Origin of the sequence: Saccharopolyspora thermophila, from assembly GCF_014646075.1 — a bacterium.
GTDB lineage: Bacteria > Actinomycetota > Actinomycetes > Mycobacteriales > Pseudonocardiaceae > Saccharopolyspora > Saccharopolyspora thermophila.
Genome location: NZ_BMMT01000001.1, coordinates 1 through 115,343 on the forward strand (window position 1 = coordinate 1; position 115,343 = coordinate 115,343).

Below are 115,343 nucleotides of genomic sequence, written 5' to 3' on the forward strand. Positions count from 1 at the left end.
AGCACCTGCGACCACCGCGTGTCCCAGTGCAACTGCTCGGCCTGCTTCGCCCAGAACGCCTCCCGGTCCGCCGCCGCCTCCTCATACAACTCCGCCGACGCATTCGCCTGCGCCGCGAACTCCTCCGAAGGCGGGAAAGTCCTGCTTTCGGTCAGCAGGTTGTCGAGCGTGGTGCTCTGCCCGTCGGGCTGGCTCATTGCCGAGAACCTCCCTGGTGATGGGGGCCAGTGCTAGTCGAACCGTAATGCGATCCGGCTCACTACAACAGGGGCTTCACGCAATTGGTACAGACCAATCAGTCATACGGTCCGAAATCGCCGGGCTACTCAGGGTTGCGGCAAGGCCACTGTGTCACATGTCGCAACCCGGGCGCGCATCGGGGGGATGGCCGGCCGGTAGCGTCGGCGGGCGTGAACGACAAGCCATCGCTGGCCCCGCTCGCGGAGCTGGAGGGCGTCGCCGACGCCGTGGCGGCCGCTCGCGCCGCCATCGACGAGGTGCACCGGCACCCGGCCAACCGTCGCGGCTGGCCAACCACGGCGGCCGAGGCGTCGGTGCGCGCCGCGCGAGCGTCCGCGGCCGTCGCCGGGGGTGCGGCTGAAATCCCCGAGTCCGGCGAGGTCACCGATCCGCTGCTCGCGGGCGCGCTGCGGATCGCCGAGGCGATGGGCACCCTGCTGCCCACGTGGCAGCGTGCGCCTCGGCAGGCGCTGGCGCGGATGCACGTGCTCGCCGCCGCGGACCTGGTCGACGACCCGGAGCAACTGGGGCGGCCGCGGCCGGATCCGGTGGTCGCCGAGCGGCTGGATCTGCTCGCGGAGATCATTGCCGACCCAAAGGCCCAGGGGCCGGGGCCGGTGTTCGCGGCCGTGGTGCACGGGGAACTGCTCGCGCTGGGGTCGTTCGGGGTGACTGATGGTGTGATCGCGCGGGCGGCGGCTCGACTGAGCGTGATCGGCAGCGGGCTCGACCCGAAGGGTTTGGTGGTGCCCGAGGTGGCCTACTTCCGGCGGCGGGAGGAGTACGTGGAGCGGGCGCTGGGCTTCGCCACCGGCGAGGTGGACGCGGTCGCGGAGTGGATCGTGTACTGCTGCCGGGCGCTGGAGGCGGGCGCTCGGGAGGCGAAGTCGATCGCCGACGCGGTCCACGAGGGCTGACCGACCTCGCCCGCATGCGGCCGTGGTCCGTGTGGGAGTGGCGGGAAGAAGAGGATGCGGTGAAGAAGATCCTGATCGACTGCGATCCCGGCATCGACGACGCGCTGGCACTGGCCCTGGCGCACGGCAGCCCGGAGCTGGAGGTCGTCGGCGTGACCACCGTGAGCGGCAACGTCGCGTTGGCGCACACCACCGACAACGCCCTGCGGCTGTGCGACTACTACGGCATGGACGTGCCGGTGGCGCGCGGTGCCGGGCGGCCGTTGGTGCGTGCGCCGCGGGCCGCCGGTCACGTGCACGGCGCCACCGGCCTGGGCGATGTGGTGCTGCCCGCGGCGAAGTCGGAGCTGAGCACGCAGCACGCGGTGGACTTCATCATCGACACCCTGGCCGCGGCGCCCGGCGAGATCAGCCTGACGGCCATCGGACCGCTGACCAACATCGCGCTCGCGCTGCGCAAGGAACCCCGGATCGCCGAGTGGGCCCGGCAGTTCGTGATCATGGGCGGCTCCTACACCCGCGGCAACACCACCCCGGCGGCGGAGTTCAACATCCACTCCGACCCGGAGGCCGCGGCGGTCGCCTTCGGCGCGCCCTGGCGCACGGTCATGATCGGCCTCGACCTCACCCACCAGGCCCGAGCCACCGCGGCGGTGCGCGAACGCTTCGGTGACCTCGGCCGGTTGGGTTCCGAGCTGGTCACACCGTGCCTGGACTTCTACGGCCAGCACATCAGCTACCGCGACGAGGGCCCGGCCATCCACGATGCCTGCGCGATCGCGTACGTGATCGACCCGGGCCTGTTCGAGACGGTCCCGGCCCGCGTGGACGTCGAGACCCAGGGCCGGTTCACGGCGGGAATGACGGTCACCGACTTCCGGGCGCCGGCTGAGGAGCACAACGCCGAGGTCGCCACAACGTTGGACGTGCAGCGGTTCTGGTCGCTGGTGGCGGACGCGTTCCGCGCCGTCGCGCGGGGGCTGTCGGGCTGACCCGATGACGGGCCTCGGCCGGGGCCTTCAGTGGGCGAGGGCGCGGAGCGCGTCGCGGACGTGGCCGTCGGTGACGGCGAGAGCTGCCGCCGCACGCTCCACGTCCACCCCGGTGAGCAGGTGCACCAGCGCCGTCTTGAGGTCGCCGTCGGCGGCGTTGAGCGCCGCCGAGCACACGTCCTCCGGGGCGTTGGTGGCCTCCTGCAGGATGCTGATGGTGCGGCCGCGCAGCTTCGCGTTCGTGGCGAGCATGCTGACCATCAGATTCGAGTAGGTCCGCCCCATCCGGATCATCACCGCGGTGGAGAACGAGGTGAGCACCAGCTTCTGCGCGGTGCCCGCCTTCATCCGGGTCGAGCCGCTGATCGGTTCCGGACCGGTGTCCACCGCGATCACCACGTCCGCGGGCACGGCCCCGACGTCCGGGTTCGAGGTCACCAGCGCTGTCCGGGCGCCGATGCGCTGCGCCTCCTCCAGCGCCGCCAGCACGTACGGGGTGCGGCCCGACGCGGCCAGCCCCAGCACGAAGTCCGCCCCGGTGGCCTGCTCCCGGATGGCTGCCGCACCGGACTCCGCGTCATCCTCGGCGTTCTCCACGGCCCGCAGGAACGCACCAGGACCGCCGGCCTGGTGCGCCACAACCCAGTCCGGCGGCACATTGAACGTCGGGATCAGCTCGGCGGCGTCCAGCACCGCCAGCCGCCCGGACGTACCCGCGCCGACGTAGTGCACCCGTCCGCCCGAGCGCAGCGCCGAGACCGCCGTGTCCACCGCGCGCGCCAGCTCGGGCAGCACCCGGCCGACCGCCACCGGCACCGTCTGGTCCTCGGCGTTGAGGACCCGCAGGATGTCCAGGGTCGGCAGCAGGTCGATGTTTCTGGTCCTCGGGTTGTTGCGCTCGGTGGGAGCGTCGACGCGCACCGCGCGGTCCCGGCCCATCACGCCTCCAGCCCGGCGGTGCGGGAAGGACTGGGGTTGGCGCTCATGCGGCCCTCCTGTGCTCTGCGGGACACCCGTGCGGGCATTCACGACTCCTTCTGCCGCCGTCGGTCCGGTCTGCTGCCGAGGCGGTGGCCGCCCACTGCTTCGTAGGTGGCCTCCAGCGCTGCCTTGGCCTGGTCGAGGTGGCGCTGCGCGACGCCGATGAACAGGCAGTCGATCACGGTCAGCTGGCCGATGCGGCTGGCCATCGCGCCGGAGCGGTAGGTGGTCTCGCGGACCGCGGTGGTGAGCACGTGGTCGGCGATCTCGGTGATGGGCGAGCGGGCGAAGTTCGTCAGCGCTGCGGTGGTGGCGCCACGTCGCCGCGCCTCGCGCAGCGCCTCGACCGTCTCGACGGTGGCGCCGGTGTGCGAGATGCCGATGGCCACGTCGCCCTTGCGCAGCACGGCCGCGGAGGTGAGGGCGTTGTGCGTGTCGGACCAGGTGAAGCAGGTCAGGCCGATGCGGTGCAGCTTCTGCTGCAGGTCGAGGGCGACGAAGGCGCTCGCGCCGACGCCGTAGACGTCGATACGGCGGGCCGACGCGACCGCGTCGACGAGGCGTTCCAGCACCGCGGGGTCGAGCTGCCCGGCGGTCTCCTCGACGGCCTTGGCGTCGGCGTAGCCGACCTTCTCGATGATCTGGCTGATGTCGTCGTCCGGGGCGATGTCGCTGCCGAGCTCGCGGTCGCGGGTGGAGGTGCGGGCGGTGTCGGCTGCCAGCGCGATGCGCAGGTCCGGGTAGCCGCCGACGCCGATCGCCTTGCAGAAGCGGGTGACGGTGGTCTCGCTGGTCCCGGCCGCCTCGGCGACCTCGGTGATGCTGCGGCGGGCGATGGAGGCGGGGTCGGCGAGCACGATGTTGGCCACGCGCTGCTCGGCCCGGGCCAGGCCGGGCAGCAGGGAGCGAATCTTGACGAGCGGGCTCGCTTCGCTCGCTTCGCGGGGCGTGTCGTCAGCGACCATGTGGGAAACTTACTAACCGCTGCTCGTGCAGGTCAATGTGCATCTTCCGGGTTTCCTTCGGGAAGACGGGGCAATTGCATACCCAGGTTGCATCCTCTCTCAACTACTCCGAAAGAGGGACTACTGAACGGGGCCGGTTGGCGGCGTTACCCGACGCGGCGCACACCGAGTGTCACGTCCCGGAGACCCCGCTGGTTCATCGGCGGCACATCCGTCACCCTGCCGTCCGTACGCTTCGGGAGGAGGCGAGCACAACGGTTCGGACGTGCCGGCCTCGTCCCGGGCGAGACCATCTGTGCGTCACCACCGACCGCACCGGCGAGCACGCACTGCCCGTCGGCTGAGCTGTTTGAGCGGTGGGCCCCTCGGGCGCAGGGGCCCACCGACGTTCACTGCGTGGTGGTGTGCTCCGGCTCGACGTAGACGACAACCCGTTCCTCGCCGGGCTGTGTCCACGGGTACACGTCCTCATCGAGGTACTTCTTCGCCATCTTGTTGATGAACGCGTTGTCGGGGTCGTCCTCGATCCGGGTGACCCGCCCGCGCACCTCGACGTACCGGTAGGGCTGGTCGGGGTCGTGCACCGAGATTGCGATTCGCGGCTCCCGCCGCAGGTTGCGGTACTTCTGCCGCGCCTTGGTCTGGCTGAACTTCAGGTACCGGCCGTCCCAGTCGATCCACACCGGACTGGACTGTGGTTCCCCGTGCGGTCCGATGGTGGCCACGTGGCCGAACGACCGCTTGGTCAGGATGTCTTCGCGTTCCTGCGGAATTACCGACATCGCGGACTCCTCTCCACGACTGCTCCTGGCGGATCGACCTTGCCGGGAACCACGCATCCCCGCGAGTCGAGCGCCCGCCGCGTGGCCCACCGCATCCGGGCGGATCCCGCGGCGCGGCGGCGCTCAGCGGCTGGTCGACACCCAGCCGTCGGGGTGCAGGCGCTCGGTTTCGAGCTCCCCGTCCAGGAGAGTCGCGTTGCGGTCCGCGACGAGGATGCCGTCCACGTTCACGCCGCGGCCCACGTACCGGGCGTCCGGCGCGTAGCGCCACCGCAGTCGCACCTGCTGCCCGGCGTCCGCCTCGACGGTGCCGCGCACCTTCCACCAGTTGCGGTGCCCGGCTCCGGCCAGCGCGCTCTGCGGGTCGTCGGGCGCGCCAGGACCGGAAACCCGCAACGGCACCGGATTCCAGCTCACGCCGTCCACACTGGACTCCACGATGAGCGGATCGACGCCGTCGCTGTCGCGCTGGGTGTCCACGAACGCGTTGAACGACACCTGCGCCGCCCCGCTGACCGGGCCCAGCGCGTCGGTGGTCAACGTCGCGGGCCGCGCCGGATCCGCGTACCACGACCACGAGCCGCGCGCCGGATCCACCGCCAACGCCTGGGCCAGGCCCTGCGCCAGCGCCTGCCGCGCGGCGTTGTTCGAGCCCCAGTCCCGCGAGGGGTGCACGCGGTTCGTCAGCAGCACCACGACCGACCGCGACGCCGGGTCGATCACCAGCGACGTACCGGTGAACCCGGTGTGGCCCGCGGTGCGCGGTGCGCTGAGCCCGGCCATGTACCAGCGCTGGTCCAGCTCGAAGCCGAGGCCGTGCGCGTTGCCGGGGAACGCGCTGTTGAAGTTGGTCAGCATCTGCTCGACGGCGTCCTCGGACAGCACGCGGTGGCCCCCGTAAACGCCGCCGTTGAGCAGGGCCTGCCCGAGCTTCGCGAGGTCGTCGGCGGTGGAGAACACCCCGGCCTGCCCGGCGACCCCGCCGAGCGACCACGCGTTCTCGTCGTGCACCTGACCCCGCACCATGCCGCGCGGTGGGTCGAGCTCGTACTCGGTCGCCGCGATCCGGTGCAGTTCGGACGCGGGCGGGTTGTAGCCGGTGTCCGTCATGCCCAGCGGGCCGGTGATCCGCTCGGCGACCACCTGGTCCAGCGGTGCCCCCGCGACCCGCTCGACCAGCAGACCGAGCGTGATCATGTTCGGGTCGGAGTAGGTGTAGTGGGTGCCCGGCGGGTGCTCGGGCGTCAGCTGCATGATCCACGGGATGCGCTGCTCCGGCGGCAGCTTCCACAGCTGCGCCTCGGCCTGCAGACCCGAGGTGTGGGTCAGCAGCTGGCGGATCGTGATCGACTCCTTGCCGTTGACGCCGAACTCCGGCAGGTACTCGGCGACCGGGTCGTCCAGCCCGACCTCGCCCGCGTCGACCAGTTGCAGCACCGCGATCGAGGTGAACAGCTTGCTGATCGAGGCGACGTCGAAGATCGTGTCGGTTCGCATCGGTTCCTGCTGGTCGGCGGGCAGCTCGGTACCGCTGGCGTCCGCGTAGCGCACCTCGCGGCCCACCGCCTCGCGGCGCACCACGACCCCGTCGTGCACCAGCAGGCTCACCGCGCCCGCGTACATCGGGTGCTCCCGGTCCGGGGTCTTCTCTGTCCACAGGGCGATCTGCCGGAGCGCCGCGTCGATGGGGCGCGGGTCGAGCCCCACGTCCTCCGGGGAGCCGTCGCGCAACCGCGTGCCCGCGGACGCGAAGTCCTCCTGCGGCCGGTCGAAGTGGCCGTGCACCACTCCGGGTGCGGCGGTCGCCGAACCGGCCAGCGCCGTGACCGACAGCACCGCCACCGCGGCCAGAATCGTCCTGCCCATCGCACTCCCCCTCAGCGGTACAGCAGATACGGCTCGCGTTGCCGTTCGAAGTCGGCGACGTCGTCCTGCCAGCTCTCGACGATCTCCGCGGCGTCGGCGCCCGCGTCGACCATCGTGCGCAGCCGGTCGGAGCCCGACAACCTGTCGATCATGTGGTCCGGTCGCCACCCGAAGACCTCCGGGAACAACCGGCGTGCGGTCACGATCATCGCCACCGCCGCATGGATCGCGTCGAACCGGCCGCTCGGGTGCAGCTGCACGCCCCCGCATGGCATGTTGGCGTGCTTGGAGAACGTCGGCACGAAGGAGACCTCGCGGAACCGCAGACCCTCGAGCCCGGCGGCGTTGAGCTCCTCCGCCCAGCGCCAGTCGATGCCGGGGGCGCCGATGATCTCGAACGGCCGCGTCGTGCCGCGGCCCTCGGACAGCAGCGTGCCCTCGAACAGGCCGGTACCCGGGTACACCGCGGCGGTGTCGGGCGTCGGCATGTTCGGGCTCGGCATCACCCACGGGGCGTCGGTGCCCGCGCTGCGCTCCCGCCACCCCTCCACCCGCACGACGTCCAACTGCGGCAGCGGGCTCGGCAGGTACTCGCGGTCGAACATCCGCGCCAGCTCGCCGACGGTCATGCCGTGCTGCTGCACGATCGGCAGCAGGCCGACGCCGGAGCGGAAGCGCGGGTCCAGCCGGGGGCCGGCCACCTGGCCGCCGATGGGGTTCGGCCGGTCCAGCACCAGGAACGCCGCGCCGACCCGCTGGGCCGCCTCCATCGCGGTGTACATGGTCCAGATGTAGGTGTAGAAGCGGGCGCCCACATCGGCGATGTCGAACACCACCTGCTCGACGCCGGCCTTGCGGAACATCTCCGCCAGCTTCGCCGCGTCGGCCCCGTAGGCGTCGTACACCGGCAGCCCGGTGCGCGGATCGCGGTAGTCGCCTTCCGAACCGCCGGCCTGCGCGGTGCCACGGAACCCGTGCTCCGGGCCGAAAACGGCCACCACGTTCACCGAGCCGCTGTCGTGCATGGCGTCCACGACGTGCTCCAGCGACGCCAGCACGCCCGTCGGGTTGGTCACCACCCCGATCCGGCGGTCGGTGATGTCCTGCCAGTTCCGCGCCGCCAGCACGTCCGCGCCGGTGCGCACCTGCGCGGCGGTGTCGGGGGTGCGGGGCGCGGCGCACGCGGCGCTGCTGCTCAGCCCCGCGGCCGACACGGCGAGGGCGGCCGAGGTGAGGAAGCGCCGTCGCGAGTGCCCGGTCACGGTCGTCCCCACCCCAGTCCGTGGCCGAACGGGTACTTGTCGACGCCGGGCTGGTTGGGGTCGGGTACCGACACCGGCAGCTTGCCGACCGGCGCGATCTCGCCGAACAGCACCTTCGTCAGCGATTCCATGGCGACCGCCTTGTCCGAGTAGGTGGCCACCCAGGCGGGCAGATCCACGTGGGCGGCGTCGTACGGTTCGCGGACGGCGACCGCCACGACCGGCTCGCCGGTCTGCTGCAGCGCGCGCAGCAGGTCGAGCTGGGTGGCGTTGTCCGGGTTCCAGGCGGCGTTGGTCAGCACCACCGTGACATCGTTGCGCCTGGCCTGCTCGACCGCCTGGTCGATCTGCTCCGGTGTCGGTTGCAGTCCGGTGGCCAGCGCGGACGTCTGCGGGCCGCGCGCCCGGATCTGCTCCGCCAGCGACGCGGTGGCCTTGTTCCCGGCCCCGGTGACGAACATCGTCGCCGGCGGCTTCAGCGGCAGTACGCCGTCGTTGCGCAGCACCGTGGTGGTGCGGTCGGTGATCCGCTGTGCCTCGGCGAGGTGCTCCGGGACGCCGACGATCTTGTCCACTTCGGAAACGTCGACGAACGGGTCGGCCAGCACGCCGCGGCTCGCCTTCAGGTTCAGGATCCGCGTCACGCTCTGGTCGATGCGCTGCTCGGTGAGCCGTCCGGTGTGCACCGCGTCGACCACCGAGTCGATGGCCAGCTGCAGGTTGAACGGCATCAGCAGCATGTCCGCTCCGGCCTGGAGAGCGAGCACCGGAATCTCGGCGTCGGGGTGCTTCTGCCGCACGCCGTCCATCTTCAGCGAGTCGGTGACGATCACGCCCTGGTATCCCAGCTCCTCACGGAGCATCCCGGTCAGCACCCTGGGCGACAGCGTGGCCGGTTCGCCCGAGTCGTCGAGCTTGGGCATCACGATGTGCGCGCTCATCACCATGTCCGTCCCGGCGGCGATGGCCTCGCGGAACGGCGGCGCGTCCACCTGCTCCCACTGCTGGCGGTCGTGCTCGATCACCGGCAGGTCGGTGTGGCTGTCCTGGTGGGTGTCGCCGTGGCCGGGGAAGTGCTTCACCGATGCCGACACCCCCTCCGCCGGCTTGGCCGAGTCCTCGTAGCCGTGGATCTGCGCGGCGGTCAGCTGCGCGGCGAGCGCCGGGTCGGAGGAGAAGGAGCGCACTCCGATCACCGGGTTCGCGGGATTGACGTTCACGTCGCCGCTGGGCGCGAAGTTCTGGTTGAGCCCCATCGCCCGCAGCTCCTGGCCGGTGATGGCGGCGGCCCGGTCGGCGTCCTCGGCGCTGCGACCGGCGCCGAGTGCCATGTTCCCCGGGAACTGCGTGGCGGGCTCGGGGATGCGGGTGACCTGCCCCTGCTCCTGGTCGGTGGAGATCAGCAGCGGTACCTTCGCGCCGGAGTTGATCGCGGCGTCCTGCAGGCCGTTGGACAGCTCGGCGATCTGCTTCGGGGTGTGCAGGCTGTCGGTCCAGGTGAAGTGGATGATGCCGCCGAGGTGGTACTTCTGCACCACCTGCGCCGGGGTGTCGACGCCGAACTCCTCCCGGTTCTTCGGGTGTGCCGAGTTGGCGGTGGGGCCGTAGGCGTAGGTGACGAACAGCTGCCCGACCTTCTCCTCCAACGTCATGTCCTGGAGCAGCTCGGCGGGGGAGAGCGATCGCGGGCCGGTGGCACCGCCCGTCGCGGTCAGCGCTGCGGCGCCGATGGCGACGGCACCCAGCGCGAGGGCGGCGCGGCGCGCGCGGGTCTTCAGGGCCACGGGGCCTCCTTGCGGGGCGGGGACACCGCCCGGTAAAAAGTGTTCACCACGAAATCGATCAATTTCGGAAGCTACTCACGTCACCGGGGCAGGTCAACGCCGCCCACCGGCGCGGATGTGCGTGCATCGTCCCCGCTCGCCAGCACCGGCCCTGGACGTACGGCGGCGCCCGCCGACCTTGTCGACGGGCGCCGCCCTCGCGCGATGATCCGGGTTACCAAGCGTGCACTTGTGTCGTAACTTCCGGGCTAGGCGTCCGGCGTCCCGGTACGCAACCCCGTTTGACGACCAGCCTTGTGTGCGGCAACGCGTGGGTTCTCCGAACCTCGCGCACGGAGCCTGATCAGGGTGGATGCTACTTCTCCTCCGTAACATCCCTGGCCAACCAGGGTCCGCACCTCCTTTGTAGTCCGTGACGAGCATCACTGCAAGGGTTCCGGGTCGGCGGTTCGCGGCCCGCGCTCGCCAGCGGTTCCGCGATGTGTTTGGGGAAATGTGCCCGATCCGGTCAGTGGCGGCGGCGCCACGCGCGCAGGCCCCACCACGCGGCGCCGGCGGCCGCTACGGCGCCCATGCCGACCCCGGCGGCGGTGACCGCGGCCCGCGACGGCGTGGGGATGCGGGCGCGCAGGGACACCGGATGCTCGAAGGCCAGCGACGGCCAACCGCGCTGCGCTGCTTCCTTGCGTAGCCCCCGGTCCGGGTTGACGACCGTGGGGTGGCCGACGCTCTCCAGCAGCGGCAGGTCGGTGATGGAGTCGGAGTAGGCGTGGCACTCGCTGAGGTCGTAGCCGTACTGCTCGGCCAGCTCGCGGGCGGCGATGGCCTTGTTCTCCGCGGAGCAGTAGAACTCGACCTCGCCGGTGTAGCGGCCGTCCACCACGACCATCCGGGTACCGAACCAGTGGTCCGCGCCGAGCAGCTTGGCGATGGGGGCCACCACCTCCTCGCCGGAGGCGGACAGCACCACGACGTCATGGCCCTGCTCCTTGTGCTCGGCGATGAGCTGGGTGGCCTCCTTGTAGACCAGCGGGTCGACGATGTCGTGCAGGGTCTCCTCGACGATCGCGTTCACCTGCTCGACGTCCCAACCGGTGCACAGCGAGGTGATGTGGGCGCGCATCCGGTCCATCTGGTCGGCGTCGGCGCCGGCGAGCATGAACACGAACTGCGCGTAGGCGCTCTTCAACACGGCCCGCCGGTTGATCAGTCCTTCCTGGAAGAACGGTCGGCTGAAGGCCAGGGTGCTCGACTTGGCGATGACCGTCTTGTCCAGGTCGAAGAAGGCGGCCACCCGGCGTCCGGTGGCAACCGATGGGTTCGCGGGCTCTGTCACGCCCGTCAGCATACGAGCCGGGGTGGTGGTGCTGCGGGGTGCGCATTCGCGGGCTGATGCCGCACCGGGTTTTCACGGTGCGTGCGGATGGCTGCCTCCATTTCGACCAGCGGAACGATTTACTTGACTCGAATGACTTCTTCCGGATGGGTGCGCGAGTGCTGAGTGCGAGAATGTTCGCTCGAATGGACGTGGGGCGGTGCGGGGCTTCTGGGGGATACAGTGAGGACAGTCCGGTGCTGCCGGACGGGTTCAGCTCGACCCCCCGGAGCTGAACTGCCGACGACCCCCGCCCCTCCCCCCTGGCGGGGGTCGTCCCATACCGGCGGTCGTGCCTGCGACGCGGGCGCCGGGTCCGGTCCGGCGTCCAGCGGAGCATTCGGCAACCGCGAGATGTGAATTCCTTTCTGTTTTGATTCGTAGCTCGTTCGAGTGGCGCGAGTTATCCACAGGCCGGGGGTTTGTCCACAGATTTCGATAAACGGGTTGGCGGCCGTCGGTCGCTCCGGCACCGTGTTTGTCGAGCACTCGCCCGTTTCGGTTGCTGAGCCTCGTTTTTCCCGCATTCCTGACCTCTGGAGGCGTCGTGACGTCGCTGCTTGTTGCCCGGGATTCCGAACTCGACGAAGAGGTGACACGGCTGGCCGCCGTGTCGGGTGCCGAACTCGACCGTGCGCCGCACCCGGCCGCGCCCGCCTGGCGCACCGCGCCGCTGGTGCTGCTCGACGAGGCGGCCGCCGCGGCGGGCGTGGCGAGCGGCCTACCGCGGCGGCGCGGTGTCGTGGTGGTGTGCCGAGGACCGACGCCGGAGCTGTGGCGCGCGGCGTTCGAGATCGGCGCCGACCACGTGATCGTGCTGCCCGAGGAGGACGCGAGGCTCGTCGAGCTGCTGGCCGATGCCGCCGCCGACGTTCCGGCGCAGGACGGGCGCGTGCTCGCGGTGCTGGGCGGCAGTGGGGGCGCGGGAGCTTCGGTGCTCGCCACGGCGACGGCGGTGGTTGCTGCCCGCCGCGGGGAGCGATCGTTGCTGGTGGACTGCGACCCGTTCGGCGGCGGCCTCGACCTGGCCGCGGGAGTCGAAGAGGCCGAGGGACTGCGCTGGTCCGGTCTGGCGGTCAACGCCGGGCGCCTGGCCGCGACCGCGCTGCACGACGCGTTGCCGCGTCGCCGCATCGGATCCGGATCGCTGACCGTGCTCGCCTGTGACCGCGAGGTACCACCGACCGGCCTCACCCCGGAAGCGGTGCGAGCGGTGCTCGACGCCGGGCGCAGAGCAGGCGACACCGTGGTCTGCGACGTGCCCAGAACACTGACGGAACCAGCTCTGGCGGGACTGCGCGAAGCGGATCTCGCGGTGGTGGTCGTCCCGGCCGAAGTCCGGGCCTGCGCGGCTGCGGCGCGGACGGTGGCGAGCATCCGCGAGCACGTGGCGGGACAGCTCCGCCTGGTGGTGCGCGGGCCAGCGCCCGGCGGGCTCCGCACCGAGGATGTCGCCCGAGCCGTGGAGGCCGACGTGGTGACGGTCCTGCGTTCCCAGCCCCGGTTGCCCGCGGTGCTGGACCGCGGTGGCCTGGCCGGTGCGGGACTGGCCCGGCGCGGCCCGGTCGGGCGCGCCGTCGGGGACGTGCTCGCTGCGCTGTGGGCGAGCGGCCCGGGAGCGCGTTAGCGAGCGTACGACGGGCGGGGCGCCCGTTCCTGTTCGACCACTGTGGACACTATTCCGCAGCGGTCTGGATCAATCTCGTGTGGAGGGTGTGTTTGTCATGTCTGCGAACAAGACCTTGGACGGTACTCGGGAACATCCGTCCACTGTGGTCGACCAGGGGGGAGGAGAACTGGTCGAGCGGGTGCGAAGCCGGTTGGTCGGCAGCGGTGGGGCGGTCACCTCCGCCGCGGTCGTCTCGGCGGTGCGGGAGGAGTCCGGCGGCCTGGTGGCCGACGGCGACGTGCTGGCCGCGTTGCGGTTGGTGCAGCAGGAGTTCCGCGGCGCCGGTGTGCTCGAACCGCTGCTGCACGACCCCGAGGTCTGTGACGTGCTGGTGACCGCGCCGAACAAGGTCTGGGTGGACCGGGGAAACGGGCTCGCCCGCGCGGCGGTGCGGTTCCCGGACGAGGACGCCGTGCGACGGCTCGCGCAGCGCCTGGCGATGGCCAGCGGTCGGCGGCTGGACGACGCGCAGCCGTGGGTCGACGCCTGGCTGCCGCAGGAAGGGGCCACGGGAGCGGTCCGGCTGCACGCGGTTCTGCCTCCGGTCGCCGGAGGAGGAACCTGCATCTCGCTACGCGTCCTGCGCCCGGCCGCGCACGACCTCGAGGCGCTGCGACGATCCGGCGCGTTCGACGAGCCGACCGCGGCGGTGCTGCGCGAGATCGTGGCCACCCGGCTGGCGTTCCTGGTGGTGGGCGGCACCGCCAGCGGCAAAACGACCCTGCTGGCGGCGATGCTCGGCGAGGTCGCGGAGACCGAGCGCATCGTCTGCGTCGAGGAGGCCGCCGAACTCCACCCGGCCCACCCGCACGTCGTCCGGCTGCTCACCCGCCCCCCGAACGTCGAGGGCGTCGGCGAGATCCAGGTTCGCGACCTGGTGCGGCAAGCCCTCCGGATGCGCCCCGACCGGCTCGTCGTCGGCGAGGTGCGCGGAAGCGAGGTCTGCGAACTCCTGGCCGCGCTGAACACGGGGCACGACGGCGGCTGCGGCACCCTGCACGCCAACTCGCCGCAGGAGGTCCCGGCCCGCATGGAGGCGCTGGCCGCGCTCGGCGGCCTGCCGCGCGCCGCGCTGCACAGCCAACTGGCGGCGGCAGTGCAGGTCGTGCTGCACGTGCGCCGAAGTCCGCAGCGGAGCAGGCACCTGGCCGCGATCGGTGTGCTGCGCCGCGACGGCGACCACGTCCGCGTGCAGCCCGCGTGGCAGGTCGGCGAGGGCTGGGGACCGGCGCGGGAGGACCTGGCCGCCCTGCTGAGCGAGCGAGGAGGCGCCCTGCCGTGTTGATCCATGCGCTGCTCGCCGCGGCGGCGGGAGTGCTGTGCTGGCCGCGGATCCAGGCCCGGCACCGCCTGCTCCCGCCGGAACCGGCGCGCCTGTGGGCTCGTCCCCTCGGCAGGGGACCGCGGCTGCTGCTCGTTCCGGCCGGGGCGTTGATCGGACTGCTCGTGGCCGGTCCGGCAGGGTCGTGCGCGGTGGTGGCCCTGACGGTGCTGACCGTGAAGTACTGGCGGACCCAGCGGGAATGGCGCCGTCAGCTGGCACGGGCCGACGAGCTGACCGCCGGGCTCCGGTTGCTGGTCGCGCAGTTGCGCGCCGGTGCGCACCCGGCCGCCGCTGCGGAGGGCGCCGCGGCCGAGGCCGGTCCCGCGGTCGGCGGGGTGTTCCGGGACATGGCGGCGACGGCGCGCCTGGGGGGCGACGTGGCTGCGGCGCTGAGCGGCCAGGGCATCGGCGAGCTGCGCGAACCGCTGGGGCGGGTGGCCCGGGCGTGGGCGTTGGCCGAGCGGCACGGCGTCGCGCTGGCCGACCTGCTCGACGCGGTGCGGCGCGACGTCGAGCGGCGCACCGCGTTCCGCCGGAACGTCGAAGCCAAGATGGCCGGCCCCCGGTCCACCGCGGCGGTGCTCACCGGGCTGCCGGTCCTGGGCGTGCTGTTCGGCCAAGCGGTCGGTGCGGATCCGATGGCGGTGTTCGCCGGGGGTCCGCTCGGCCAACTGCTCCTGCTGGCCGGGGTGGCCCTGCTGTGCGCGGGGACGTGCTGGACGGTGCGGCTCACCAGGGCGGTGGCGCAGCCGTGAGCGAAGCAGCCCTGGCGCTGGCAGCGGCGGCCGTGCTGCTCTTCCCGGTCGAGGGCGCCCGGACGAGGTTGCACGGGCTCCGCCCGCGGGAACCGGGACCACTGCGGCGGCGCCCGCCCATCACGATGCTGCTTTTCCCGGTGGCCGTGGGAACGGTTGCCTGGCAGGTGTTCGGGCTCCTCGGCGGTGTCGCTTTCGGCGTGGGCGGTTGGTTCGCGGCGCGGTGGTGGACGGCGCGGGCGGCCCGGGGCGACGAGCGGGCCGATCCACTGGCGTTGGCCGCGGGGTGGGACCTGCTGGCCGCCGGGATGCGGGCCGGGCTCCCGGTACCGGTCGTGGTGCGAGCGGTCGCCGAGGAGCTCACCGGTGGTGCGCGTCGAGCGCTGCGCGAGGTCGCCGACCACCTCGCGCTGGGCTCGGACGCGGCGACCGGGTGGGAACCGGCGCTGCGGAACCCGGACACCGCCGAACTGGCGCGGGCAGCGCGCCGGACGGCCCGCACGGGCAGCGCATTGGCCGGTGTCGCGGCCGACATCGCCGACCGAGCCCGTGCTGCGGTCGCCGACCAGGCCGAGGCGCGGGCCCAACGGGCGTCGGTCTGGATCTCGGCGCCGCTCGGGCTGTGCTTTCTGCCCGCGTTCCTCTGCCTTGGGGTGCTTCCCGTGGTGGTGGGCATGGTGCACCGCCTGGGAGCGCTCCCATAGAAATCCACTGTGGACTCAAAGAAGGGAAGGTGGTCGACATGTCGGCACGCACGCGCCACGCACCGGTGTGGCTCGCGCCGCGGCGACTTCGCGCGCTGTTGCGGGGAGACGGCGGGATGAGCACCGCGGAGTACGCGATGGGCACAGTCGCGGCCGTGGCGTTCGCCTCGATCCTCTACAAGGTGGTCACCGGTGACTCGGTCGCCGAGGCGCTCGCATCGCTGATCCAACGCGGGCTCGAGGGCGGCGGAATCTGATGGTCGCGCAGGTGGCCGCACCGCGGCCCGAGGAGCGCGACGCCGGGACGGTGACAGTCGAGGCGGCACTCGGCATCTGCTCGGTGGTCGCGGTGTTCCTGCTGGTCCTGGCGGGGATGGGCGCGGTCGTCGGCCACCTGCGCTGCACCGACGCGGCAGTGGAAGCAGCCCGGTTGGCAGCGCGCGGTGATCGCACCCGCGCGGACGAGGCCGCCGCGCGCATCGCCCCGGCTGGCGCCACGCTGGCGGTGCGGATCGAAGGCGACGTGGTCCACACCGAGGTGAGCGCGCCGTTGTCGGGTGGACTGCTGCCCGGGCGATGGCTGCACGCGCGGGCGGTCGCCGTGCTGGAACCGGGAGTGGCGCCGTGAACGCGGGAACGCCGCGAGACCGGGGCGCGGCCACAGCGCTCTCGGCGGTGGTGTCGCTGGCCGTGATCGCACTGCTGTGGGTCGGGCTCCAACTCGGTGCGGTCATCACCGCGCGGCACCGCGCCGAAGGAGCCGCCGACCTCGCGGCGTTGGCCGCGGCCGCGCACGCCCCGTACGGCGAGCAGATCGCGTGCGACCGTGCGAACCTTGTCGCACAAGGCATGGAGACCCACATCACACAATGCCGGTTGGACGGTTGGGAGGCACGCGTGACGGTTCGGGCTGATCTTCCGGAGATCGCGCTCAGCGGGCGGAACGCGAGCGCACGGGCTCGTGCTGGACCGACCGGCGACTGACCACCCCCGCCACGACGAACGGTCGACGAGCGGTCGGAGCTGGGGCCGCCGGCCCGCTGACGACTGCGGGAAGCACCGTCCACGCGCCGTTCATCAGAACGATCTTTCAGCGCGCGTGGTGTCGGCCACGGCGTTCGTCGCGGCGGAGCGACCGGTCGTCGACTGGGGGTGTACGAGCAGGGCCTGTATGACGTTGATTAGTGATGTGAGCGCAAGACCCGGGTTCCGCGACGACGAAGTCGAGAACCAGGTGGCCACCGAAGGCATTCGCCCCGGTTTCCCCGAGCCGCCGGTCCAGCGCCCACTGTGGAACAAGGAGGCGGAGCACATGCAATGGTCGGCGGACAGGTGGCAGAGCGCCTTCCGCGGCATCCCGACCCACCCGGCCGGTCTGACGAGCAGTCGGATCGAACTTCGCGTGCAGGCAATCGGATTCGCCTCGCGCGGCTGGCCGGTGCTGCCCGGAACCTACCCCGAGGATGACCACTGGATCGGCCGCCGCGGCCGAGAGTACGACGGCCTGGCGCCGATCTACCACGACTGGGCGGACCGGCTCGGCACCAGTCCGGACCAGGTGACGTCCTGGTGGGCCGAGCAGCCGTTCAGCCTGCTGATTGCCACCGGCACCACGGTCGACGCCATCGAGGTCGACGCCGACCTCGGACGTCGGGCCGCGTCCGTGCTGCGGGCCCTCGGCTTCCCGGTGCCGATCGTCGCCACCCCGGCCGGACGCTGGTACTTCCTGATGTCCGGTGGCGGCAAGCTGTACCCCGAGCTGGCCGCGGAACCCGGAATCCTGCTGCACAGCAGCGGTAGCTGGGTGCCGATGCCCCCGAGCGCGTTCCCGGGCGGTGCGGTGCACTGGCGGGTCAAGCCGGAGGTGTGCGCCTGGCAGCTGCCGACACCGGACTTCGTGCAGGACGCCCTCTGCACGGCGAGGGAAGGCGTCGAGGACAGCCAGCAGTACGTGGCAGACGTTCTCGTCGCGGGCAGGTGATCTCCTGCCGGCCGTGCGAAAGCTGATCGGATCGGCAACCGCGCCTCGGGTTCCCCGACGCGACCGGACTTACCACTCGTGAGCACACCCGCCCTGCGTGCTCAGTTCCCTCGTGGACGGTCGTGCAGCCCAGCCGGTCCGTCAGCTCCTTCCCCGAGCACGGTCGAGACCGCGTCGAGAACAGCCACCGCCCCCGCCTTGTCCAGCGGTTCGTTGCCGTTCCCGCACTTCGGCGACTGAACGCAGGACGGGCACCCAGCCGGGCAGTCGCAGGAAGCGATGGCTTCCCGCGTCGCGGCCAACCACGGGACCAATGCGGCGAACCCGCGATCGGCGAATCCGGCCCCTCCCGGATGACCGTCGTGCACGAACACCGTTGCCTCCCCGGTGTCGGCGTGCAGTGCGGTGGAAACCCCGCCGATGTCCCAACGATCGCAGGTCGCGAAGAGCGGTAGCAGGCCGATCGCCGCGTGCTCGGCGGCATGCAGCGCACCGGGGATGCGCGCCGGATCCAGCCCGGCGCCCCCCGGTGCGCTGCCCACCAGCAACTCGTCGCTGATCGTGTACCAGACCGCCCGGGTCACCAGGTTCTGCGGCGGCAGGTCCAGCGGTATCTGGTCCAGCACCTCGCCCGAAGGTCGTTTCCGGAGGTAACCGACGACCTGGGAGGTGACCTCCACGTCGCCGAGGCAGACCACCACGCCGCGGCCGGTGTCCCGGCGCTCGAGGGTCCGCAGCACCGAGATGTCGACGACGTCGCGTGGCGAGGTGGTCCAGTCGGGACTCTCCTCGTGCACCAGCGCGATCCCGGTGTCCAGGTCGAGTTCGTCGACCACGAACGACTCACCGCGGTGCAGGTAGACCGCCCCGGGGTGGACCGTGGCGCACGCGGAGTCGGGGTCCACCGTGCCGAGCATCCGGCCCGACTCGCCCTCGACCACGGCCACGGGGTGGCCCCCGGCGCCCCGCAGCTCGATGTTCCGATGTGGACGTTCACGGGAGGTCCAGAACCAGCCGTGCGGGCGGCGTCGCAGCACCCCGGCGGCGGTCAGCGCCGCCACGGCCCGCTCGGCGGGTTCCCCGCCGAACACCTCGAAGGAGGACTCGGTGAGCGGCAGTTCCGCCGCCGCGCAGGCGAGGTGCGGTTCCAGCACATAGGGATTGGTCGGATCGAGGACCGTCGCCTCGACCGGCCGGTCCAGCATGGCGGGCGGGTGGTGCACCAGATAGGTGTCCAGCGGGTCGTCTCGGGCGACGAAGACGACGAGCGCGCCTTCCCCGTCGCGCCCGGCCCGCCCCGCCTGCTGCCAGAACGACGCGAGGGTGCCCGGGTAACCGGCGACGACCACGGCGTCGAGTCCGGAGATGTCGACGCCGAGCTCCAGCGCGTTCGTGGTGGCGACCGCGCGGAGCTCCCCCGAGAGCAGCGCGCGCTCAAGCGCCCGGCGGTCCTCCGGCAGGTATCCGCCGCGGTAGGCGGCCACCCTGGCGGCCAGTGACTCGTCCACTTCGGACAGGGCGCGCTGCGCGGCGAGCGCGGCGAGCTCGACGCCGCGTCGGGACCGGATGAAGGCCAGCGTGCGCGCGTCCTCGATGACCAGCTCGGTCATGATGCGCGCCGCCTCGACCCCGGCCGCCCGGCGCACTGGGGCGCCGTTCTCCCCGATGATCTCGTCGAGCAGCGGCGGCTCCCAGAAGGCGACGGTCCGCGCGCCGCGCGGTGACCCGTCCTCGGTGACGGCGCGGCAGGTGACGCCGGTCAGCCGCTGTGCCAGGGCCGCGGGGTCGGACACGGTCGCCGAGGCCAGCACGAACACCGGGTCGGCGCCGTAGTGCTGGGCGATGCGCCGCAGCCGGCGCAGCAGCAGCGCCACGTGCGACCCGAACACGCCGCGGTAGGTGTGGCACTCGTCCACGACGACGTGGGTGAGGCGCCGGAAGAACCGGGCCCAGCGGTCGTGCGCGGGCAGGACGCCGTAGTGCAGCATGTCCGGGTTGGTGAAGATCCACCGCCCGTGGTTGCGCACCCAGTCCCGCTCCGCCTGGGGCGTGTCGCCGTCGTAGCTGGCCGCGCGGATGTCGGCCAGGCCGAGTTCGTCGACGGTTCGCAGCTGGTCCGCGCCGAGCGCCTTGGTCGGCGCCAGGTACAGGGCGGTCGCGCGCGGCTCGTCGAGCAGCCGGGACAGTACCGGCAGCTGGTAGACCAGCGACTTGCCCGACGCGGTCCCGGTGGCGACCACGACGTGCTCCCCGGCCCAGACGGCCTCGGCGCCCTCAACCTGGTGCACCCACGGCTCCCGCGTCCCGCGTGCCCGCAGCGCCTCCACCAGCCGGGGTGGGACCCACTTCGGCCAGTCGGCGGTCCGCGCCGGGCGGGCGGGCAGGTGCGCGACGTGGCGGACCGGCGACTCACCGGGCGGGATGCCGGCGGTCGCGCGGTCGAGCAACCGCCGCCCCTTGTCCTGGTCCGCTCCGCTCACGCAGCGAGCCTCGCACAGCAGGGTGACCGGCCCGCAGGGGTCCTCTGGTTCGGGCAGCGCGCTCCTTGTCGCCCGATCGGATGGTTTTCCGGCGCGCGCACCATGGGCGGGATGACCTCGGCGGAGCCGCCGGGGATCGTCGGGAGCACGCCCTATACCTGATGTCACCCGTTCGGGCCAAATCGAAGACTGTCCATCTGGGTGATCAAGTAGGCTTCTGAATCGATTATTCGGTCACAGAAGCCCATGTCATGACGAGGCGAGTATCACACCGTGAGGTAAGCCACTTGGGGCCTGAATAGACTTCCCAGCCACGACGTCGCCACGGACGGCCAGCAGATGATCACTGGCCGTACCGGGCGGGGCCGTCTACCGCGCATCGGAGCCCGGTCGAGCATGGCGTCGGTCTCCGGTGCTGAACCGAGCACAACCCAGGAGGACGGATGTCCCTGCTCACCCCGGCCCAGCTCAGCTGGGCCCAGGGCGCTGCACCACCGAGCTCGCAGACCCGGATGGACCTCGCCCAACAGACCGCTGGCATCCAGCTCAGCGGTGCCGATTACGCCGTGGTCGGGGTCGTCATGGTGATCGCCCTGGCCGCACTCGCCTTCGGCTACGTCCTGATCAAGGAGGTGTTGGCCGCCGGACAGGGCACGGCCAAGATGCAGGACATCGCCAAGGGCGTCCAGGAAGGCGCGTCGGCCTACCTGAACCGGCAGTTCCGCACCCTGGCGATCTTCGCGGTGGTCGTGTTCCTGGTGCTGTTCGCGCTGCCCGCGGAGAACACCGCCGAGCTGATCGGCCGGTCGGTCTTCTTCCTGTTCGGCGCGGCGTTCTCGGCGGCCATCGGCTACCTCGGCATGTGGCTGTCCACCCGCGCCAACCTCCGCGTGGCGGCCGCCGCCCGTGAGGCCGGAACGGGTCGCGAGAAGGCGATGCGCGTGGCCTTCCGGACCGGTGGCGTGGTCGGCATGACCACCGTCGGCCTCGGCCTGTTCGGGGCCGGCCTCGTCGTGCTGGTCTACGCCGGTGGGGCGCCGCGTGTGCTGGAGGGCTTTGGCTTCGGTGCCGCGCTGCTGGCGATGTTCATGCGAGTCGGCGGTGGCATCTTCACCAAGGCCGCCGACGTGGGCGCCGACCTGGTCGGCAAGGTCGAGCAGAACATCCCGGAGGACGACCCGCGCAACGCCGCCACCATCGCCGACAACGTCGGCGACAACGTCGGCGACTGCGCCGGGATGGCCGCCGACCTGTTCGAGTCCTACGCGGTGACCCTGGTGGCGTCGCTGATTCTCGGCACCGCCGCGTTCGGCCTGCACGGCCTGCTGTTCCCGCTGATCGTGCCCGCGATCGGCGTGCTGACCGCGGTGATCGGCGTGTACATCACCAAGGCCCGCGCCGGCGAGAGCGCACTGACCGCGATCAACCGGTCGTTCTTCATCTCGGCCGGAATCTCGGCGGTGCTCTGCGCCGTCGCCGCGGTGCTCTACCTGCCGAGCAGCTTCAGCGAGCTGACCGGCGTTTCGGAGACCATCCGGAACACCAGCGGCAACCCGGCGCTGATCGCGCTGGCCGCGGTGCTCATCGGCATCCTGCTCGCGGTGGTCATCCTGCGGCTCACCGGCTACTTCACCGCCACCGAGCACCGGCCGGTGCGCGACGTCGGCAAGTCGTCGCTGACCGGTGCGGCCACCGTGATCCTGTCGGGCATGTCGGTGGGCTTCGAGTCCGCCGTCTACACCGCGCTGATCATCGGTGCCGCGGTGTTCGGCGCGTTCCTGCTGTCCGCTTCGCTGCCGGTGGCGCTGTTCGCCATCGCGCTGGCCGGCTGCGGTCTGCTCACCACGGTCGGCGTGATCGTCGCGATGGACACCTTCGGCCCGGTCAGCGACAACGCGCAGGGCATCGCCGAGATGTCCGGTGACGTCGAGGGCGAGGGCGCGCAGATCCTCACCGAGCTCGACGCGGTGGGCAACACCACCAAGGCGATCACCAAGGGCATCGCCATCGCCACCGCGGTGCTGGCCGCGACCGCGCTGTTCGGCTCCTACACCGACGCGATCGGGGCGGCGCTGGCGGACGTCGGTGGGGAGATCGCCGCGTCGCAGTTCTTCGTCTACGCGCCGAACGTGCTGGTGGGCGTGGCCATCGGGGCGGCCGTGGTGTTTCTGTTCTCCGGTCTGGCGATCAACGCCGTGTCCCGCGCCGCCGGTGCGGTGGTGTTCGAGGTGCGGCGGCAGTTCCGCGACAAGCCGGGGATCATGGACGGCTCGGAGCGCCCCGAGTACGGCAAGGTCGTCGACATCTGCACCCGCGACTCGCTGCGCGAGCTGGCCACGCCGGGTCTGCTCGCGGTGCTGGCGCCGATCGCGGTGGGCTTCGGGCTGGGCGTCGGCCCGCTGGCCGGCTACCTGGCCGGCGCGATCTGCACCGGCACGCTGATGGCGATCTTCCTGGCCAACTCCGGCGGCGCCTGGGACAACTCCAAGAAGCTGGTGGAGGACGGCTACCACGGCGGCAAGGGCTCCGAGGCGCACGCCGCCACGGTCATCGGCGACACCGTCGGCGACCCGTTCAAGGACACCGCCGGCCCGGCGATCAACCCGTTGTTGAAGGTGATGAACCTGGTGTCGGTGCTGATTGCCCCGGCCGTGGTGACGCTCGCGGTGGGCGACGCGGCGAACCCGGCGGTGCGCATCAGCATCGCGGTCGTCGCGACGGCCGTCATCATCGGTGCGGTGGTGATCGCCAAGCGCCGCTCCACGGCGATCGCGGAGGCGTCCCCGTCCGACAAGGCGGTCAACGGCGCGGCCTGACCCGTCGACCGGCAACGGGCGCTCTCCCGCTCCGGGGGAGCGCCCGTTGCCGTGCGCTGGGCTTTCGGCCGACGGCCCACCCCGGGTTCCCGGACCCGGCGGGCCGTGGGGGAGAGTCTGGGCGGACCGGAAGGCAACTTTCGATCAGTGCGAGGAGTGCGCATGAAGCTCCGCTCGACGTCCATCGCCGCGCTGGTGGCCGTCCCGCTGGCCCTGGCCGGATGCGCGGCGGGCCCAGCCCCGGCGCAGGCCCCGCGGCCCACCGGCCCGAGCCCGGAGGGGGTGGCCTGGACGGGCCGCATGTGCGGGCTGGTCACCGGCTTCACCCAGGCCCAGCAGACGCTCCCCGCGGTGGACCGGACGAACACCGCCACGGCCAGGAGGACGGTCATCGAACGACTCGACGCCGCGGCACGCAGCGCCGACGACACGGTGCGCGGGCTGCAGGGGCTCGGGCCCTCGCCGATCGGCGGCGCGGACCAGGTCAACACCGGGTTCCAACAGAGCTTCACGCAGCTCCGCGACCTGCTGACCGCCGCGCGCGGCCGCGCCGACCAGGTGGACCCGACCGACAAGCAGCGGTTCCAGTCCGGGATGGCGGCCGTGCAGGACGAGCTGAACAAGAGCGGCAAGCTGGACTTCAGGGACGAGCTGACGCAGCTGGAGCAGAACAAGGAGCTGAAGGCCGCCGCGGCCCGGGCCCCGGAGTGCCGCCCGTTCTTCAGCCAGCCCCCGCAGCCACCGCAACCGCCCCGTTGACAACGTGGGAAAGAACTGTGGCGGTATGGCACGGATGGGTGGTTTTGCTCGTCATCCTCGAACTGCTGTTCGCCTGGTTCCCGGCCGGTGCCGAACGCGGCGTCCAGGCAGAGCTCGGGCGCACGCGCTGCGCCTGACCCGGCGGCGCAGGCTCGCCCGGTTGGCCGACCTGGTCGGACCAATACCCGATGGTGCGATCGAGCGAACGTGGCCCCCCGTGTCCTGACCCGTTTGACGCACATCACGCCAGGTCACGCAACGGAACACGACGGTAACCCGATACGTTCGTACAAGAAGACGATGCCGTGCACCGGCGTGTTATGTGCAACCCTGTGCCTTCCCGGCGCGGTACGACGAGCCGCGCGCGGGGCACACTAGGGAACTTGTCAGGTCAGTACCGGCGGCAACGGACGCCTCCGGGAGAAGAGAGCGGGTAAGCGTGGCTGGGTCGACACGGACGAGGAAGAACGGCGGTTCCGGCCGGGCTTCGGGGTCCCCCAACGGGGCGGGCCCCGCGGGTCGGCGCTTGGTGATCGTCGAGTCGCCTGCAAAAGCCCGCAAGATCGCTTCCTACCTGGGGTCGGACTTCATCGTCGAGTCCTCCCGGGGGCACATCCGTGACCTGCCGAAGAACGCCAAGGACGTGCCGGAGAAGTACAAGGGCCAGGCGTGGGCCCGGCTCGGCGTCGACGTCGACAACAACTTCGAACCGCTGTACCTGGTGACCGCGGACAAGAAGGCGACGGTCACCGAGCTCAAGGACGCGCTGAAGCAGGCCGACGAGCTCTACCTGGCCACGGACGGTGACCGCGAGGGCGAGGCGATCGCCTGGCACCTGCTGGAGACGCTGAAACCGAAGGTGCCGGTGCGCCGGATGGTGTTCCACGAGATCACCGAGTCGGCGATCCAGGCCGCCGCGGCCAACCCGCGGGATCTCGACCAGGACCTGGTGGACGCGCAGGAAACCCGTCGCATCCTCGACCGGCTCTACGGCTACGAGGTCAGCCCGGTGCTGTGGAAGAAGGTCATGCCGAAGCTGTCGGCGGGCCGCGTGCAGTCGGTGGCGACCCGGGTCGTGGTGGAGCGGGAACGCGAGCGGATGCGGTTCGTCCCTGCCGAGTACTGGGACATCGCGGCCGCCATGGACGCCGGTCCGGACGCCTCGCCGCGCCGCTTCCCGGCCCGCCTGGTCGCGGTGGACGGCGCGAAGCTGGCCACCGGCCGCGACTTCGGCCCGGACGGCCGGCTGAAGAACACCGACGTGCGCGTGCTGACCGAGGCCGAGGCGAACAGCCTGGCCACGGCGCTCACCGACGTGCAGCTGCGCGTGTCCAGCGTGGAGGAGAAGCCGTACACGCGGAAGCCGTACGCGCCGTTCATGACCTCCACGCTGCAGCAGGAGGCCAGCCGCAAGCTGCGGTTCTCGGCGGACCGGACGATGCGCACGGCGCAGCGTCTGTACGAGAACGGCTACATCACCTACATGCGAACCGACTCGACGACGCTGTCCGAGACGGCGATCGCGGCGGCGCGCAACCAGGCCCGCGACCTGTACGGCGAGCGGTACCTGTCGCCGCAGCCGCGCCAGTACACCCGCAAGGTGAAGAACGCCCAGGAGGCGCACGAGGCGATCCGCCCGGCGGGCGAGAGCTTCCGCACCCCGGGCGAGGTGGCGGCCGAGCTGAGCAACGACCCTGACGGCTTCCGGCTCTACGAGCTGATCTGGCAGCGCACCATCGCCTCCCAGATGGCCGACGCGAAGGGCACCACGCTGTCGGTGCGCATCACCGGCACCGCGGCCAGCGGCGAGGAGTGCACCTTCGCCGCGTCCGGCCGCACCATCACCTTCGCCGGTTTCCTCAAGGCATACGTCGAGGCGGTCGACTCGGAGGCCGGTGGCGTCGCCGACGACGCCGAGTCGCGGCTGCCGCAGCTGGTGCAGGACCAGCAGGTCACCGCGCCGGAGCTGGCACCGGACGGCCACACCACCAACCCGCCGCCGCGGTACACCGAGGCGAGCCTGGTGAAGACCCTGGAGGAGCTGGGGATCGGCCGCCCGTCGACGTACGCGTCGATCATCAGCACCGTGCAGGAGCGCGGCTACGTGTGGAAGAAGGGCTCGGCCCTGGTTCCGTCGTGGATCGCGTTCGCCGTGGTCGGGCTGCTGGAGAAGCACTTCGGCCGGCTGGTGGACTACGACTTCACCGCCGCCCTGGAGGACGAGCTCGACCGCATCGCCGAGGGCCGCCAGGAGCGCACCAGCTGGCTGACCGGGTTCTACTTCGGCGGCGACGTCGGTCCGGAGGGCTCCATCGGCCGCGCCGGCGGGCTGAAGAAGCTGGTCGGCTCCGGGGTCGAGGAGATCGACCCGCGGGAGATCAACTCGATCCCGATGTTCGATGACGCCGAGGGCCGCACGGTGTACGTGCGGGTCGGCCGCTACGGGCCGTACCTGGAGCGGACGCTGGCCGACGGCTCGTCGCAACGCGCGAACCTGCCCGACGACCTGCCGCCGGACGAGCTGACGGTGGAGATCGCCGAGAAGCTGTTCGCCACCCCGATGGAGGGCCGCAGCCTGGGCATCGACCCGGAGACCGGGCACGAGGTGGTGGCCAAGGAGGGCCGCTTCGGCCCGTACGTCACCGAGATCCTGCCCGAGGGCAGCAAGGGCAAGCCGCGCACCGGCAGCCTGTTCAAGTCGATGTCGCTGGACACCGTGACCCTCGAGGACGCGCTGAAGCTGCTGTCGCTGCCGCGCGTGGTGGGCACCGACCCGGAGTCGGGAACCGAGATCACCGCGCAGAACGGCCGCTACGGCCCGTACCTGAAGAAGGGCACCGACTCGCGGTCGCTGGAGACCGAGGAGCAGATCTTCACGATCACCCTGGAGGAGGCGCTGAAGATCTACGAGCAGCCGAAGCAGCGCGGGCGGCGGGCCGCCGCGGCGCCGCTGCGGGAGCTCGGCGAGTCCCCGGACACCGGCAAGCCGCTGGTGATCAAGGACGGCCGGTTCGGGCCGTACGTCACCGACGGCGAGACGAACGCGTCGCTGCGCAAGGGTGACGACGTGGAGTCGCTGACCCTGGATCGGGCCCTGGAGCTGCTCGCGGAGCGGCGCGCCAAGGCCCCGGCCAAGAAGAAGGCGGCGGCGAAGAAGAGCACGAACAGCAAGGGCTCGGCGTCGAAGAGCACGGCCAAGAAGAAGGCGAGCTCGGGGTCGAAGTCGGCGTGATGCCGCGCGGTCGGTGCCGCGCCGTAGAGTCGTGGTGGACGACCACTCGACACGGGAGGCGACGTTGACGCGGACCGACGCCCCGGACGCACCGAGGACCGGGGTGTGGGCGGAGGTCGTCGGCCAGCCCGATGCGGTGCGGACCCTGTACGCCGCGGTCCGCGCCGCACACCGCCAGGTGCGGGGCGAGCCGGTGCCGCCGGGTTCGATGACGCACGCGTGGTTGTTCACCGGGCCGCCCGGCTCGGGCCGGTCGATCGCGGCCCGCGCGTTCGCGGCTGCGCTGGAGTGCACCGACGCCGAGTCGCCCGGGTGCGGGCACTGCCAGGCGTGCCGGACGGTGCTACACGGAACCCACGCCGACGTGCGCGTGGTGGTGCCGGAGGGGTTGTCGATCTCGGTCGCGGAGATGCGCACCCTGGTGCAGGCGGCGGCGCGCCGCCCGACCACCGGTCAGTGGCGGATCGTGCTGATCGAGGATTCCGACCGGCTCACCGAAGGCGCGGCGAACGCGCTGCTCAAAGCCGTGGAGGAACCGCCGCCGCGCACGGTGTTCCTGCTGTGCGCACCGTCGGACCACCCGGAGGACGTGTCGGTCACCATCCGCTCCCGCTGCCGGGTGGTGCAGCTACGGACGCCGCTGACCTCGGCGATCGCCGAGGTTCTGCGGGAGCGCGACGGCGTGGAGCCCGAGCTCGCGCAGTGGGCGGCGTCGGTGTCCGGTGGCCACATCGGACGGGCGCGGCGCCTGGCGACCGACGAGGAGGCCCGCGAGCGCCGCGAGACGGTGCTGCGCATCCCGCTGGGGCTGCAGCGCTTCGCGGACGTGTTCACGGCGGCGGCCGGGCTGGTGAAGCTGGCCGAGACCGAGGCGGCCGCCGCGAACGAGGAGCGCAACGAGGCCGAGAAGGAAGAGCTCCGCACGGCAATGGGCGCCGGCGGCACGGGCAAGGGCACCGCCGCGGCGACCCGCGGCGCGAACGCGGCGTTGAAGGAACTGGAGAAGCGCCAGAAGTCCCGCGCCACCCGGTCGCAGCGGGACGCCCTCGACCTGGCGCTGGTCGACCTGGCCGGCTTCTACCGCGACGTGCTGGTGACGCACGCCGGGGCGGACGTGCCGCTGAACCACCCGGACTTCGCCGGCCCGATCGCGAAGGCCGCGGCGCAGTGGACGTCGGAGTCGGCGCTGCGCCGCCTGAACGCGGTCCTGGACTGCCGGGTGGCGCTGACGCAGAACGTGAAGCCGATCATCGCGGTGGAGGCGATGCTCGCGGCCCTGCAGTCGTGAGTCACGGGCGGCAACGAGTAACGACGCGAGTTGCCACCAGGCGCCACGCGGACCGCCCCACCAGCCCCGACGCGGCGGACCCGGGGGTGCCCACAACCCCAAGAACGCACCCGCTACACTCAAGGGCGCACCGCCGCCTTAGCTCAGTCGGCCAGAGCGACGCACTCGTAATGCGTAGGTCGAGGGTTCGATTCCCTCAGGCGGCTCGGGTTGGTGACCAGGCGCTTTCCGGGACACGGAAAGCGCCTGGTTGCTTTCCGGCTCAGTTTCGAGCTGGAGCACGTCGAGCACGCGTCTCCGAGGAGACGTCGTGGCTGGTGACGACCGGGCCGATCGTCGATCGCTACATGGTTCGCCCGATTGCGGGCAGCGGAGTCCGAACTCGTGGGGTGAGAGGGCATCACGGGCGTCGTTCGAACCCGTCGCCCCACCATCGCTGGGCCGCCACGCCACTGCACGCGGCTGGACCACCCGAGATGCCGCAGCCGCCGCACCACACACAGAAGGGCCTCTCGCCAGCAGGAGAGAGAGGCCCTTCTCCCCTTCTGCGGCGGCAATCCCGCTGCCTCCACGCGCACACCCCTACCCGAGCAAGCCCGGGTAGGGGTGTGCGCGCTCGAGATCAGATGAACTCGAACTCGCCCGACATGACCGCCTCGGCGAAGGTCCGCAGCTTCGCCGCCGAGGTAGTGATCACCGGGCCGGGCTGGTCGCTCTCGAAGAGCTTGACAGACCCGTCCGCGGCCCGTCCCGCGTACAGGCACTCCTTGCCGTCCCAGTGAGACTTCCGCGCCTTGGCGAACTCGATGCGCTCGCCGTCGATCACTCGAATCATTCCTCGTGCTCCGTTTCCGGATCACGGGCCGCGGCAACGACGGTAGCGGTCCACGTGCGGAGCAGGCGATCGGCTAATCGGGTCGTTTGAGCACCACGGTGGACGCCAGGATCGGGTTATCAGACCCAGTCAGGTCCTCCATGATCCGGCCGATCCTGGTCTGTCGACGCCACTCAACCGCAGCGGAGATGTCGACGTCGCCGGGACTGACAACCCGGAACCTGCCCTCGGCGATCATCCGCCCCAGGTACTCATAGACCCAGCCCTCCCGAGCGGTGTGGTCCCAGTGCGACCCGCAGGCGGAGCAGTCAAGGCGGAAAACCGAAAGATGTTCGGGGTCCTCTGGCGGAAAGTGTCCACATTGGAGGCGAACGTGTTCATAGGGGTGCAGGCACAGATGCGGAGGAGCCCATATCGGGCTCGGGTACTCAGGGTCTCTCTCGGGATTGGTGAAGTCCACCATCGCTCTCCCCTCGGCGGCGTAGCCGCGCTTGCCAGGGTCACGGACCGCGCAGGGGTCATGGTAGCGGAGTGTAGTTCCACTGCGACAGAGGGTGCACGCCAATTTCATCAGCAACGCAGCGACCCGTAGCCACAACGGATGTGATCTGTCTGCGCGCTCTGTGCGTCTGTGAGCGGTTCGTAGCTCGACAGAGTTGTCGCCGAGGGTTATTCGCGTGATGCTCCTTCTGGCCAGATTACAGTTACAGGCAAACCTTTGTTGCGGGCTGCTTCTACAATATCGGCGGTGCCGCCATAGCCGCGGGCGGGTTTTCCATCCCAAACTGCGAGCATGGCGTCTGCTTCCTCGATCATCCGCAAGCTGCCATCCATGTGCGCACGCGAATCTGACTTAACGTGATCGAGCTTGATGACTTTGGATGACTGGCGGAACAGGTCGTCATATATCGAGTGGTGTTCGCTTGGTAGTCCAATCCGATACTCGGCGGCTGGGACGACGGTAACCAGTTTTCCGCCATGTTCAAGTATCGCTTTTGCGAGAAAAGAATCTGCGCCATCGGCCAGGCAACTTGTTCCTACGAGGTCATCTGGCGAATATCTCGCTATTTCCTGACGTAGTGCGACATCGACAATGCGCGATGTTTCTGCGGAGAGTTCGCGATGTCCAGTAATGGCTAGTCTGATCATCGCTCCTCCTGGCTGTAGAGCGCGGACAGTGCTTCGTCGAACTCGGTTACCGCCACAGATTTCCTTGGTAGCTCGTTGCGAAGCAGGCGCACATTGGTGGTGATTCGCTCTGATCCATACTTGTGGCCTACCTTGATCGCTTCTCGCGCCAGGTTGCATGCTTCGTCCACCCGTCCTGCCTTGGCGAAGGCGCGCGCTTGTTCTACCTGCGCAAGGGCTTTCGGCTTCGGTGCGGTAAGCGCGGATTTGGCTGCGGTGAATGCGGCCATTGATGCACGCAGGTCTCCAAGGTGTGCGAACGCGCTCGCTTGATAGCGGGCTACCTTGGCCGGCGTGAAGGAAAATACCCACGGCCACTGCGGATCATTGGGCTGACGATTGGCTAGCTTTTCTGCCGTGCGCAGAGATTCTATCGTCAACGGGGAATTGCCAAGGCGCGCGTGCGCTACCGCGCGTAGTGATGCGAGCCATGCGTGTGCCGTAGGTGGGGCCTCAGGACCAAGATGGTTACCTGCTCGATTTAACAGTTGGAGTCCCTGATGTGGGTTGCCAAGTTCCACAGCGTAATGCCCGAAACTCGCTATCATGTAGGAGACGAGCAGGGAATTTCCGGCTGATTCTGCGTGACGGATGCTCTCTGTATATCGACGTCGAGCCGTCGCGGTGTCGCCGCGGTCGGCAGCCAACCATGCCGCTAGTCCAGCCGCTTCGCTGAGTAAGCCAAAGCCAGCCGTGGTGGGAACGTTGTTTCGTACAATTTCATTGGTTAGCTGAAGGTGGGCTTCGACCGCTGGTATCAATGACTCCGACGATACCGTTGATTCCATACGCCGGTAATGCTCGGTCGGTCCTGCCACTGCTGCCAGCAACTCATGCCCACCCCCTGGGCAAATGGCACGGCCCGCGTAGCAACGGCGCCGGCGCCAGCACCCAGCGCGGCCTTCAAGAAGGTCTTACGGTCCACGTCACTAGGTGTACCCCGCCGGGCAAACCCCAGCTCCGCATCTGTGGCGACGTTGAAGATCCTTCGCAGGGCCGCTCTGTAGTGGGCCCCTGGCCACGTGATGACTCCGCGTTCCCACTTGCCGACGTGGTTGGCGTCAACGGCTGTCATCTTCTCGGTTGCGCGGTAGACCTCCTGATTGACCAGCTCAGCAAGCTCTGCACGGCTCATCGGGCACCCGGGCGAGGAAGGTGACTCCAACTGCTCGCGGGCGGCTCTAAGAAGCTGGTTCGGTTCGGACACGTGCAACCCCCTTGATCAACCGCTTCGTACTGTAATCTGCCAGGCACTGGGGGTGAAGGAAACTCTCCCCCAACCCTCCCCGGGAAATCCCAGGTTTCCTCCCTGTGGCGTGGGGTGTTGCCCGAGCAGAGTGGGGATCGATCGGGTCGCAGGAGCGTGCAGCCACTGCCAACTCTGCGTCTTACGACAGGAGCTTTCTAGACCGCCCGGCTGGTGGTTCCGGGACCGAGCGCTGACCCCAGCGACACACCGCAGTCCGCATCGCATGCAGAAGGATTCTCTCGAACAGGAGGGAACCCCTTCGCCATCTACTGCGGCAGTTACGCCGCCTTCAGCACGCACGCCCCTACCCGGAACGCGGGTGGGGGCGTGCGTACGTCTTGGTGAAGGATCAAACACCAACCCATGCCGCATACTCGGCGAGTACATCCGAACGTCGTCGGACCGACCGAACAAGACCCGTGATGGTGTCCCGCGCCAGCGGGTGGCGGCGGGCTTGTCCCGGAGCCGCCTCTCTAGCAGCAAGTAAAGCTTCAAGCGCCTGGTCAGGGCGGTTCATCCAACGCAGAGCGCGAGCAAGATCGAGGTAGTGGTGCCCGACGCGGGTAGGCAGCCAGCCGCGCGGGAATCGCAAACCTTCCGCTGCGTCGACGGCTTGGCCGTGTTCACCAGCTGCGCCGAGGGCCATGACGCGATGGACCGCGACGTTGGTGGGCCCGAAGCCAAGCCAGAACTGTTCCGTCTGTTCTCCGGTTCGAGAGGCGATGAGGTCTGCTTGCGCCAAATGCTCCAACATAAGGTCTTGATCACCGGTGTAGGCGGCAATGATCGAAGCGCCAAGATGTAGCTGACCACGTGCAACCAATGCCCCTGGCGTGCGATCGTCAGTGCCATCGAGATGTGCTAACCCCGCCGCGTTAAGCCGCCAGCACGTTTCGTAGTCGCGGATACGCAGATATGCGGTGACACGTAGGTATTCGCGCACAGCCCGGAGACCAACTCCCTGATCACCGGCTCTTGCGGCAGCCCAATCCATTGTCTGCAAGGCCACAACAGAGAGATCATTCAGGCCAAGAGCGATGCCGACGGAATGCCCGCATCGGGCTGCTTCCGCAAGAAGCGCCCAGACGGTCTGCTGTTCGCTACCGGAAAAGTAGTGCGTCGCAGTGTGCAACTCTTGAAGTAGCCCTGGCAGAGTGGCCGCCATCGGTTCGTAGCGTGCCGCTTGGGCCAGACGGTTGACTTGCTTCACTGATGCAGTCAAGTCACGTAGCGGTCGGGGCCGTACGTCTTCGTTAGGAGGAAGGTCGAAAAGATCGAGAGCTGCACGGATAGGCGCCATCAAGGACAGTAGCCGGTCGTCGCCGGTTACGGTCCTGTAGCGACCGGCCAGCAACTCCTCACTGGTGCCAAGCGCGCGAGCGCAAGCAGCGACAAGATCCGCTGAGGCTGGCCGGGCCCCGCTTTCGACCTTGGTAAGCAACGAGTAGGAGACGTGCGCACGGTCGGCCAGTCCTCGCTGAGTGAGTCCATGCTTGATACGCAGCGCCTTGATGCGTGCTCCTGTGCTCGCCTTGGCGAGAAGAATGTCCTTGGCATCGTCGCCCGTTGAGGTGCCGTTGTCGCCCGTTGAGGTGCCGTTCATGGGTCCTGCCTTACGGGTCCGCAGAAGGTGGCGGCCTTCCCGCCGCCCCCGGCCGGTAGGTTGGGGGCTTGCCTTCTGCGGGAAGGCACCCACGAGGCTACCTTGCGCGGCCCCTTGCTCCTTGCGGAACGTAGCCGCTTTCACCAACTGTGAAAGTCGTGCACCTCCAGCTTCGGTTGAGTTGAAGCAGCCTAACGGCGCGCTGGAAGTCCATTCAGGCCGCGCCACGTTCTCGAAACCAGGGCGGAGGTTGCGTGACCTGGAACATCGCGCACACGGCGTTTCCGGCCGAGCATCGGCGGTTCCGCGCCGTGGTGGGTGGCGTGGACCCGGACGCCATCTATCGGGCGGTGCATGAGGCGGGTGGTTTCCGGTCGTGGGACGAACCGTCCCGCGACCTGCTCCACCTCAGGTCGACCGCGATCGAGGTCTACCGGGTCGGGGACCGTTGGGTGCTCGCTGTCAACGGTCCCAGCGTCGAAGCCGTTCGTGAGGTTCTGCGGCTGCTCGGCCTCGGAGCTGACCGGGATGTGCAGGAACTCAAGGGGGCATAGTGATCGTGCTGTTGTTGGCATTGTTCACCGCGGTGGTCGGCGGCCTGGTCGTGGCCTACCACGTGCGGGGCCCTGGGCGCCACGCCGGTTCGGGCGTCGGCGCCTTCAACGCGCGCACGTTGGCGCCTTCGGGGCGAAAGCCCGGAGCTCTCCCGAGCGGCTACACGATCACGGCGATGGGCGGCTGCGACCTGAAGATTCCGTGGCCGACTCCGTACGGCCAGCTGCCAGCAAGTGCGCTCGTTACTGACCAGTGCCCGGACTGCCACATGGCCGTCGTGAGCCAGGGCCTCGCGCCCCGCACCTGGGACTACTAGGACCGCCCGGCCGGTGGTTCCGGGACCGAAGTGGGTCACGGGCCGCGGCCACTGGCCGGGCAGCCTCCCCGCGTTTGCGTGCAGGGCGCGGGGAGGCCCCAAGCGCCGGTCGGGATGTCGAACCCCCGACATGTCGATCGAGTCCAAAATGGACAGAGAATCACGGCCTCCGTGCTCGCCTCCTACGTCGAGATGATGTCGCTGAACTACCTGGCGCCGTCGACTTCCTCCCGCCAGTCAGGCAGGAAGCGCTTGGCATCGTCACCGCCCGGCCGCATGCCCTGGCGTGAAGACATACCTCCAGCACATCAGGCTCCGTGCAGCTCAGGTTCAGGCTTCCATTCGATGCAGGTCGGTCGTTGCCGGGTGCGCGCGAACTCGCGCAGCGTTCCTGCACGCGGGTGATCGGTAGCTCCGCGCCTGGTGGCATCACCATGGTGTGCCCACCTGCGGTGAAGTAGTCCACGTGCTCGGAGTTCGTCCCATCGGACGGTATGAGAGTCGTGTCGTCGAACCACATGAGCGTGCCGACCTCGCCGCGCACACCGAGGGCGAGCGTGGGGGCGCCGTTAATCGTGTTCGCCAAGTCCGTTGACGATCTGGTCGACGTCCAGAGCAGGGGACAGCAGCACCTCACCGTTGTCGAGAATGTCGGTCCCTGGGAGTACTCATGCCTGCCCCCTGTCTGTCTTGGAGAAGGGTCCGTGGACAGTCTTTCGCGCGCCGTGCGGCTCATCCCATGGCTCGGAGGATGTGTTCGAGGTGGGTTCGGGCGACCTGGCCCGCGCGGTCCGGGTCGGCGCTGCGGATGGCTTCGACGATGGCCGCGTGTTCGTCGTGGTCGGTGGGGCGTGGCCCGGATTCCCGCAGCAGGGCCAGCATGTCCAGCATCGCTTCGCGGACGCGGTCGGTCAGCGAGTCGAAGAGCCCGGTGATGACCTCGTTGTGGGCCGCCTCGGCCACTGCCCGGTGGAAGGCCAGGTCGGCGTCCACGAACTGCTCCGGAGCGGCGTCCCGGGCCGCGTGCCGCTCGGCGAGCGCCGCCTCCATCGCCGCGAGGTCGTCGTCGGTCCGCTTGGCCGCCGCCAGGCGCGCGGCCTCGACCTCGACCGCGATCCGGCCCTCCACCACGTCGGAGATCACCGCCCTGCGGACCACGGTCGGCCAGTCCGTCACCGGTTCGGTGCGGACGACGAACACCCCGGAGCCGTGGCGGGATTCCAGCAGGCCGCGCCCGGCGAGTTCGCGGACCGCCTCGCGCACCGTGGACCGGCCGACGCCGAACTGCGCCGCCAGCGCCGTCTCGCTGGGGATCTTCGCGCCCACCGGCCACTCGCCCGAGGCGATGAGCTGCACCATCGCGTCGGTGGCCTGCTCGGACAGCGGGTAGCGGCGAAGCGACACGGGGGACTCCTCGGGGATATCAGGTTGTCTGAGGACCTGATGTATTGTACGTTGTCGATCATGTGGTTGTGGGGAGTTCGCGGCCTTCGTTGCCGCGGCAGGGGCTGACCGGACCGGCACCCTGCCGCGGGGTGGTGCCGCGCGCCGGTCCACGTCGACCGACACCGGAAGGCAACCATGAACTCCCGATCCAGTTGGAACCCGCAGCGCCCCTCGGGGATGCCGCACCACCGCTACCGCAGCGCCTTTGATCGCGTCGAGCTGCCCGAGATCGACCGCGAGTGGCCGCGTAACCGCATCGAGCAGGCACCGCTGTGGGTGCCCGTCGACCTGCGAGACGGCAACCAGGCCCTGCCCGAACCGATGGACCCGGCCCGCAAGCGCCGCTGCTTCGAGATGCTGGTCTCCATCGGTTACAAGGAGATCGAGGTCGGCTATCCGTCGGCGTCGCAGACCGACTTCGACTTCGTCCGGCTGCTGGCCGAATCCGACCTGGTGCCCGACGACGTGACCGTCGTGGTGTTCACCCCGGCCCGTCGAGAACTGATCGAACGCACCTTTGAGTCGATCACCGGGCTGGACCGCGTGGTGGTCCACCTGTACACCGCGACGGCGCCGCTGTGGCGCGACGTCGTGCTCCGCGCCGAGCGTCGGGAGCTGCTCGAACTGATCCGCCGCGGTGGTGAGGACGTGCTGCGCCTGGCCGGTGACCGACCGGGCGTCCGCTTCGAGTTCTCGCCCGAGGTCTTCAACATGACCGAGCCGGACTTCGCGCTCGAGGTCTGCAACACGATGATCGACCTGTGGGACGCCCGGCCGGACCGACCGGTGATCATCAACCTGCCCGCGACGGTCGAGATCGCCACGCCGAACATCTACGCCGACCAGATCGAGCACGCTCACCGGAACCTGGACCGGCGCGACGACGTGATCCTGTCGGTGCACCCGCACAACGACCGGGGGACCGGCATTGCCTGCGCGGAACTGGCCCTGCTGGCCGGAGCGCAGCGGGTGGAGGGCTGCCTGTTCGGCAACGGCGAGCGGACCGGGAACGTCGACCTCGTCGCGCTCGCGCTGAACCTGTACTCGCAGGGGATCGATCCGATGATCGACCTGTCCGACATCGACTCGATCCGTGACACCATCGTGCACTGCAACCGCATCGGCGTGCACGAGCGGCACCCGTACGTTGGCGAGTACGTCTACACCGCGTTCTCGGGCACGCACCAGGACGCGATCCGCAAGGGCTTCCAACGGCACGCGCGCAATGCCCGCGCCCTGGGTGTGCCCGAATCCGAGGCGCCGTGGGACATTCCGTACCTGCCGATCGATCCGCGCGACGTCGGCCGCGACTACGAGGCCGTGATCCGGGTGAACAGCCAGTCCGGGAAGGGCGGCATCGCGCACGTGATGCAGACCGAGCACGGCCTGGACCTGCCGCGCGGACTGCAGGTGGAGTTCGCGGGCGTGGTGCAGCGGCACACCGACAAAACCGGAACCGAGGTCGATTCCGCCACCCTGTGGCGGTTGTTCGCCGAGACGTACCTGGAGCGGCCGGAGCCGTCGATGGAGTTGACGGCGTGGTCGGTCACCCACGGTGAGTCCGGTGACCGTCTCACTGCGACGATCACAGTGGACGGTGCGGTCACCACCCACGAGGTCACCGCCGAGGGCGCGGTGTCGGCTCTGGTGCAGATGCTGGAAAAGCACGGCCGGTCGGTGGAGATCGTGAGCCTCGTGCAGCAGTCGATCGAGGCCGGTCGCGGTGCACGGGCCGCGACCTTCCTGGAGTACCGCACGGATTCGGGCACGGCGTGGGCGGTCGGTATTGACGTGTCCACCATCGCAGCGAGCCTGCGGGCCGTGATGGCCGCGGCCGGCTGATCGTCGGAGGTGAACGGCACCCGTTCACCCGGCCAGTGCGGGACGGGGCGGGCTCGGTTCGCTGCGTCAGTTCTGCCCCCGCATCAGGTGACTCCCGATCGGGTGGAGTGGTGTTCGGAGAGGTGAATCCGGCGGATCGTGTGCTACCGGCACGCTCCGTGACCGTGATGGGGCGTGCCGGTGCCGCGATCCGCCGGATTCACCGGATATGGGACCACTGTGGACACAGAGTGGTCGGTGCGTCGTTCGTGCGGTGGGTCTTTCGCCAACACCTGCGGGGAAAAGTGAATCTTCTTGGCTCATGCCATCGAGCCAACTTCCGTGTGCGTTCCGGGGCGGGACCGGTTGCACTTGCCGGGACCGCCCCGGGGTCGCGGGTTTCGCAAAACCCGTTGCACCACACGCGGAACTAGCCCGTCGTCGCGCGGAACAAGCGCCGCGGTGGGCGGAATTGGGACAACGATGGCACTGCGCGAAAAAATCCACATCGGACTGATGCTTCTCGGCAGTGCGCTGTGCACCGCGGCGACGCTGCCCGGCGCACCGCCCGTGCCGGACGTCCGGTCGGTGCTGCCACCGGTGGGAGCGAATCTCGCCGTCCACCTCTCCCCCTGGTTCCTCGGTGAACGCGTCCCGGTACCGCCGCCGGAGTGGGTCGCGCCGACCAGCGGCGAGATGACCAGCGGTTTCGGCGAGCGGTGGGGCTCGATGCACAACGGTGTCGACATCGCCAACGACATCGGCACCCCGGTGCGCGCCGGTTCCGCGGGCACCGTCGTCGACTCCGGCCCGGCCAGCGGGTACGGGATGTGGGTGCGGATCGCGCATTCCGACGACGTCGTCTCGGTCTACGGCCACATCGACCAGACCTTCGTCTCGGTCGGCCAGCAGGTGCGGGCTGGCGAGGTCATCGCGACGATGGGCGACCGGGGCCAGTCCACCGGCCCCCACCTGCACTTCCAGCTCGAGGTCGGCGGAAACCCAATCGACCCGGTGCGGTTCTACCGCGACGCCGCGGCCGAACTGCTCGGCTGAACCGACGCTCCCAGCGCGTTCGCGCCGTCCCGACCGACCTCCCAGGTGCTGGCAAACTTGGGGAACCGCAGGCCCGCACGATGGGGAGGCCGCCCAGCGCGTCCCGGTGGCGCTGCCACAGCGGCAGGCCCGGTAACCAGCCGGTCGGCGCCTCGCCGAGCCGCCCAGCCAGCGGTGATCACCCGGTGCATCCGGGCATGGACCGATTGGCCCAGTCGACCATCACTCCGCTGGCCGCTTGTCGTGGTGCTCTCGGAGCTACTTCGATCGCACTGACGCGCTGGAAGGACCGAATGTGATGGAGCGACTGGAAGCAGCCGGAATCGTCGGCTCTGGTGTGCTCGCCGAGGACCACCGGCCGGGGAGCTGGGAACGCCGGATCGCCGAGTGCTCCGAGCGGCTCTACCGCGGGCGCATGGTGCAGCGGCTGCTGCTGACCTGGGCCGTTCCTGGGAACGCGGTGCTGCTTGTGGCGGCGGGGCTGGTGCTGGGCTTATGGCGGGCGGTGCTGCCCGCTGGGGTGTTGTTCGCGGTGACCGTCGTCTCCGCGGCGGTGTCGGCGAGGCTGCTGTACCAGCAGCACTTTAGGGTGCGCGCGATGGAGTCGGAACTGCGTGCGCTGGAGCACGAACACCGTGAGCGCCTGTTGGAAGATCTCGGGTCCGGGGACCTGCTGGCCGCCCACAAGCGCTACCGGGCCCAGCTGCCGGAGCTGATCGAGCGCTACCGGGCGGAGGCGCGTCGTGACCGCCGGAAGGACAACGTGTTGCAGTCCGCGGTGATCGGCGGTTCGATCGTCGCCGCGACGGTGACCGCGACCGCAATGTCCGTTGTGGACGTTCGCTGGGCCGCGGTGGTGTTGAGCCTGCTGGTGGCGGTCGCCGCGGCGTTCGCCGGGTATGCGAGGTACCGCGAGCGGTCGGCGGCGTGGCTGCGGACCGCGGACGCGCTGGAGCGCGAGTACGAGTCGGTGGAGCTGCGGGTCGGCCGGTACCGGCGGTTCACCAGCGAGCGCGAGGCGTACGCGGAGTTCGCCGACGCGGTTGAGGCGTTGCGTGCGGAGCAGGCGCGGCGGGTGCCCTCGACTGTCGGCGATGGGATCGGCCAGTAACAACGCCGAGCGCATGTCGCACGAAAGTGGGGCAGAAAGTAGCGGCTTTGCTCACTCGGCGTTGTTATTTCCCCAGCATGTGATCGCTGAACAGTGGTGGGTGACCGTTCCGTAATCTCCGGCGCGGCGCACAGGAGTCGGCCTGTGCAGATGAGGAGCATTGCGATGAAGCGCACCTTTACCGCAGCGGCCGCTGTGTTGGCCAGCAGCGCCGGCGCTGTGGGGCTGGCGGCCACCGCCAACGCGGCGGACACCCCGCAGCTGCCCGCCGAACTGCCCACGGACAACAACCTCGCGCAGACGACCTACCACGTCGCGGGCACCGTGCACTCCGCGAAGCGGACCGTCGGCGACGTCGTGCCCGTGGAGGAGCACCTGACCGGCCGCACCGCCCCCGGAGGCCCGCTGGACGGCCTCGGTGACATCCTCGGCGGCAGCCCGCTGCGCGGCGTGCTCGGCGGAGCCCGGTCACTCGACCCGACCAACCCGCTGGGCGTGGTCCCGGTTGGTGAGGTGCTCGGTGACCAGAGCCAGCCCGCGTCCCGCACGACCGGCGTGCTGCCGCCCGAGGCCGCGCTGGCCCCCGGGCAGGCCGCCGCGCCGCAGACCAGGCTGCCGTCCGGCACCGAGCTCGTCGACGAGGCCGTCGACGGTGTGGTGGCGGGCACCTCGCTCGGCCGCCACGCGCTGCCGCTGTCCAGGAGCGGCGACGCGCTCAACAACCTCACCGAGCCGTTGGGCATCACCGGCAACCTGCCGCTGGGCAAGTCGGCGCCCACGTCGCCGCTGGACACGGTCAACGACCTGCTCAGCCACGGCCCGCTCGGCGGCACCAACCAGCTGGGCTGACGGCAACGCAGGTTGAACCGCCCGCCCTCTTCCGGGCGGCAGCAGGCGAGAAGCGCAACCCTCCCCGCCGAGAACCGGCCCGAGCGGCAGGTGGACGGCGCCCCCCAAAAGGACTCGATGGCCCCCGTCGCAGCGGCGGGGGCCATCGTCATGTCGGAAATCCTTGCGGCGCAAGGACATCAGGTGAGTTCGACGGTGCCCGCCGAGCCGTTGACGGTGATCCGGCGCCCGTCGGCGATCCGGTTCGTGGCGTCCGGAACCCCCACCACAGCGGGGATTCCGCACTCCCGGGCCACGGTCGCGCCGTGCGAGTTCGGTCCGCCCATCTCCATGACAAGACCTCCCGCGGTGAGAAACAACGGGGTCCAGCCGGGATCGGTCGACGGCGCCACCAGGATCTCGCCGGGCGACAACCGTGCCCCCACCGGATCGTGCACCACCCGCGCCACACCCGACGCGGTCCCCGCCGAAGCCGACGTCCCCACCAACGTCCCCTCGGCGGCCGGGACGTCCAGCGCCGCTTCCGGTTCGGTGCCGTCCGACAGCAGCACGCGCGGCACGTGACGGCGGCGCAGTTCGCGCTCGTGGACCTCGCGTCGCCGCGCCACCAGGTCGCGGTGGTCCGCGCCGGTGACAACCTCGGCGAGTTCGGTGTAATCCAGGAAGAAGACGTCCTCGACCCGCGCCAGGCGACCGGTCGCGACGAGTTCCCGGCCGACGGCCTGCAGGTGGCGGCGGGCCGCGGCGATCGCCAGCACCATGCCGTACTTGGGTAGTTCCCGCAGCCCGGCGAGCTGGCGCACCCGGTCGATGGCGAACCGGGCGATCCGGGCGCGCAGCGGGTTCCGGCGGCGCAGGCGCGCGACGATGCGGTCCGCCATCCGTTCTGCCTCGGCGACGCCGCGCCGGTACTGCTCGTCGGCGGCGTGCCCGTCGGCGCGCAGGTAGTTCGCCACGAGTCCGACGACGTGCGTCGGGTCCTCCGCCCAGCGCGGCACGCCGACGTCGATTTCGGCCACCGCGCGGTGCCCGTTGCGCTCCAGGAAAGCATCGAGTCCACTTTGGATACAAGCGGGCAGGGTGCGGTCCCGACACCGCTCGGCCAGCTCGGCGGCGGTGGATGTGGCGAACAGCCGCGCGGTGTCCGGATCGCGGCGGGCGAGCTGCGCGATGTCCCAGAGCTCCAGGTCCATCTCGGTGGTGACGTTGTGCGGGATGCCGCGCAGCACCACCTGCACCTCCTCGTCGGTGGCCGCCGCGATCCGCGGCAGCAGGCGGCTCAGGACGAGGATCGGCAGCATGCGTGGCGGGATCCGCGCGATGCGCGGGACCGCGACGTCGGTCAACGCGCGCTGCGCCGCCACCAGCCGATCGCGCGCGGACGCGGGCTGGTCGGCCGCCAGCTCCTTGCGGATCTGCCGGACCAGCCCGAAGACCTGCTCGCGTGCGCGCTTCGGGTCCCGCAGCGCGCGCACCAGCTCGACCGGTGCCCGGGTGTGCGCCAGGACCGTGGCGAACCGGCGCAGCAGCGGCCACGGCAGTCCGGACCCCTTCGTGAGCCTCGGGTCGTCCAGCAGCGCCTCGAAGACCCGGCCGGTGCGGGCCTCGGCCATCGCGAAGACCTGCGGTGCGGCGAGGCGGCCGACGGGGTTGCGGGTCAGGCCGGTGATGTCGACGAACAGCCAGCCGTCCGCCTGCCGCCACAGGCTCGGCCACGTCCCTTCCACGGGGATGCCGAGGTGGCGCATCAGGGTGGTGAACATCAGCGCCAGCGTCGCGCTGCGCCCATCGGCGTGATCGGCCGCGGCACGCCCTGCGCCACGTTGATCGACAGATAGGCGTGCAGGCCGTCTCCGGGTTCGGCGGGCAGCGGGAACAGCGTGGTGATCGGGCGTGACTGCGTCAGCCACGCGGTGCCGTCGCCGTCGATGGCCCATTCGACGTCCTGCGGGGCGCCGAAGTGCGCGGCTGCCCGCGCGCCGAGTGCGGCCAGGGACCGCGCCTGGTCGTCGGTGATCGAAAGCCCGGCCGCGGGCTCGGCGACGGTTTCCGTTCCGCCGCCCGGGCGGGGGCGGACGCTGGTGGGCCGCTCGCCACGCCGCCGCACGGTGATCCGCCCGGACTCCACGACGACGTGGTCCGGGGTGATCGCACCGGACACCACCGACTCGCCGAGCCCGGCGGCGGCGTCGATGACGGTCTCGCCGCGGTGCCCGGTGACCGGGTTCGCGGTGAACAGCACCCCGGCCGCGGTGGCGTCCACCATGCGCTGCACCAGCACGGCCATCCGCACCGCGCGGTGGTCGATGCCGTTGGCCGCGCGGTAGGCCACGGCCCGGTCGGTCCACAGCGAGCTCCAGCAGCGGCGCACCGCGTCCAGCAGGGCTGTCTCGCCGATGACGTTGAGGAAGGTGTCCTGCTGCCCGGCGAAGCTGGCGTGCGGCAGGTCCTCCGCGGTCGCGGAGGAGCGGACGGCGACCGGTGTGTCGGGGCCGAGCGCGGCGTAGGCCGCGGTGATCGTGGCGGCCAGGTGGGGCGGGAGTTCGGCGGCGGCGAGTCGCGCGCGGATCTCGGGAGCGGAGTCCGGCAGCTGGTCGAGCAGGTCGTCGGCGAGCCCGCGGCAGGTCTCGTCGAAGGCGGCGGTGCCGATGCAGAAGCCCGGCGGTACCGGCAGCCCGGCGGCGCGTAGCTCGCCGAGGTTCGCGGCCTTGCCGCCGACCAGGTCGCCCAGGCCGGCGTCGATCTCGTCGAGGTCCAGCACCGCGGGGGTCATGGCACACCTCCTGCCTCGCCCGCACGGTAGCGCGCGGCAGACCAAAAAATCAACGGTTGTTGAATTTGCTTGGGCCGTTGGGGTGGTCTTCACCGAGCGCGCAGCAAACGCGCGCCGCGCCGCGATTCCAGTGGTGGAGGTGGGATGGCGATGCAGTGGTGGATGGCGGCGGCCGTCGCCGGGGCGGCCCTGCTGGCGGCGGCGTCGGCGGCCCGCCGGTCACTGATCCGGCGCCGCGGCGTGGCGCGGGCCCGGGCCCAACTCGCCTGGTTCGACCAGGAGCGACCACCGTGGGAGCGGTACGCCGGCAGCGGGGCACAGATCGACGATCCCGGTCGTCGTGGTGCGCCGGGCTGACGGGTCGGCGTGCGCGGTGACGTGGCCCAGCGCACAGGAAATGAAGTTGCCTCGCATTTGTTCCGGGCGCATCCTTGGTCCCGGAAACTAGTTGAGTGCTGCAAGCACATTTCTGGGGGGGGCGCGTGCCGCAGGCGCGGCACCGACAGCCACTTCCCCGGGTCTTGCGCTCCGCCACGAGGAGAATCGATGTCCGAAACGGCTGCGCTGCGGGCGCAGACCGCCACCCCCGGACTGACCCACCGCCAGATCCTGACCGTGCTCACCGGGCTGATGCTCGGCATGTTCCTGGGGGCCCTCGACCAGACCATCGTCGGCTCGGCGATCCGGGTCATCGCCGACCAGCTGCACGGCCAGACCGCGCAGGCATGGGTCACCACCGCCTACCTGATCACGTCCACCATCACGACACCGCTGTACGGCAAGCTGTCCGACATCTACGGCCGCAAACCGCTCTACCTGAGTGCGATCTCGCTGTTCCTCGTCGGCTCGCTGCTGTGCGGCCTGGCCGGCTCCATCTACGAACTCGCCGCGGCGCGCGCCATCCAGGGTCTCGGCGGCGGCGGTCTCATGTCGCTGGCCCTGACGATCATCGCCGACATGGTGCCGCCGCGGCAGCGCAGCCGGTACCAGGGCTACTTCATGGCGACCTTCGGCACCGCCAGCGTCATCGGCCCGGTCGTCGGCGGGCTGTTCGCCGACATGGACACCTTCCTCGGCATCGACGGCTGGCGCTGGGTGTTCCTGATCAACGTGCCGGTCGCCCTGGTGGCACTGGCCGTCGTCGCCCGAGTACTCAACGTCACCACCGAGCGCGTCCGGCACCGCGTGGACTACCTCGGCGCCGCGGCCCTGGTGGTGCTGCTGGTGCCGCTGCTGACCGTCGCCGAGCAGGGCCGGGAGTGGGGCTGGCTGTCGCCGTTGGCGCTGGCCATGTACGGCATCGGCGCGGTCGGACTCGTGCTCTTCGTGCTGGCCGAGCGCCGGATGGGGGCCGAGGCGCTGCTGCCGCTGCGGATGTTCCGGCTGCCGTCGTTCCGGATGGGCAACCTGCTGAACTTCCTGGTCGGCATCGGCATGTTCGGCGGGCTGAGCTCGCTGCCGCTGTACCTGCAGATCGTCAAGGGACTCAACCCCACCGAGGCCGGGCTGATGCTGCTGCCGATGACCGCCGGGATCATGATCGCCACCGGTGTGGTTGGCAAGCTGGTCGCCCGGACCGGCCGGTTGAAGGTCTTCCCGATCCTGGGGGCGGCGTGCATGGCCGTCGCGCTGTTCCTGTTCAGCCTGGTCAAGGTGGACACCTCGCTGGTGCAGGTGGGGGCGACCGCGGTGCTCATGGGCGCCGGGCTGGGCATGCTGATGCAGACCCTGACGCTGGTGGTGCAGACCGACGCCACCCCGTGTGACCTCGGCGTGGCGACGGCGTCGGTGAACCTATTCCGGCAGACCGGCGGCACGGTCGGCGCGGCGGCGTTCCTGTCGGTGCTGTTCAGCACGGTCGGCGGGCGGATCGCCGATGCGCTGAGCGCCGCGGCCACCACCCCGGAGTTCCAGGCGGCGGCCCGCGACCCCGAGGTGCTGGCGAACCCGCAGAACCGAACGTTCCTGGCGGCGCTGCGGTCCGGCGGCAACCTGGACCTGAACGACACGTCGTTCCTCTACGGTCTGGACCCGCGCCTGGCGCACCCGGTCCTGGAGGGCTTCGCCAGTTCGATGAGCACGGTGTTCTTCGTGGGCGGCTGCGTGGTCCTGGTGGCGTTCGCGCTCACCTGGTTCCTCCGCGACGTCCGCCTCGACTGACGCGGCTGTCCACACCAGTTGTCCACAGCTCTGTGGAGAAACCACCCGAACCTGTGGACAACTCGGCGTGCGAGGCGCCTTTCGCCAGGTCAGCGGTGCTCTCCACACGCGAAAGGGCCCTCCTCGCTGCAGTGCGGGAGGGCCCTCGGTGTGGTGCGCCGGGGTTCAGTGCTCCTGCTTCTTGGCGCGTTCGTAGGAGCGCTTGATCTCCTCCTCGGCCTCGGTGCGGCCGACCCACGTTGCGCCCTCCACGCTCTTGCCCGGCTCCAGGTCCTTGTACACCTCGAAGAAGTGCTGGATCTCCAGCTTGTGGAACTCGGGGAGGTGGTGGATGTCGCGCAGGTGCTCCTGGCGCGGGTCGTCGGACGGCACGCAGATGACCTTGTCGTCGCCACCCTTCTCGTCGCGCATCCGGAACATGCCGATGGCCCGCGACTTGATCAGGCAGCCGGGGAACGTCGGCTCCTGGACCAGCACCAGCGCGTCCAACGGGTCGCCGTCCTCGCCGAGGGTGTCCTCGATGAACCCGTAGTCGGCCGGGTACTGGGTGGCGGTGAACAACGTCCGGTCGAGACGGATCCGGCCCGTCTCGTGGTCCACCTCGTACTTGTTCCGGTTCCCCTTGGGGATCTCGATCGTGACGTCGAAGTCCACGCGGTTCCTCACTCGTCTTGCGTCGGATGCAGCCGCCCACTCGCGCGACCACGTCTAGTGTGGACCACGGCAGCTCTCCGGGCCCCACCGCAGTGTGGGAGCTCGCAATCTGGCAGTCTGGCGATCCGTCGAGGAGGAGTACGTGCCCGAACCCCAGGAGTGCGGGGGTGAGGTGGCCGGAACCGACGTCCGCCCGACCGGACCAGCTGCGTCGTCCCCCCACGGCTCGCCGCCGGACCGGCCTGAAAAAGACCAGGCCCCCGAGACGTCGGAGACCACCCCGCCCGAAGCCGCCCCGAACCAGCCCGAGTCCGCGACCGCGGCATCCGCCGAGAAGCCCGAGCAGACCGGCGAAGCGGATCAGTCCGCCGCGGATGAGACCAACACCACAGGCATCACGGCGCAGCCCCGCGCGGCCGCCGCGAACCAGCGGATCGCGGGCAGCCTCGACGACGGGACGGGCAGCGACGCACCAAGCACGACGGCCGCGCAGTCGTCCACCGAAGACGCCGCGGAGTCGGCGCCTGAGGGCGCTGGCAGCGCGGCGCAGCAGGGCGACGGGCAGCCCGAGTCCGACGAGGGTGCCGCGGCCGAGGAGACCGCCCGGCCGGGCACCGCGGCAGAGCCCGCTGACCAGCGCGCCGAGGCTGCCCGGCCCAGCGGTCCGGACGACCCAACGCAGCAGCAGGCGGAGTCCGCTCCGCCGGCCGAGCCGGAGGCGGAGTCGGCGCGAGACACCGCGGGCCAGGCGGCGGAAGCTGCTCAACCCGAGCAAGCCGGACCGGAGCAGCCCGGCGATTCCCGGCCCGGTGCCGCGAAAGCCGAGGACGTTCCCGAGTCCGCCGAGGATGCGGCTGATCAGCAGGCTGCCGAGGCCGAGCCGACGGGAGACGCCGGTCAGCCGGATGCGTCCGAAGCTGCGCAGGAGGCAGCGGGTCGGCAGGTTGCCGAGACGGCTTCGCCGGAGGCGTCTAAAGCCGGGACGACTGCGGCAGAGCAGCAGGTCGCGGACGAAGCTCGGGGAGCCGAGCCCGCGGCTGGTGAGCAGGAGTCCGATTCCCGAGCAGGGGAAGCCGAGTCCGGCCAGCAGGGCTGCGAACCAAGCAAGCAGGTCGCCGAGACGACTCCGATCGAGGCATCGGCAGTCGGGGCCTCGCCGGCGTCGCAGCAGGCTGCTGAAGCCGAGTCGGAGCGTCCGCCTGCTGATCAGCAGGCCGACGACACTGCACCGAGCGCTTCCGAAGGCGAGCCGGAGCGGCCTGGTCAGCAGGACCCCGGCGCTCCCGCCCCGAGGTCGGAGCAGACGCCGACTGGTGAGCAGGCCGCCACCGGAGTCCAGACGCAGCCGTCCGCGGCTGGACGAACCGAGTCCGCGCCGGCCGGTGCACCGGACGCCGAGTCGGAGCAGGACGCCAAGCAGCAGGTCACCGAGACCGCGTCGGTCGACGGCGACGCGGAGCCCGCCGCGGCCGACGACAGCGCCAACAAGCCCGTCGCGGGCAGCGTCGACGCCCAGACGAGCGCCGACGACCAGACCGCGAGCGATCCGGGCCGCGAGGCCGGGGCGGACGGCGCCGCCGGGACCGACGATCACCCCACCGACGAGCCGGAACGCGTCGCCGAGTCCGGACCGGCGACCCAGGTGATCCCACGCGTCACCGGCGACGACGGGCCGTCCGCGGCCGAGCAGACCCAGCTGCTCACGCCGATCGCGGTGGATCCCGAACCGCAGCGCGCCGACCAGCCCCAGCAGATGCCGGGCGTCGAGGCAACGCAGAAGTTCACCGCCGTGCGGGCGCCGAGCGACGCGACGCAGCAGATCAGCCGGGCGCCCGCGGAGACCGAGTCAGAGCGGACCACCCGGATCGATCTGTCGGCGCTGCGGGCCGCACCGGAGTCCGCGCCCGAGCAGACCCAGCAGTTCGCCCGGCCGAACTTCGACGTGCCGCCGCAGCGCCCGGCCACGGCCGCCGACTTCGCGGGCCTGACCGCTCCCGCGCCGCCCACGAACGTCGGCGGCATGGTGCCGCCGCAGGCCAGGCCCGCCGCTCCGGAGGACTTCGCCGGGCTGGCCGCGCCGCGGGCCGAGCGCCCGGTCGCCGCACCCGAGGACTTCGCGGGCCTGACCGCATCGCGCGCCCAGCCGCAGCGGGTGGGGCCGACGGTGCCTCCCCAGGGATTCGACGGACCGAGCGGCGTTCGGGCGCAACCGCAGCGGGTCTCGTCCGAAGCGTCCGGGGCCGAGCCGCGGCGACGGCGCGCGCTCATCGCCGTGGCGGTGGTCGTCGTCGTGCTGCTCGGTCTGGGCGTCGGTTTCGGGCCGATGCTCGTCGAGGCGCTGCGGCAGATGCAGATCGCGTCGCCGCCCGCCCCGGTGCGGCTCACCCCGTCGATCAAGCCGCTCGACCAGAACGCGCCGGTGCCCACCGAGTCGGGGCTGCGCGCCGCCCTCGCGGGCCCGCTGGCCGATCCCGGCCTGGGCACGTTGGCGGGCTCGGTGATCGACGCCCAGACCGGTCGGGTGCTGTGGCAGCAGAACCCCGGTCTGGCGCTGACCCCGGCCTCCACCGGCAAGCTGCTGACCGTCAGCGCGGCGCTGCTGGTCCTCGGCCCCCAGGCGCGGCTGACGACCAAGGTGGTGCGCGGCAGCCAGCCGGGCAGCGTGGTGCTGATCGGCGGCGGTGATTTCACGCTGTCCTCGCTGCCCGTGGGCAGCGAGTCGGTCTACCCGGGGGCGGCGCACCTGGACGAGCTCGTCGCCCAGGTCAGGGCCGCGACCGGCGGCAACGTCACCTCGGTGCAGTTCGACATCAGCCGCTACACGGGGCCGAAGCTGGCCCCCGGCTGGCTGCCGCAGGATGTGCCCGCCGGGATGATGTCGCCGGTCGAGTCGCTGATGCTGGACGGCGGCCGGGCCAACCCCACCGTCGACTACAGTCCCCGCACCTCGACCCCCGCGCTGGACGCGGCGCAGGAGTTCGCCAGGCGGCTCGGCGGGTCCATCCCGGTGTCCGAGGGCACCGCGCCGCCGGGTGCGCAGGTGCTGGGTCAGGTGCAGTCGCCGACGGTGCAGGAGATGTCCGACATGCTGCTGCTGCACTCGGACAACATGCTCGCCGAGGCGCTGGCCCGGGAGGTCGCCATCGCCACCGGCAACGAGCCGTCGTTCGCCGGCGGGGTCAAGGCGGTGCGCGACGTGTTGACCCAGCACGGCTTCAACCTGGCCGGCACCACCATGGCCGACGCCAGCGGACTGTCGCTGAACGACCGGACCACGCCGTCACTGCTGGCGGCGCTGCTGGCCGCGGCCACCACCCCGGCCAGTCCGGAAGGCACCCTGGCGCCGCGGTCGGCGAGGCTGCGCGGCCTGCTGCCGGGCCTGCCGATCGCGGGCGGCACCGGCAGCCTGGACGACCGCTACCTGAACAGCGCCGGTCGGGGCTGGGTGCGGGCCAAGACCGGCACCCTCGACGGGGCGAACAGCCTCGCGGGCACGGTGGTCACCGAGGACGGGCGCCTGCTGGTGTTCGCCCTGATGTCCAACGGCACGAGTCCGGTGGTGGCCCGCCCCGCCCTGGACAAGATCGTCGACACCCTTCGGGGCTGTGGCTGCCGCTGACCGCAGGCGTCCCGCCGTCACCGGGGCGAAAGAGAGGTGTCTGGTGGCCGCTGCAGCGGGTACGGTCGGTCCTGTGAACGCCGGACCCACCATCCTGTCGTCCTCCAACTCGGGGGCGGAGCACCGGGCGCTGGACTGGAACGTCGCCGTCGCCACCGCGGTCCGGCTGATGAAGCCCGGACCAGACGTGCCCCGCGCGGAGGCCGAGCAGGCGGTGCGGTCCCTCCGGCGGTTCAGCGTCGAAGCCGAGTCGCACGTCCGCGAGCTGACCGGGCTGGGGGCGGATCTGCCGATCGCCGAGGGCGACGTGGTGGACCGGCCAGCCTGGGTGCGCGGCGCGGCGGACGGTCTGGCCGAGCTCACCGACGCGGCGCTGGAGATGGCCGACTCCGCGCTCCTGCGGCGCGGCGACATCCTCGGTGGGATCAGCGCGCGCGGCGCCGGGATGCAGGCCGGGGTGGTGCTGGCCTACCTCGGCGGCAAGGTGCTGGGCCAGTTCGACCCCTACGGCGAGTCGCGCGTGGCGGGGCAGCGCGGGCGGTTGCTGCTGGTCGCGCCGAACATCGTGGCGGCCCAGCGCTCGCTGGGTGTTCCGGGCGACGACTTCCGCATGTGGGTGTGCCTGCACGAGTCCACGCACCGGCTGCAGTTCAACGCGGTGCCGTGGCTGCGCGACCACTTCGCGGAGAGCCTGGGCACGCTGCTGGCCGAGATGGAGGGCACCACGGGCGAGCTGCTGAGCAGGCTGCCGAATGTGCTGCGGGAGGCCCGCGCGAGCTGTTCCCGGGACTCCAGCCCCGGCATGCTCGGCCTGATCGAGCTGCTCCAGACGCCGCGGCAGCGGGCCGCCCTGGACCGGATCATCGCGATCTCCACGCTGCTGGAGGGCCACGCTGATCACGTGATGGACGCCGTGGGCCCGCGGGTGGTGCCGAGCGTGGCGACCATCCGGCAGCGCTTCACCGAGCGCCGCAAGGGCGGCGGCCTGCTCGACCGGGTGCTGCGCAGCCTGCTCGGAGTGGACGCCAAGATCCGCCAGTACGCGCAGGGCGCGGCGTTCACCCGCCACGTGGTGGGGGTGGTGGGCATGGCCAACTTCAACGCGGTGTGGACGTCGCCGGAGCACCTGCCGACCCGCGCGGAGATCACCAACCCGGACGCCTGGATCCGCCGCGTCCACGGCTGACCCCGGTGCTCGGGACACCTCGCGTGGCTGGTGACGGCCTCGTCGCGGGCGCGCGTGAGAATGACGGTGTGCCGCCTCCACCCGCCGTCGCCGCCGTGCGCGTCGCTGTCCGGCGCCTGCTCGACTCCGCCGAGGCGGCGCCGTTCCGGGGCGCTCCGCTGGCCGTCGCCTGCTCCGGGGGCGCCGACTCGCTGGCGCTGGCCGCTGCCGCCGCCCACGTCGCCCGCCGCGCGGGCATCGCGCTGCACGGGCTGGTCGTGGACCACGGGCTCCAGGCCGGCTCGGCCGACGTCGCTGCGCGGGCCGCAGCCCAGCTGTCCGCGCTGGGCTGCGCCGAGGTCCGGGTCATCAGGGTCGAGGTGACCGGTGGGGGCGGGGTGGAGGCCGCGGCGCGGCGCGCCCGCTACGCGGCGCTGGCGGCGGAGCGGCCCGCCGACTCGCTGGTCCTGCTCGGGCACACCCGCGACGACCAGGCCGAAACGGTGCTGCTGGGGTTGGGCCGCGGTTCCGGGCCGCGTTCGATCGCCGGGATGCGGCCGTTGGACCCGCCGTGGGCGCGCCCGTTCCTGGACGTCGACCGGGCGACCACGCAAGCCGCGTGCCGGGAGCTGGGCCTGCGCCCGTGGCAGGACCCGCACAATGCGGACCCGCGGTTCACCCGTGTGCGGTTGCGCACAGAAGTGCTCCCGCTGATGGACGAGGTCCTGCAGGGCGGGGTGCGCGACGCGCTCGCGCGGACCGCGCGGCAGCTCCGCGAGGACGCCGACGCGCTCGACGAACTGGCCGCCGACCTGCGCAACCGCGTCGAGACCGGTGGCGCTCTGGATGCCCTGGCGCTGCGGGATGTTCCCGCCGCGCTGCGCCGCCGGGTGCTGCGCAGCTGGTTGTTGGATCGCGGGATCGCCGAGCTCACCGACGCCCACCTGCGCGCTGCCGATGCCCTGGTGTCCGATTGGCGAGGTCAGGGCGGCCCTGCTCTGCCGGGCGGCTTTGTGCTGCGCCGGGCGCATGGCAGGCTTCAGGTGGAAGCGGCGGGTCGCTGGCCGCCGAATGGCTGACGGGCGACGTCGACGCGCGTCGAGCCCGGGGCGGGTCTTCCAGCACCGGGGAACTGTCGATTCGACAAGAGGGGAAGCCGGGCCGTGTACGACGGCGACATTGCCTCTGTGCTCATCACCGAGCAGCAGATCAACGACAAGGTCACCGAGCTGGCCAAGCAGGTCGACGAGGACTACCGGGGCATCAGCGGTGATCTGCTGCTGGTGGGGGTCCTCAAAGGCGCGGTGATGTTCATGACCGACTTCGCGCGGGCGCTGCCGCAGCCGGCGCAGCTGGAGTTCATGGCGGTCAGCTCGTACGGCTCGTCCACCTCGTCGTCGGGTGTGGTGCGCATTCTCAAGGACCTCGACCGTGACATCGCCAACCGGCACGTGCTGATCCTCGAGGACATCATCGACTCCGGCCTGACGCTGTCCTGGCTGCTCAAGAACCTCAGCGCGCGCAACCCGGCGTCGCTGGAGGTGTGCACGCTGCTGCGCAAGCCGGACGCGGTGCAGGTCGACGTGCCGGTCAGGTACGTGGGCTTCGACATCCCGAACGAGTTCGTCGTCGGGTATGGCCTGGATTACGCCGAGCGGTACCGTGATCTGCCCTACATCGGAACGCTCGACCCCAAGGTCTATACGGCGGGCGTGTGACGCCCAGGGGAGCGGCCGGGCCGGCGTGCGTGTCCGGTTCGGCCCTCCCGTCCGGGTCGGCCGATGCGGCGGAGTAGGGTGTACGTCCTGCGTGGCGCCTCGGCATGGTCGGGCGCTCGCATCGGCCGGTACGCTGGTCTGAAGGGGTTGACGGTGAGGATGAAGGTGGTTCGCGGAACCGCCGTCGCCCGAAGTGACAGTCAGGGAGGGTCGAGGCCGCCCGCCGGCCGCAAGTGAATGGACCGAAAGCGCCTGCTCCGCAACCCGCTGCTGTGGATCCTGACAGCGTTTCTGCTGATCTACGCGTTCAGCGTGCTCTTCGACGAGACTCGCGCCTACCGCGAAGTCTCCACCTCGCAGGCCCTCGAGCAGATCGCCCAGGGCAAGGTCAGGGAAGCGACCATCGAGGACAAGGAGCAGCGGGTTCGGCTGACCCTGAACCCCGGCCAGAGCTTCGAGAACAGCAACCAGCTGATCGCGCAGTACCCCGCCGGCGCGACCGACCAGGTGGTCACCGAGATCCGCAACGCGCACGTGCCGGTGTGGAACACCAAGGTCACCCAGGACTCGTTCTGGGTGCAGATGCTGTTCTACCTGGTGCCGATCGGGCTGCTCGTGCTGCTGCTGATGTGGATGATGAACAACGTCCAGGGCGGCGGCAACCGCGTGCTCAACTTCGGCAAGTCCAAGGCCAAGCAGTTGACCAAGGACATGCCCAAGACGCTGTTCTCCGACGTGGCCGGTGCCGACGAGGCCGTCGAGGAGCTGCAGGAGATCAAGGACTTCCTGCAGAACCCCGGTCGCTACCAGGCCCTCGGCGCCAAGATCCCGAAGGGCGTGCTGCTGTACGGCCCGCCCGGTACCGGTAAGACGCTGCTCGCGCGTGCCGTCGCCGGTGAGGCCGGTGTGCCGTTCTACTCGATCTCCGGTTCCGACTTCGTCGAGATGTTCGTCGGTGTCGGTGCCTCCCGTGTTCGTGATCTGTTCGAGCAGGCCAAGCAGAACGCGCCGTGCATCATCTTCGTCGACGAGATCGACGCGGTGGGCCGCCAGCGCGGCGCCGGCCTCGGCGGCGGGCACGACGAGCGGGAGCAGACCCTCAACCAGTTGCTGGTCGAGATGGACGGCTTCGACTCGCGCGGCGGCATCATCCTGATCGCCGCCACCAACCGCCCGGACATTCTCGACCCGGCGCTGCTGCGCCCGGGCCGCTTCGACCGGCAGATCCCGGTGTCCGCACCGGACCTGCGCGGTCGCCGCGCGATCCTGAACGTGCACTCCAAGGGCAAGCCGCTGGCCCAGGACGTCGACCTGGACAGCCTGGCCAAGCGCACCGTGGGCTTCTCGGGCGCCGACCTGGAGAACGTGGTCAACGAGGCCGCGCTGCTCACCGCCCGGGAGGGCGGCCAGCTGATCACCGCCGCCGCGCTGGAGGAGGCGGTGGACCGGGTGATCGGCGGTCCGCGCCGCAAGAGCAAGATCATCTCGGAGCGGGACAAGAAGATCACCGCCTACCACGAGGGCGGGCACGCGCTGGCCGCGTGGGCCATGCCCGACCTGGAGCCGGTGTACAAGCTGACGATCCTGCCGCGCGGCCGTACCGGCGGGCACGCCCTCGTCGTCCCCGAGGACGACAAGGACATGATGACCCGCTCGGAGATGATCGCCCGGCTGGTGTTCGCGCTCGGCGGCCGCTCCGCCGAGGAGCTGGTCTTCCACGAGCCGACCACCGGCGCCTCCAGTGACATCGAGCAGGCCACCAAGATCGCCCGCGCGATGGTCACCGAGTACGGCATGACCGCCCGGCTGGGCGCGGTCAAGTACGGCAAGGAGGAGGGCGACCCGTTCCTGGGCCGCACCGCCGGCCAGCAGCCGAACTACTCGCTGGAGGTCGCCCACGAGATCGACGAGGAGGTGCGTCGCCTCATCGAGGCCGCGCACACCGAGGCGTGGGAGATCCTCAACACCTACCGCGACGTGCTCGACGACCTGGTCCTGGAGCTGATCGAGAAGGAGACGTTGACCCGCAAGGACCTGGAGCGCATCTTCGCCGGCGTGGAGAAGCGCCCCCGGATCACCGCGTTCAACGACTTCGGTGGGCGTACCCCGTCCGACAAGCCGCCGATCAAGACGCCGGGCGAGCTGGCCAAGGAGCGCGGCGAGCCGTGGCCGCCGGTCAGGGAGGAGCCGACCCCGGCGCCGGCCCCGGTGCCCGCGGGCAGCAACCAGAACGGCACTCAGCCCCAGCAGCCGTACGGGCAGGCTCCGACACCCGCCGGTGCCGGTGCGCATCAGGGCTCGGTCCAGTGGCAGAACCCGAACCAGGGCCAGCCGCAGCAGCAGCCCGGCCAGTACGGCCAGGTGCCGCACGCGGTGCCGCCGAACTACGGCGCGCCGCCCGGCTGGACCCCGGCGACCACCCCGTCCGGCTCGACCTACCCGAGCGGCGGCAACCAGTACCACTGGACGCCGTCCTGGGAGCGTGGCCAGCAGTCCGGCGCGGAGCAGCAGGGCGAGGACAAGGCGCCCGAGCAGGGCGGCGACTCGGCCCAGGACAACGGCAGCGGCAACAACACCGGCCGCTGACGACTCCGGTGCACACGGCACCCTGCGCGGGTGCCACGGCCGGTGGAGGAACGACACAGTGACCAGTGCGGTCGACGAGCCGGTCGGGGCCGGGGGCGACTCCCGGCCCGACGGCTCTTTCCACACGCCCCAGTTCGACCAGGCCCGCGCTGAGGCGGCGATCCGTGAGCTGCTGCTCGCCGCCGGGGAGGACCCGGACCGCGAGGGGCTGCGGGACACCCCCGCCCGCGTCGCCCGCGCATATCGCGAGCTGTTCGCGGGCCTGTACACCAATCCCGACGAGGTCCTGGACAAGACCTTCGACGAGGCCCACGAGGAACTCGTCCTGGTGCGCGACATCCCGGTGTACTCCCAGTGCGAGCACCACCTGCTGCCGTTCCACGGCACCGCGCACGTCGGCTACATCCCCAACGAGCTGGGCCGGGTCACCGGGCTGTCCAAGCTCGCCCGGCTCGTCGACCTCTACGCCAAGCGGCCGCAGGTGCAGGAGCGGCTGACCTCCCAGGTGGCCGACGCGCTGGTGCGACGCCTCGAGCCGCGCGGCGTGATCGTGGTGATCGACGCCGAGCACCTGTGCATGGGGATGCGCGGAGTGCGGAAGGCGGGCTCGACGACCACGACGTCGGCGGTGCGCGGCATCTTCCGCAGCTCGGCGTCCTCGCGCGCCGAGGCGCTGTCGCTGATCAGGGGCAAGTGATGCACGAGAAGCTGCCGAACCCGGGGCGCTGCGCCGTGATGGGCGTGCTGAACGTGACCCCGGACTCGTTCTCCGACGGGGGGCGCTACCTGGATCGCGCGGCGGCCGTGGCGCACGGCGTGGAGATGCACCGGCTCGGGGCGGACATCATCGACGTCGGCGGCGAGTCGACGCGTCCGGGCTCCGAGCGGGTGGACGCCGCCACCGAGATCGAGCGGGTGCTGCCCGTGGTCGAGGAACTGGTCGCCGAGGGCGTGCCGGTGAGCGTGGACACCACGCGCGCGAAGGTCGCCGCCGCGACCGCGGGGGCCGGCGCGACCGTGATCAACGACGTCTCCGGTGGCCTGGCCGACCCGGACATGGTGCACGTGGCCGCGGAGACCGGCCTGCCGTGGGTGCTGATGCACTGGCGCGGGCACAGCAAGGACATGGACCGGCTCGCGCGGTACCGGGACGTGGTCGCCGAGGTGCGCGACGAACTGCTGCGGCAGGTCGACGTGGCGCTGCGGTCCGGGGTGTCCGAGGAGGCCATCGTGCTGGACCCGGGACTGGGTTTCGCCAAGACCGGCGCGCACGACTGGCAGCTGCTGCAGCGGCTGGACGTGTTCGTGGACCTCGGATTCCCGGTGCTGGTCGGCGCGTCCCGCAAGCGGTTTCTGGGCCGGCTGCTGGCCGACGCGGACGGCACGCCGCGGCCGCCGTCGGGGCGTGAGGCGGCCACCGCGGCGGTGTCCGTGCTGGCCGCGGACCGGGGCGCGTGGGGCGTGCGGGTGCACGACGTGCAGCAGTCGTTGGACGCGGTTGCGGTCGCCGCGGCCTGGCGCAGCGGGGGGAAGTTCAGTGGCTGACCGGATCACTCTGACCGGCCTGAGGGTTCGCGGCAACCACGGGGTGTTCGAGCACGAGAGGCGCGACGGCCAGGACTTCCTCGTCGACATCACGGTGTGGATCGACCTGGGCGAGGCCGCGGCCTCCGACGACCTGGCGAAGACGCTGCACTACGGCGAGCTGGCCGAGCGGGCGGCGGCGATCGTCGCGGGCCCGCCGCGGGATTTGATCGAGACGGTGGCGGGCGAGATCGCCGACGACGTGATGAGCGACGAGCGGGTGCACGCCACCGAGGTGACGATCCACAAGCCGAGCGCGCCGATCCCGCTGACGTTCTCCGACGTGTCGGTGACGATGCGCCGCTCCCGCCGCGGCGGCCGCGGTAACGCCGCCCCACCACCCCAACCCTAGGCAGTGATGATGTGGTGGTCGGTTGGTTCGGGGGCGTGAGATGAGTCGTGCGGTGTTGTCGCTGGGGTCGAACCTGGGGGATCGGCTCGGGTACCTGCGGCTGGCCGTGGCGGGGTTCGCCGACGTGCTCGTCGCGGCCTCGCCGGTGTACGAGACCGCGCCGTGGGGTGTCACCGACCAGCCGGACTTCCTGAACGCGGTACTCATCGTGGAGTCCGACGAGCTGGACGAGTGGGGCTGGCTGCGCCGCGGCCAGGAGCTGGAGCGGCGGGCGCAACGGCGCCGCGAACAACGCTGGGGGCCGCGGACCCTGGACGTCGATGTGGTCACAGTGGACGGTGTGCGCAGCGAGGACCCGGAGCTGCTGCTGCCGCACCCGGGCACCCCGAGCCGGGCGACGGTGCTGATCCCGTGGCTGGCGGTCGACCCGAACGCGGAACTGCCCGGCCACGGCCGGGTAGCGGACCTCCTGGAAGCCCTGCCGCCGGAGGAGATCGCCGGAGTCCACCTCCGCGGCGACCTCACCTTGTCTGACTGAGCGGCACCACCGAGAGCGGCCTGGCCGGGCGTGTGATCGCGGGCGTCGACGAGACCGAGAAACGCTCGGCGCGTCGGCGGATCGCGGGAAGCGAACCGGACGGGACTCGCCGAGCCGCGCAGGTCAGCCGATGTCAGGCGTCCACCGGCCCGCCGCGACGGCGCTGACCGAGTCGCCCCCAAGGCGGGCGCCGGGGTCGGAGCCGAACGCTCGCCGGGCCGGCTCGCCGATCGGGTCGGCCCACCTCGGCCCTCCAGCCGGTGGAGACTCAGGCCCATGCTCGCCCGCGGCTGGTGCCCCTCCGGCGAGGTGCGATCCTAAAGCTGTGGCACCGCGACACGCAGAGCACCTGACGTTCACCAAACCCCGGCACCTGGTGGCGGCCGGCTCGGTGGCGGCGGTGGTGGTCTTCCTGATCGCCCGGCTGGTGTACGGCGAGCTGCCACCGCTGCCCCTGCTGGCCGGGGCGACGCTGCTGCTGATCGCGTTCGTGGACGTGCTGCTGACGCTGAACATGCGGCCGCGGGTCAAACGGAAGCCGGGCACCGAACCGGTCGACGGGATCACCGCGGCCCGCGCCGTCGCACTGGCCAAGGCGTCTTCGCTGGCCGGGGCGATCATGGTCGGGGTGTGGATCGGCCTGCTGGCCTACCTGATGCCGCTCATCGCCACGATTGACGCGGCGCGGGCGGACACCACCGCCGCGGTGATCGGCCTGATCAGCGCGGCCGCCCTGATCGCGGCGGGCCTGTGGTTGGAGAACAGCCTGCGCAATCCCGACGAACCCGACGAGCCCCACGACGACGAAAACTGAAGGAGGCCGGGTCACGCGGCAGCACGGCGGGGGACCGCCCTCGCTGAGCCGTTCGGCCGCGCGCGGTGTAGGCCACACCGACCACAGTGGAGCCGGGTCTCTTGCCCTTGAGATCTCGAACTGATAACCGCCCGGTACCGTAAAGGCATGTCCGACCGCGGCAGTCCCGAGAACGAATCGCGCCGGGGGCCCTCGACCGGCCTGTGGGTCGGCGCGCTCGTGCTCGCCGCGGCGGCCACGGCGGTCCTGATCCTCAGCGACGACGCCCGCCTCCTGCGGCTTGGCCTGGTAGCCGCGCTGTGGGCGGCGTTGATCGGCGCGTTCGCCGTCGCCAAACTGCGGCACCGGGTGGCGGAGAGCGAGCAGCTGGCCGCGGAGCGGCAGCGCGTGTACGAGCTGGAGCTGGAGCGGGAGATCGCAGCGCGCCGCGAGTTCGAGCTGGAGGCCGAGGCGGAGGCCCGGCGGCGGGCCGCCGAGGAGGCCGACGGCGAGCTGAAGGCGCTGCAGGCGGAGCTGCGGCGGCTGCGCGACACGCTGGAGCAGGTCGTCGGCGGCGACGTGCTGTTCGAGCGAATCGCGTTGCGCGCGGAGTCCACACGGGTTCGGCCGATCCAGCCGGAGGGCGGCAAGGCCCTCGACACCCAGCTCGTCCAGCACCCGGCGGGGCCGGAGCTGCCCGCCGCGAACCCGGCGCCCGCCACGGGGCTGGTGGTCAGCCGGTCGTCCCACGAGCAGCCGCGGGACGAGCGCCGCGCCCGCCCGCACCCGCGCCCCAAGTCGCAGCAGGCCCGGCCGGTGCCGAACCGCCGCCCGGAGAAAACCCCGCAGGACCGCCCGGAACCGGCGCGCCGCCCCCAGGAGCCGCCGGTCAGCGGCACGCCCCAGGCCGAGCCGGTGGCGGAACCCGACCCGGCCGGCGCGCACGCGGACGGCACGTCGGTGAACGACCTGCTCGCTGCCTACGGCGGCGTGACCGACAAGCCGCGGCGTCGCCGCCGACGCACCTGACAGGTGACTATCCGGGCACTCCCGAACGCCCTTCAATAGGGTTCTGCCCGTGTCGAGACCTGATCATGGGGGGTCCGCCGCCGACTTCTCCGGCGCGCGCAGGCTCCAGACCCGGAAACACCACCTCGTCGGTTGGCCGATCGCCGGTCTCATCGTGCTCGGAATCTGCGGGCTGGCGATGGTCGGTGTCACCACGTCGAAGGTCGGCGTGCTGCCCGCGCTGGTCGGGGCGGCCGCCGCGCTGCTGCCGGTCGGCGTGGTGTTCGCGGCGATCGTCTGGATCGACCGCTGGGAGCCCGAGCCGCCGATGCTCCTGCTCGGCGCGTTCCTGTGGGGTGCCGGTGGTGCCACCGCGTGTTCTCTGCTGCTCAACGAGACCGTCCTCGGCATCGGCACCGCGCTGTTGGGCGCGCCGTCGGACCCGCGGTTCTTCGCCACGGCCGTGATCGGCCCGCTGGTGGAGGAGGCGGCGAAGGCGCTGTTCGTGGTCGCCTTGTGGTTCCGGCGCCGGTCGGAGTTCAACGGGATGGTCGACGGCATCGTGTACGCGGCGCTGACCGCGGCCGGATTCGCCTTCACCGAGAACATCCTGTACTTCGGCAAGGCGTTCGCCGCGGGCGGGATGGGCGGTTTCAGCGGTGGCGTGGTGGCCGTGTTCATCCTGCGCGGCGTGCTCGCGCCGTTCTCGCACCCGCTGTTCTCGGCGATGGTCGGCATCGGCATCGGGTTGGCGTCGCGGACGGACAACACGCGGCTGCGGCTGGTCTTCCCGGTGGCGGGCTACGTCGCGGCGGTACTGCTGCACGCGGTGTGGAACGCGGCGACGCTGCTCGGCGGCGAGGAGTTCCTCAACGTCTACTTCCTGATCATGGTGCCGATCTTCCTGGGCACGTTCTGGTTGGTGACCTGGCAGCGCAAGCGGGAGCAGCGGATCGTCATCCAGCAGCTGCCGCAGCTGGAGCGGGCCGGGCTGATCGTGCGCAGTGAGATGGAGATGCTGGCGACGCTCGCCGGGCGGCGCGGCTGGTTGCGCAAGGTGCGGCGCAGCGCCGGGCACGTGGCGGCGAAGGCGGTGCGGGACTACCAGATCGCCGTGACGGAGCTGGCGTTCCTGCAACACCGGGCGGCGCAGGGGCAGACCACGAGCGCCGCGCGGCGGGCAAGGCGGGAGAAGCTGATCGAGGAGCTGAAGGCGGCCCGGCGGTCGGCGGCCGGGACGCAGCAGGCGATCCAGACGGCCCGCATCAAGCTCGACGAGCTCACGCGGCGGGACATCCGCCGCCCGACCCAGCGGTCCCGCGACTGAGGAGCCACCGCACACCGGCTCGCGAAATCCAGGGACGAGTGCCGGGTGCTCCTCGGCCCGGTTCGCGTGGTTCTCGCCACCCGGAGGGCGCACCCGCCTGGTCGGCGGGCTACTCTCGCGCTGCTGTCTGGTACCCGCTCGGGACTGGAACGGTACGGGAGGACGACGTGGCGATGCCTGCTGGTCGCACGGGCCCCCGGCTGCGCGTGGGCGTGATCTCCGCGGGTCGGGTGGGTGCCGTGCTCGGCGCGGCCCTGCAGCGCGCCGGACACCACGTCGTCGCGGTCTCCGCGGTGTCCGACGCCTCGCTGCGGCGCGCCGAGTCGCTGCTGCCCGGCGTTGCCGTGCTGCCGCCCGACGAGGTCGCCAACCAGGCCGACCTGGTGCTGCTGGCCGTTCCCGACGACGCGATCGCCGGGCTGGTCCGCGGCCTGGTCGCCACCGGATCGCTGCGCAGCGGGCAGATCCTGGCGCACACCTCCGGCGCACACGGCGCATCCGTGCTGGCACCCGCCGAGGAGATCGGGGTGCTGCCGCTCGCGCTGCACCCGGCGATGACCTTCACCGGACGTCCCGAGGACGTCGAACGCCTCAGCAACGCCTGCATGGCCGTCACCGCCTCCGCGGACGAGGCGGGCTGGCACGTGGCCGAGGCACTGGCGCTGGAGCTGGGAATGGAGCCGGTGCGGGTACCGGAGGAGTCCCGCGGGCTCTACCACGCCGCCCTGGCGCACGGTGCCAACCACCTGATCACGCTGGTCAACGAGTGCGCGGAACTGCTGCGCCGGGCGGGCGTGGAGGTCGCCGACCGGGTCATGGCCCCGATCCTGTCGGCCTCCCTGGACAACGCGCTGCGGCTCGGCGACCGTGCCATCACCGGCCCGGTGATGCGCGGCGACGCCGGAACGGTCCGCGCGCACCTCGCCGCGCTGCGCGCCGCCGACCCCGAGGTCGTGCCCGGCTACCGGGAACTGGCCAGGCGCACCGCGACCCGTGCCGAGCAGACCGGCATCCTGCGCGCCGACGGCGCCGAAGCGGTCCGCGAGGCGCTGGACGAGGAGCTGCCGTGAGCGCGGGTGTTGAGCCGTCGAGACCATCGACACGGGAGTCGTGATGAGTGCATCCAACAGCGTGGGCGCCGGCCCGGGATACAGGCGGGGCGCGTTGACCGTGCACCGGCAGCCGGACGAACTGGCCAAGGTGACGCGGGCGCTGCGCGCCACCGGCCGCCGGATCCACCTGGTGCCGACCATGGGTGCGCTGCACCGCGGCCACCTGGAGCTCATCCGCCGCGCCCGGCGCGACGTCAACGCGGTGGTCGTCGTGTCGATCTTCGTCAATCCCCTGCAGTTCGGGCCGAACGAGGACTTCGAGCGCTACCCGCGCGCCTTTGAGTCCGATGTGGACGCCTGTGCGGAGGAGGGTGTGGAGCTGGTCTTCGCGCCGTCGGTGGAGGCGATGTACGGCCCGGATCCGCAGATCACCGTCCACTCCGGACCGCTGGGCGCCGAGCTGGAGGGCGCGTCCCGGCCCGGCCACTTCGACGGCGTGCTCACCGTGGTGCTCAAGCTGCTCAACATCGTGCGCCCGGATCTGGCGTTCTTCGGCGAGAAGGACTACCAGCAGCTGGTGCTGATCCGGCGAATGGTCCGCGAGTTGAACCTCGACGCCCGCATCCAGGGCATCCCCACCGTGCGCGAGCCGGAGGGGTTGGCGTTGTCCTCGCGCAACGCCTACCTCACCGCCGAGCAGCGGAAGGCGGCGCTGGCCCTGTCGGCGGCGCTCACCGCCGGGGCGCACGCCGGGCAGGCAGGTCCGGAGGCGGTGCTCAAGGCGGCGCGCGAGGTGCTGGCCACCGAGCCGTTGGTGGAGGTCGACTACCTGGAGCTGCGCGATCCCGAACTCGGCCCGGCTCCGGTCGGTGGGCAGGCCCGGCTGCTCGTGGCGGCCAAAGTCGGCACCACCCGGTTGATCGACAACGCGCTGGTGCTGCTGGGCAGCCCGGGCATCACCGGGGAGGCGCCATGAGCGGCACCGGCTCGTCCCGCGCTCACGTGAGCCGACCGGGCGCGGGTGAGGCCATGAGCGGTGTGGAGCCGGTGTGACGCCGAGGCGGCCCCGGGCGTCCGTCGTGGGCCAGCGGGCGTCGCGCACGATACCTTTGCGCACCCGTGCGGGGAGCACCTGGCGAATCGTTGCGGTATCAGCAGGAGGAGGTCTGCGATGTTCCGCACCATGCTGAAGTCCAAGATCCACCGGGCCACGGTGACCCAGGCCGACCTGCACTACGTCGGCTCGGTCACCGTGGACGCCGACCTGATGGACGCCGCGGACCTGCTGGAGGGCGAGCAGGTCGCGATCGTGGACGTGACCAACGGCGCGCGCCTGGAGACCTACGTGATCACCGGCGAGCGCGGCTCCGGCGTGATCGGCATCAACGGCGCCGCCGCGCACCTCATCAAGCCGGGGGACATCGTGATCCTGCTGTCCTACGGCGTGATGGACGAGATGGAGGCGCGTTCGGTGCGGCCGAAGATCGTCTTCGTCGACGCCGACAACAGGATCGTGGAGCGCGGGCAGGACCCGGGCCGCGCTCCGGAGGGCTCCGGGCTGGCCAGCTCGGCGGCAATCGCCGACCCGGCGGCCGAGACCGACGACGCCGCGAAGCTCGACGCGCTCCTGCAGCAGCCCGAGCACTGACCGGCGCACTGCCACCCGCGGAGAGAAGGGACGGACGTACGGTGCTGCTGGCCATCGACGTCGGGAACACCAACATCGTGCTCGGCCTGTACGCAGTCGGCCCGGAGGTCGCCGACGCCGAGCTGTCCACCACGCTCGTGCGGGACTGGCGGATGCGCACCGAACCGCGGATGACCGCCGACGAAATGGCCCTGACCATGCGCGGCCTGCTCGGCGACCACGCGGACCGCATCACCGGCATCGCGGCGCTGTCGACGGTGCCCGCCCTGCTCCGCGAACTGCGCGTCATGCTCGACCGGTACTGGAGCAAGCTGCCGCGGGTCGTGGTGGAACCCGGCGTGCGCACCGGGGTGCCGTTGCTGGTGGACAACCCGAAGGAGGTCGGGGCCGACCGGGTGATCAACACGCTGGCCGCGCACCACCTGTTCGCCACCAACTGCGTGGTGGTCGACTTCGGCACCTCGACCAACATCGACGTGATCTCCGCGAAGGGTGAGTTCCTCGGCGGTGCATTCGCGCCCGGCATCGAGATCTCGCTGGACGCACTGGCCGCCCGCGCCGCGCAGCTGCGGAAGGTGGAGCTGGTCCGGCCGCGCTCGGTGATCGGCAAGAACACCGTGGAGTGCCTGCAGTCGGGCATCCTGTTCGGCTTCGCCGGGCAGGTGGACGGCCTGGTGCGCCGGATCGTCGCGGAGCTGGAGACCAGCCACGGCGGCCCGACGACGGTGCTGGCCACCGGTGGGCTGGCGCCGCTGGTGGTCAGCGAGTCGACCACGATCGACCACCACGTCCCCGACCTGACCCTGCTCGGCCTTCGCCTGGTCTTCGCCCGCAATTTCGGCATCTGATCCGTCGAAGTGCAGGGCGTCGTCGACCGACCGGCGCCCACCACCCGTTTGGCGGTGCCGGCGGGAGAAGGTGCCTGGTCGTCAGGGGATCGGGGGCGATCCGTACCCTTGGTTGCCGTGACTGACCAGGACCGTTCCAACCCCCCGGCAACCAGCGCTGACGGCGTCGACGACCTGCCGGAACAGATGCGGATCCGGCGGGAGAAGCGGGAGCGCCTGCTCGATGCCGGAGTCGACCCCTACCCGGTGACCCTGCCCATCACGCACAGTCTCGCCGAGGTGCGCGCCGCCCACCCGGATCTGGAGCCCGACACCGCCACCGGTGACCGGGTCGGCGTCGCCGGCCGCGTGATGTTCCTGCGCAACACCGGGAAGCTCTGCTTCGCCACGCTGCGCGCCGGTGACGGCACCGAGCTGCAGGCCATGCTCAGCCTCAAGCAGGTGGGCGAGGACGCGCTGGCGTCCTGGAAGAGCAACGTCGATCTCGGCGACCACGTTTTTGTGCGCGGCGAGGTGATCACCTCGCGGCGCGGTGAGCTGTCGGTGATGGCCGACGAGTGGCGAATGGCGGCCAAGGCGCTGCGCCCGCTCCCGGTGATGCACAAGGAACTCGGCGAGGAAACGCGAGTCCGGCAGCGCTACGTCGACCTGATCGTGCGCAAGCAGGCCGCCGAGACGGTGCGCACCCGCGCTGCGGTGCAGCGGTCGTTGCGGCGTTCGTTCGAGCAGCGCGGCTTCATCGAGGTGGAAACCCCGATGCTGCAGACGCTGCAGGGCGGAGCCGCCGCGCGTCCGTTCGTGACGCATTCCAACGCCTTCGACATCGACCTGTTCCTGCGGATCGCGCCCGAGTTGTATCTGAAGCGGTGCGTTGTCGGCGGAATCGAAAAGGTTTTCGAGATCAACCGCAACTTCCGCAACGAGGGCAGTGATTCCTCCCACTCCCCCGAGTTCGCCATGTTGGAGTTCTACCAGGCGTATGCCGATTACAACGACATGGCGGAGCTGACCAGGACGTTGATCCAGGAGGCGGCCGAGGCCGTCACCGGCTCGCAGATCGTCACCTGGTACGACGGAACCGAGTACGACCTGTCCGGTGAGTGGACCTCGATCACGATGTACGGCTCGCTGTCGGAAGCCCTCGATTCCGAGATCACCCCGGAAACTCCGGTGGAGGTGCTGCGCAAGCACGCCGATGCGCACGGATTGCTGACCGATCCGGCACACGGGCACGGAAAGCTCGTCGAGGAGCTCTGGGAGCACCTGGTCGGGGATCATTTGACCGCGCCGACGTTCGTCCGCGACTTCCCGGTGGAGACCTCGCCGCTGACCCGCCAGCACCGCAGCGTTCCGGGCCTGGCCGAGAAATGGGACCTCTACGTCCGCGGCGTGGAGCTGGCCACCGGTTACTCCGAACTCGTGGACCCCGTCGTGGAACGGGAGCGGCTGGAGCGGCAGGCCGCGCTGGCCGCGGCCGGCGACGACGAGGCCATGCCGGTCGACGAGGACTTTCTGCGCGCGCTCGAGTACGGAATGCCACCCAGCGGTGGGGTCGGAATGGGTATCGACCGGTTGTTGATGGCGTTGACCGGTCTCGGTATCCGGGAGACGATCCTGTTCCCGTTGGTCCGCCCGGAATGACCCGATCAGGTCGGGTGGTGAAATTTGGGGGTCCGAGGTGAGTGCATTGTCGCAGTTACTGCGCTAACCTGTGCTCAGAATGGCGACGGCTATTGGAGCACGTGCCGGGGAGATGCCGCCACAGCAGTTGGTCGCTGTCCCGTTGATATGCACATTTTTGCTCCGGGGAGGACTTGAGATGGCGCAGAAGGTCACTGTCACGCTTGTTGACGATCTGGACGGCGGTCAGGCCGACGAAACCGTCGAGTTCGGATTGGACGGTGTCTCCTACCAGATCGACCTCTCCGCCGAGAATGCCGCCGAACTGCGCGAAGCGCTGGCCAACTACGTCTCCAACGCGCGGCGTGCGGGCGGGCGCAAGAAGCCGGGCCCGCGCCCGGGCGGCGGTGCGCGTTCCGGCGGTGGTTCCACCAGCGCGGACCGGGAGCAGAACCAGGCGATTCGGGAATGGGCTCGCAAGCGCGGCCTGAAGGTCTCGGACCGCGGTCGCATCCCGGCCGACATCGTGGAGCAGTACCACAAGGCGAACTGAACGGGTGCGATGCGGGGCGTTTGCCGGACCGGTCCGGTCGGCAAACGCCCCGCGTTGCGTTCGGATAACGCTATTCACCGCTTCCCAGTTGGATTCTCGGCTTCGTTGAGGCGATGCCGGCGGCCCCCGCGGGCCGGGCTCGGTCGCGGCGTGTGACGGCGGACATCACGTCCCACCCTGTACGGCTACTCTTAGGTGGGCCTAACCTAAGTGTCGTCCGGGTGATCTGCAGAGGGAGTGGGACGTTGAGTCGCAGCGTGGCCGTCAGCAGCCCTCGCGCACCCGGGCAGGTGTCTGGTGGCGCGCGTCTGCGGCAGCGCCGGCGCCGCCGCGTTGTCGGCATCGCCGCCCTGACCGCCGCGCTCGGGGTCAGCTGCGTGCTCAGCGTGGTGATCGGGGCCAAGACGATCCCGCTGCACGACGTGTGGAACGCGCTGGTCGCGCCCACCGGCACCGAGAACGACCTGATCATCCGCGAACTGCGGGTGCCGCGCACGATCGTCGGCGTCCTGGCCGGCGTCGCGCTCGGCCTGGCGGGCGCGCTGATGCAGGGCCACACCCGCAACCCCATCGCCGACCCCGGCATCCTCGGCATCACCCAGGGCGCGGCCGTCGCGGTGGTGCTGTCCGTCTACACCTTCGGCATCACCAGCCTGGTGGGCTTCATCTGGTTCGGTTTCGCCGGCGCGCTGCTGGGGGCACTGGCGGTGTTCGCCATCGGCTCGCTGGGTCGCGGCGGCCCGACTCCGGTGACGCTCGCGCTGGCCGGCACCGCGATCAGCCACCTGCTGCAGGCGATCACCTCGGCGCTGGTGATCACCGACCAGCAGAGCCTGGACACCTACCGGTTCTGGAAGGTCGGCTCCATCGCCATCACCGACGCCTCGGTGATCCCGCAGGTGCTGCCGTTCCTGGTGGTGGGCGCGGTGGTGGCGCTGGCCAACGCCGCCAGCCTCAACGCGCTGGCGCTGGGCGAGGATGTGGCCCGCTCGCTGGGGCACCGCGTGCAGTGGGCCCGCCGGGCAGGCATCGCCGCGATCGCGGTGCTGGTCGGCGGCGCGGTCGCGATCTGCGGGCCGATCGGGTTCGTCGGGCTGATCGTGCCGCACGTGGCCCGGTACTTCACCGGCGCCGACTACCGCTGGCTGCTGCCGTTCGCCGGGTTGATGGGCGCGTCGCTGGTGCTGCTGGCCGACGTGCTCGGCCGGATGGTCGCGCGGCCCGCCGAAGTGCAGGTCGGGGTGATGCTGGCGATGGTGGGCGCACCGTTTTTCATCGCACTCGTGCGCCGGAGGAAGTTGGTGCGGTTGTGACCACCACCACCATGGAGGCGTCATGAGCGATACTCGCTCGTCTCGCGCTCATGAAAGCCGACCGGGTGCGGGTGTCCCGCAGGGCACCCTGCCGGCTGGGAAGATCGCCGGTCGGCGACCGGTCCGGATCGGTCCGTTCTCCGGTGTGCTGCGCTGGCGGCCCCTGGCGGCGCTGCTCGGCTCCCTGGCGGTGCTGGTGGCGGTCTTCGTGCTCAACGTGGGCCTTGGCGAGTACCAGATCAGCCCGGGCGAGGTGCTCGCCACGCTGCTCGGCGGCGGCGACCGGGCCCAGCAGATCATCATCTGGGAACTGCGGCTGCCGCGGTCGCTGACCGGTCTGCTGGTCGGCGCGGCGCTCGGCCTGGCCGGCGCGATCATGCAGGCCATCGCGCGCAACGCGCTGGCCAGTCCGGACATGCTGGGCATCACGTGGGGGGCGGGCACCGCGGCGACCGCGGTGATCGTGCTCGGCGGCACCGCGGGCAGCGTGGCGGGCGCGCTGGCGAACGTCGGGCTTCCGCTGGTGGCGCTGGCTGGTGGCCTGGTCACGGGTCTCGCGGTGTACCTGCTGGCCTACAACCGCGGCGTGGACTCGTTCCGGCTGGTGCTGGTGGGCGTCGGGATGAGCGCGCTGGCGGGCAACGCGACGTACTGGCTGCTCACCATCGGCGACGTCAACGACGCGGGCCGGGCGCTGGTGTGGCTGACCGGCAGCCTCAACGCACGCGGCTGGGAGCACGTGATCCCGGTCGGCATCGCCCTGGTGGTGCTGGTGCCGCTGACGCTGGTCGGCGCGCACGTGCTCGGCGCGCTGCAGTTCGACGACGACACGGTGCGCGGGCTCGGCGTGCGGATGGACCTGGCGCGCGGCACGCTGCTGCTGGCCGCGGCGGCGCTGGCCTCGATCGCCACCGCGGCCGCCGGGCCGATCCAGTTCGTCGCACTGGCCACGCCGCAGATCGCGCTGCGCCTCGCGCGCACCTCGCGCCCGCCGCTGCTGACCTCCGTCGCGCTCGGCGCGGCGCTGGTCGTCGGGGCTGACGTGATCTCGCGGACCGCGTTCGGCTGGCTGGAGCTGCCGGTCGGCATCGTCACCGCGATCCTGGGCGCCCCGTACCTGATCTACCTGCTCGTCCGCCGCTACCAGGAGGTCCGCGCATGACCGCATCCGCCACGTCCCGCGACCGTGCCACGGCCGTCGAGGGCGACGGTCGGCATCGGCTGCACGCCCGCGACCTGCGGTTGGCCTACGGCGACCGGGTGATCGTCGACGGCCTGGACTTCGACGTCGTCGACGGCACCATCACCGCGGTGATCGGCCCGAACGGATGCGGCAAGTCGACGCTGCTGCGTGCTCTGGGGCGGTTGTTGCAGCCGCAGCGTGGCAGTGTGCTGCTGGACGGTAAGCAGATCCACAAGATGTCCACCAAGGAGGTCGCCCAGGTGCTCGGCGTGCTGCCGCAGTCCCCGGTGGCCCCCGAGGGCCTGACCGTGGCGGACCTGGTTGCCCGCGGTCGCCACCCGCACCAGACCTGGTACCGGCAGTGGTCCTCCGATGACGAGACCGCGGTGGCCGAGGCGCTGGGCATGACCGGCATCAGCGACCTCGCCGACCGCACCCTCGACGAGCTCTCCGGTGGCCAGCGGCAGCGCGCCTGGCTGTCCATGGCGCTGGCACAGGGCACCGACCTGCTGCTGCTCGACGAGCCGACCACCTACCTTGACCTCTCCCATCAGGTGGACGTGCTGGAGCTGGTCGGGCGGTTGCACGACGAGAGCGGACGTACCGTCGTGATGGTGCTGCACGACCTCAACCTCGCCGCCCGGTACGCCGACCGGCTGGTCGCCATGAAGGACGGCGCGATCGTCGCGGAGGGTGAGCCCGGTGCGGTGCTCACCGAGGATCTGCTGGCCGAGGTGTTCGGTCTGCACGCGCGGGTGATACCTGATCCCGTGGCGGGTACCCCGATGGTGGTACCGATCGGCGGCCGGCGCGGTGCGGCCCCCGATCAGGCCAGTTCGGAGGGCTGTTCGCGCTGAGCGGACAGGTCCATTCGACGTGCCCGCAGCCGGAATCCCGCAGGCCAGCGGACCGTTGGACAGGGTGCCGGACCAGAATGTGGGCAGTTGGCAGTGGCGGGCACGGACCGCGACCGGGTGGGGCTACTACAGTGGTCCTACAGAGTGCTGAACCCGTCGTGGGCATCGGCGATGCAGGAGCCGTGTCCGGGAACGAGACCGCCGGCGCAGCAGTCAGGGAGTGCGAATGTTCGAGAGGTTCACCGACCGCGCGAGGCGGGTGGTTGTCCTGGCTCAGGAAGAGGCCAGGATGCTCAACCACAACTACATCGGCACCGAGCACATTCTCCTGGGCTTGATCCACGAGGGTGAGGGTGTCGCCGCCAAGGCGTTGGAGTCGCTGGGTATCGCGCTTGAGGGCGTGCGCCAGCAGGTCGAGGAAATCATCGGCCAGGGGCAGCAGGCCCCCAGCGGACACATCCCGTTCACCCCGCGGGCCAAGAAGGTGCTGGAGCTGTCACTGCGCGAGGCGCTGCAGCTCGGCCACAACTACATCGGCACCGAGCACATCCTGCTCGGCCTGATCCGGGAGGGCGAGGGCGTCGCCGCGCAGGTGCTCGTCAAGCTCGGTGCGGACCTCAACCGGGTGCGCCAGCAGGTCCTCCAGCTGCTGTCCGGCTACCAGGGCAAGGAGCCCGCGGAGGCTGGTGGCCGCGGCGAGGGCACGCCATCGTCGTCGCTGGTGCTGGACCAGTTCGGCCGCAACCTCACGCAGAGCGCCCGCGAGGGCAAGCTCGACCCGGTGATCGGTCGCGAGAAGGAGATCGAGCGGATCATGCAGGTCCTCTCGCGGCGCACCAAGAACAACCCGGTGCTGATCGGCGAGGCGGGCGTCGGCAAGACGGCCGTCGTGGAGGGCCTGGCCCAGAAGGTCGTCAAGGGCGAGGTGCCCGAGACGCTGAAGGACAAGCAGCTCTACACCTTGGACCTGGGTTCGCTGGTCGCCGGCTCCCGGTACCGCGGTGACTTCGAAGAGCGCCTGAAGAAGGTGCTCAAGGAGATCAAGACCCGCGGCGACATCATTCTGTTCATCGACGAGATCCACACGCTGGTCGGCGCGGGCGCCGCCGAGGGCGCGATCGACGCGGCGAGCATCCTCAAGCCGATGCTGGCCCGCGGCGAGCTGCAGACCATCGGCGCCACCACGCTCGAGGAGTACCGCAAGTACGTCGAGAAGGACCCGGCCCTGGAGCGCCGGTTCCAGCCGATCCAGGTCGGTGAGCCGTCGTTGCAGCACACCGTCGAGATCCTCAAGGGCCTGCGGGACCGCTACGAGGCGCACCACCGGGTGTCGATCACCGACTCCGCGCTGGTGGCCGCGGCCAGCCTGGCCGACCGCTACATCAACGACCGGTTCCTGCCGGACAAGGCGATCGACCTGATCGACGAGGCCGGCGCCCGGATGCGGATCCGCCGCATGACCGCGCCGCCGGACCTGCGCGAGTTCGACGAGAAGATCGCCGAGGTCCGCCGCGAGAAGGAGTCCGCGATCGACGCGCAGGACTTCGAGCGGGCCGCCCGCCTGCGGGACGAGGAGAAGCAGCTCCTCGGCCAGAAGGAGGAGCGGGAGAAGCAGTGGAAGGCCGGTGACCTGGACGTGGTCGCCGAGGTTGACGACGAGCAGATCGCCGAGGTGCTGGCCAACTGGACCGGTATCCCGGTGTTCAAGTTGACCGAGGAGGAGACCACCCGGCTGCTCCGGATGGAGGAGGAGCTGCACAAGCGGATCATCGGTCAGGACGATGCGGTCAAGGCCGTGTCGCAGGCGATCCGCCGCACGCGTGCCGGGTTGAAGGACCCGAAGCGCCCGTCGGGTTCGTTCATCTTCGCCGGCCCGTCCGGGGTGGGGAAGACCGAGCTGTCCAAGGCGTTGGCGGAGTTCCTGTTCGGCGACGACGACGCGCTCGTCCAGATCGACATGGGCGAGTTCCACGACCGCTACACCGCATCGCGGCTGTTCGGCGCCCCGCCCGGGTACGTCGGCTACGAGGAGGGCGGCCAGCTCACCGAGAAGGTGCGGCGCAAGCCGTTCTCGGTGGTGTTGTTCGACGAGATCGAGAAGGCGCACCAGGAGATCTACAACACGCTGTTGCAGGTGTTGGAGGATGGGCGCCTCACCGATGGCCAGGGTCGCACGGTGGACTTCAAGAACACGGTGCTGATCTTCACCTCGAACCTGGGCACGCAGGACATCTCCAAGGCGGTGGGGCTGGGCTTCTCCAGTGGCCAGGGGGCTGACTCCAACTACGAGCGGATGAAGGCCAAGGTCCACGAGGAGATGAAGAAGCACTTCCGGCCGGAGTTCCTCAACCGCATCGACGATGTGATCGTCTTCCACCAGCTGACCGAGGCCCAGATCATCCAGATGGTCGACCTGCTGTCGAGCCGGGTGGAGAAGGCGCTCAAGAGCAAGGACATGGCTCTGGAGCTGACCGAGAAGGCGAAGAAGCTGCTGGCCAAGCGCGGGTTCGACCCGGTGCTGGGTGCGCGGCCGCTGCGCCGGACGATCCAGCGGGAGATCGAGGACAAGCTGTCGGAGAAGATCCTGTTCGGCGAGTTGGAGCCGGGCCAGATCGTGATCGTGGACGTCGAGGGCTGGGACGGCGAGGGCGCCGACGACAAGGCGCAGTTCACCTTCCGCGGCGAGCCGAAGCCGTCGCTGGTCCCGGACACCCCGCCGGTCGCGGTCTCGGCGGGTTCGGACGAGAAGCAGGAGGGCAACTCCGAATCGGAGTGACCTCGCACGACCGCAGCGGCCCCCGTTCCCTCCCCGGGAGCGGGGGCCGCTGGCGTGTCCTCAGCGAGTCATCTGCGCGTCCACCACGGCGGCGCTTGGCGGGGCATCGTTCGGGCGCGGTGCGCGGCGGCCCAGGCCCGTGTATTGGTGGACTTCGGACACTTACTCGTTTCAGGGGACGGAGGACCAGGCCGTGCTGGTGGAGCCGGAACATGACTCGCTGCCGCGGCGCGAACACAGGGGAGCAGCGGTCAGCGCGGTGCTGTCAACGGCCGCAGTCGGCTTCCTGGCGTGGGCCGCGCTGCCGCTGTTCGGGCTGGAGTCGAACCGCTACGCCATCGCGCTGGTGGCGTTGACGCAGTACGCGGCCGTGGCGGGGATCTCGCTCGCGCTGCTGGCGCTGCTGCTGCGCCGGTGGCTGACCGCGCTGGTGGTCGGCCTGGTCAGCGCCGCGCTGGCGTACTCCGTCGTGCCGCGGGCGATCCCCGATTCGGCGCGGGCGGCGGAGGGCGTGCCGCTGCGGGTGCTGTCGCTGAACGCCTACGTCGGGCAGGCCGATGCGGCGCAGGTGGTGGACCTGGTGCGGCGCAACCAGGTGGACGTGCTCAGCCTGCAGGAACTGACCCCGCAGCTGGTCGCCGCGCTGGACGCCGCCGGGCTCGCCGGACTGCTGCCGTACCGGGTGTTCCACGCGGGGCCGAAAGCGGACGGGTCCGGGATCGCCTCCCGGTATCCGCTGCGGGAGTTGTCGCTGGTGCCGCCGACGACGCTGGCCCAGCCGTCGGCGCTGGTGGACGTACCCGGGGCGCGCGACGTCGAGTTCGTGGCGGTGCACCCGCTGTACCCGATGGGGCGCGGCACGGCGGATGTGTGGGACCGGGAGCTCGCCGCGCTGCCGCAGCCGTCGCTCGACGGCAGGCGGCGCGTGTTGGCCGGGGATTTCAACGCCACGCTCGACCACGCTCGCCTCAGGGAGCTTCTCGACCGCGGCTACACCGACGCGGGCGCGTCCACCGGTGGCGGGTTGAGCCCGACCTGGCCGGGGCAGGGCGCGTGGTTCCCGCCGCCAGTCACGATCGACCACGTGCTGGTCGGCGGGGGCGTCTCGGTCAACGCCTACCGGGTGTTCGACGTCGCGGGAACCGACCACCGCGCGATCTTCGCTCACCTCACCCTCACCGGGTGAGCGGCCCTGCGCGCAGCCTCCCGCGAACGCAACTCGTCCGGGTGACACCGCGATCCCCCTGGACATCGCCGCCCGCGGGAGGCGCGGCCGAGGCGCCCGGTCGTCACTTCTCCGGATGGGACTCCTGGACGACCTCGAACTCCAGCAGGCTCGCCCCGGTGGACACCGGGTTCTTCGCCTCACCGGCGTGCGCGGCCTTCGCCGGGCCGTTGGCCCAAGCCTGGAACGCCTCCTCCGACTCCCACTTCGTGTACACGAAGTACCGGTTGTCGCCCTTGACCGGGCGCAGCAGCTCGAAGCCGAGGAAGCCCGGCGCGTTGTCCACCGCGCCGTGCCGGGCGGCGAACCGCTTCTCCAGCTCGGGCCCCGCGCCCTCGGGCACCTCGATCGCGTTGATCTTCACAACAGCCATGCCCCCAGGCTAATCACCGGGCCGGGTGACCGCCGTTGTGATCTGCCACCGCTCAAAGCTGGATCCGCGGGTGCAGGCGGCCGACCGTCCAGGTCCGCTGGTGCCGCACGACGAGCGCGGTCAGGATCAAAAAGACCCCGAGGAACCCGGCCAGCACCGCCGCGTCGCGCAGCAGGTGCTCGACAAGCCCACCGGAGATCGTCACCCGCAGCCCGTCGACCAGGTACGTCATCGGCAGCAGTGGGTGCACCGCCTGGAACGGCGCCGGTGTGGTCTCCATCGGGTACAGCCCGCCGCAGGCGGTGAGCTGGATGATCAGCAGCACCAGCGACAGCAGGTCGCCGACCGCGCCGAGGGCGGTGCGCAGGAAGTGGGTGATGGCCACGAACGCGACCGCGGCCAGCGCGAGGAGCCCGAGCGTCCACCACAGGTGCACCGGGTCGAGCCCGAGCCCGAGGTCCACCACCGCGCACAGCACCAGCGCACCGAGCACACCCAGCGTCGCGGCCGGCAGGAACCCGGCCAGCGCGATGGTCCAGGCGCTGACCCGGTCGGCCAGCGCGCGCAGGTTCACCGGCTTGAGCAGCAGGTACGCGGACAGCCCGAAGACCCACAGGGCGATCGCGAAGAAGAACGGCGCCAGGCCGCGCCCGTAGACGTGCGCCGAATTGAGGTTCTCGTCGTGGATCTCCGTCGGCGAGCCGAGCACGTCGGCCGCCCGCGCGACCTCGGTGGGATTGGTCGGCGGGATCTTGCCGAGCGTGTCGTCGACCAGCCCCTGCAGCGCCTTCGCGCCGTCGTTGAGCTGCCCCGCACCGTTCTGCAGCAACCCGCTGCTGGCCACCAGCGTGTCCAGCCCGTTGGTGATCCCGTTGGCCCCACCCGCGAGCTCCGCGGCGCCGGCGCGCAGCGTGTCGGCCGGGGCGGTGATGCCGCGGACCTGGTTCTGCAGCGGCCCGATGTTGTTCTGCAGGTCCACCGCCTGCCGGTGGGCGTCCTGTGCGGTGGTCAGCGCCTGCTGGGCGTCCCGGTCGGCGGCCCCGGCGGCGTCGGCGACGCTGCGCGCGGTGTCCAGGGCCCGCTGGTAGCCGGGGTCCTGCGCCAGTTCCGGGTGCCGCTGTCCGAGCTCCTCGACCGCAGCCCGGCCCTCTCCGGCCCGCTGGGCGAGGAAACCGGTCGTGGTCCTGATCGCGGACAGGCTGTTGACCGCGACGTGGCCGGCGTTGACCAGGGCGTTGACCGCGCCCGGGAGCCGTTCGGCGGTGATCGCGTTGACCGCGGACAGCTGCTGGTCGAGCTGTGCGGTCGCGTCGGAGATGTCCCGCACCCCGCGGGTGATCTGCCCGGTCCCGTCGCGCACCCCGCCGAGCCCCCGGGTCAGCGCCGCGGCGCCCTGCCTGCTCAGGTCGGTGCCCTGCACGAGCTGCCGCGCCGCCTCCGAGGCCCGTTGCAGCTTCTCTCGCACCGCCCCGAGCTCGCCGTAGAGGGCGCGGGCGTAGGTGGCGTGCGCCGCGGCGTTGATCTGGTTCTGCAGCTCGGAGTGCACCGTGTCGGCCATGATTCCGACGAGGTAGCCGTGGGCGTCGTTCTTGACGATCCGCAGCGCGGCCCGCTGCGGGGTGCGCTGCGCCGCGCTCGCCAGCTTCGCGCTGAAGTCGGTGGGCACCTCGATGGTGAAGTAGTAGCGGCCCTGCTCCAGGCCGCGGCGGGCCTCCGCCCGGTCCACGAAGTGCCAGTCGAAGAGGTCGGTGGCCCTGAGCTGGCGCACGAACTGTTCGCCCGCGTTGATGTGCTCGCCGTGGCTGTCCACCGGCACGTCGGAGTTGACCACGGCGACGGGCACCTGGCTCAGCCGCCCGTAGGGGTCCCAGTTCGACCACAGGTACAGCGACCCGTACAGCAGCGGGACGAGCACCAGCACGAGCGGCACGAGGCGGCGCAGCGGTCCGCGGAAGCGCCGGAGTTCCAGCCAGGCCAGCCTGATCGCGTTCACCGGGCGCCCTCCCGCCGGTCGAGTGTGTTCGCGGGCAGGCGGATCACCGCCGCGTCGCCCGACGGTGGGTCGGTCGCGGTGGCCAGCACCGTCGTCCCGGTGCGGGTGACCTCGCGCAGCGCGGCCCACACCCGGGAGCGCGCGGCGAGCGGTAGCCCCGCGTCGACGTCGTCGACGAGGATGCCGCTCGGGGTTCCGGCGGCGGTCAGCGCGACGGCCAGCAGCAGCTGGTCGGCCGGGTGCAGGTCGCCGACGAGCGCGGCGCGGTCCGGATCGATGCCGACCAGAGCGAGCGCACCCGCGACGGCCTCGTGGGAAGCACCGCTGATCAGCCGCCGTTCGGTGATGGCTTCGCGGACCCGGTGTCGGTCCTCCAGTTCGCAGCCCGGGCGCAGCCGCGCCGGGCGGATCAGCTGGCGCACCGCAGCGGCCTGCGCGGGCAGGACGTGCCCGGAGACCTCCAGGTGACCGGCGACCAGCCGGAGCCGGCCGGACAGGGCCAGCAGCAGCGACGTGCGGCCCGAGCCGCCGGGACCGGCGATCACGGCCAGTTCGCCGGGCTCGACGCGCAGGTCGAGGTTGGCGAACACGACACCTTCCGGGCCGCACGCGGCGATCCCGCGGGCGAGGATGTTCACGCCGTCGACGTCCATACCCCCTCCACGCGTTGCTAGGACTGCCCGGTCCAAAGTGGCCGCCCGCGGCAAGCCGGGCAACTCGTAGCCAGCGTCTACAGTGGAGGGGATTTCCGCTTCTGCCTGAACTCGGAAACGCCACCCGGGTGAAATCTGCTCAGCGGGAGGTGAGGACCTCCACCTCTCCGGTGCGGGTGTCGGTGATGCCGATCTCGCTGATCGACGCGCGCACCGGCTCCACCGGTTGCAGCGCCCGGAAACCCGCCGCCAGCTGGTCCGCGGAAACGCCCTGCGCCAGCGCGCAGTGCGGAATCCACGCGCCCGGGAAGTAGTACGCGGACGGGTTCCGCACCCGGCCCGCCAGCGCGTCGTGCACCGCGGAATGCACCGCCAGCAGCTCGGTGTCCACCACCGCGCCCAGCAGCAGCATCCGCTCCTCGCCCGGGACGGTGCCCAGGGTGTGCAGCCAGAGGTCCGGAATGGACAGCAGTTCCAGCTCGCCGCGCAGCGACCTGCGCGCCGCGGCCGGGATCGTCCCGGCGACCGCCAGCGTCACGTGCGGGCGGTGCCTGCCGTGCGTGCGAGAGGCGACGCTCGGCACCCCCGCCGTATCCAGCCGCCGCCACAACGCCCGCACCGCGGCGTCCGCCGCGTCGTCGAAGAAGAAGTCCAGCGCGTGCGCCATCAGTGCTCGCCGGGGAGCGCGAAGCGGCCGTCGTCGGTTTGCTCGATCAGGCCGTCCACCAGCAGCGAATCCAGGCAGCGGTCCCGCTGACCGGCGTCCGACCACACCGCGTCCAGCTGCTCCCGCGTCACCGGACCGGTCGAGCCGCGCAGCACGTCCAGCAGCTTGCCGCGCACCTGCCGGTCGGTCCCGGCGAACTTCTGCACCTTCTTCGGCGGCCCGGCGTAGGCCGGCCGGCCCGCGTGCTGCCAGGCGCAGTCATGCGCGATCGGGCAGGTGTCGCACAGCGGCGACCGGACGGTGCACACGACCTGCCCGAGCTCCATCAGCGCGGCGGACAGCTTCGCCGCGGTCGCGTTGTCGGCGGGCAGCAGCGCCTCGACGTCGGCCAGGTCGCGCTTGGTCGAGGGCGGACCCGCGTCGCCGGCACCGTGCACGGCCCGCGCGACCACGCGGCGGACGTTCGTGTCCACCACCGGAGCCCGCCTGCCGTACGCGAAAGCCGCAACCGCCCGGGCCGTGTAGGCGCCGACCCCCGGCAGGGTGAGCAGCGTGTCGACGTCCGACGGGACGACGTCGCCGTGCTCGTTCGCGATGATCGCGGCGGCCTCGTGCAGGCGCAGCGCGCGGCGCGGGTAGCCGAGCTTGCCCCAGGCGCGTAGCACCTCGCCCTGCGACTCGGCGGCGAGGTCGGACGGCCGCGGCCAGCGGCGCATCCACTCCTCCCAGATCGGCTGCACCCGGTTGACCGGTGTCTGCTGCAGCATCGTCTCGCTGACCAGCACGCCCCAGCCGGTCGTGCCGGGGGCGCGCCACGGCAGCGGGCGGGCGGTGGCGGCGAACCAGTCGATCAGCTCGACGGGATTGAGTGCGGGGGTGGTCTTCATGGCACCGACGATCCTGCCAGGTGCCCCGATCGGTGGGAAAAGACCTCCGCGCGGATCACCGCCCGTGGAGCCACGAGGGCCGTGGCCACCAGCGACGACGCCCGCCCCGGGCGGGGTGCGGTGTCGCGCGCGATGTGCCGTCATCCGGGTGAATGCAGGTGCCCCAGAACTGGGGCTGTTGGGGCTGGTGCGTTCCATGATGCGCCCGATCGGACGATGTTCTGCGCCGCGTGATGGAGTAGTCGCCGGGTTACTGTCGTCGCGTGTTCGATCCGACCGGGCCGCTGCCGCCCGCGGTGTACTGGCGTCGCCGCGCGGTGGCGATGGGTGCGGTCCTCCTCGCGGCAGTCCTCCTCGGTTGGGGCGTGATGGCCCTGGTCAGCGGTTCGCGGCCGGACGTGGTTCCCGGGCCGCCGCCCGGACCGCCGGTCGCGGTGGCCGAGACCGGACCGCCCCCGTGCGCCGACGAGGCGATGCGCGTGACCGCCGAGGTCGCTCGCCCCGAGTTCCGCGTCGGCGACAGGGTCGGCCTGAGCATCGTGGTGACCAACGCGGGCAACCGCCCGTGCGTGCGCGACACCAACCGCATGCTGCGCGAGCTGATCATCAGCACCCCCGGCGGCAAGCACGTGTGGTCCAGCAACGACTGCTACATCGAAACCACCAACGAGCAGCCGCTGCTGCAACCGGGCCAGTCGGTGCGCAACGAGGTGTGGTGGGCCGGGGAGACGTCCGCGCCGGACTGCGAGGGCGACCGGACCCGCGCCCAGGCGGGTGAGTACCAGGTGGTCGCCCGGCTCGGCGAGCTCAACAGCACCCCCACCACGTTCCGCCTGACCTCGTGAGTCACGCCGAAAACCGGGGGACCGGGCATCACCTCACGATCTTCAGGGCGTCCCGGATGGTGGACACCACGGTCGCCTGGACGCCCTTGGGCAGCGGTCCGGCGTCCGGCGGCACCAGTGCCCGGTCGAAGCCAAGCCGGGCCGCCTCGGCCAGTCGCCGCCCGACGCCGTTGACCCGGCGGATCTCCCCGGCCAGCCCCACCTCGCCGACCACGACCAGGTTGGCCGGCAGCGGCTTGCGCCGCCGCGAGGATGCGATGGCCAGCGCGATCGCCAGGTCGGCGGCCGGTTCGCCGATGCGCGTGCCGCCGACCGTCGCGGCGAACACGTCCTGATCGCCGTTGGCCACGCCGCCGTGCTTGCCGAGGACCGCGAGCATCATCGACACCCGTGCCGCGTCCAGCCCGCTGACCGAGCGCCGCGGCATGGCCATCTGCGACTGCATCACCAGCGCCTGGACCTCCACCAGCAGCGGCCGCTTGCCCTCGAGCATCACGGTCACCGCGGTGCCGTCGACCTGCGTCTCCTGGCGGTTGATGAACAGCCCGGTCGGGTCCGGGACCTCGGCGATGCCGTCGTCGCGCTGCTCGAAGCAGCCGACCTCGTCGGCCGGGCCGAATCGGTTCTTCACGCCGCGCAGCATGCGCAGTGCCGAGTGCCGGTCGCCCTCGAAGTGCAGCACCACGTCGACCAGGTGCTCCAGCACGCGCGGCCCGGCCACGGCCCCGTCCTTGGTGACGTGCCCGACCAGCACCACGGGCAGCCCGCGTTCCTTGGCGAGCGCGACCAGCGCGGTGGTGACCGCACGGACCTGGGTGACGCCGCCGGGGCTGCCCTCGGCATCGGGAGACTGGACGGTCTGCACCGAGTCGACGATCAGCAGGCCGGGTTTGACCGCGTCCACGTGCCCGAGCACGGCGGACAGGTCGCTTTCCGCGCCGAGGTACAGCTGCGGGTGCACCGACCCGGTGCGTTCCGCGCGCAGCCGCACCTGCCCGGCGGATTCCTCGCCGGTGACGTACAGCGACGGGCCGGGGGACGAGCCGGCCGCCCAGCGGTGCGCGACCTCCAGCAGCAGGGTCGACTTGCCCACGCCGGGCTCGCCGGCCAGCAGGACGACCGCGCCGGGCACGATACCGCCGCCGAGCACCCGGTCCAGTTCGCCGATGCCGGTGGACACCGCGCGGGCCGAGTCGAGGTCGACCTCGGCGATCGGGCGGGCCGGGGTGGCGGGCGCGCCCGCGGTGACCCTGGCCAGCGCCGGGCGGGCCGGGGCGGTCTCGTCGATGGTGCCCCACGCCTGGCATTTCGGGCAGCGGCCGACCCATTTGGCGACCTCGTGGCCGCAGTCGGCGCAGCGGTAGGCGGGGCGGGTGGTGCGGGCGTTCTTCGGGGGCACGTGGCGAGGCTATCCACCCACCGCGACAGCGCCGACCAGCGCCTCCGCACCCCGCGCCGCGGTCAACGCCGACACCGTGGGACAATGATCAAAAACCGCACCTTCGGGTAGTTTCCAAGATCACCCTTTCGGGCCGAGCCTCCCAGCTTCAGGCAAACCTGGGAGCCTCCCCCCGGGGTGGGCGAGCCTGGCGAGACGGGCCGCCCCGCGGTGTGCGTACGGCCCGTTGCGGTCTTCAGTGGGGGTTCAGTGGCCGCTGGCGTGCTGCTCGGCGCCCGGCACCGGGCTGCCGTGCTCGGGGCGCGGCTTGTGGTCGGCACCGATCGGGACCTGCACGGTGAGCGCGCCGGCCTTCTGGAAGACGAAGGTCACCGGGACGGTCACGCCAGGCGTGATGTCCTGCTTGAACCCGTTCAGTGTGATTTCCACCACGCGCTGCCCAGTGGGAGCCTCGGCCTGGGTCGCGCCGGTGCGGCCGAGGGCGTGCAGTGCGGTGCGGCTGGGCAGGTCGGTGACGCCGCCGAGGGTGGCCGAGGTCGCGTAGGGGCTGGAGACCTGGACGAGCTTGTCGCCTTCCGCGCCCTCGTTGGTCAGCACCAGCTCCAGCGGGGCGGACGAGCCTGCCGGGTAGAACGAGTTGCTGGCCGGGAAGGTGAACGTGGCGTTGCGGACCGAGATCTGGTTGAGGTCACCGCTGCCCCCGTTCACGGCGGCGACCTGGGTGTCGGTCTCGGTCACCTGACCGGCACTGCACCCTGCGAGTGCGACAACGGCGCCGAGCCCGATAGCGGCCGGGATCAACCGCAGGCGGACGGCCTTGAGGTGCTGAGAGCGGCTCACGGTTGCAGCGTCCTTCCTGATTGCCGGACAACCGAGATGAGCTTAATCCCCGCATCGAGCGCGCTCGTCCGAGGGGCTTGCCTGGCTACGTGTGGCGGGCCGCCGCCGAGCCCCGGAATGATTGTCCACGATGGACGATTTCAGTGGGCCGAAAGGTGTCTCCTTGCATGCTCGATGGCCCTTTGTCAACCCCTGTTCGGCTTCTGACCTGCGATTACGGATGGCGAGGTGGTCGAGGGGGAGTTGCCCCTCGTGTTAAAGTGGGGGTAGCGAAAGGGGCAGAGGACACATGGTTTTCAAGGTCGGAGAGACCGTCGTCTACCCGCATCACGGTGCCGCGCTCATCGAAGCAATCGAGACTCGTGTGATCAAGGGCGAGGAGAAGCAGTACCTCGTCCTCAAGGTTGCGCAGGGTGACCTGACCGTGCGCGTTCCCGCGGACAACGCTGAGATCGTCGGCGTCCGGGACGTCGTCGGCCAGGAGGGCCTGGACCGGGTCTTCGACGTGCTGCGGGCTCCGCACACCGAGGAACCCACGAACTGGTCCCGGCGGTACAAGGCCAACCTCGAGAAGCTCGCCTCCGGCGATGTGAACAAGGTGGCCGAAGTGGTGCGCGACCTCTGGCGACGCGAGAAGGATCGTGGCCTGTCCGCAGGCGAGAAGCGAATGCTGGCGAAAGCCCGTCAGATCCTGGTCAGCGAGTTGGCGCTGGCCGAGGGCACTGACGAAGGCAAGGCCGAGACCCTGCTGGACGAAGTCCTCGCCACCGCAGTCTGAACATCGGGAACAGCAGCGAGTGAGCGTGGTCGCGCTGGTCCCCGCGGCTGGTCGCGGGGTGCGCCTGGGGGCGGGCGTGCCGAAGGCACTGGTCCCGGTGGGGGGTCGATCGTTGTTGTCGCGCGCGGTCCGCGGGCTGCTGGCCTCGGGTCGCGTCCAGCACGTCGTCGTGGCGGCCCCGCCCGACCAGGTCGAGGTCGTGGCAGCGGAGCTGGCGGAGCTCCCGTCCGCGCACGTGGTGCCGGGTGGTGCGGAGCGGACCGACTCGGTACGGCGGGCGTTGGACGCCGCCGCGCAGGTGGCCCCGGACGCCCGGGTCGTGCTGGTGCACGACGCCGCACGGGCCTTCACCCCGGCCTCGGTGATCCAGGACGTCGTCGACGCGGTCGAGCAGGGCGCTCCCGCGGTGGTCCCGGTGCTGCCGGTGACCGACACCATCAAGCAGGTCGACGACGCGGGTGACGTCGTGTCGACCGTGGACCGCGCCCGGTTGCGCGCCGTGCAGACCCCCCAGGGCTTCGCCATCGACGTGCTCCGCGACGCCTACGCCGCGGCGGGCGACATCACCACCGACGACGCCGGGCTCGTCGAGCGGCTCGGCGGCGAGGTGCGGACCGTGCCCGGGCACCCGCACGCGTTGAAGATCACCACAGCTTTCGACCTGGCCATCGCCGAGTCGGTGCTGGCCCCTGCCGAGGATCGCGCCCCCGCCCGCACGGGCGCGGAGGGCCCGCAGGACGCAGGAGAACCCGAGTGAGCGAGTTACTGCCCCGCGTCGGTCAGGGCGTCGACGTCCACCCCGTGCAGGCCGGACGCGACTGCTGGGTGGCCGGGCTGCTGTGGCCCGGTGTCGACGGCTGCGCCGGGCACTCCGACGGCGACGTCGCCGCGCACGCGCTCTGCGACGCGCTGCTGTCCGCGGCCGGGCTGGGCGACCTCGGCGCGGTCTTCGGCACCGACGACGACCGCTGGGCCGGGGCGCACGGCGTCGACTTCCTCGCCGAGGTGCGCGACCGGATCGCCGCGGCCGGATTCCGCATCGGCAACGCGGTGGTGCAGGTCATCGGCAACGCGCCCCGCATCGGCACGCGCCGCGCGGAAGCGCAGCAGGTGCTCTCCGAGGCCATCGGCGCCCCGGTGTCGGTGTCCGGCACGACCTCCGACGGCCTGGGGCTGACCGGCCGCGGCGAGGGCATCGCCGCCGTGGCCACCGCCCTGGTCTTCCCCGCCGCCTGACCCACCGCGGCCCCGCCCGGGCTCGGGATGCCGGGTGGCGAACCGGACCCCGTTGTGACGGGCTGTTCCACCACCCGGAACGGCGCGTGACCTTGGACGCATGCCGGTGCTCGGGCCGGTCTGCCGCCCTACCGTGGATCTCGTGACTCTGCGCGCGGTGCTCTTCGACTTCTCCGGCACGCTGTTTCGGCTGGAGGAGGACGAGTCCTGGTACGCCGACCTGACCGATGCCGACGGCACCCCCTTCGACCTGGAGGCCCAGGCCGAGATCATGCGCCGGATGACCGCCCCGACCGGGCAGGTCGTCCAGCTGGAACCGGAGTTCCAGGACGCCTGGGAGAATCGCGACCTCGACCCGGCGCTGCACCGCAAGGTGTACGTCGAGGTGCTGCGCCGTTCCGGGGTGCGGGACGTGCAGGCCGAGGGGCTGTACCGGCGGCTGATCGACCCGGATTACTGGACCGCCTACCCGGACACCGCCGAGGTGCTGCGCCGGCTGCACACCGCGGGCGTCAAGGTCGGGGTCATCAGCAACATCGCGTTCGACATCCGTCCCGCTTTCGAGCGGATCGGTGTCACCCGTTACGTCGATGAATTCCTGCTGTCCTACCTCGAGAACGTCATCAAGCCCGACCCGAAGATCTTCCTGCGTGCCTGCGAGCGGCTCGGCGTCGCCCCGGAGGAGGCGCTCATGGTCGGCGACAGCGAGGAGGCCGACGGCGGTGCGGCGGCGGTCGGATGCCAGGTCGCGATCGTCGACCCGGTGCCCACCGCGCAGCGTCCGGACGGCCTGCTGACCGCCGTCGGCGATCTGCTGCGCTGACGATCGCACGCCTTGACGGGGCGGCCCCTGATGTGATTCGGCAACCGACCGCCCCCGTACCATCGAGACTGTGAGCCTGCACCTGCATGACACCGCGACCCGCACGACGCGCGAGTTCCACCCGCGCTGCGACGGAGTGGCGTCGATCTACGTCTGCGGTGCCACCGTGCAGGGCGTTCCCCACGTCGGCCACGTGCGCAGCGGTCTGAACTTCGACGTGCTGCGGCGCTGGTTGCAGCACACCGGCTACGACGTGCGCCTGGTCCGCAACGTCACCGACATCGACGACAAGATCCTCACCAAGGCGGCCGAGGCGGGCCGTCCGTGGTGGGAGTGGGCGGCGACGCACGAGCGCGCCTTCGAGGCGGCCTACCAGCAGCTGGGCTGCCTGCCGCCGTCGGTGCTGCCGCGCGCCACCGGGCACGTCACGCAGATGATCGATCTGATCCAGCGGCTGATCGACAAGGGCCACGCCTACGCGGCCGGCGGTGACGTCTATTTCTCGGTCAGCTCCTACGCCGACCACTACGGCAGGCTGTCCGGGCAGCGCCTCGACGAGGTGCAGCAGGGTGAGACGCTGGCCAGCGGCAAGCGCGACCCGCGCGACTTCACGCTGTGGAAGGGCGCCAAGCCGGGCGAGCCGAGCTGGCCCACGCCGTGGGGGCACGGCCGGCCGGGATGGCACCTGGAGTGCTCCGCGATGGCCACCTTCTACCTGGGCAGCGAGTTCGACATCCACGGCGGCGGGCTGGACCTGGTGTTCCCGCACCACGAGAACGAGCTGGCGCAGTCGAACGCGGCCGGGGACGGCTTCGCGCAGTACTGGATGCACAACGCCTGGGTGACGATGAGCGGCGAGAAGATGTCGAAGTCGCTCGGCAACACCCTGTCCATCCCGGCGGTGCTGGAACGCGCCCGCGCCGCCGAGCTGCGGTACTACCTGGTCACGCCGCACTACCGGTCGACGATCGAGTTCTCCGAGGAGGGGTTGGCCGAGGCGGTGGCCACCTACCGCCGCATCGAGTCGTTCGTGCGCCGCGTCGGGCAGCGCACCGGCAGCGTCGGGCTCGGCGAGGTGGCTCCGGAGTTCGCGGCCGCGATGGACGACGACCTGTCGACGCCGCAGGCGATCGCGGTGGTGCACAACGTGGTCCGCGAGGGCAACGTGGCGCTGGACCGCGGCGACGACGAAGCGGCCCGCACGGCTGCGGCGTCGGTGCGGGCGATGACCGACGTGCTCGGCCTGGACCCGTTGTCCGAGCAGTGGGCCGAGGACTCCGGTGCGGACGACGCCGCCCGCCGCGCCCTGAACGACCTGGTGTCGGCGCTGCTGGAGCAGCGCCAGCGGGCTCGCCAGGAGCGCGACTTCGCCACCGCCGACCTGCTGCGAGACCGCCTGCAGGCCAGCGGAATTGCCGTCGAGGACACCCCCGACGGTCCGATATGGACATTGAGGGACGGGTAACACGTGGCTGGCAACGACAGACGCCGCGGCGCCGTGCGCAAGTCGAAGAAGAAGGGCATGGTGGTCGGCTCCGGCGGGCAGCGCCGCAAGGGCCTGCGCGGCAAGGGCCCGACGCCGAAGGCGGAGGAACGGGTCAGCCACCCCGCGAAACGCCGTGCGGATGCGCGGGCGAAGGCGGAGGCGCAGCGCGCGAAGCGCAAGGCCGCGCTGGAGTCGCAGCCCGAGCTGGTGGCCGGGCGCAACCCGGTGGTGGAGTGCCTGCGTGCCGGGGTGCCCGCGTCCGGCCTGTACGTGGCGCAGGGCGTCGACATCGACGACCGGGTGACCGAGGCGGTCCGGGAGGCCAAGTCGCGCGGCATCACCGTGCTGGACGTGCCGCGCGTCGAGCTCGACCGGATGACGAAGAACGCGGTGCACCAGGGCCTCGCCCTACAGGTGCCGCAGTTCCAGTACGCGCACCCGGACGACGTGCTCACCGCGGCCCGTGACTCCGGGCTGCCGCCGCTGATCGTGGCGCTGGACGGGGTGACCGACCCGCGCAACCTCGGGGCGGTGATCCGCTCCGCGGCCGCCTTCGGCGCGCACGGCGTGATCGTGCCGCAGCGGCGCAGCGCCGGCGTCACCGCGGTGGCCTGGCGCACCAGCGCGGGCACCGCGGCGAAGCTGCCGGTGGCCAGGGCGGTGAACCTGACCCGCACGCTGCGCGATCTGAAGGCGGAGGGGCTGATGGTCGTCGGCCTGGACGCCGACGGTGACGTCACCGCCGATGAGCTGGCGCTGGCCACCGAGCCGCTGGTGGTCGTGGTCGGTTCGGAGGGCCGCGGGCTGTCCCGGCTGGTCCGGGAGACCTGCGACCAGACGGTGTCGATCCCGATGGCCGGTGGGGTGGAGTCGCTGAACGCCTCGGTCGCCGCGGGCGTGGTGCTCGCCGAGGTGGCGCGCCGCCGCCGCATTCGCTGACCGGACGCGCCCGGGCGAGGTCCATGACGATCGCCCGGGCGGTGCCGGGGTGACCAGTCCGTCAGCCGAGTTCCGCCTCGGCGGCGGTGGTGGCTCGGTTAGAGTCCTCCAGGCAAGCACTGGAGGGAGGCCCGGGCCTCCCGCACCCCGAGGCCCCCGATGTCGTTCGCAAGTCCGCTGTTTCTGTGGTATTTCCTGCCGGCCGTGCTCGTGGCCGTGCTGATCGCACCTCGCAGCGGACGCAACGCGGTGATCGCGGTGGCCAGCCTGCTGTTCTACGCCAGCGGGGCGGGCGGGACGACGCTGCTGCTGCTGGCGTGCATCGTGGTGAACTACTACGCCGGGCGGCAGCTGGAACCGGTCGAGTGGGGTTTCGACCGCGACCGCCGCCGCTGGCTGCTGATCGGCGCGATCAGCTTCAACCTCGCGGTGCTGGCGGTGTGGAAGTACGCCGGGTTCGCCACCGCGCAGCTCGCGGTGCTCACCTCGTGGTTCGGCGGCGACTTCCCGGTGCTGCACCTGGCGCTGCCGATCGGGATCTCCTTCTACACCTTCCACCACATCTCCTACGTGGTGGACGTCTACCGCGGGGAACGCCCGGCGCTGCGCGACCCGGTCTCGTTCGTCACCTACATCGCGATGTTCCCGCAGCTGGTGGCGGGCCCGATCGTGCGCTACCGGGAGATCGCCGACCAGCTGCCGCAGAAGCGCACCCACCGGCTGGACGACATCGCGGCGGGTTTCCCGCGCTTTGCGTGGGGCCTGACGAAGAAGGTGGTCATCGCCGACACCCTGGCGCCGATGGTGGACGCCTGCTTCGCGACCCCGGCCGAGGACATGACGTTCGCGATCGCCTGGCTCGGCGCGATCGGCTACACCGTGCAGCTGTACTTCGACTTCTCCGGCTACTCGGACATGGCGATCGGGCTGGGCCGCATGCTGGGGTTCCGGTTGCCGGAGAACTTCGCCCGCCCGTACTCGTCGGTGACCGTCACCGAGTTCTGGCGGCGCTGGCACATGTCGCTGTCCCGCTGGTTCCGCGACTACCTCTACATCCCGCTGGGCGGCAACCGCCGGGGCACCGCCCGCACGTACCGGAACCTGGCGATCGTGTTCGTGCTGACCGGTTTCTGGCACGGCGCGGCCTGGACGTACCTGGTGTGGGGCGTGTACCACGGGCTGCTGTTGGTGGTGGAGCGCCGTTTCGGCTGGGCGTACCCGCCGTCGACGACCGGTGCCCGCATCGGCCGCCGCGCGCTGACGCTGCTGCTGGTGGTGGTGGGCTGGGTGGTCTTCCGCTCCCCGGACCTGGCGAGCGGGTTCACGATGCTGGGCCACATGCTGCTGCCGGACTTCCAGGGGCTGACGGACCTCGTGGCGGCCTCGGTGACGAACCAGCGAGTGGTGTTCCTGCTGCTGGCGCTGGTGGTGGTCCTCCTCCCGGCCAGTGCCGGAACGGGCCCGTTCCTGGAGGCGGTCCGCACCAGGGAGGCATACGTCCTGCGCACGGTGGTCCTGACCCTCGGTCTCGGCTACTCGGGCCTGCTCGTCGCCACCGGCTCCTTCAGCCCGTTCCTCTATTACCAGTTCTGACGCGTCGCAGCGGTCGCTGATCGACGAGCTTTCGCTCGGTCGCGGTGGGTGGCCGGATACCGTTGACGCGTGCAGCGTTCCGAGCTTCCTCCCGTCCACGAGGCGTGGTTGCCGCGGGAGCACCCGTTGCACCGGCCCCGACACGGCAGGCGGCAGCTCGTGGCTCTGGTGTGCGCCGTGCTGTTCTTCACCGCTCCCGTCGTCAGCTGGGTGTTCGGGGCTCGGGCGGAACCGATGGAGAACCGGCCACTGGCGGCCTTCCCCAGCATCACCGACGGGTGGGGGTTCTTCACCGGGCTGAACCAGTGGGCCACCGACCACCTGCCGTTCCGCAGGGGCGCGGTGCAGTCCGTGGATGCGCTCAGCCGCGGCGTCTTCGGTGAACCCGCGCGGTTTTCCGGCGGTTCGCACACCTCACCGGTCGGGACCGGGCAGGCCGATGCGACACCGCCGATCGACGAAAACGTGTTCCCCGCCGTCATCGAGGGCAAGAACGGGTGGCTGTACCTGGGGCACGACGTGTCCTACCGGTGCGTGCCGAAGCGGACGCTGGACCAGGTGATCGCCGGACTGCGCCGCTGGCGCAGCGTCGTGGAGGCATCCGGGCGGCGGTTCCAGCTGATCATCGCGCCCGACAAGTCCACTGTGTACCCCGAGAACATGCCGGACGACTACGCCGGGAAGGACTGCTCGACGGCCGCCCGCGACGAGTTCTGGCGTCGGGTGCCCGCCGCCACCGGCGCACTCGACCTGCGGTCCCAGCTGCGGCAGATCGCCACCCGCAACCAGCGGCCGATCTACCACGACATCGACACGCACTGGACCCACGAGGGCGGCATCGCCATGGTCTACGCGCTCGCCGAGCGCCTGCAGCCGGGCGTGACCCGCACCTGGAAGGCCCAGCCGAGCCGCCAGTACCCGCACAGCGCGGACATCCCCGACCTGCTGGGGCAGGACCGCACGGTGCCGATCCAGGCGTACTCGCTGGCCCCCGACGGCGGTCCGGAGGACAACACCCAGTTCCGGCCCAGCGACTTCCACGAACCGCTGCACCTGCGGTCGACGCCTCGGCCCGGCATGATCACGCAGCCGATGCGGATGGTCGGCGACTCGTTCACCCAGTTCGCCAGCCCGTACCTGGCGGCGACGTTCACCGACGTCAGCATCGTGCACCCGGACGCCGTGGCGGTGGACCCGGTCGCGGCCGGGCAGCTGCTCGCCGAGGGCGAGGTCGTCACCTTCGAACTCTCGGAGCGCTTCGTCGTGGGGGGTCGCTACCCGATGCTGGACCCGGCGGTGGCGGACCAGGTCGGTGCCATCCTCGCCGCCCACCCCATCGGTTGACGACTCGCGCCGTCGGCGTCCGTAAGTCCGCTTCATGTGGACAAGGCGAGGCCCCCGCCACCGGGTAATACCGGTGCGGGGGTCCCTCGGCTGGGTGGGTCAGCGGGTGACCGGGGTGAAGTCCCGGGTCGCGATGAACTCCGGACGCCGCTTGCGCGCCGCGAACGGCGCCACCAGGCTGTTCTCCACGCTGTTGAACACGATGAAGATGTTCGAGCGCGGGAACGGCGTGATGTTGTTGCCCGAGCCGTGCATGCAGTTGGAGTCGAACCACAGTGCCGACCCAGCCGGCCCGGTGAACTGTTCGATGCCGTGCTCGTAGGCCAGCCTGGTGATGTCGTCCTCGGTCGGGACGCCGATCTTCTGCTCCTTCAGCGACGACTTGTAGTAGTCGTCGGGGGTTTCGCCCACGCACGACACGAACGTCCGGTGCGAGCCCGGCATGATCATCAGCCCGCCGTTGAACGGGTGGTTGTCGGTCAGCGCGATGGAGACGCTCACCGCCCGCATCGCCGGCATGCCGTCCTCGGCGTGCCAGGTCTCGAAGTCCGAGTGCCAGTAGAAGCCGGTGCCCCGGAAGCCGGGCATGTAGTTGATCCGGCTCTGGTGTACGTAGACGTCCGAGCCCAGGATCTGCCGCGCACGGTCCAGCACCCGCGGATCCCGCACCAGCTCGGCGATCAGCTCGCTGATCCGGTGCACCTCGAAGATCGACCGGACCTCGTTGGAGCTCTTCTCGATGATCGTGCGCTCGTCGGCCCGCACCTGCGGGTCCTTGGTGAGCCGCTCCAGCTCCTGCCAGTAGGTCTGCACCTCTGCGGGCGACAGCAGTGACTCGACGACGTGGAAGCCCTTGGCCTCGTGGGCCGCGAGCTCCTCCGCGCTGGCCGGGCCAGCATCCACCCCCGGCCAGACCGTGGGATCCGTTCGTTCGATCAGCGCCGACTCGGCGCTCACCCGGGTCGGGTAACGATCCTGGGTGCTCAGATCAGCGACGGTCATGGGTTGCGCCTCCTTCGCGAATTCCCGCCGGAGCGGCTGGTGCCTGCGGCACCGCCGCCATTTCTCGGTTCCTCGGTGAGAAGCGGCGCGTGCTTAACGCCCGCCATTCCCCGCCGCGGCGGGGAAGACCGGTAGCGCGCGTGGCGGGTAACCAACCCCGGTTACCCGCCACGGGCGTCGAACAAGCGTGGCTGGGGGCCTCAGCTCGCCACAGCCTGGTCGTCGTCCTCGACGACCAGCGGGTACACGCCGTTCTCGTCGTGCACCTCGCGCCCCGTCACCGGGGGGTTGAACACGCACACCGTGCGCATCGTGGTCCGCGGCCGGACCTGGTGTTTGTCGTGGTTGTTGAGCAGGTACAGCGAACCCGGCCTGAGCTGGTGCACCTCACCGGTCGCCTTGTCCTCGATCTCGCCCTCACCCTCGATGATGAACACGGCCTCGATGTGGTTGGCGTACCAGAAGTCGTTCACGGTGCCCGCGTACAGGGTCGTCTCGTGCACCGAGAAGCCGACCTTCTCCTTGGCCAGCACGATGCGCTTGCTGCGCCAGTTCGGGGTCCTGATGTCGGCGTCGGTGTCCTCGATCTCCGAGAGGTGCCGGACGATCACGTTTCCTCCATGGTGTTCTGGTTCGTTCGGACGTGGGCGGTCCGCGGATCGCCCACGCCACCCTGGCCGAGGCGGATCAGGCCAGCACAGCCTGCACCGAGTCACGGACGATCTGCAGCCCCTGCTCCAGTTCGTCATCCGACACGGTCAACGGCGGCATGATCTTGAGGACCTCGCTGCTGGGGCCGGAGGTCTCCATCAGCAGCTTGCGGTCGAACGCGGCCTTGGAGACCTTGCCCGCCACGTCGGTGTCCTCGAAGCCCAGGCCGCGCGCCAGGCCGCGGCCCTTGGCGACCGCGCCCTTGTGCTGGCTGGCGATCTCCTCCAGCACCGCGCCGACGCGCTCGCCCTTGGCGATGGTGGACTTCTCCAGCGTGTCGTCGGACCAGTACTGCCTGAGCGCCTCGGTGGCGGTGACGAACGCCGGGTTGTTGCCGCGGAAGGTGCCGTTGTGCTCGCCCGGCTCCCACACGTCGTGCTCCGGCTTGATCAGCGTCAGCGCCAGCGGTAGTCCGTAGCCGCCGATCGACTTGGACAGGCAGACGATGTCGGGCTGGATGCCGGCTTCCTCGAAGCTGAAGAACGGGCCGGTGCGGCCGCAGCCCATCTGCACGTCGTCGACGATCATCAGCATGCCGTGCTTCTGGCACAGCTCGTAGAGCCCGCGCAGCCACTCCGGGCGGGACGAGTTGATGCCGCCCTCGCCCTGCAGGGTCTCCACGATGACCGCGGCCGGTTCGTTGAGGCCGCTGCCGCTGTCCTCGAGCATCTTCTCGAAGTACAGGAAGTCGGGGACCTGGCCGTCGAAGTAGTCGTCGTAGGGCATGGGCGTGGCGTGCACCAACGGGATACCCGCGCCGCCGCGCTTCATCGAGTTCCCGGTGACCGACAGCGAGCCCAGTGTCATGCCGTGGAAGGCGTTGGTGAAGCTGATGATGGACTCACGGCCGGTGATCTTGCGGGCAAGCTTCAGCGCCGACTCGACGGAGTTGGTGCCGGTCGGCCCGGGGAACTGGATCTTGTAGTTCAGCCCGCGCGGCTTGAGCACGGTTTCCTGGAACGTCTCCAGGAACTGGCGTTTGGCCACAGTGGACTGATCGAGGCCGTGGGTGACCCCGTCGCGCTCCAGGTACTCCAGCAGTTTCTTCTTCAGTACCGGGTTGTTGTGCCCGTAGTTCAGGGCGCCGGCGCCGGCGAAGAAGTCGAGGTAGGGGGTGCCGTCCTCGTCGTAGAGGTAGCTGCCGCGGGCGCGGTCGAAGACCGTCGGCCAGGTGCGGCTGTAGCTGCGGACTTCCGATTCCAGGGTTGCGAAGATGTCGTTCACGACAATCCTCCGTTCGGCCGGGTCGCGGCGGTCGGCGTACCCGGCTGCTGCGAGTTTCGTGTTCTCAGTGCGGTGGAGGCGATCAGAATCCGGCCGCCGTGGCCGGTGCCGGCGCGAACGGTCCGATGCGGTACAGGTCCTCCCCCAGGTGCGCATCCGGGAACAGGTCGGCGCTGAACAGCTCACTGCGCTCCACCGGGACCTCGCGCTTGCGCGCCAGTGCGGTGAACAGGGCGATCGACGCGGCGTTGTCCGCGGTGATCGTCGTTTCCAGATACCGCACGCCGCGCGGGAGCACTCGGTCCACCAGGGTGCTCAGGAGCCGACCTGCCACGCCACCACCGCGCTGGAAGGCATCGACGGCGATCTGCCACACGACCAGCGTGTCGGGGGCGTCAGGCCGGATGTATCCGGTGACGAAGCCCACGACCGCACCGTCGATGCGTGCCACCGCGGAGGTTTGCGCGAAGTCCCGACACCACAGCAAATATGCGTAGGGCGAGTTCACATCGAGCACCGCCGAATCGCGGGCGATCCGGTGCAGCTCGGGGCCGTCCGCGACGACCGGAGTATCGATCTCCAACCGCCCGGCTGAACCGCTCCCGCCATTCCGTTCGGTGCTCTTATGGCTCGGGTTGTCGCCGGTCATGCTTTGCCAACTTAACAGAACATCCGTAACGCGTCAGGTTCTCGCGCGTTTGCTGGTCCGCCTACCAGGCGAGACGTGATTTTGCACGTGAGAAGCACTACAGAAACATTGCAATTCGCTTCGGCACGATGCTACCGGGCGGTTCGCCGATATCCTGATCGATCGTTTTGATACCCCGTCTGACCTGCGGAAACGCTGATTTCTGACAGTGTTTTCGGCGGCCTTCGGTGAACAGGATTCCGGTAGTCGAAAAGTGCCCGGATCGGGCGAACATCAAAGCGCGACGGCCTGCCCGGGTGTCGACACGCGCCCGGGCAGGCCACCTGGTGGTGGGCGCGGCTACACGCCCGCTACTGACTGGATCCAGGCGCGGTACTCGGTGATGTTGGTGTAGGCGGTGTTCTCCCGCCGGTCGCTCGTCGAGGCCACGCCGACCTGCACGTTTCCGGCGAACATGGGGCCACCGGAGTCGCCGCCGGCGGGGATGCCGTCGCCTCGGGTGGCGCAGACCGCGGTGCCGCCGCGGTAGTCGCTGCACGCGATGTCGGTCACGTTCACGTCGGCGACCTTGAGGATCTGCGACTGGCACTGGATCTCGGGTCGGTCGGTGCAGGTCGCGCCCCAGCCGTAGGTCTGCACGGTCTGGCCGACCCGGACGTCGCCGGGGGAGCCCAGTGGGGCGTACTCGGTCTGCACGGCGTGGTCGATGTTCACCAGGGCAAGGTCGGCGGTGTCGTGGACGTACACGCCGCCGGGCCTGGCCGACGCCCTCTCGCCCTGCGTCTGGTCGACGTTGCCGATGGTGAAGCTCACGCCGTCCCCAGCGCCGTCCACGCAGTGCTGCGCGGTCAGCACCCACTCGGGGGCGATGATGCTGGCGGTGCAGGTCTCGCGGCCGTCGACGAACAGCCGGGCCGCCCACGGCGCGCTGTCGACCTCCCGACCGTCGATGATGGTGGGTCGGACGTCCGGCGGCGGGGCCTGGTCGGCCTGTGCCGGAGCGGTGAACGCCGCGGCGGCCAGTACGGCACCGGCGACGCCTGCGAGATTTCGGGCGAGCGACACGCTGATCTCCTCCGGTTCGAAGCAGTGTTTGAACCGGAGATCAGAGTTCACTCGATCGAGTGAATATGGCTATTGGTTGAGCACAACTCGCCAATTTATGGGAACAGGCGGAAATGATCACGATGCCGCCGCCGGATGGGGTTGCAATCGGCCGCAGTTCACGGATTTCCCGAATCGGCGGGGGAACGAGATGAAGATCGACGAGTACCGCCCGGGCACGCCGTGCTGGGGTGACATGGCCGGTCCGGACCTGGCGGTGTCGAAGGACTTCTCCGGGCTTCGAGGACGGACACCGCGGCGCGGGCTTCACCGCCATCCGGGTGGCCGCGCACCAGTAGTCCACTGTGGATACCCGGATTTCCCGATGCCACCGGGCGGGTTACGCGTCGCGGCGCCGTTCGAGGGCCGGGCGGACGCGGCGGTACAGGCGCGTCCGGCGGTGCCGGGAGGCGCGGTCGTTGGCGATGACGACGGCCACCCAGGGCAGCGCGCCGGTGACGATCACGATCACCAGGGCCAGCAACCAGAAGTGCGCCAGGAGCCCGGCGGCGGTGAAACCGACCAGGTGCACCACCATGAGGACCGCGTAAACCCGCTTGCGGTGCCGCTGCTCGTCGTCGAACGAGGGCTCCGCATCGGTGATCAGAACGGGTTCTGGGCGCCGCCCACGTCGCATGGGCCACCTCCGGAGTCGGCCACCTTGAGGTTTACCCAGCGTGGCGCGGCCGGAAGCCTGGTCACTCCACCGCCTGCCCAACTCGCGGTACTCCTTGACAACCAGCACGATGATCACGACGTCCAGCAGCGCCAGCCCGGCCAGCAGCGGTGACCGGGTCTGCACCGCGCGCAGTACCTCGAAGAGCACGAACAGGCCCAGCGCGGCGACCGCGACCGGGTACATCGGCCGGACCCGCCGCAGCAGCGCCACGACCAGAACGAGCTTGATCACGCCGTGCAGCAGCAGGTAGGTGATCACGAAGGCGCGGCTGCCGTCCTCCGCGAAGTGCCGCACCGCCACCTCGAAGTGCCCGGCCAGCGCCCCGGTGGGCGGACCGAGCAGGTCGCGCGTGACGACGGCGTGCGCCAGCCGCGAGACCTCCGCCGGGGCCACGACCAGCAGTAGCACCCCGCCGACCAGCTGGACGGCCCCATCCAGCCCCTTGAGCCAGACGGCGACCCGGAACAGCCGGTCGGTCACCGTGGCAGCCATGCCCCCATGATGCCCGCGCAACCACCACGCTCCCGCCACAGAAACACCGCCGCCCCGGCCCCGGGGAAGGTGCGTGCGCCCGTCCCGAGCGAGGCGGGTGCGTTCGCCCTGGACGGGGTGGGCTCCCAGATTTGGGCGCTCGCGGAAGTCCCACCCGGGCGCTCGCGGGAGCCTCGCCTGGGTGGTCGTCCGGGGTGAGCGTGTCCGCGGGCTCCGGGGCGGGATCGCGCGTCGACCACAGACGAAAAGTGAGACGGAACGCGCCTGGTCAGTGATGGTCTGGCGCGTTCCCGCTGGTAACCTCGGAGCCGCTGAGGGGGCTCGAACCCCTGACCATCCGCTTACAAGGCGGGCGCTCTACCAACTGAGCTACAGCGGCGTGCACTCTTCCCGTGCGAGGACATCGTAAGCGGCGGGGTGCGCGGCTCGGGAAGCGGCCGCTCGACTTCTCGCGGACAGTGGTCGCCGACCCGGTGGGACGGCCGGGGTTTCCAGTGATGGACGCCATAGATGGTGGGTGCAACGGTCAACTCATGACAGGCGATGCCCGAGGGGAAGATCAGGCACGGCGGTCCGCTCGCAGGGCTGCGCGGCAGGGAGGGAAACCAGCAGTGGGAATCACGCAGCGCGCCCGCGGTGTGCTGCGGCGGCGCGACCCGGACGCCACCATCCCGCCGGGGGCGCGCAGCGTCGTCTACGGGCCCGCACTGCCCGACGAGTCAACCGTCCACCTCGTGCTGGATCTCGGCCTCCGCATCGGCGAGGTGCAGATGGCCAGCGGCGCCGGTGCCTCCGACGTCACCGCGACGATCATCGCCGTCGTCAGCGCGTACGGCCTGCCGCACTGCGAGGTCGACGTCATCTACACGTCGATCACCGTCTCCTGCTACCGCGGCACCGAGCTGCCGCCCGTCACCTCGATGCGGGTCGTCCGCAACCGCTCCACCGACTACACCCGGCTTGCCGACGTCGAGGAGCTGCTGCGGCGGATCACCGCGAACGACATCTCCGCCGCCGACGCCTACGCCGAACTCGACCGCATCACCACCGCGCCGCACCCGTTCCCGCGGTGGGTCGCGACGCTCGCCTGGGCGGGCATGGCCGCGTCCCTGGCCGTGCTGCTCGGCGGCGGCACCGAACCGATGCTGCCGCTGATCGCCGCCGCGGCCACCGCGCTGGTGGACCGCATCGGCCGGGTGCTCAACCGGCGCGCATTGCCGTTCTTCTTCCAGCAGGCGGTCGGCGGCGCCGTCGCCACCAGCGTCGCGCTGGCCTGCTACGCCAGCGGCCTGCTGACCAACGCGGCCCTGGCGGTGGCCTCCTGCATCATCGTGCTGCTGTCCGGTTTGACCGTCGTCGGCTCCATGCAGGACGCGATCACCGGGTACAACGTCACCGCCGCGGGGCGCATCGCCGAACTCGCCCTGATGTCCGCCGGGCTGATCGCGGGCGTCGTCCTGGCCCTCTACGTCGGCCTGCGCCTCGGCGGCGACACGGTCAGCGGCCTCGACGTGCAGACCATCGGCCGCGCCGACGTGCTCGCCCCCGCCCTGCACCTGCCGGTGCAGCTGCTCGCCGGTGCCTCCACCTCCGCCTGCTTCGCGCTCGCCAGCTACGCGCCGCCGCGCCCGCTGCTCGTCGCCGGGATCAGTGGTGCCGTCGCCGCCGCCGTGCACGCGCTGTTGACGCTGGCCGACGTGCACACCGTGCTGGCCGGGGCCGTTGCGACCACTGTGGTCGGTTTGGCCGGCGGGATCACCGCGCGCCGACTGCGCATCCCCGTGCTGGTGATCGCCGTGTCCGGCGTGGCTCCGCTGCTGCCTGGTCTGTCCACCTACCGCGGGCTGTACGAGCTGTCCGTGCTGGGTAGTCCTTCCGGGGTGGCGACCCTGATGCTCGCCGTCGCGACCGGGCTCGCGCTCGGGGCCGGCGTCGTGCTGGGCGAGTACCTTGCCCAGCCGGTCCGCACCAGGCTGGGCAGGCTCGAGCGGCGCATCTCCGGGCCGCGCATGTCCGGGCCGCTGCGCCCCACCAGACGGCGGTTGGATTGATCAGCGGTGAGCTTTCGGGACTGCCAGGACGGGCCGAAAGCCCCACCGGTTGGTCCGTCCGATTTGCACCACAAGCAGCACGCACTCCGAGGCGGATTTGGCTAGCCTCGCGGCAGGTGGAGAACAGGGCGGGAGGACAACCGGTGAGCAAGGGCAGCGGGCCCAATCGAGCGGATTTCGTCGTCGTCGCCAATCGGCTGCCGGTGGATCTGGAACGCCTCGACGACGGCACCGAGCGTTGGAAGCACAGCCCCGGTGGTCTGGTGACCGCGCTGGAGCCGTTCCTGCGCGCCCGCCGCGGGGCGTGGGTGGGCTGGCCCGGGGTGGCCGACGTCGAGGTCGATCCGTTCACCGACGACGGCCTGCAGCTGCACCCGGTTCCGCTGTCGGGCGCGGAGTTCGCCGAGTACTACGAGGGTTTCTCCAACGCCACGCTGTGGCCGCTGTACCACGACGTCGTGGTGCCGCCGGTGTTCGACCGCTCCTGGTGGAACGCCTACCGCCAGGTGAACCGGCGCTTCGCGCAGGCCGCCGCCGAGGTCAGCGCCGAGGGCGCGACGGTGTGGGTACAGGACTACCAGTTGCAGCTGGTCCCGGCGATGCTGCGGGAGCTGCGCCCCGACCTGCGGATCGGGTTCTTCCTGCACATCCCGTTCCCGCCGGTCGAGCTGTTCATGCAGCTGCCGTGGCGCACCGAGATCGTGCGCGGCCTGCTCGGCGCCGACCTGGTCGGCTTCCACCGGCCCGGCGGGGCGCAGAACTTCCTGTGGCTGGCCCGGCGGCTGGCCGGGTTCGAACCCAGCCGCGGCCAGGTCGGGGTGCGGTCCCGGCCCGGCGTGGTGCAGGTCGGGGACCGGACCGTGCGGGTCGGCGCGTTCCCGATCTCCATCGCCTCGGCCGAGCTGGACCGGCTGGCCCGCACCAAGGAGATCCAGCAGCGCGTCCGGACCCTGCGCGCCGAGCTGGGTAACCCGCGCAAGATCATGCTCGGCGTCGACCGGCTCGACTACACCAAGGGCATCGACGTACGGCTGCACGCCATGCACGAGCTGCTCGCCGAGGGGCACATCAAGGCCGAGGACGTGACGATGATCCAGATCGCCACGCCCAGCCGGGAACGTGTCGAGCACTACAAGCAGATGCGGGAGGACATCGAGCGCGAGGTCGGGCGGATCAACGGCGAGTTCGGCCGCGTCGGCCACCCCGCCGTGCACTACCTGCACACCTCGGTGGATCGCAAGGACCTGGTGGCGTTCTACTGCGCCGCCGACGTCATGGTCGTGACCCCGGTCCGCGACGGCATGAACCTGGTGTGCAAGGAGTACGTGGCCTGCCGCTATGACCTCGGTGGGGCCCTGGTGCTCAGCGAGTTCGCCGGTGCCGCGGCTGAGCTCACTAGTGCGTTTCTGGTGAATCCCCATAACCTGGATGGGGTGAAGGACGCGTTGCTCGCGGCCCTCGACATCGACGAGGCCGAGGGACGCCGTAGGATGCGCGCACTGCGCAGGCAAGTGCTCACGCACGATGTCGACCGCTGGGCGCGGTCGTTCCTGGAGGCGTTGGGCACGCCTGCGGCGGAGTAGACATCGCGAGGATGTGGGAGGTTCGGCGTGCGCAACTGCATCGCGGCGTCAGGCGAGCGGCGCCAGCCGCTTCCGAGCGTTCCCGCAACCGGTAAACCGGTCCCGTCCGAGTGTCACTGGTCCGCGTGATGCGGAGGGGGTTCCCGACGCTCCGCGTCACCGACCGATCCACGCGCTTCCTTCGCTGCGAGTAAACGGTCCGAAACACGGACAGGCACAGCGTCAGCGATACTGATCCAGTCCGGTCGCCGTCAGCGGTCACATCGACGACGAGAACCGGATCGATCCACCCGACCCGACCGCGCCCCTGAGGAGTATGGCGTTGACCGCCGAAGCCCTGCCTGCGGAGCTGCGCCGCGTGATCGTGCAGCTCGCGCGGACACCACGACTTCTTGTCGCCTGCGACTACGACGGCACCCTTGCCCCCATCGTGGCGGATCCCACCCAGGCCAAACCGCTCCCCGAGTCGGTGCACGCGTTGCGCTCGCTGGCCGCCCTGCCCGCGACCACCACCGCGGTGATCTCCGGGCGCGCACTGCGTGACCTGGCCACGCTGTCCCGGCTGCCCGCCGAGGTCTACCTCGTCGGCAGCCACGGCTCGGAGTTCGACGTCGGCTTCGTGCACGAGCTGGAGCCCGAGGCCACCCAGCTGCGCACCGAGCTGCAGATCGCCCTACAGGACATCGTGCGCGGCAAGTCGGGGGTGACGCTGGAGGCCAAGCCGGCCAGTGTCGCGGTGCACGTCCGGCGAGCCGACCCCGACGTCGCCCGCGAGGTCCTCGACGCCGTCTGCACCGGCCCGGCGACCTGGGACGGTGTCCAGGTCACCGAGGGCAAGGAAGTCATCGAGCTGGCCGTGGTGCAGACCGACAAGGGCAACGCGCTGGACGCGCTGCGCCACCAGGTCGGCGCCACCGCGGCGGTGTTCCTCGGCGACGACGTCACCGACGAGAAGGCGTTCGCCCGGCTGCACGGCCCGGACCTGGGCATCAAGGTCGGTGACGGGGACACCCTCGCGCAGTACCGCATCAACGACACCACCGACGTCGCCACCGTGCTGGCGTTCCTGATGGAGGAACGCCGCACCTGGCTGTACGGCGAGCAGGCGCCGCCGATCGAGCGGCTGACCATGCTGTCCAACGAGCGCACCGTCGCCCTGCTCACCCCGGACGCGCGGCTGACCTGGATGTGTCACCCCGGCCCGGACTCGGCCGCGGTGTTCGCCGACCTGCTGGGCGGCCCGTCCGCCGGCCACTTCTCCATCCGGCCGCACGGCGGCGGCAACGGCTCCCAGCGCAGCCCGCTGCCGCTGGGCCAGCGCTACGTGCCCAACACCATGACGGTGGAGACCCGCTGGTCGCGGCTGCTGGTCACCGACTACCTCGCGCACGGCACCGAGAGCCACCGCACCGACCTGGTGCGGGTGATCAGCGGCACCGCCCCGGCGGCCGTCGAGTTCGCGCCGCGGCCCGAGTTCGGGCAGGTGACGGTGCGGTTGTTCGCCGAGGCCGGCGGGCTGCGGGTGCAGGGCACCTCGGAGCCGATGGTGCTGTACTCGCCCGGCGTGCAGTGGGAGATCACCTCCGACGGCATGCACGAATCGGCCCACGCGGTCGTGCACCCCACCGCCGACAAACCGATCGTGCTGGAGCTGCGCTGCGGTACCGACGACCTGACCACGGAGTACCTGGAGGCCGAACGGCGCGACCAGGCCAACCGGTACTGGTCGGACTGGATGAAGACACTGTCGCTGCCGGAGGTGGAGCGCGACCTCGTCGCCCGCTCGGCGCTGACGCTGCGCGGCCTGTGCAACGCCGACACCGGCGGCATCATGGCCGCCGCCACCACGTCGCTGCCCGAGGAGATCGGCGGCGTGCGCAACTGGGACTACCGCTACTGCTGGCTGCGCGACGGCGCGATGACCGCGCAGGCCCTGGTCACGCTGGGCTCCACGGCCGAGGCCGAGGCGTTCCTGGACTGGCTGCACCGGGTCCTGGAGACGCTGCCCGGGCCGGAGCGGCTGCACCCGCTGTACACGCTGCAGGGCACCGGGCTCGGCCCGGAGGCCGTGATCGACAGCCTGCCCGGCTACGCCGGGTCGCGGCCGGTCCGCGTCGGCAACCTGGCCGACCAGCAGGTGCAGCTCGACGTGTTCGGCCCGGTGGTGGAGCTCATCGCGCACCTGGCGCAGGCCACCGGCCGGGTTCGTGACGTCGACTGGGAGTTGGTCAAGGCAATGGCCGAGGCCGTGTCGCTGCGCTGGACCGAGCCGGACCACGGCATCTGGGAAGAGCGCGACGTGCCGCGGCACCACGTGTACTCCAAGGTCATGTGCTGGGTGACGCTGGACCGGGCGCTGAAGCTGGCCTCCGCCTACGGCCGCGAGCCCGACCCGTCGTGGGAGTCGCTGCGCGACCAGATCGCCGAGGATGTCATCAAGAACGGCTGGCACCCGGACGTGCAGGCGTTCACCACCGCCTACGAGGGCTCGGACCTGGACGCGGCGTCGCTGCACGTCGGCCTGTCCGGGCTGATCGACCCGTCCGACGAGCGGTTCCAGGCCACGGTCACCGCGATCGAGGCGGAGCTGCGCAGCGGGTCGACGGTGTACCGCTACCGCCGCGACGACGGGCTGCCCGGTGACGAGGGTGGCTTCCACCTGTGCGCGGCGTGGCTGATCGAGGCGTACCTGCTGATCGGCCGCCGCACCGAGGCGGAGGAGCTGTTCCAGCAGATCGTCGACACGGCGGGCCCGACGGGCCTGCTGTCGGAGGAGTACGACCCGATCGCGGAGCGGTCGCTGGGCAACCACCCGCAGGCGTACTCCCACCTGGGCCTCATCCGCTGCGCCCAGCTGCTGTCGGCGTAGCGCGCGTCGTCCACGCAAGCGAAGGCACCTCCACGCCACCTGGGCGGAGGTGCCCTTCGCTCGTTACGTCCCCCTCGCGCTGAGTGCAACCCGAGTCCACCTCGTCCTGACGTGGATCACGATTTGGGTGAATGCGGTCATCCGCTCGGGCGCTGCCGAATACCCTCTGTGCCGGACAGTCGTGGAGGGGAAGGCGGACGCGTGAACGGATTGATCGCAACGCTGATCGTCGTGATCGTCGTGTTGCTCGTCGTCGCGGTGATCGCGGTGATCATGGGCGTGCGCGCACGGCGCGTCACCCCGGAGCCGCCGAAGCGGCCCACCGATCCGTTCCACACCGGCGACCAGGACTCCCTGCGCGGCGACCCGCGCGCGCTCAGGGCCGGCGACATCGTCGAGGTCCGTGGCCGCACCTACACGGTCCGCGGCACCGTCCGGCTCTCCGAAGGCAGCTGGCACTGGTCCGAGCACCTGCTCGACGACGCCAAGGGCGGCCAGGTGTGGCTGGCCGTGGAGGAGGACCCGGACCTGATCCTGTCGCTGTGGACCCCGGTAGCCGACGCGGGCCAACCCGGGCCCAAGACGATCGACTTCGGCGGGCGCACCTACCACTCCGAGGAGTCCGGTTCGGCGACCTTCCGCAGCGAGGCCACCACCGGCCTCGCCGAGCAGGGCACCGTCCGCTACCACGACTACGAGGCGTCGGACGGTTCGCTGCTCGGCTTCGAGTCCTACGACGGTGCCGACTGGGAGGCCAGCACCGGCGAGGAGCTCAGCCGCTACGACGTGCTCCTCTACCCGACGGCGGACTGACCGATGAAACCGAAGTTCTGGTTCGTGCTCGCCGCCGTCGCCGCGGTGCTCGCGCTGATCATCGCGCTGGTGACGATCTTCTCCACCGGTACCGGCCCGCGCGGCTACGTCGCCCACACCTACACCCGCGCGGCCCACCTTGACCTGCCCGGCGACCCCGACAACCGGGCCTACACCAGCACGCTGGCGCCGAGCGCGGTCGCCCGCGCGATCACCAGCAAGTGGCGTCCGCAGTCGCAGTACACCGACTCCTCGGGCATCTACCTGCGGTACTCCGACGACGCGGTGATCATCCAGCCGAAGGCTCCGGGCTCGGTGATCCACGTGATGGACGTCGACCACGCCTACCGCCGCTACCACAGCCACGTCGGCGGCAGCTGGGGCTGGAGCAGCCCGCACGGCGAGAGCTTCCGCGGCCGAGGACCGGGGGCGGGCAAATGAGCACGAGCATCGAAAAACGCGTCCGCAAGGCCACGATCAGCGCGATCGTCATCGGCGTCGTCCTGCTGATCGGCGTCGTCAGCGCGACGATCGGCGGCGACTCCCCGCAGAACACCTTCACCTCCGAGAACAGCACCTACTACAGCGACAGCCAGAAGTACTCGGGCCCGCCGATCCAGCGGTTCACCGCGGCCGACGCGCGGCAGCTCGCGCAGCGGCTCGCCGAGGCCGAGAAGGCGCACGGGGTGTGCTTCGGCTGGAAGCTCGTCGACGGGGCGACCAGGCAGTTCGACCAGGGGTCCAGCCGCGGCCCCGGCATCCCCGCGAGCACCTGCCCCCGATGGGCCGAGGTCCAGGTGTTCGTCGCCGCCGCGGCCACCGACGACGACCTCGACGCGGCCGACCTGGAGGTCGAGGCGTCGTCGGAGTTCACGTCGCTGCCGGACACCGAGGAGTTCGTGTCCCTCGGGGTCACCGCGGACTCGCTGGCCGAGGAGCCGGTCACGGTGACCGGGCAGGCCGCCCTCGGCCTCCCGCTGCTGCTGCTGGAGAGCGGCGCGTTGCAGGCGCCGCAGGCGCCCGCCCCCGTGCCGGGCAACCAGGCGGTGCCGCCGCTGCCGCCGGGTGATGGTTCCGGGTCGAGCTGGGTGGTCTGGGCGTGGCTCGGTGGGCTGGGCGCGGTCGTGGTGATCGCGCTGGTGCTCGGCTTCGTCGCCCGCGCCAAGCAGCAGAAGTCCGCGCCGGACACACCCGCCGGGCCGCCGCCGGCGCCGCAGCAACCCGGGCCGCCGCTGAACCAGCCGCCCTGGCCGCCGCAGGGCCCACCGCCACCCCGGCCGGGACAGCCACCGCAGGGTCCGCCCTGGCCGCCGCAGCCACCCCGCCGCTGATCGCACCGACAACGACACGAGAAGGACACCACCTTGCTCCAGCAACTGCTCACGGGCCTGCTCGCCGCGGTCGCCTACGGGGTGATCGGCGTGGCGATGATGGCGCTCGGCTACCTGCTCGTCGACCTGGCCACACCGGGCAAGCTGCGCGACCTGATCTGGGTGCGCCGCAACCCGAACGCCGCCCTGTTGCTCGTCTCCGGGCTGCTGGGCGTCGGCATCATCCTGGCCACCGCCATCGCGGCCAGCGCCGACGACCTGGTCGCCGGGCTGGTCGGCACTCTGGCCTACGGCCTGCTCGGGCTCGTCCTGATGAGCCTGTCGTTCCTGCTGATCGACGCGATCACTCCCGGCAAGCTCGGTGACGAGCTGTCGTCACCGACCCTGCACCCGGCCACGTGGGTGTCGGCGACCGCGCACGTGGTGATCGCGGTGCTCATCGCCGCCGCGATCTGGTGAGCGCCGCGTGCCGGTGAGCACCGAGCCCGCTGTCGAGCCCGGGATCCGACCCCGCGGCCGCGTCGCGCGGATTGCGGTGCTGGTCGCGGTGTTCATCTGCGCGGCTTGTGGCCTCGTCTACGAGCTGGCGCTGGTGGCGCTCGGCAGCTACCTGATCGGCGACACCGTCGGACAGGCGTCGATCGTGCTGTCGCTGATGGTGTTCGCGATGGGGGTCGGGGCACTCGCCGCCAAACCGCTCCAGCGCTGGGCGGCAGCCTCCTTCGCGGGCATCGAGCTGCTGCTGGCGCTGCTCGGCGGGCTCAGCGTCCTCGGCCTGTACGCGGCGTTCGCCTGGCTGAGCCTCTACACCCCGGCGCTGATCGCCACCGCGCTGGTGCTGGGCGTGCTGATCGGTGCGGAGATTCCGCTGCTGATGGTGCTGCTGCAGCGGATCCGGCGGCAGGACGCGGGCTCGGCGGTGGCCGACCTGTTCGCCGCCGACTACGTCGGGGGACTGGTCGGCGGGCTGGCGTTCCCGTTCCTGCTGCTGCCGCTGTTCGGGCAGGTGCGGGGCGCGCTGCTGGTTGGCATACTCAACGCCGCCGCCGGGCTCGGGCTGGTGCTGACGTTGTTCCGCCAGGAGCTGACCCGGCGGGCCGTGCTGCTGCTGACCGCGGCGTCCGCCCTGGTGGGCGGTGTGCTGGTGGGCGCGTACCTGTTCGCCGACGACTTCGAGGTCACCGCGCGGCAGGCGCTGTACGCCGACCCGGTCGTGTTCTCGCAACGCTCCCCGTACCAGGAGGTGGTCCTCACCGAGTCGGTGTCGTTGAGCGGGAATCACGACGTGCGGCTGTTCCTCAACGGGGACCTGCAGTTCAGCTCCGTCGACGAGTACCGCTACCACGAGGCGATGGTGCACCCGGCCATGGCGGGGCCACGCGGGCGCGTCCTGGTGCTGGGCGGCGGGGACGGCCTGGCGCTGCGGGAGATCCTGCGCTACCCGGACGTCCGCGAGGTCACCCTGGTTGAGCTGGACCCGGCGGTGCTGGAGCTGGCCCGCACCGATCCGCGGGTGCTCGCGCTGAACCGGGGCTCCTTCGCGGACCCGCGGGTGCGGACGGTCACCGCGGACGCCTTCAGCTGGCTGCGCGACAACCACGAGCGCTTCGACGTGGTGCTGGTGGACATGCCGGACGCGGACTCGACGGCCACCGCGAAGCTGTACTCGGCGGAGTTCTACGGCCTGGTCCGGCACGCCATGGCCGACGACGCCCGGGTGGTGGTGCAGGCGGGTTCGCCGTTCTTCGCGCCCCGGGCGTTCTGGTGCATCGAGGCCACGATGCGTGCGGCGGGCCTGAGCACGGTGCCGTACGAGGTGTCGGTGCCGAGTTTCGGGGAGTGGGGTTTCCACCTGGGCGCGGCGGCATCGCCGGGCACGGCCGCCGCCGGTGCGGGCGCGCCGGAGGCGAGCGGTTCGCTGGCGTCGCCGGGGGCGCCGCCCCTCACCCTCCCGGCGGATGCGCCGCCGCTGCGCTCGCTGGACGCGGCGACGCTGCGCGCCGCGGCGGTGTTCCCGCCGGACCGCGCGCGCATCCCGGGCATGGCCCCGTCAACCCTGATGCACCCGACGATCCTCCAGTACGCCCAGGGCGAGTGGTCCAACTACTGAACCGCTCCAGTCCCCAACTTCCGGCAAACCCGTCCCGTCCCAGGTTTGGGAACCGGGGGCGGGTTCCAGGTTTGCCCAAATTTGGGGAGGGACCCCGGCCCCCGAGTTTTGCCCCTGTTCTCAGGAGGTGTTGCTCTGGCCCCTTGAGGCCGTGCCGGAATGTGGGAAGTGCCCGTTACGGGCCGAACCAGCGTTCTTCGGCGGAGCGGGGTGGGGCAGAGGTGGAGCCCGTGATGAGCTGGGTCTCCAGCTGGATGTGGCGCGGTCGGCCCGGTTCGCTGTTCTCCAGCAGCAAACGCCCGGCCGCGCGGCCCTTCTCCAGCCACGGCTGGCGCACCGTCGTCAGGCCCGCCCGCTCCGCGTCGGGGATGCCGTCGAACCCGGTGATCGTCAGGTGCTCGGGCACCCGCAGGCCGCGGTTGCGCGCCTCACTGAGCGCCCCGAGCGCCAGGATGTCCGAGGTGCACACGATCGCCGTGATGTCCGGGTCCATCTCCAGCAGCTGGGCCGCCGCCGATGCGCCGGACGCGGTGGTGTGGTCGAAGCGCTCCACGACCGGCACCTTCGACCAGTCCACCCCGGCCTCGCTGAACGCCTCCGCCAACGCGGTCAGCCGGGCCTTCTGCACGTGGAAGCTGGCGTTGGCCTGCCGCTGCACGGGCGCCGGGCCGTCGTTGCGGCCGCGCGCCAGGCGCATGCACAGCACGCCGATGCGCCGGTGCCCGAGCTTGATCAGGTGGTCGGCCACGGCCTTGATCGCCTTGGCGTCGTCCGGGCCCACCCAGTCCAGGTTGTCCAGCCGCGGCTGGTCGCAGATCACCACCGGTACGGGGCGTTCGAGCACCGCGGCCAGGTGCGGGTCGTCCTCCGGGACCGAGTAGACGACGAACCCGTCCACGCCGGCGCGGTGCACCGCGGCGACGTCCTCGCGCTCCGGGCTGGCCGGGATCAGCAGCAGCCCCTGACCGGCGTCCTCGCAGGCCAGGGAGAGTCCCTCGAGGAATCCGACGGCACCCGGGTCGCGGAAGGCGTAGGAGAGGTTCTCGGTGAGCAGCAGGCCGACGGCGCCAGCCTTGCGCGTGCGCAGCGACCGGGCCACCGGGTCGGGACCCGGGTAGCCGAGCCGCCGGGCCGTCTCCAGGACCCGCTTGCGCAGCTCCGGGGAGAGCTGGTCCGGACGGTTGTAAGCATTCGACACCGTGGTTCTGGAGACCCCGAGCTCCGCCGCGAGCGAGGCCAGCGTCGCAGGCCGCCGGGCGTTCGTTGACCGCGCCATGGAGGAACCGTAACGGTTCAGTACCCGACGGTGAAGCGAGCATGATGCAGATCCCACTCACGTCCGAACAATGGTCACTGAGCGACGCAGAGTGATCACGTTCCGAAATGGTTCATTCGAGGGGCTGACCGTGAGCACTTTTCCGGTTACGTTCTTCGGGACCGGTCCAGTGAAAGGTGCGTCACATATGGCCGAGGTTGCCTACGTCAGCGCGTCGCGCGTGTACCAGGGAAGCCCGCCGGTCCGGGCGGTCGACCAGCTCGACCTGGACATCGCCGACGGGGAGTTCCTGGTCCTGGTCGGGCCGTCCGGTTCGGGCAAGTCGACGGCGTTGCGGATGCTCGCCGGTCTGGAGGACGTCGACGAGGGCCGGATCACCATCGGTGGTGCCGACGTCACCCACGCGCCGCCGAAGAACCGGGACATCGCCATGGTGTTCCAGTCCTACGCCCTGTACCCGCACATGACGGTCGCGGAGAACATGGGTTTCGCGCTGAAGCTCCGCAAGACGCCCAAGGCGGTGATCAGGCAGAAGGTCGCCGAGGCGGCCCGCATGCTCGACCTGGAGAAGTACCTGGACCGCAAGCCCAGGGCGCTGTCCGGTGGCCAGCGGCAGCGGGTGGCGATGGGGCGCGCGATCGTGCGGGAGCCGAGCGTGTTCCTCATGGACGAGCCGCTGTCCAACCTGGATGCCAAGCTGCGCGTGGAGACCCGCGCGAACATCGCCGCGCTGCAGAAGCGGCTGGGCACCACCACCATCTACGTCACCCACGACCAGGTCGAGGCGATGACGATGGGGCACCGGGTCGCGGTGCTCAAGGACGGCGTGCTGCAGCAGTGCGCCAGCCCGCGGGAGCTGTACGAGAACCCGGCGAACGCTTTCGTCGCGGGCTTCATCGGTTCTCCGGCGATGAACCTGAAGACGGTGCCGGTCAGCGGTGAGGGCGCGGTGCTGGACGGCACCACGATCCCGCTGCCGCGCGAGGCGATGGCCGCGGTGGGCGATCTCAAGGAGGTGACCTTCGGGGTCCGCCCGGAGGCGCTGTCGCTGACCTCCGCCGAGTCGGGCGGGCTGGCCATGACGGTGGAGCTGGTGGAGGAGCTGGGTGCGGACGCGCTGATCCACGGCGCCATTGAGGTGGGCGGGTCGCAGGAGCGCTTCGTGGTGCGCGCGGACGGCCGCACCCCGCCGGCGCTGGGGCAGCGGGTGACGGTCGCGCTGCGCGACCCGAGCGAGGTGCACCTGTTCCACCCGAAGACGGGGGTCCGGTTGGCTGCCTAGCTCTGTCGAGAGTCCTGGTCGACGCCCCTGCCGGTGCCGGTGGGGGCGTCGTTGTCCGCGTCGCGGAATAACCCGGTCGGTGGAGTGTTGGCACGGGTGGCGCTTAGACTGCTATTGACAACGGTTTCCGTTACCATTCGCATCTGGTTGTCAGTCTGTCGCGCCAGACGCCGACCCCGACAGGAGTGCACCCGATGACCGCCCGTAGCCGCCCCGCTGCCGCAGCCCTGGCCGGGCTCGCCGCGTCCGCCCTGGTCCTGACCGCGTGCGGCGGTGGTGAACAGGCCGCGCCGGGCGGCGACGACAAGATCGAGGTCGTCGCCTCCACCACCGTCTGGGCCAGCGTCGTCCAGGCCGTCGGCGGCGACAGCGTCCAGGTCGAGCCGATCATCACCGACCCCGGCGCCGACCCGCACTCCTACGAGAGCAGCCCGCAGGACGCCGCCAAGGTCACCGACGCCGACCTGGTGGTCTTCAACGGCGGCGGCTACGACGAGTTCATGGCGCAGATCCTGGCCGGGAGCGGTCGGGACAAGCCCACCGTCGTGGCCGTCCGGGACGAGCCCGAGGGCGTGCCCGCCCGGCACCCCGGCGAGCACGACCACACCGGGCACGACCACTCGGTGAACGAGCACGTCTGGTACGACCTGCACGTCGTGCACGAGGTGGCCGACCAGATCGCCGACGAGCTCGGCAGGCTCCAGCCCGCCAGGGCCACCGAGTTCGAGCAGGCGGCCGGCCGCTTCGAGCAGGAGATCGGCGCGCTGGAGGGCAGGGTCGGCGAGATCGCCGCCGCCCACCAGGGCAAGAAGGTGCTCGTCACCGAGCCGATCGCGCACTACCTGGTGGCGGCGGCGAAGCTGCAGGACATCACCCCGCCGTCGTTCGTCAACGCGGTCGAGGCCGAGACCGACCCGTCCGCCGCCGCGGTCGCCGAGATCCACAACGCGGTGGGCTCCGGCCAGGCCGTCGCGCTGATCTACAACCCACAGACCGAGTCGCCGGTCACCCGCAACGTCCGCACCGCGGCGGAGCAGCACCGGCTTCCGGTTGTCGAGATGACCGAAACGCTGCCGGAGGGCCGCACCTACGTGCAGTGGATGGACGCCCAGATCACGGCGTTGCAGAACGCCTTGAACCAGAATCGCTGAGGTATGACCGCCGAACCCGGAACCGAGCTCGCCGTCGCGCCCACCGCCGTGACCGCCGCGGTGCGGCTGCGCGGCGCCACGCTCTCGTACGGCACCCGCACGTTGTGGTCCGGACTGGACCTCGACGTCGCGCCGGGCGAGTTCGTGGCCGTGCTGGGGCCCAACGGCTCCGGCAAGACCAGCCTGCTGCGCGTGCTGCTGGGTCTGCAGCCGCTGACCGCGGGCACCGTCGAGATCGCCGGCGCACCGGCCCGGCGCGGCAGTTCCCGCATCGGCTACATCCCGCAGCAGCGGGCACTGGAGGCCACCGTGATGGTGCGCGGCAGCGACCTGGTCGGCCTCGGGCTGGACGGTCACCACTGGGGCATGGGGCTGCGGCACCGCCGCGAGCGTCGGCGGCGGGTGGCCGAGGCGCTGCGCGCGGTGGAGGCCACCGAGTACGCGACCATGCCGTTGGGGCTGCTCTCCGGGGGTGAGCAGCAGCGGCTGCGGGTGGCGCAGGCGCTGGTCGGCGAGCCCGCCGTGCTGCTGTGCGACGAGCCGTTGCTGTCGCTGGACATCGCGCACCAGCGCAAGATCAGCCGCCTGATCGCCGAGCAGGCCCGCCGGACCGGCGCGGGCGTGCTGTTCGTGACCCACGAGATCAACCCGGTGCTGCCGCTGGTGGACCGGGTGCTCTACCTGGTGGACGGCCGGTTCCGAATCGGCACGCCGGACGAGGTGATGACCTCGGCGACGCTGTCGGAGCTGTACCGCACCGACGTCGAGGTCGCCCGCGTGGGCGGGCGGCTGGTCGTGGCCGGGACCGACGAGCACGACCACCACGTGCAGGAGGCGGAGGAAGCGTGACCGCGTTCATCGACGCGCTGGGGAGGATCTTCGACTTCTCCACCACCGTGAACCTGCTGGGCTACCCCTTCGTCCAGCAGGCGTTGCTGGCCGCTGCCGCGCTCGGCCTGGTCTCGGGCTGCCTGGCGCCGCTGGTGGTCGCCCGGCGGATGTCCTTCGCCGTGCACGGCACCGCCGAACTGGCCTTCACCGGCGCCGCCGCGGCCCTGCTGATCGGGGCCAGCGTGGGGATGGGGGCGCTGGCCGGGGCGGTGGTCGCGGCGCTGCTGCTCGGTCTGCTGGGGCAGCGCGGTGTCGAGCGCGACTCGGTGATCGGCGCGATCCTGTCGTTCGGTCTGGGCGTCGGCGTGCTGCTGCTGTGGCTCAACCCGGAGCGGACCGCCAACAAGTTCAGCCTGCTGGTGGGCCAGATCGTCGGCGTCGATTCCGCGGACGTGCTGCTGCTCAGCGGCTGCGCGGCCGCCGTGCTGGTGGTGCTGGCCGTGGTGTACCGGCCGCTGCTGTTCGCCAGTGTGGACGCGGACGTGGCGGCGGCGCGCGGGGTTCCGGCCCGCGTGCTGACGCCGCTGTTCGCGGTGCTGGTGGGGGTGGCGACCGCGCTGGGCGTCTACACCGTTGGTGCGCTGCTGGTGCTGGCGCTGATGGTGACGCCGGGTGCGGCGGCGACGCGGGTGACCGCGAGCCCGGTGAAGGCGACCGTGCTGGCGGTGGTGTTCGCCGAGACCGCGGTGCTGGGCGGAATCGTGTTGTCTCTGGCACCGGGCGCTCCGGTGAGCGCCTTCGTGACGATCATCTCGTTCGTGATCTACCTGGTGTGCCGGGCGGTGGGCGCCCGGCGTCTGCGCCGCCTCTCCCGCATCCCGTCCGCGGCCTAGACCTGCCTCAGGCGAGGCCGAGGTAGCGGCGTTCGTTGAACTGCTCGCCCGCGCAGGAGGCCCCCAGGTCGTGGCCGATGCGCTCGATCACGTCCGCCAGTTCCAGGCGGCCCAGCCAGGAGCGCGGCAGGACCGCGGTGCCGTGGCGGGCGCCGAGGATCGCGCCGGTCACCGCGGCGGTGGTGTCGCTGTGGCCGGAGTGGTTGGCCGCCAGGCGCACGGCGTCGGCGAACTGGTCGGGCTTGGGCAGCGCGAGCGCGCAGTAGACGCCGATGGCCAGCGCCTCGGGCCCGACCCAGCCCTGCCCGAGGCGTTCGATGTGGCTGACGCTCCGGCCCAGGCGGGCCAGCGTCGCGGCTTCCGCCAGCGCCATCGCGGTCTCCACGTCCTCGCGCAGCACGCGCCCCGCCGCCTGGTCCACCGCGGCGGGCAGCCGCCGCTGCTGGACGCCGAGCAGGTGCACGATCAGCGCCATCGCCCCGGCGGACGCCCAGCCGCCGACCCCACCGTGGGTGAGCGCGGCGCACTGGCACGCGAGCTGGTAGGCCATCTCGGCGGTCGGGGCGAAGCCCAGCGGGGCGCTGCGGTCCACGCCGCCGCAGCCCTTGGAGCTGTTGCGCGGCCGGTCGATCGTTCCCAGCTCGGGCTCCTGTAGCGCGCGCAGGCTGGTCAGCCCGGGCGCCCGGTTGGCGTACAGCTCGGGTTCGGCCAGCAGGCCGGTGACGCCGGGCTGCGGCTTGGCCTCCTGCTGGGTGATCAGCCAGCGCCGGAGGGCGGCGGCGGTCGACTCGACGGGCCGCCACGGGCCGCCGTTGTTGCCGGTGGTCCAGGCGTGCAGGTAGCCCTCGCCGGTGAACAGCGACATCTGGGTGGAGTCACCGAGCAGCGCCTGCGGGGGCGGTTCGGTGATCCCGTCCGGGCCGTACTCGGCGCGGATGTCCTCGAGCTGCGCGAACTCCACCGGGCTGCCGAGTGCGTCGCCCAACGCCCCGCCGAGCAGGCATGCCACGGCACGGTCGACCACTGTGGACGGCGTGGGCACGGGTGGGGCTCTCCTTCCACAGTGTCCTCGCGAGGAGTGACCGGTGCCCTCGCGAAGGGTGATCGGCGAGCCCGACTCTACTGGGCGCGTCCGCGCGCCGGGAGAGGTTCACCGCAACAGCGGGTCGTGCCTGCTGCGTCGGGCGGCACTGCCGGATGACTCCATCGGGGTGAAACCCGCGCGGGTGTTCCGGGTGCGTCCGCACGGCCGTCGTTACCGTGTGTCCGCCTCCGGGGGGTGTGGACTCGGCGCGCCGCAGTGGTCGAAACTGTCTGAAGGCTCAACAAAAATATGAACGAGAGTCAGATTTGGGGATGATGACGCCGCACGGCAGCTCGACGGGGCCCGAGCAGGCGGGATACGAATTCCGCCTGCTCGGGCCCCTGGAGATGCTCGTCGACGGTCATCCGCGGCCGTTGGGCAGGGCCCCGGCTCGCGCCCTGCTCGCCTGCCTGCTGCTGGAGCCGAACCAGGTCGTCCCGATGGACCGGCTCATCGACACCCTCTGGGAGCACGACCCGCCGGCCAGCGCGCGCACCATGATCCAGGGCTACGTCTCGCGGCTGCGCAGGCTCTTCGCCGACAGCGCCCCGGACGGCCCCGAGATCATCACCCGCTCACCCGGCTACCTGCTTCGGGTGGACAGCGACCGGATCGACGTCCACCGGGCTCGGGCACTGATCAACCACGCGCACGAACTGGAACCCGCCGAGCGGTCCCGCGTGCTGGCCGAGGCGCTGGCCCTGTGGCGCGGACCGGTCCTCGCGGACATCGCGCACAGCAGGCTCTATCGGATGGTCGCGCCCAGCCTGGAGGAACTCCGGCTGCTGGCGCTGGAGGAACGCGTCGCCGCCGACCTGGAGCTGGGCCGCCACCACCAGCTCGTCCTTGAACTGTCCACCCTGGTCGACCGGCACCCGCTGCGGGAACGGCTCACCGGCCAGCTGATGCTCGCCAGCTACCGGGCCGGGCACCGCGCCGAAGCGCAGGCCCGCTACCACGCGCTGCGCCACCGGCTGTCCACCGAACTGGGCATCGACCCCGGCCCGGAGCTGCGCGAGCTGTACGAGCAGCTGCTCCGCGACGACCCCGCGCTGCGCTTCCCCCAGCCGCGCCCCGAACCGGTCGCCAAACGGCCGATCCCGGCCGAACTCCCCCCGGTCCCGGCCGGGTTCGTCGGCCGCCACCGGGAGCTCGCCGCGCTGGACCGGATGCTGGCGGAGCGGGAACGTGGCTCCAGCCTGCTCGCGGTGGTCACCGGAACCGCGGGCGTGGGCAAGAGCGCCCTGGCCGTCACCTGGGCGCACCGGGTGGAGCAGCACTTCCCGGACGGGCAGCTGTATGCGTCGCTGCGCGGCTTCGACCCGGAGCGCGAGCCGCTCACCCCCGGCGAGGTGCTGACCAGCATGCTCAAGACGCTGGGCGTCGCGGCCGACGCGATCCCGGTGGAGCTGGACGACCGCACCGCCCTGTACCGGTCGCTGCTGGCCAAGCGGCGGGTGCTGGTGCTGCTGGACGACGCCCGCGACTCCGACCAGGTCCGCCCGCTGCTGCCCGGCAGCTCGGAGTCGCTGGTCCTGGTCACCAGCAGGCGGCGGCTGGACGGGCTGGTGGTGCGCAGCGGGGCACGGGTGCTGCCGCTGGAGACGCTGCCGACCGAGGCGGCGATCGAACTGCTCGACCGCGCCGGCGTGCCCGGCAAGTCGGCCTCCGAACCCGCTGCCGCCGCAGAACTCGCGCAGCTCTGCGGCGGGTTGCCGCTGGCGCTGCGGATCGCCGCCGCGCGGTTGGCCGCGAACCCGGCCCGCTGCGTGTCCGACCTGGTCGACGAGCTCACCGACGAGCAGAACCGGTTGCACGCCCTGGACATCGACGACGCCGACACGAGCGTCCGGCGGGCCTTCGACATCTCCTACCGCAACCTGCACGCCGTGCACGCGGACACGTTCCGGCGGCTCGGCCTGGTGCCCGGCCACACCTTCACCGCGCACGCCGTGGCCGCCCTGTGCGACACCGATCCGCCCAGCGCCCAGCGGCGGCTGCGCGCGCTGGCCCTGGCCCACCTGGTCACCGAGCCGGAACCCGGCCGGTTCGGCATGCACGACCTGCTGCGCGTCTACGCGCGGAACCTGGTCGCCGCATCCGGCGCGGACCGCGACTCCGACGCCCTGCGCCGCCTCCTGCACCACTACCTGGCCACGGCCGACCACGCGCGGCGGTTCCTCCGCCCGGCCCAGGACGATTTGGACTTCTCCGGTCTCACCAGCGTGCACCGCCCGCGGATCGCCGACCGGGCGCAGGCGCTGGAGTGGTTCGACGCGGAGTGGCCGAACCTGGTGGCCGCGGTCCGCGTCGCCAACGCCGAGGGCATGCACGACCTGGCCTGGCAGCTGGCCCGCCTGCAGTTCAACTACCTGATGGTGCGCTGCCCGTGGGAGGACTGGATCCGCATCTACACCGACGGGCTCGACTCGGCCCGCACCGTGGACTCCCCGGCGGGCCAGGTGCTGATGACGGCCGGGCTCGGGGTGGCGTACTCCCGGTCCGGGCAGCTGGACGAGGCGCTGGCGCACTACGACGAGTCCTACCGGGTCGCGGTGCTCACCGGCGATCCGGCTCGGCTGGCCATGACCCAGATCAACATGGGCAGCGTGCTGTTCCGGCTCAAGCGCTACGAGGAGGCCAAGGAGCGCTGTCAGGACGCGCTGCGGGTGTACCGATCCCTGGGGGACCGGTACTTCGTGGCCGGGGCGCTGAACAACCTCGCTCTGGTGGAGCAGGTCAACGGCGAGCTGGAGGAGGCGCTGGCGCACCTGCGCGAGGCCGAGGCGCTGTACCGCG

99 protein-coding genes and 2 tRNA genes (1 of these 101 running past the window's edge) are annotated in these 115,343 nt (G+C 71.0%); 68 read left to right on the forward strand and 33 right to left on the reverse strand.

The annotated features are described in order from the left end of the window. A partial coding sequence (locus IEY17_RS00005) for an acetyl-coenzyme A synthetase N-terminal domain-containing protein (protein WP_308423928.1) occupies positions 1-197 on the reverse strand: 197 nt, incomplete at its 3' end. A 213-nt stretch (positions 198-410) separates the two neighbouring features. On the opposite strand from IEY17_RS00005, the gene IEY17_RS00010 reads away from it, so the two are divergent. Beyond that, entirely contained in the window at positions 411-1,157 is a 747-nt protein-coding gene (locus IEY17_RS00010) for a Fic family protein (RefSeq protein WP_188984070.1), read from the forward strand. 59 nt (positions 1,158-1,216) lie between these two features. Then, positions 1,217-2,149, forward strand: coding sequence for a nucleoside hydrolase (locus IEY17_RS00015; RefSeq protein ID WP_229679709.1), 933 nt, complete (start codon positions 1,217-1,219; stop codon positions 2,147-2,149). A 27-nt stretch (positions 2,150-2,176) separates the two neighbouring features. On the opposite strand, the gene murQ is transcribed toward IEY17_RS00015, so the two are convergent. The 7 genes from murQ to IEY17_RS00050 form a co-directional block, all read right to left on the reverse strand. Next, positions 2,177-3,088: an N-acetylmuramic acid 6-phosphate etherase gene (gene murQ / locus IEY17_RS00020; RefSeq protein ID WP_188984074.1), complete on the reverse strand. Its 912-nt coding sequence runs from the start codon at positions 3,086-3,088 to the stop codon at positions 2,177-2,179. 86 nt (positions 3,089-3,174) lie between these two features. Further along, positions 3,175-4,095, reverse strand: a complete 921-nt coding sequence (locus IEY17_RS00025) for a MurR/RpiR family transcriptional regulator (RefSeq protein WP_188984076.1) — start codon at positions 4,093-4,095, stop codon at positions 3,175-3,177. Positions 4,096-4,484: 389 nt separating this feature from the next. Then, complete coding sequence (locus IEY17_RS00030; protein ID WP_188984078.1) at positions 4,485-4,877, reverse strand: PPOX class F420-dependent oxidoreductase; 393 nt, start codon at positions 4,875-4,877, stop codon at positions 4,485-4,487. Positions 4,878-5,000: 123 nt separating this feature from the next. Further along, the gene (locus tag IEY17_RS00035; RefSeq protein WP_188984080.1) at positions 5,001-6,743 is read right to left on the reverse strand and encodes a serine hydrolase domain-containing protein; all 1,743 of its coding nucleotides are present in this window, start codon (positions 6,741-6,743) and stop codon (positions 5,001-5,003) included. An 11-nt stretch (positions 6,744-6,754) separates the two neighbouring features. Beyond that, positions 6,755-8,005: an exo-beta-N-acetylmuramidase NamZ family protein gene (locus IEY17_RS00040; RefSeq protein ID WP_188984082.1), complete on the reverse strand. Its 1,251-nt coding sequence runs from the start codon at positions 8,003-8,005 to the stop codon at positions 6,755-6,757. After that, positions 8,002-9,789, reverse strand: coding sequence for a glycoside hydrolase family 3 protein (locus tag IEY17_RS00045; RefSeq protein WP_229679710.1), 1,788 nt, complete (start codon positions 9,787-9,789; stop codon positions 8,002-8,004). The genes IEY17_RS00040 and IEY17_RS00045 overlap by 4 nt, the downstream gene beginning before the upstream one ends. Before the next feature lie 508 nt (positions 9,790-10,297). Then, positions 10,298-11,137 carry an HAD family hydrolase gene (locus IEY17_RS00050; RefSeq protein WP_188984084.1) on the reverse strand — a complete coding sequence of 280 codons (840 nt, stop codon included), beginning with the start codon at positions 11,135-11,137 and terminating at the stop codon, positions 10,298-10,300. 574 nt (positions 11,138-11,711) lie between these two features. Here IEY17_RS00050 and ssd point away from each other — a divergent pair. The 8 genes from ssd to IEY17_RS00085 all read left to right on the forward strand — a co-directional run bounded on the left by ssd (position 11,712) and on the right by IEY17_RS00085 (position 17,597). Then, complete coding sequence (gene ssd, locus IEY17_RS00055) at positions 11,712-12,791, forward strand: septum site-determining protein Ssd (protein WP_229679711.1); 1,080 nt, start codon at positions 11,712-11,714, stop codon at positions 12,789-12,791. A 97-nt stretch (positions 12,792-12,888) separates the two neighbouring features. Continuing rightward, positions 12,889-14,118 carry a TadA family conjugal transfer-associated ATPase gene (locus tag IEY17_RS00060; RefSeq protein ID WP_188984086.1) on the forward strand — a complete coding sequence of 410 codons (1,230 nt, stop codon included), beginning with the start codon at positions 12,889-12,891 and terminating at the stop codon, positions 14,116-14,118. Further along, on the forward strand, positions 14,112-14,912 hold the full coding sequence (locus IEY17_RS25075; RefSeq protein ID WP_229679712.1) for a type II secretion system F family protein: 801 nt from the start codon (positions 14,112-14,114) through the stop codon (positions 14,910-14,912). Before IEY17_RS00060 ends, IEY17_RS25075 begins: the two co-directional genes overlap by 7 nt. Further along, the gene (locus IEY17_RS25080) at positions 14,909-15,616 is read left to right on the forward strand and encodes a type II secretion system F family protein (RefSeq protein ID WP_229679713.1); all 708 of its coding nucleotides are present in this window, start codon (positions 14,909-14,911) and stop codon (positions 15,614-15,616) included. The genes IEY17_RS25075 and IEY17_RS25080 overlap by 4 nt, the downstream gene beginning before the upstream one ends. A 38-nt stretch (positions 15,617-15,654) precedes the next feature. After that, complete coding sequence (locus tag IEY17_RS00070) at positions 15,655-15,873, forward strand: DUF4244 domain-containing protein (RefSeq protein WP_188984087.1); 219 nt, start codon at positions 15,655-15,657, stop codon at positions 15,871-15,873. Next, a complete protein-coding gene (locus IEY17_RS00075) occupies positions 15,873-16,244 on the forward strand; it encodes a TadE family type IV pilus minor pilin (protein WP_188984088.1) in 372 nt (123 codons plus the stop codon). Before IEY17_RS00070 ends, IEY17_RS00075 begins: the two co-directional genes overlap by 1 nt. Further along, positions 16,241-16,600: an Rv3654c family TadE-like protein gene (locus tag IEY17_RS00080; protein WP_229679714.1), complete on the forward strand. Its 360-nt coding sequence runs from the start codon at positions 16,241-16,243 to the stop codon at positions 16,598-16,600. The genes IEY17_RS00075 and IEY17_RS00080 overlap by 4 nt, the downstream gene beginning before the upstream one ends. Positions 16,601-16,805: 205 nt before the next feature. Then, positions 16,806-17,597 carry a bifunctional DNA primase/polymerase gene (locus IEY17_RS00085; protein WP_229679715.1) on the forward strand — a complete coding sequence of 264 codons (792 nt, stop codon included), beginning with the start codon at positions 16,806-16,808 and terminating at the stop codon, positions 17,595-17,597. Between the two features lie 101 nt (positions 17,598-17,698). Here IEY17_RS00085 and IEY17_RS00090 read toward each other — a convergent pair whose 3' ends face one another. Continuing rightward, entirely contained in the window at positions 17,699-20,077 is a 2,379-nt protein-coding gene (locus IEY17_RS00090; RefSeq protein ID WP_188984090.1) for a DEAD/DEAH box helicase, read from the reverse strand. 443 nt (positions 20,078-20,520) lie between these two features. On the opposite strand from IEY17_RS00090, the gene IEY17_RS00095 reads away from it, so the two are divergent. From IEY17_RS00095 to IEY17_RS00115, 5 genes are all read left to right on the forward strand, one after another. After that, complete coding sequence (locus IEY17_RS00095) at positions 20,521-22,893, forward strand: sodium-translocating pyrophosphatase (protein WP_188984092.1); 2,373 nt, start codon at positions 20,521-20,523, stop codon at positions 22,891-22,893. 162 nt (positions 22,894-23,055) lie between these two features. Beyond that, positions 23,056-23,652: a hypothetical protein gene (locus IEY17_RS00100; protein WP_188984094.1), complete on the forward strand. Its 597-nt coding sequence runs from the start codon at positions 23,056-23,058 to the stop codon at positions 23,650-23,652. A 439-nt stretch (positions 23,653-24,091) separates the two neighbouring features. Then, positions 24,092-26,884: a type I DNA topoisomerase gene (gene topA / locus IEY17_RS00105; RefSeq protein WP_373289822.1), complete on the forward strand. Its 2,793-nt coding sequence runs from the start codon at positions 24,092-24,094 to the stop codon at positions 26,882-26,884. Between the two features lie 64 nt (positions 26,885-26,948). Beyond that, positions 26,949-28,172, forward strand: coding sequence for a DNA polymerase III subunit delta' (locus tag IEY17_RS00110; protein ID WP_188984098.1), 1,224 nt, complete (start codon positions 26,949-26,951; stop codon positions 28,170-28,172). 132 nt (positions 28,173-28,304) lie between these two features. Further along, positions 28,305-28,378 (forward strand) — tRNA-Thr (locus tag IEY17_RS00115). Between the two features lie 416 nt (positions 28,379-28,794). Here the strand turns inward: IEY17_RS00115 and IEY17_RS00120 are convergent. The 4 genes from IEY17_RS00120 to IEY17_RS00135 form a co-directional block, all read right to left on the reverse strand. Then, positions 28,795-29,007 carry a DUF397 domain-containing protein gene (locus IEY17_RS00120; RefSeq protein WP_188984100.1) on the reverse strand — a complete coding sequence of 71 codons (213 nt, stop codon included), beginning with the start codon at positions 29,005-29,007 and terminating at the stop codon, positions 28,795-28,797. 669 nt (positions 29,008-29,676) lie between these two features. Then, positions 29,677-30,156, reverse strand: coding sequence for a hypothetical protein (locus tag IEY17_RS00125; protein WP_188984102.1), 480 nt, complete (start codon positions 30,154-30,156; stop codon positions 29,677-29,679). After that, complete coding sequence (locus IEY17_RS00130; protein WP_188984104.1) at positions 30,153-31,025, reverse strand: NsdA family TPR-like regulatory protein; 873 nt, start codon at positions 31,023-31,025, stop codon at positions 30,153-30,155. Before IEY17_RS00130 ends, IEY17_RS00125 begins: the two co-directional genes overlap by 4 nt. Before the next feature lie 768 nt (positions 31,026-31,793). After that, on the reverse strand, positions 31,794-33,047 hold the full coding sequence (locus IEY17_RS00135; RefSeq protein WP_188984106.1) for a helix-turn-helix domain-containing protein: 1,254 nt from the start codon (positions 33,045-33,047) through the stop codon (positions 31,794-31,796). A 254-nt stretch (positions 33,048-33,301) separates the two neighbouring features. Between IEY17_RS00135 and IEY17_RS00140 the strand changes: the two genes are divergently transcribed. Together IEY17_RS00140 and IEY17_RS00145 are read left to right on the forward strand one after the other, a co-directional pair. Beyond that, positions 33,302-33,601, forward strand: a complete 300-nt coding sequence (locus IEY17_RS00140) for a hypothetical protein (RefSeq protein WP_188984108.1) — start codon at positions 33,302-33,304, stop codon at positions 33,599-33,601. Between the two features lie 5 nt (positions 33,602-33,606). Further along, positions 33,607-33,918 carry a hypothetical protein gene (locus IEY17_RS00145; RefSeq protein ID WP_188984110.1) on the forward strand — a complete coding sequence of 104 codons (312 nt, stop codon included), beginning with the start codon at positions 33,607-33,609 and terminating at the stop codon, positions 33,916-33,918. A 732-nt stretch (positions 33,919-34,650) separates the two neighbouring features. On the opposite strand, the gene IEY17_RS00150 is transcribed toward IEY17_RS00145, so the two are convergent. Beyond that, positions 34,651-35,322 carry a FadR/GntR family transcriptional regulator gene (locus IEY17_RS00150; RefSeq protein ID WP_229679716.1) on the reverse strand — a complete coding sequence of 224 codons (672 nt, stop codon included), beginning with the start codon at positions 35,320-35,322 and terminating at the stop codon, positions 34,651-34,653. A 177-nt stretch (positions 35,323-35,499) separates the two neighbouring features. On the opposite strand from IEY17_RS00150, the gene IEY17_RS00155 reads away from it, so the two are divergent. From IEY17_RS00155 to IEY17_RS00170, 4 genes are all read left to right on the forward strand, one after another. Beyond that, a complete protein-coding gene (locus IEY17_RS00155; protein ID WP_229679717.1) occupies positions 35,500-37,206 on the forward strand; it encodes a 2-isopropylmalate synthase in 1,707 nt (568 codons plus the stop codon). Positions 37,207-37,668: 462 nt separating this feature from the next. Then, the gene (locus tag IEY17_RS00160) at positions 37,669-38,241 is read left to right on the forward strand and encodes a M23 family metallopeptidase (RefSeq protein ID WP_188984112.1); all 573 of its coding nucleotides are present in this window, start codon (positions 37,669-37,671) and stop codon (positions 38,239-38,241) included. Between the two features lie 298 nt (positions 38,242-38,539). Further along, positions 38,540-39,352, forward strand: a complete 813-nt coding sequence (locus IEY17_RS00165) for an SLATT domain-containing protein (protein ID WP_188984114.1) — start codon at positions 38,540-38,542, stop codon at positions 39,350-39,352. Positions 39,353-39,517: 165 nt separating this feature from the next. Further along, a complete protein-coding gene (locus IEY17_RS00170; RefSeq protein ID WP_188984116.1) occupies positions 39,518-40,201 on the forward strand; it encodes a hypothetical protein in 684 nt (227 codons plus the stop codon). 179 nt (positions 40,202-40,380) lie between these two features. Here the strand turns inward: IEY17_RS00170 and IEY17_RS25085 are convergent, their stop codons facing one another. After that, complete coding sequence (locus tag IEY17_RS25085) at positions 40,381-41,964, reverse strand: PEP-utilizing enzyme (RefSeq protein WP_229679718.1); 1,584 nt, start codon at positions 41,962-41,964, stop codon at positions 40,381-40,383. Next, a complete protein-coding gene (locus IEY17_RS25090) occupies positions 41,964-42,974 on the reverse strand; it encodes a PEP/pyruvate-binding domain-containing protein (RefSeq protein ID WP_229679719.1) in 1,011 nt (336 codons plus the stop codon). The genes IEY17_RS25085 and IEY17_RS25090 overlap by 1 nt, the downstream gene beginning before the upstream one ends. Positions 42,975-43,118: 144 nt before the next feature. Here IEY17_RS25090 and IEY17_RS00180 point away from each other — a divergent pair, with 144 nt between their 5' ends. Together IEY17_RS00180 and IEY17_RS00185 are read left to right on the forward strand one after the other, a co-directional pair. Beyond that, the gene (locus IEY17_RS00180) at positions 43,119-43,331 is read left to right on the forward strand and encodes a hypothetical protein (protein ID WP_188984118.1); all 213 of its coding nucleotides are present in this window, start codon (positions 43,119-43,121) and stop codon (positions 43,329-43,331) included. A gap of 189 nt (positions 43,332-43,520) precedes the next feature. Then, positions 43,521-45,134 carry an MDR family MFS transporter gene (locus tag IEY17_RS00185; RefSeq protein ID WP_188984120.1) on the forward strand — a complete coding sequence of 538 codons (1,614 nt, stop codon included), beginning with the start codon at positions 43,521-43,523 and terminating at the stop codon, positions 45,132-45,134. Positions 45,135-45,299: 165 nt separating this feature from the next. Here IEY17_RS00185 and IEY17_RS00190 read toward each other — a convergent pair whose 3' ends face one another. Then, the gene (locus tag IEY17_RS00190; RefSeq protein WP_188984122.1) at positions 45,300-45,788 is read right to left on the reverse strand and encodes an inorganic diphosphatase; all 489 of its coding nucleotides are present in this window, start codon (positions 45,786-45,788) and stop codon (positions 45,300-45,302) included. 142 nt (positions 45,789-45,930) lie between these two features. On the opposite strand from IEY17_RS00190, the gene dacB reads away from it, so the two are divergent. The 23 genes from dacB (at position 45,931) to IEY17_RS00305 (ending at position 73,514) form a co-directional block, all read left to right on the forward strand. Continuing rightward, positions 45,931-49,407 carry a D-alanyl-D-alanine carboxypeptidase/D-alanyl-D-alanine endopeptidase gene (gene dacB / locus IEY17_RS00195; RefSeq protein WP_188984124.1) on the forward strand — a complete coding sequence of 1,159 codons (3,477 nt, stop codon included), beginning with the start codon at positions 45,931-45,933 and terminating at the stop codon, positions 49,405-49,407. Between the two features lie 73 nt (positions 49,408-49,480). Then, entirely contained in the window at positions 49,481-50,593 is a 1,113-nt protein-coding gene (locus IEY17_RS00200; protein WP_188984126.1) for a zinc-dependent metalloprotease, read from the forward strand. A 68-nt stretch (positions 50,594-50,661) separates the two neighbouring features. Beyond that, entirely contained in the window at positions 50,662-51,651 is a 990-nt protein-coding gene (gene tilS, locus IEY17_RS00205) for a tRNA lysidine(34) synthetase TilS (RefSeq protein WP_188984128.1), read from the forward strand. An 84-nt stretch (positions 51,652-51,735) separates the two neighbouring features. Then, positions 51,736-52,290 (forward strand): hypoxanthine phosphoribosyltransferase, encoded by a 555-nt coding sequence (gene hpt / locus IEY17_RS00210; RefSeq protein WP_188984130.1) that lies wholly within the window; start codon positions 51,736-51,738, stop codon positions 52,288-52,290. A 237-nt stretch (positions 52,291-52,527) separates the two neighbouring features. Then, positions 52,528-54,876, forward strand: coding sequence for an ATP-dependent zinc metalloprotease FtsH (gene ftsH / locus IEY17_RS00215; protein WP_188984132.1), 2,349 nt, complete (start codon positions 52,528-52,530; stop codon positions 54,874-54,876). A 58-nt stretch (positions 54,877-54,934) separates the two neighbouring features. Next, positions 54,935-55,573 (forward strand): GTP cyclohydrolase I FolE, encoded by a 639-nt coding sequence (gene folE / locus IEY17_RS00220; RefSeq protein ID WP_188984134.1) that lies wholly within the window; start codon positions 54,935-54,937, stop codon positions 55,571-55,573. Next, positions 55,573-56,421: a dihydropteroate synthase gene (folP, locus tag IEY17_RS00225; protein WP_188984136.1), complete on the forward strand. Its 849-nt coding sequence runs from the start codon at positions 55,573-55,575 to the stop codon at positions 56,419-56,421. Before folE ends, folP begins: the two co-directional genes overlap by 1 nt. After that, positions 56,414-56,812 carry a dihydroneopterin aldolase gene (folB, locus tag IEY17_RS00230; RefSeq protein ID WP_188984138.1) on the forward strand — a complete coding sequence of 133 codons (399 nt, stop codon included), beginning with the start codon at positions 56,414-56,416 and terminating at the stop codon, positions 56,810-56,812. The genes folP and folB overlap by 8 nt, the downstream gene beginning before the upstream one ends. 40 nt (positions 56,813-56,852) lie before the next feature. After that, positions 56,853-57,350, forward strand: coding sequence for a 2-amino-4-hydroxy-6-hydroxymethyldihydropteridine diphosphokinase (gene folK, locus IEY17_RS00235; RefSeq protein WP_188984140.1), 498 nt, complete (start codon positions 56,853-56,855; stop codon positions 57,348-57,350). A 325-nt stretch (positions 57,351-57,675) separates the two neighbouring features. Continuing rightward, complete coding sequence (locus IEY17_RS00240) at positions 57,676-58,164, forward strand: DUF3180 domain-containing protein (RefSeq protein WP_373289823.1); 489 nt, start codon at positions 57,676-57,678, stop codon at positions 58,162-58,164. 147 nt (positions 58,165-58,311) lie between these two features. Continuing rightward, positions 58,312-59,172 (forward strand): DUF6779 domain-containing protein, encoded by an 861-nt coding sequence (locus IEY17_RS00245; protein WP_188984142.1) that lies wholly within the window; start codon positions 58,312-58,314, stop codon positions 59,170-59,172. A 49-nt stretch (positions 59,173-59,221) separates the two neighbouring features. Continuing rightward, entirely contained in the window at positions 59,222-60,478 is a 1,257-nt protein-coding gene (locus tag IEY17_RS00250; protein WP_229679720.1) for a PrsW family intramembrane metalloprotease, read from the forward strand. Between the two features lie 173 nt (positions 60,479-60,651). Continuing rightward, positions 60,652-61,548, forward strand: coding sequence for a Rossmann-like and DUF2520 domain-containing protein (locus tag IEY17_RS00255; RefSeq protein ID WP_188984144.1), 897 nt, complete (start codon positions 60,652-60,654; stop codon positions 61,546-61,548). Positions 61,549-61,591: 43 nt separating this feature from the next. Beyond that, positions 61,592-62,506: a pantoate--beta-alanine ligase gene (gene panC, locus IEY17_RS00260; RefSeq protein ID WP_188984146.1), complete on the forward strand. Its 915-nt coding sequence runs from the start codon at positions 61,592-61,594 to the stop codon at positions 62,504-62,506. 195 nt (positions 62,507-62,701) lie between these two features. After that, positions 62,702-63,178 carry an aspartate 1-decarboxylase gene (panD, locus tag IEY17_RS00265; protein WP_188984148.1) on the forward strand — a complete coding sequence of 159 codons (477 nt, stop codon included), beginning with the start codon at positions 62,702-62,704 and terminating at the stop codon, positions 63,176-63,178. A 41-nt stretch (positions 63,179-63,219) separates the two neighbouring features. After that, positions 63,220-64,026 (forward strand): type III pantothenate kinase, encoded by an 807-nt coding sequence (locus IEY17_RS00270; RefSeq protein WP_188984150.1) that lies wholly within the window; start codon positions 63,220-63,222, stop codon positions 64,024-64,026. Between the two features lie 186 nt (positions 64,027-64,212). Next, positions 64,213-65,667 carry a lysine--tRNA ligase gene (gene lysS, locus IEY17_RS00275; protein ID WP_188985238.1) on the forward strand — a complete coding sequence of 485 codons (1,455 nt, stop codon included), beginning with the start codon at positions 64,213-64,215 and terminating at the stop codon, positions 65,665-65,667. A gap of 178 nt (positions 65,668-65,845) precedes the next feature. Then, positions 65,846-66,199 carry a histone-like nucleoid-structuring protein Lsr2 gene (locus IEY17_RS00280; protein ID WP_188984152.1) on the forward strand — a complete coding sequence of 118 codons (354 nt, stop codon included), beginning with the start codon at positions 65,846-65,848 and terminating at the stop codon, positions 66,197-66,199. A 245-nt stretch (positions 66,200-66,444) separates the two neighbouring features. Continuing rightward, positions 66,445-67,512, forward strand: a complete 1,068-nt coding sequence (locus IEY17_RS00285; protein ID WP_188984155.1) for a FecCD family ABC transporter permease — start codon at positions 66,445-66,447, stop codon at positions 67,510-67,512. Between the two features lie 22 nt (positions 67,513-67,534). Further along, positions 67,535-68,674, forward strand: coding sequence for a FecCD family ABC transporter permease (locus IEY17_RS00290; protein WP_188984157.1), 1,140 nt, complete (start codon positions 67,535-67,537; stop codon positions 68,672-68,674). Next, the gene (locus tag IEY17_RS00295; RefSeq protein ID WP_188984159.1) at positions 68,671-69,552 is read left to right on the forward strand and encodes an ABC transporter ATP-binding protein; all 882 of its coding nucleotides are present in this window, start codon (positions 68,671-68,673) and stop codon (positions 69,550-69,552) included. Before IEY17_RS00290 ends, IEY17_RS00295 begins: the two co-directional genes overlap by 4 nt. A gap of 226 nt (positions 69,553-69,778) precedes the next feature. Beyond that, positions 69,779-72,328, forward strand: coding sequence for an ATP-dependent Clp protease ATP-binding subunit (locus tag IEY17_RS00300; RefSeq protein ID WP_188984162.1), 2,550 nt, complete (start codon positions 69,779-69,781; stop codon positions 72,326-72,328). 193 nt (positions 72,329-72,521) lie between these two features. After that, on the forward strand, positions 72,522-73,514 hold the full coding sequence (locus IEY17_RS00305; RefSeq protein WP_188984164.1) for an endonuclease/exonuclease/phosphatase family protein: 993 nt from the start codon (positions 72,522-72,524) through the stop codon (positions 73,512-73,514). 103 nt (positions 73,515-73,617) lie between these two features. On the opposite strand, the gene mhuD is transcribed toward IEY17_RS00305, so the two are convergent. From mhuD to IEY17_RS00330, 5 genes are all read right to left on the reverse strand, one after another. After that, complete coding sequence (gene mhuD, locus IEY17_RS00310; RefSeq protein WP_188984166.1) at positions 73,618-73,926, reverse strand: mycobilin-forming heme oxygenase MhuD; 309 nt, start codon at positions 73,924-73,926, stop codon at positions 73,618-73,620. A gap of 52 nt (positions 73,927-73,978) precedes the next feature. After that, positions 73,979-75,919 (reverse strand): YhgE/Pip domain-containing protein, encoded by a 1,941-nt coding sequence (locus tag IEY17_RS00315; protein WP_188984168.1) that lies wholly within the window; start codon positions 75,917-75,919, stop codon positions 73,979-73,981. Next, positions 75,916-76,572 carry an ATP-binding cassette domain-containing protein gene (locus IEY17_RS00320; protein WP_188984170.1) on the reverse strand — a complete coding sequence of 219 codons (657 nt, stop codon included), beginning with the start codon at positions 76,570-76,572 and terminating at the stop codon, positions 75,916-75,918. The genes IEY17_RS00315 and IEY17_RS00320 overlap by 4 nt, the downstream gene beginning before the upstream one ends. Positions 76,573-76,711: 139 nt before the next feature. Next, positions 76,712-77,239, reverse strand: coding sequence for a 2'-5' RNA ligase family protein (locus IEY17_RS00325; RefSeq protein WP_188984172.1), 528 nt, complete (start codon positions 77,237-77,239; stop codon positions 76,712-76,714). Further along, positions 77,239-78,126 carry an HhH-GPD family protein gene (locus tag IEY17_RS00330; RefSeq protein ID WP_188984174.1) on the reverse strand — a complete coding sequence of 296 codons (888 nt, stop codon included), beginning with the start codon at positions 78,124-78,126 and terminating at the stop codon, positions 77,239-77,241. The genes IEY17_RS00325 and IEY17_RS00330 overlap by 1 nt, the downstream gene beginning before the upstream one ends. A 263-nt stretch (positions 78,127-78,389) precedes the next feature. On the opposite strand from IEY17_RS00330, the gene IEY17_RS00335 reads away from it, so the two are divergent. Then, positions 78,390-78,971 (forward strand): hypothetical protein, encoded by a 582-nt coding sequence (locus tag IEY17_RS00335; RefSeq protein WP_188984176.1) that lies wholly within the window; start codon positions 78,390-78,392, stop codon positions 78,969-78,971. Positions 78,972-78,999: 28 nt separating this feature from the next. On the opposite strand, the gene radA is transcribed toward IEY17_RS00335, so the two are convergent. Next, positions 79,000-80,370, reverse strand: coding sequence for a DNA repair protein RadA (radA, locus tag IEY17_RS00340; RefSeq protein ID WP_188984178.1), 1,371 nt, complete (start codon positions 80,368-80,370; stop codon positions 79,000-79,002). Between the two features lie 246 nt (positions 80,371-80,616). Continuing rightward, on the reverse strand, positions 80,617-81,210 hold the full coding sequence (locus IEY17_RS00345; RefSeq protein WP_229679721.1) for a copper chaperone PCu(A)C domain-containing protein: 594 nt from the start codon (positions 81,208-81,210) through the stop codon (positions 80,617-80,619). A gap of 289 nt (positions 81,211-81,499) precedes the next feature. Here IEY17_RS00345 and IEY17_RS00350 point away from each other — a divergent pair, with 289 nt between their 5' ends. From IEY17_RS00350 to IEY17_RS00385, 8 genes are all read left to right on the forward strand, one after another. Continuing rightward, entirely contained in the window at positions 81,500-81,988 is a 489-nt protein-coding gene (locus IEY17_RS00350; RefSeq protein ID WP_009947449.1) for a CarD family transcriptional regulator, read from the forward strand. A 19-nt stretch (positions 81,989-82,007) separates the two neighbouring features. Continuing rightward, complete coding sequence (gene ispD / locus IEY17_RS00355; RefSeq protein ID WP_188984181.1) at positions 82,008-82,745, forward strand: 2-C-methyl-D-erythritol 4-phosphate cytidylyltransferase; 738 nt, start codon at positions 82,008-82,010, stop codon at positions 82,743-82,745. Next, complete coding sequence (gene ispF, locus IEY17_RS00360; RefSeq protein ID WP_188984182.1) at positions 82,742-83,224, forward strand: 2-C-methyl-D-erythritol 2,4-cyclodiphosphate synthase; 483 nt, start codon at positions 82,742-82,744, stop codon at positions 83,222-83,224. Before ispD ends, ispF begins: the two co-directional genes overlap by 4 nt. A gap of 142 nt (positions 83,225-83,366) precedes the next feature. After that, complete coding sequence (locus tag IEY17_RS00365; RefSeq protein ID WP_188984184.1) at positions 83,367-84,047, forward strand: HAD family hydrolase; 681 nt, start codon at positions 83,367-83,369, stop codon at positions 84,045-84,047. Positions 84,048-84,117: 70 nt separating this feature from the next. Next, positions 84,118-85,512 (forward strand): cysteine--tRNA ligase, encoded by a 1,395-nt coding sequence (gene cysS / locus IEY17_RS00370; RefSeq protein WP_188984186.1) that lies wholly within the window; start codon positions 84,118-84,120, stop codon positions 85,510-85,512. A 3-nt stretch (positions 85,513-85,515) separates the two neighbouring features. Continuing rightward, on the forward strand, positions 85,516-86,472 hold the full coding sequence (gene rlmB, locus IEY17_RS00375) for a 23S rRNA (guanosine(2251)-2'-O)-methyltransferase RlmB (RefSeq protein WP_188984188.1): 957 nt from the start codon (positions 85,516-85,518) through the stop codon (positions 86,470-86,472). Between the two features lie 159 nt (positions 86,473-86,631). Then, complete coding sequence (locus IEY17_RS00380) at positions 86,632-88,065, forward strand: MBOAT family O-acyltransferase (RefSeq protein ID WP_188984190.1); 1,434 nt, start codon at positions 86,632-86,634, stop codon at positions 88,063-88,065. A gap of 69 nt (positions 88,066-88,134) precedes the next feature. Next, the gene (locus tag IEY17_RS00385; protein WP_188984192.1) at positions 88,135-89,409 is read left to right on the forward strand and encodes an alginate O-acetyltransferase AlgX-related protein; all 1,275 of its coding nucleotides are present in this window, start codon (positions 88,135-88,137) and stop codon (positions 89,407-89,409) included. A gap of 99 nt (positions 89,410-89,508) precedes the next feature. On the opposite strand, the gene thpD is transcribed toward IEY17_RS00385, so the two are convergent. The 7 genes from thpD to IEY17_RS00425 all read right to left on the reverse strand — a co-directional run bounded on the left by thpD (position 89,509) and on the right by IEY17_RS00425 (position 95,649). Further along, positions 89,509-90,411 (reverse strand): ectoine hydroxylase, encoded by a 903-nt coding sequence (gene thpD, locus IEY17_RS00390; protein WP_188984195.1) that lies wholly within the window; start codon positions 90,409-90,411, stop codon positions 89,509-89,511. Positions 90,412-90,611: 200 nt separating this feature from the next. Further along, positions 90,612-91,022: an ectoine synthase gene (locus IEY17_RS00395; protein ID WP_188984197.1), complete on the reverse strand. Its 411-nt coding sequence runs from the start codon at positions 91,020-91,022 to the stop codon at positions 90,612-90,614. Positions 91,023-91,098: 76 nt separating this feature from the next. Then, positions 91,099-92,346 (reverse strand): diaminobutyrate--2-oxoglutarate transaminase, encoded by a 1,248-nt coding sequence (gene ectB / locus IEY17_RS00400; protein ID WP_188984199.1) that lies wholly within the window; start codon positions 92,344-92,346, stop codon positions 91,099-91,101. 82 nt (positions 92,347-92,428) lie between these two features. Continuing rightward, entirely contained in the window at positions 92,429-92,929 is a 501-nt protein-coding gene (ectA, locus tag IEY17_RS00405) for a diaminobutyrate acetyltransferase (RefSeq protein ID WP_229679722.1), read from the reverse strand. Positions 92,930-93,334: 405 nt separating this feature from the next. Further along, entirely contained in the window at positions 93,335-94,060 is a 726-nt protein-coding gene (locus IEY17_RS00410) for a S1 family peptidase (protein WP_188985243.1), read from the reverse strand. A 379-nt stretch (positions 94,061-94,439) separates the two neighbouring features. Continuing rightward, the gene (locus tag IEY17_RS25915; protein WP_308423929.1) at positions 94,440-95,270 is read right to left on the reverse strand and encodes a DUF2127 domain-containing protein; all 831 of its coding nucleotides are present in this window, start codon (positions 95,268-95,270) and stop codon (positions 94,440-94,442) included. A 306-nt stretch (positions 95,271-95,576) separates the two neighbouring features. Next, a tRNA-Thr gene (locus tag IEY17_RS00425) sits at positions 95,577-95,649 on the reverse strand. Between the two features lie 232 nt (positions 95,650-95,881). Here IEY17_RS00425 and IEY17_RS00430 point away from each other — a divergent pair. The 8 genes from IEY17_RS00430 to IEY17_RS00465 all read left to right on the forward strand — a co-directional run bounded on the left by IEY17_RS00430 (position 95,882) and on the right by IEY17_RS00465 (position 106,027). Continuing rightward, a complete protein-coding gene (locus IEY17_RS00430; protein ID WP_188984203.1) occupies positions 95,882-97,321 on the forward strand; it encodes a threonine/serine exporter family protein in 1,440 nt (479 codons plus the stop codon). 143 nt (positions 97,322-97,464) lie between these two features. Further along, complete coding sequence (locus IEY17_RS00435) at positions 97,465-98,904, forward strand: alpha,alpha-trehalose-phosphate synthase (UDP-forming) (RefSeq protein ID WP_188984205.1); 1,440 nt, start codon at positions 97,465-97,467, stop codon at positions 98,902-98,904. A gap of 316 nt (positions 98,905-99,220) precedes the next feature. Then, positions 99,221-101,773 (forward strand): trehalose-phosphatase, encoded by a 2,553-nt coding sequence (gene otsB / locus IEY17_RS00440; protein WP_188984207.1) that lies wholly within the window; start codon positions 99,221-99,223, stop codon positions 101,771-101,773. A 201-nt stretch (positions 101,774-101,974) separates the two neighbouring features. Beyond that, positions 101,975-102,586 carry a DUF4178 domain-containing protein gene (locus tag IEY17_RS00445; protein WP_188984209.1) on the forward strand — a complete coding sequence of 204 codons (612 nt, stop codon included), beginning with the start codon at positions 101,975-101,977 and terminating at the stop codon, positions 102,584-102,586. Positions 102,587-102,589: 3 nt separating this feature from the next. Next, complete coding sequence (locus IEY17_RS00450) at positions 102,590-103,027, forward strand: DUF4247 domain-containing protein (protein ID WP_188984211.1); 438 nt, start codon at positions 102,590-102,592, stop codon at positions 103,025-103,027. Then, on the forward strand, positions 103,024-103,917 hold the full coding sequence (locus tag IEY17_RS00455; protein ID WP_188984213.1) for a hypothetical protein: 894 nt from the start codon (positions 103,024-103,026) through the stop codon (positions 103,915-103,917). The genes IEY17_RS00450 and IEY17_RS00455 overlap by 4 nt, the downstream gene beginning before the upstream one ends. A 33-nt stretch (positions 103,918-103,950) precedes the next feature. Then, positions 103,951-104,376: a DUF350 domain-containing protein gene (locus tag IEY17_RS00460; RefSeq protein ID WP_188984215.1), complete on the forward strand. Its 426-nt coding sequence runs from the start codon at positions 103,951-103,953 to the stop codon at positions 104,374-104,376. Positions 104,377-104,389: 13 nt separating this feature from the next. Next, entirely contained in the window at positions 104,390-106,027 is a 1,638-nt protein-coding gene (locus IEY17_RS00465) for a polyamine aminopropyltransferase (protein WP_229679723.1), read from the forward strand. Between the two features lie 175 nt (positions 106,028-106,202). Here the strand turns inward: IEY17_RS00465 and IEY17_RS00470 are convergent, their stop codons facing one another. Then, a complete protein-coding gene (locus tag IEY17_RS00470; RefSeq protein WP_188984219.1) occupies positions 106,203-107,303 on the reverse strand; it encodes a LacI family DNA-binding transcriptional regulator in 1,101 nt (366 codons plus the stop codon). A gap of 187 nt (positions 107,304-107,490) precedes the next feature. Between IEY17_RS00470 and IEY17_RS00475 the strand changes: the two genes are divergently transcribed. The 4 genes from IEY17_RS00475 (at position 107,491) to IEY17_RS00490 (ending at position 111,460) form a co-directional block, all read left to right on the forward strand. After that, positions 107,491-108,585, forward strand: a complete 1,095-nt coding sequence (locus IEY17_RS00475; RefSeq protein WP_188984221.1) for an ABC transporter ATP-binding protein — start codon at positions 107,491-107,493, stop codon at positions 108,583-108,585. Between the two features lie 194 nt (positions 108,586-108,779). Further along, positions 108,780-109,736, forward strand: a complete 957-nt coding sequence (locus IEY17_RS00480; protein ID WP_188984223.1) for a metal ABC transporter solute-binding protein, Zn/Mn family — start codon at positions 108,780-108,782, stop codon at positions 109,734-109,736. A gap of 3 nt (positions 109,737-109,739) precedes the next feature. Beyond that, on the forward strand, positions 109,740-110,585 hold the full coding sequence (locus IEY17_RS00485) for a metal ABC transporter ATP-binding protein (protein WP_188984225.1): 846 nt from the start codon (positions 109,740-109,742) through the stop codon (positions 110,583-110,585). Then, positions 110,582-111,460 (forward strand): metal ABC transporter permease, encoded by an 879-nt coding sequence (locus IEY17_RS00490; RefSeq protein WP_373289824.1) that lies wholly within the window; start codon positions 110,582-110,584, stop codon positions 111,458-111,460. The genes IEY17_RS00485 and IEY17_RS00490 overlap by 4 nt, the downstream gene beginning before the upstream one ends. Before the next feature lie 7 nt (positions 111,461-111,467). Here the strand turns inward: IEY17_RS00490 and IEY17_RS00495 are convergent, their stop codons facing one another. Beyond that, on the reverse strand, positions 111,468-112,502 hold the full coding sequence (locus IEY17_RS00495; protein ID WP_188984227.1) for an ADP-ribosylglycohydrolase family protein: 1,035 nt from the start codon (positions 112,500-112,502) through the stop codon (positions 111,468-111,470). Positions 112,503-112,816: 314 nt separating this feature from the next. On the opposite strand from IEY17_RS00495, the gene IEY17_RS00500 reads away from it, so the two are divergent. Beyond that, positions 112,817-115,343 carry the 5' portion of an AfsR/SARP family transcriptional regulator gene (locus IEY17_RS00500; protein WP_188984229.1) on the forward strand. Its footprint extends 320 nt past the window's final position, so only the first 2,527 of its 2,847 coding nucleotides appear in the window; it begins with the start codon at positions 112,817-112,819; its stop codon lies beyond the right edge, outside the window.

Excerpts from the sequence above, each read along its gene's own strand:
- folK (WP_188984140.1), top strand. The coding sequence starts at position 56,853 with ATGAGTCGTGCGGTGTTGTCGCTGGGGTCGAACCTGGGGGATCGGCTC.
- IEY17_RS00050 (WP_188984084.1), bottom strand. The coding sequence starts at position 11,137 with ATGCTGACGGGCGTGACAGAGCCCGCGAACCCATCGGTTGCCACCGGA.
- IEY17_RS00255 (WP_188984144.1), top strand. The coding sequence starts at position 60,652 with ATGCCTGCTGGTCGCACGGGCCCCCGGCTGCGCGTGGGCGTGATCTCC.
- folP (WP_188984136.1), top strand. The coding sequence starts at position 55,573 with ATGCACGAGAAGCTGCCGAACCCGGGGCGCTGCGCCGTGATGGGCGTG.
- ftsH (WP_188984132.1), top strand. The coding sequence starts at position 52,528 with ATGGACCGAAAGCGCCTGCTCCGCAACCCGCTGCTGTGGATCCTGACA.
- mhuD (WP_188984166.1), bottom strand. The coding sequence starts at position 73,926 with ATGGCTGTTGTGAAGATCAACGCGATCGAGGTGCCCGAGGGCGCGGGG.
- panC (WP_188984146.1), top strand. The coding sequence starts at position 61,592 with ATGAGTGCATCCAACAGCGTGGGCGCCGGCCCGGGATACAGGCGGGGC.
- IEY17_RS00450 (WP_188984211.1), top strand. The coding sequence starts at position 102,590 with ATGAAACCGAAGTTCTGGTTCGTGCTCGCCGCCGTCGCCGCGGTGCTC.
- IEY17_RS25085 (WP_229679718.1), bottom strand. The coding sequence starts at position 41,964 with ATGTTCACCACCCTGATGCGCCACCTCGGCATCCCCGTGGAAGGGACG.
- IEY17_RS00380 (WP_188984190.1), top strand. The coding sequence starts at position 86,632 with ATGTCGTTCGCAAGTCCGCTGTTTCTGTGGTATTTCCTGCCGGCCGTG.
- IEY17_RS00455 (WP_188984213.1), top strand. The coding sequence starts at position 103,024 with ATGAGCACGAGCATCGAAAAACGCGTCCGCAAGGCCACGATCAGCGCG.
- IEY17_RS00245 (WP_188984142.1), top strand. The coding sequence starts at position 58,312 with ATGTCCGACCGCGGCAGTCCCGAGAACGAATCGCGCCGGGGGCCCTCG.
- IEY17_RS00075 (WP_188984088.1), top strand. The coding sequence starts at position 15,873 with ATGGTCGCGCAGGTGGCCGCACCGCGGCCCGAGGAGCGCGACGCCGGG.
- IEY17_RS00325 (WP_188984172.1), bottom strand. The coding sequence starts at position 77,239 with ATGGCGCACGCGCTGGACTTCTTCTTCGACGACGCGGCGGACGCCGCG.
- murQ (WP_188984074.1), bottom strand. The coding sequence starts at position 3,088 with ATGGGCCGGGACCGCGCGGTGCGCGTCGACGCTCCCACCGAGCGCAAC.
- IEY17_RS00185 (WP_188984120.1), top strand. The coding sequence starts at position 43,521 with ATGTCCGAAACGGCTGCGCTGCGGGCGCAGACCGCCACCCCCGGACTG.
- IEY17_RS00025 (WP_188984076.1), bottom strand. The coding sequence starts at position 4,095 with ATGGTCGCTGACGACACGCCCCGCGAAGCGAGCGAAGCGAGCCCGCTC.
- IEY17_RS00030 (WP_188984078.1), bottom strand. The coding sequence starts at position 4,877 with ATGTCGGTAATTCCGCAGGAACGCGAAGACATCCTGACCAAGCGGTCG.
- IEY17_RS00120 (WP_188984100.1), bottom strand. The coding sequence starts at position 29,007 with ATGATTCGAGTGATCGACGGCGAGCGCATCGAGTTCGCCAAGGCGCGG.
- IEY17_RS00095 (WP_188984092.1), top strand. The coding sequence starts at position 20,521 with ATGTCCCTGCTCACCCCGGCCCAGCTCAGCTGGGCCCAGGGCGCTGCA.
- IEY17_RS00135 (WP_188984106.1), bottom strand. The coding sequence starts at position 33,047 with ATGAACGGCACCTCAACGGGCGACAACGGCACCTCAACGGGCGACGAT.
- panD (WP_188984148.1), top strand. The coding sequence starts at position 62,702 with ATGTTCCGCACCATGCTGAAGTCCAAGATCCACCGGGCCACGGTGACC.
- IEY17_RS00330 (WP_188984174.1), bottom strand. The coding sequence starts at position 78,126 with ATGAAGACCACCCCCGCACTCAATCCCGTCGAGCTGATCGACTGGTTC.
- IEY17_RS00475 (WP_188984221.1), top strand. The coding sequence starts at position 107,491 with ATGGCCGAGGTTGCCTACGTCAGCGCGTCGCGCGTGTACCAGGGAAGC.
- IEY17_RS00300 (WP_188984162.1), top strand. The coding sequence starts at position 69,779 with ATGTTCGAGAGGTTCACCGACCGCGCGAGGCGGGTGGTTGTCCTGGCT.
- IEY17_RS00155 (WP_229679717.1), top strand. The coding sequence starts at position 35,500 with ATGAACTCCCGATCCAGTTGGAACCCGCAGCGCCCCTCGGGGATGCCG.
- IEY17_RS00480 (WP_188984223.1), top strand. The coding sequence starts at position 108,780 with ATGACCGCCCGTAGCCGCCCCGCTGCCGCAGCCCTGGCCGGGCTCGCC.
- lysS (WP_188985238.1), top strand. The coding sequence starts at position 64,213 with ATGCGGATCCGGCGGGAGAAGCGGGAGCGCCTGCTCGATGCCGGAGTC.
- IEY17_RS00165 (WP_188984114.1), top strand. The coding sequence starts at position 38,540 with ATGGAGCGACTGGAAGCAGCCGGAATCGTCGGCTCTGGTGTGCTCGCC.
- IEY17_RS00035 (WP_188984080.1), bottom strand. The coding sequence starts at position 6,743 with ATGGGCAGGACGATTCTGGCCGCGGTGGCGGTGCTGTCGGTCACGGCG.
- thpD (WP_188984195.1), bottom strand. The coding sequence starts at position 90,411 with ATGACCGTCGCTGATCTGAGCACCCAGGATCGTTACCCGACCCGGGTG.
- IEY17_RS00060 (WP_188984086.1), top strand. The coding sequence starts at position 12,889 with ATGTCTGCGAACAAGACCTTGGACGGTACTCGGGAACATCCGTCCACT.
- IEY17_RS00280 (WP_188984152.1), top strand. The coding sequence starts at position 65,846 with ATGGCGCAGAAGGTCACTGTCACGCTTGTTGACGATCTGGACGGCGGT.
- IEY17_RS00295 (WP_188984159.1), top strand. The coding sequence starts at position 68,671 with ATGACCGCATCCGCCACGTCCCGCGACCGTGCCACGGCCGTCGAGGGC.
- IEY17_RS00170 (WP_188984116.1), top strand. The coding sequence starts at position 39,518 with ATGAAGCGCACCTTTACCGCAGCGGCCGCTGTGTTGGCCAGCAGCGCC.
- otsB (WP_188984207.1), top strand. The coding sequence starts at position 99,221 with ATGGCGTTGACCGCCGAAGCCCTGCCTGCGGAGCTGCGCCGCGTGATC.
- IEY17_RS00180 (WP_188984118.1), top strand. The coding sequence starts at position 43,119 with ATGGCGATGCAGTGGTGGATGGCGGCGGCCGTCGCCGGGGCGGCCCTG.
- IEY17_RS00470 (WP_188984219.1), bottom strand. The coding sequence starts at position 107,303 with ATGGCGCGGTCAACGAACGCCCGGCGGCCTGCGACGCTGGCCTCGCTC.
- IEY17_RS00070 (WP_188984087.1), top strand. The coding sequence starts at position 15,655 with ATGTCGGCACGCACGCGCCACGCACCGGTGTGGCTCGCGCCGCGGCGA.
- IEY17_RS25915 (WP_308423929.1), bottom strand. The coding sequence starts at position 95,270 with ATGGCTGCCACGGTGACCGACCGGCTGTTCCGGGTCGCCGTCTGGCTC.
- IEY17_RS00290 (WP_188984157.1), top strand. The coding sequence starts at position 67,535 with ATGAGCGATACTCGCTCGTCTCGCGCTCATGAAAGCCGACCGGGTGCG.
- IEY17_RS00125 (WP_188984102.1), bottom strand. The coding sequence starts at position 30,156 with ATGATCAGACTAGCCATTACTGGACATCGCGAACTCTCCGCAGAAACA.
- IEY17_RS25090 (WP_229679719.1), bottom strand. The coding sequence starts at position 42,974 with ATGACCCCCGCGGTGCTGGACCTCGACGAGATCGACGCCGGCCTGGGC.
- IEY17_RS00350 (WP_009947449.1), top strand. The coding sequence starts at position 81,500 with ATGGTTTTCAAGGTCGGAGAGACCGTCGTCTACCCGCATCACGGTGCC.
- IEY17_RS00160 (WP_188984112.1), top strand. The coding sequence starts at position 37,669 with ATGGCACTGCGCGAAAAAATCCACATCGGACTGATGCTTCTCGGCAGT.
- IEY17_RS00485 (WP_188984225.1), top strand. The coding sequence starts at position 109,740 with ATGACCGCCGAACCCGGAACCGAGCTCGCCGTCGCGCCCACCGCCGTG.
- IEY17_RS00100 (WP_188984094.1), top strand. The coding sequence starts at position 23,056 with ATGAAGCTCCGCTCGACGTCCATCGCCGCGCTGGTGGCCGTCCCGCTG.
- IEY17_RS00320 (WP_188984170.1), bottom strand. The coding sequence starts at position 76,572 with ATGGACGTCGACGGCGTGAACATCCTCGCCCGCGGGATCGCCGCGTGC.